Origin of the sequence: Halosaccharopolyspora lacisalsi, from assembly GCF_014137975.1 — a bacterium.
In the GTDB taxonomy this organism is placed as follows: domain Bacteria; phylum Actinomycetota; class Actinomycetes; order Mycobacteriales; family Pseudonocardiaceae; genus Halosaccharopolyspora; species Halosaccharopolyspora lacisalsi.
On the sequence record NZ_JACGWZ010000006.1, the window covers coordinates 230,687 to 345,665 of the forward strand.

The 114,979-nt window shown below is 69.0% G+C and carries 103 protein-coding genes, 3 tRNA genes and 4 pseudogenes (1 of these 110 only partly in view); 62 read left to right on the forward strand and 48 right to left on the reverse strand.

All coding sequences use genetic code 11. The features are described from left to right. Positions 1–515: 515 nt before the first annotated feature. The 4 genes from FHX42_RS19940 to FHX42_RS19955 form a co-directional block, all read right to left on the reverse strand. Positions 516–2,525: a cytochrome c oxidase assembly protein gene (locus FHX42_RS19940; RefSeq protein ID WP_182545949.1), complete on the reverse strand. Its 2,010-nt coding sequence runs from the start codon at positions 2,523–2,525 to the stop codon at positions 516–518. 83 nt (positions 2,526–2,608) lie between these two features. Continuing rightward, positions 2,609–3,208 carry a DUF5134 domain-containing protein gene (locus tag FHX42_RS19945; RefSeq protein ID WP_182545950.1) on the reverse strand — a complete coding sequence of 200 codons (600 nt, stop codon included), beginning with the start codon at positions 3,206–3,208 and terminating at the stop codon, positions 2,609–2,611. 136 nt (positions 3,209–3,344) lie between these two features. Beyond that, on the reverse strand, positions 3,345–4,358 hold the full coding sequence (locus FHX42_RS19950; RefSeq protein WP_182545951.1) for a cytochrome c oxidase assembly protein: 1,014 nt from the start codon (positions 4,356–4,358) through the stop codon (positions 3,345–3,347). A 35-nt stretch (positions 4,359–4,393) separates the two neighbouring features. Continuing rightward, on the reverse strand, positions 4,394–5,572 hold the full coding sequence (locus tag FHX42_RS19955) for a citrate synthase 2 (RefSeq protein ID WP_182545952.1): 1,179 nt from the start codon (positions 5,570–5,572) through the stop codon (positions 4,394–4,396). A 452-nt stretch (positions 5,573–6,024) separates the two neighbouring features. Here FHX42_RS19955 and pdxH point away from each other — a divergent pair, with 452 nt between their 5' ends. The 3 genes from pdxH (at position 6,025) to FHX42_RS19970 (ending at position 9,184) form a co-directional block, all read left to right on the forward strand. Next, on the forward strand, positions 6,025–6,678 hold the full coding sequence (gene pdxH, locus FHX42_RS19960) for a pyridoxamine 5'-phosphate oxidase (RefSeq protein WP_182545953.1): 654 nt from the start codon (positions 6,025–6,027) through the stop codon (positions 6,676–6,678). A gap of 125 nt (positions 6,679–6,803) precedes the next feature. Next, positions 6,804–8,195, forward strand: a complete 1,392-nt coding sequence (locus tag FHX42_RS19965; protein ID WP_182545954.1) for an APC family permease — start codon at positions 6,804–6,806, stop codon at positions 8,193–8,195. 59 nt (positions 8,196–8,254) lie between these two features. Then, entirely contained in the window at positions 8,255–9,184 is a 930-nt protein-coding gene (locus FHX42_RS19970; protein WP_182545955.1) for an aldose 1-epimerase family protein, read from the forward strand. A 57-nt stretch (positions 9,185–9,241) separates the two neighbouring features. Here FHX42_RS19970 and FHX42_RS19975 read toward each other — a convergent pair whose 3' ends face one another. Continuing rightward, positions 9,242–10,378 (reverse strand): acyl-CoA dehydrogenase family protein, encoded by a 1,137-nt coding sequence (locus tag FHX42_RS19975; protein WP_182545956.1) that lies wholly within the window; start codon positions 10,376–10,378, stop codon positions 9,242–9,244. Positions 10,379–10,554: 176 nt separating this feature from the next. Between FHX42_RS19975 and FHX42_RS19980 the strand changes: the two genes are divergently transcribed. From FHX42_RS19980 to FHX42_RS19990, 3 genes are all read left to right on the forward strand, one after another. Next, entirely contained in the window at positions 10,555–11,214 is a 660-nt protein-coding gene (locus FHX42_RS19980) for a TetR/AcrR family transcriptional regulator (RefSeq protein WP_182545957.1), read from the forward strand. After that, a complete protein-coding gene (locus tag FHX42_RS19985; RefSeq protein WP_182545958.1) occupies positions 11,211–12,149 on the forward strand; it encodes a carbohydrate kinase family protein in 939 nt (312 codons plus the stop codon). Before FHX42_RS19980 ends, FHX42_RS19985 begins: the two co-directional genes overlap by 4 nt. A 461-nt stretch (positions 12,150–12,610) precedes the next feature. Beyond that, on the forward strand, positions 12,611–13,915 hold the full coding sequence (locus FHX42_RS19990) for a citrate synthase (RefSeq protein ID WP_182545959.1): 1,305 nt from the start codon (positions 12,611–12,613) through the stop codon (positions 13,913–13,915). Between the two features lie 193 nt (positions 13,916–14,108). On the opposite strand, the gene FHX42_RS19995 is transcribed toward FHX42_RS19990, so the two are convergent. The 6 genes from FHX42_RS19995 to FHX42_RS20020 all read right to left on the reverse strand — a co-directional run bounded on the left by FHX42_RS19995 (position 14,109) and on the right by FHX42_RS20020 (position 19,489). After that, positions 14,109–15,329: an ABC transporter permease gene (locus FHX42_RS19995; protein ID WP_235987582.1), complete on the reverse strand. Its 1,221-nt coding sequence runs from the start codon at positions 15,327–15,329 to the stop codon at positions 14,109–14,111. Beyond that, positions 15,326–16,237: an ABC transporter ATP-binding protein gene (locus FHX42_RS20000; protein ID WP_328796465.1), complete on the reverse strand. Its 912-nt coding sequence runs from the start codon at positions 16,235–16,237 to the stop codon at positions 15,326–15,328. Before FHX42_RS20000 ends, FHX42_RS19995 begins: the two co-directional genes overlap by 4 nt. Continuing rightward, positions 16,230–16,799: a hypothetical protein gene (locus FHX42_RS20005; protein ID WP_182545960.1), complete on the reverse strand. Its 570-nt coding sequence runs from the start codon at positions 16,797–16,799 to the stop codon at positions 16,230–16,232. The genes FHX42_RS20000 and FHX42_RS20005 overlap by 8 nt, the downstream gene beginning before the upstream one ends. Beyond that, positions 16,796–17,068 (reverse strand): helix-turn-helix transcriptional regulator, encoded by a 273-nt coding sequence (locus tag FHX42_RS20010; protein WP_182545961.1) that lies wholly within the window; start codon positions 17,066–17,068, stop codon positions 16,796–16,798. Before FHX42_RS20010 ends, FHX42_RS20005 begins: the two co-directional genes overlap by 4 nt. A 166-nt stretch (positions 17,069–17,234) precedes the next feature. Further along, positions 17,235–18,845 (reverse strand): glycerol-3-phosphate dehydrogenase/oxidase, encoded by a 1,611-nt coding sequence (locus FHX42_RS20015; protein ID WP_182545962.1) that lies wholly within the window; start codon positions 18,843–18,845, stop codon positions 17,235–17,237. After that, positions 18,842–19,489, reverse strand: coding sequence for a TetR/AcrR family transcriptional regulator (locus tag FHX42_RS20020; RefSeq protein WP_182545963.1), 648 nt, complete (start codon positions 19,487–19,489; stop codon positions 18,842–18,844). Before FHX42_RS20020 ends, FHX42_RS20015 begins: the two co-directional genes overlap by 4 nt. 16 nt (positions 19,490–19,505) lie before the next feature. On the opposite strand from FHX42_RS20020, the gene FHX42_RS20025 reads away from it, so the two are divergent. The 3 genes from FHX42_RS20025 (at position 19,506) to FHX42_RS20035 (ending at position 22,855) form a co-directional block, all read left to right on the forward strand. Then, positions 19,506–21,158: an FAD-binding oxidoreductase gene (locus FHX42_RS20025; RefSeq protein WP_182545964.1), complete on the forward strand. Its 1,653-nt coding sequence runs from the start codon at positions 19,506–19,508 to the stop codon at positions 21,156–21,158. After that, entirely contained in the window at positions 21,155–21,319 is a 165-nt protein-coding gene (locus FHX42_RS20030; RefSeq protein ID WP_182545965.1) for a hypothetical protein, read from the forward strand. Before FHX42_RS20025 ends, FHX42_RS20030 begins: the two co-directional genes overlap by 4 nt. A 213-nt stretch (positions 21,320–21,532) precedes the next feature. Next, positions 21,533–22,855: a PepSY-associated TM helix domain-containing protein gene (locus FHX42_RS20035; protein ID WP_182545966.1), complete on the forward strand. Its 1,323-nt coding sequence runs from the start codon at positions 21,533–21,535 to the stop codon at positions 22,853–22,855. Between the two features lie 69 nt (positions 22,856–22,924). On the opposite strand, the gene FHX42_RS20040 is transcribed toward FHX42_RS20035, so the two are convergent. The 8 genes from FHX42_RS20040 to FHX42_RS20075 all read right to left on the reverse strand — a co-directional run bounded on the left by FHX42_RS20040 (position 22,925) and on the right by FHX42_RS20075 (position 30,299). Continuing rightward, complete coding sequence (locus FHX42_RS20040) at positions 22,925–23,944, reverse strand: NADP-dependent oxidoreductase (protein WP_182545967.1); 1,020 nt, start codon at positions 23,942–23,944, stop codon at positions 22,925–22,927. Between the two features lie 117 nt (positions 23,945–24,061). Beyond that, the gene (locus FHX42_RS20045) at positions 24,062–24,475 is read right to left on the reverse strand and encodes a hypothetical protein (RefSeq protein WP_182545968.1); all 414 of its coding nucleotides are present in this window, start codon (positions 24,473–24,475) and stop codon (positions 24,062–24,064) included. Next, positions 24,468–27,320, reverse strand: a complete 2,853-nt coding sequence (locus tag FHX42_RS20050) for an FtsK/SpoIIIE domain-containing protein (RefSeq protein ID WP_182545969.1) — start codon at positions 27,318–27,320, stop codon at positions 24,468–24,470. Before FHX42_RS20050 ends, FHX42_RS20045 begins: the two co-directional genes overlap by 8 nt. A 133-nt stretch (positions 27,321–27,453) precedes the next feature. Beyond that, the gene (locus FHX42_RS20055) at positions 27,454–27,705 is read right to left on the reverse strand and encodes a hypothetical protein (protein ID WP_182545970.1); all 252 of its coding nucleotides are present in this window, start codon (positions 27,703–27,705) and stop codon (positions 27,454–27,456) included. Positions 27,706–27,708: 3 nt separating this feature from the next. After that, positions 27,709–27,969, reverse strand: coding sequence for a hypothetical protein (locus FHX42_RS20060; protein ID WP_182545971.1), 261 nt, complete (start codon positions 27,967–27,969; stop codon positions 27,709–27,711). Positions 27,970–28,145: 176 nt separating this feature from the next. Next, on the reverse strand, positions 28,146–28,589 hold the full coding sequence (locus FHX42_RS20065; RefSeq protein WP_182545972.1) for a hypothetical protein: 444 nt from the start codon (positions 28,587–28,589) through the stop codon (positions 28,146–28,148). Positions 28,590–28,643: 54 nt separating this feature from the next. Then, positions 28,644–29,447, reverse strand: a complete 804-nt coding sequence (locus FHX42_RS20070; protein WP_182545973.1) for an alpha/beta hydrolase — start codon at positions 29,445–29,447, stop codon at positions 28,644–28,646. Between the two features lie 132 nt (positions 29,448–29,579). After that, positions 29,580–30,299, reverse strand: a complete 720-nt coding sequence (locus tag FHX42_RS20075) for a DUF4232 domain-containing protein (RefSeq protein ID WP_182545974.1) — start codon at positions 30,297–30,299, stop codon at positions 29,580–29,582. A 250-nt stretch (positions 30,300–30,549) separates the two neighbouring features. Here FHX42_RS20075 and FHX42_RS20080 point away from each other — a divergent pair, with 250 nt between their 5' ends. The 5 genes from FHX42_RS20080 (at position 30,550) to FHX42_RS20100 (ending at position 36,137) form a co-directional block, all read left to right on the forward strand. Next, positions 30,550–31,341 (forward strand): GH25 family lysozyme, encoded by a 792-nt coding sequence (locus FHX42_RS20080; protein ID WP_182545975.1) that lies wholly within the window; start codon positions 30,550–30,552, stop codon positions 31,339–31,341. Between the two features lie 571 nt (positions 31,342–31,912). Further along, entirely contained in the window at positions 31,913–32,839 is a 927-nt protein-coding gene (locus FHX42_RS20085) for a hypothetical protein (RefSeq protein ID WP_182545976.1), read from the forward strand. A gap of 81 nt (positions 32,840–32,920) precedes the next feature. Beyond that, positions 32,921–34,087 carry a glycosyltransferase gene (locus FHX42_RS20090; protein ID WP_328796472.1) on the forward strand — a complete coding sequence of 389 codons (1,167 nt, stop codon included), beginning with the start codon at positions 32,921–32,923 and terminating at the stop codon, positions 34,085–34,087. 18 nt (positions 34,088–34,105) lie between these two features. Beyond that, entirely contained in the window at positions 34,106–35,005 is a 900-nt protein-coding gene (locus FHX42_RS20095; protein ID WP_182545978.1) for an alpha/beta fold hydrolase, read from the forward strand. Between the two features lie 40 nt (positions 35,006–35,045). After that, positions 35,046–36,137: a glycosyltransferase family 4 protein gene (locus FHX42_RS20100; RefSeq protein WP_182545979.1), complete on the forward strand. Its 1,092-nt coding sequence runs from the start codon at positions 35,046–35,048 to the stop codon at positions 36,135–36,137. Positions 36,138–36,172: 35 nt separating this feature from the next. On the opposite strand, the gene FHX42_RS20105 is transcribed toward FHX42_RS20100, so the two are convergent. Further along, the gene (locus tag FHX42_RS20105; RefSeq protein WP_328796474.1) at positions 36,173–36,541 is read right to left on the reverse strand and encodes a peptidase inhibitor family I36 protein; all 369 of its coding nucleotides are present in this window, start codon (positions 36,539–36,541) and stop codon (positions 36,173–36,175) included. Between the two features lie 328 nt (positions 36,542–36,869). Here FHX42_RS20105 and FHX42_RS20110 point away from each other — a divergent pair, with 328 nt between their 5' ends. The 5 genes from FHX42_RS20110 to FHX42_RS20130 all read left to right on the forward strand — a co-directional run bounded on the left by FHX42_RS20110 (position 36,870) and on the right by FHX42_RS20130 (position 41,962). Continuing rightward, positions 36,870–38,525, forward strand: coding sequence for an FAD-binding dehydrogenase (locus FHX42_RS20110; RefSeq protein WP_182545981.1), 1,656 nt, complete (start codon positions 36,870–36,872; stop codon positions 38,523–38,525). A 28-nt stretch (positions 38,526–38,553) separates the two neighbouring features. Then, the gene (locus FHX42_RS20115; RefSeq protein WP_182546137.1) at positions 38,554–39,528 is read left to right on the forward strand and encodes an aldo/keto reductase; all 975 of its coding nucleotides are present in this window, start codon (positions 38,554–38,556) and stop codon (positions 39,526–39,528) included. 68 nt (positions 39,529–39,596) lie between these two features. Then, positions 39,597–39,893: a YrhK family protein gene (locus FHX42_RS20120; protein WP_182545982.1), complete on the forward strand. Its 297-nt coding sequence runs from the start codon at positions 39,597–39,599 to the stop codon at positions 39,891–39,893. 109 nt (positions 39,894–40,002) lie between these two features. Then, entirely contained in the window at positions 40,003–41,610 is a 1,608-nt protein-coding gene (locus tag FHX42_RS20125; protein ID WP_182545983.1) for a long-chain fatty acid--CoA ligase, read from the forward strand. Positions 41,611–41,716: 106 nt separating this feature from the next. Continuing rightward, positions 41,717–41,962 carry a hypothetical protein gene (locus FHX42_RS20130; RefSeq protein WP_182545984.1) on the forward strand — a complete coding sequence of 82 codons (246 nt, stop codon included), beginning with the start codon at positions 41,717–41,719 and terminating at the stop codon, positions 41,960–41,962. Here the strand turns inward: FHX42_RS20130 and FHX42_RS20135 are convergent. Then, entirely contained in the window at positions 41,950–43,563 is a 1,614-nt protein-coding gene (locus FHX42_RS20135) for a thiamine pyrophosphate-dependent enzyme (RefSeq protein ID WP_328796478.1), read from the reverse strand. The two genes, FHX42_RS20130 and FHX42_RS20135, sit on opposite strands and share 13 nt — an antisense overlap. Positions 43,564–43,655: 92 nt before the next feature. Continuing rightward, entirely contained in the window at positions 43,656–44,120 is a 465-nt protein-coding gene (locus FHX42_RS20140) for a MarR family winged helix-turn-helix transcriptional regulator (RefSeq protein ID WP_328796480.1), read from the reverse strand. A 94-nt stretch (positions 44,121–44,214) separates the two neighbouring features. Between FHX42_RS20140 and FHX42_RS27505 the strand changes: the two genes are divergently transcribed. Then, entirely contained in the window at positions 44,215–46,719 is a 2,505-nt protein-coding gene (locus FHX42_RS27505; protein WP_182545985.1) for an FUSC family protein, read from the forward strand. 27 nt (positions 46,720–46,746) lie between these two features. Here the strand turns inward: FHX42_RS27505 and FHX42_RS20150 are convergent, their stop codons facing one another. Beyond that, complete coding sequence (locus tag FHX42_RS20150) at positions 46,747–47,814, reverse strand: ArsO family NAD(P)H-dependent flavin-containing monooxygenase (RefSeq protein WP_182545986.1); 1,068 nt, start codon at positions 47,812–47,814, stop codon at positions 46,747–46,749. A 60-nt stretch (positions 47,815–47,874) separates the two neighbouring features. On the opposite strand from FHX42_RS20150, the gene FHX42_RS20155 reads away from it, so the two are divergent. Next, complete coding sequence (locus FHX42_RS20155) at positions 47,875–48,327, forward strand: NUDIX domain-containing protein (protein WP_182546140.1); 453 nt, start codon at positions 47,875–47,877, stop codon at positions 48,325–48,327. Between the two features lie 11 nt (positions 48,328–48,338). Here FHX42_RS20155 and FHX42_RS20160 read toward each other — a convergent pair whose 3' ends face one another. Beyond that, the gene (locus FHX42_RS20160; protein ID WP_182545987.1) at positions 48,339–48,965 is read right to left on the reverse strand and encodes a TetR/AcrR family transcriptional regulator; all 627 of its coding nucleotides are present in this window, start codon (positions 48,963–48,965) and stop codon (positions 48,339–48,341) included. A 138-nt stretch (positions 48,966–49,103) separates the two neighbouring features. Here FHX42_RS20160 and FHX42_RS20165 point away from each other — a divergent pair, with 138 nt between their 5' ends. Continuing rightward, entirely contained in the window at positions 49,104–50,600 is a 1,497-nt protein-coding gene (locus tag FHX42_RS20165) for an AMP-binding protein (RefSeq protein ID WP_182545988.1), read from the forward strand. A 43-nt stretch (positions 50,601–50,643) separates the two neighbouring features. Here FHX42_RS20165 and FHX42_RS20170 read toward each other — a convergent pair whose 3' ends face one another. The 3 genes from FHX42_RS20170 to FHX42_RS20180 all read right to left on the reverse strand — a co-directional run bounded on the left by FHX42_RS20170 (position 50,644) and on the right by FHX42_RS20180 (position 52,703). Beyond that, a complete protein-coding gene (locus FHX42_RS20170; RefSeq protein WP_182545989.1) occupies positions 50,644–51,513 on the reverse strand; it encodes a manganese catalase in 870 nt (289 codons plus the stop codon). Between the two features lie 141 nt (positions 51,514–51,654). After that, positions 51,655–52,176 carry a GNAT family N-acetyltransferase gene (locus FHX42_RS20175; RefSeq protein ID WP_182545990.1) on the reverse strand — a complete coding sequence of 174 codons (522 nt, stop codon included), beginning with the start codon at positions 52,174–52,176 and terminating at the stop codon, positions 51,655–51,657. A 17-nt stretch (positions 52,177–52,193) separates the two neighbouring features. Further along, entirely contained in the window at positions 52,194–52,703 is a 510-nt protein-coding gene (locus FHX42_RS20180; protein ID WP_182545991.1) for a TrmH family RNA methyltransferase, read from the reverse strand. Between the two features lie 170 nt (positions 52,704–52,873). Between FHX42_RS20180 and FHX42_RS20185 the strand changes: the two genes are divergently transcribed. The 3 genes and pseudogenes from FHX42_RS20185 to FHX42_RS26010 all read left to right on the forward strand — a co-directional run bounded on the left by FHX42_RS20185 (position 52,874) and on the right by FHX42_RS26010 (position 55,867). Further along, the gene (locus tag FHX42_RS20185; protein WP_182545992.1) at positions 52,874–54,961 is read left to right on the forward strand and encodes a sensor domain-containing protein; all 2,088 of its coding nucleotides are present in this window, start codon (positions 52,874–52,876) and stop codon (positions 54,959–54,961) included. Between the two features lie 268 nt (positions 54,962–55,229). Continuing rightward, positions 55,230–55,532: pseudogene (locus FHX42_RS27900) on the forward strand (alcohol dehydrogenase catalytic domain-containing protein); the annotation flags it as partial. A 122-nt stretch (positions 55,533–55,654) separates the two neighbouring features. Continuing rightward, positions 55,655–55,867, forward strand: a complete 213-nt coding sequence (locus tag FHX42_RS26010; protein WP_235987584.1) for a hypothetical protein — start codon at positions 55,655–55,657, stop codon at positions 55,865–55,867. A 51-nt stretch (positions 55,868–55,918) separates the two neighbouring features. Here the strand turns inward: FHX42_RS26010 and FHX42_RS20195 are convergent, their stop codons facing one another. Then, positions 55,919–56,857, reverse strand: coding sequence for an ABC transporter substrate-binding protein (locus tag FHX42_RS20195; RefSeq protein WP_182545993.1), 939 nt, complete (start codon positions 56,855–56,857; stop codon positions 55,919–55,921). 399 nt (positions 56,858–57,256) lie between these two features. Here FHX42_RS20195 and FHX42_RS20200 point away from each other — a divergent pair, with 399 nt between their 5' ends. From FHX42_RS20200 to FHX42_RS20240, 9 genes are all read left to right on the forward strand, one after another. Beyond that, positions 57,257–58,840, forward strand: coding sequence for a pyridoxal phosphate-dependent decarboxylase family protein (locus tag FHX42_RS20200; protein WP_328796484.1), 1,584 nt, complete (start codon positions 57,257–57,259; stop codon positions 58,838–58,840). Beyond that, positions 58,837–60,534: an IucA/IucC family protein gene (locus FHX42_RS20205; RefSeq protein ID WP_182545995.1), complete on the forward strand. Its 1,698-nt coding sequence runs from the start codon at positions 58,837–58,839 to the stop codon at positions 60,532–60,534. The genes FHX42_RS20200 and FHX42_RS20205 overlap by 4 nt, the downstream gene beginning before the upstream one ends. Further along, positions 60,531–61,829 carry a lysine N(6)-hydroxylase/L-ornithine N(5)-oxygenase family protein gene (locus FHX42_RS20210; RefSeq protein WP_182545996.1) on the forward strand — a complete coding sequence of 433 codons (1,299 nt, stop codon included), beginning with the start codon at positions 60,531–60,533 and terminating at the stop codon, positions 61,827–61,829. The genes FHX42_RS20205 and FHX42_RS20210 overlap by 4 nt, the downstream gene beginning before the upstream one ends. A gap of 26 nt (positions 61,830–61,855) precedes the next feature. Continuing rightward, a complete protein-coding gene (locus FHX42_RS20215) occupies positions 61,856–63,649 on the forward strand; it encodes an IucA/IucC family protein (protein WP_182545997.1) in 1,794 nt (597 codons plus the stop codon). A gap of 60 nt (positions 63,650–63,709) precedes the next feature. Further along, positions 63,710–63,949 (forward strand): hypothetical protein, encoded by a 240-nt coding sequence (locus FHX42_RS20220; protein WP_182545998.1) that lies wholly within the window; start codon positions 63,710–63,712, stop codon positions 63,947–63,949. 129 nt (positions 63,950–64,078) lie between these two features. Beyond that, entirely contained in the window at positions 64,079–65,425 is a 1,347-nt protein-coding gene (locus tag FHX42_RS20225; RefSeq protein ID WP_182545999.1) for an alkaline phosphatase PhoX, read from the forward strand. A 166-nt stretch (positions 65,426–65,591) separates the two neighbouring features. Further along, positions 65,592–66,830 (forward strand): sensor domain-containing diguanylate cyclase, encoded by a 1,239-nt coding sequence (locus FHX42_RS20230; RefSeq protein WP_220480599.1) that lies wholly within the window; start codon positions 65,592–65,594, stop codon positions 66,828–66,830. Positions 66,831–67,030: 200 nt separating this feature from the next. After that, on the forward strand, positions 67,031–68,080 hold the full coding sequence (locus tag FHX42_RS20235) for a DUF2278 family protein (RefSeq protein WP_182546000.1): 1,050 nt from the start codon (positions 67,031–67,033) through the stop codon (positions 68,078–68,080). Between the two features lie 735 nt (positions 68,081–68,815). Further along, positions 68,816–69,232, forward strand: a complete 417-nt coding sequence (locus FHX42_RS20240) for an RICIN domain-containing protein (RefSeq protein WP_182546001.1) — start codon at positions 68,816–68,818, stop codon at positions 69,230–69,232. 725 nt (positions 69,233–69,957) lie between these two features. Here FHX42_RS20240 and FHX42_RS20245 read toward each other — a convergent pair. Both FHX42_RS20245 and FHX42_RS20250 read right to left on the reverse strand, forming a co-directional pair. Then, a tRNA-OTHER gene (locus FHX42_RS20245) sits at positions 69,958–70,020 on the reverse strand. A 165-nt stretch (positions 70,021–70,185) separates the two neighbouring features. Beyond that, positions 70,186–71,148 carry a LysR family transcriptional regulator gene (locus tag FHX42_RS20250; protein WP_182546002.1) on the reverse strand — a complete coding sequence of 321 codons (963 nt, stop codon included), beginning with the start codon at positions 71,146–71,148 and terminating at the stop codon, positions 70,186–70,188. A 141-nt stretch (positions 71,149–71,289) separates the two neighbouring features. Between FHX42_RS20250 and FHX42_RS20255 the strand changes: the two genes are divergently transcribed. Both FHX42_RS20255 and FHX42_RS20260 read left to right on the forward strand, forming a co-directional pair. Then, positions 71,290–72,405, forward strand: a complete 1,116-nt coding sequence (locus tag FHX42_RS20255) for a PrpF domain-containing protein (RefSeq protein WP_182546003.1) — start codon at positions 71,290–71,292, stop codon at positions 72,403–72,405. Between the two features lie 34 nt (positions 72,406–72,439). Beyond that, positions 72,440–73,723, forward strand: coding sequence for an SLC13 family permease (locus FHX42_RS20260; RefSeq protein ID WP_182546004.1), 1,284 nt, complete (start codon positions 72,440–72,442; stop codon positions 73,721–73,723). Between the two features lie 528 nt (positions 73,724–74,251). On the opposite strand, the gene FHX42_RS20265 is transcribed toward FHX42_RS20260, so the two are convergent. The 3 genes from FHX42_RS20265 to bluB all read right to left on the reverse strand — a co-directional run bounded on the left by FHX42_RS20265 (position 74,252) and on the right by bluB (position 76,908). Next, positions 74,252–74,324, reverse strand: a tRNA-Arg gene (locus FHX42_RS20265). Positions 74,325–74,642: 318 nt separating this feature from the next. Then, complete coding sequence (locus FHX42_RS20275) at positions 74,643–76,133, reverse strand: GGDEF domain-containing protein (RefSeq protein WP_182546006.1); 1,491 nt, start codon at positions 76,131–76,133, stop codon at positions 74,643–74,645. Between the two features lie 94 nt (positions 76,134–76,227). Continuing rightward, positions 76,228–76,908 (reverse strand): 5,6-dimethylbenzimidazole synthase, encoded by a 681-nt coding sequence (bluB, locus tag FHX42_RS20280; protein ID WP_182546007.1) that lies wholly within the window; start codon positions 76,906–76,908, stop codon positions 76,228–76,230. Positions 76,909–77,085: 177 nt separating this feature from the next. Between bluB and FHX42_RS20285 the strand changes: the two genes are divergently transcribed. The 7 genes from FHX42_RS20285 (at position 77,086) to FHX42_RS20315 (ending at position 83,939) form a co-directional block, all read left to right on the forward strand. Further along, complete coding sequence (locus FHX42_RS20285; RefSeq protein WP_182546008.1) at positions 77,086–77,778, forward strand: response regulator transcription factor; 693 nt, start codon at positions 77,086–77,088, stop codon at positions 77,776–77,778. After that, on the forward strand, positions 77,775–79,226 hold the full coding sequence (locus FHX42_RS20290) for a sensor histidine kinase (RefSeq protein WP_182546009.1): 1,452 nt from the start codon (positions 77,775–77,777) through the stop codon (positions 79,224–79,226). The genes FHX42_RS20285 and FHX42_RS20290 overlap by 4 nt, the downstream gene beginning before the upstream one ends. A gap of 115 nt (positions 79,227–79,341) precedes the next feature. Further along, entirely contained in the window at positions 79,342–80,157 is an 816-nt protein-coding gene (locus FHX42_RS20295; RefSeq protein ID WP_182546142.1) for a DeoR/GlpR family DNA-binding transcription regulator, read from the forward strand. Next, positions 80,154–81,236 carry a galactose-1-phosphate uridylyltransferase gene (gene galT, locus FHX42_RS20300; RefSeq protein ID WP_182546010.1) on the forward strand — a complete coding sequence of 361 codons (1,083 nt, stop codon included), beginning with the start codon at positions 80,154–80,156 and terminating at the stop codon, positions 81,234–81,236. Before FHX42_RS20295 ends, galT begins: the two co-directional genes overlap by 4 nt. A 154-nt stretch (positions 81,237–81,390) precedes the next feature. Further along, complete coding sequence (locus FHX42_RS20305; protein WP_235987589.1) at positions 81,391–82,986, forward strand: S1C family serine protease; 1,596 nt, start codon at positions 81,391–81,393, stop codon at positions 82,984–82,986. 196 nt (positions 82,987–83,182) lie between these two features. Continuing rightward, the gene (locus FHX42_RS20310) at positions 83,183–83,683 is read left to right on the forward strand and encodes a MogA/MoaB family molybdenum cofactor biosynthesis protein (RefSeq protein ID WP_182546144.1); all 501 of its coding nucleotides are present in this window, start codon (positions 83,183–83,185) and stop codon (positions 83,681–83,683) included. 85 nt (positions 83,684–83,768) lie between these two features. After that, the gene (locus FHX42_RS20315) at positions 83,769–83,939 is read left to right on the forward strand and encodes a hypothetical protein (protein ID WP_235987704.1); all 171 of its coding nucleotides are present in this window, start codon (positions 83,769–83,771) and stop codon (positions 83,937–83,939) included. A 9-nt stretch (positions 83,940–83,948) separates the two neighbouring features. On the opposite strand, the gene FHX42_RS20320 is transcribed toward FHX42_RS20315, so the two are convergent. Beyond that, on the reverse strand, positions 83,949–84,641 hold the full coding sequence (locus FHX42_RS20320; protein WP_328796486.1) for an SAF domain-containing protein: 693 nt from the start codon (positions 84,639–84,641) through the stop codon (positions 83,949–83,951). A 27-nt stretch (positions 84,642–84,668) separates the two neighbouring features. On the opposite strand from FHX42_RS20320, the gene FHX42_RS27510 reads away from it, so the two are divergent. Further along, positions 84,669–84,938, forward strand: a complete 270-nt coding sequence (locus FHX42_RS27510) for a hypothetical protein (RefSeq protein WP_328796544.1) — start codon at positions 84,669–84,671, stop codon at positions 84,936–84,938. 14 nt (positions 84,939–84,952) lie between these two features. On the opposite strand, the pseudogene FHX42_RS27515 reads toward FHX42_RS27510, so the two are convergent. Together FHX42_RS27515 and FHX42_RS20330 are read right to left on the reverse strand one after the other, a co-directional pair. Continuing rightward, positions 84,953–85,150: pseudogene (locus FHX42_RS27515) on the reverse strand (FmdB family zinc ribbon protein); the annotation flags it as partial. Positions 85,151–85,221: 71 nt separating this feature from the next. Beyond that, positions 85,222–85,818, reverse strand: coding sequence for a 5-formyltetrahydrofolate cyclo-ligase (locus tag FHX42_RS20330; protein ID WP_182546013.1), 597 nt, complete (start codon positions 85,816–85,818; stop codon positions 85,222–85,224). Positions 85,819–85,856: 38 nt separating this feature from the next. Here FHX42_RS20330 and FHX42_RS20335 point away from each other — a divergent pair, with 38 nt between their 5' ends. The 5 genes from FHX42_RS20335 (at position 85,857) to FHX42_RS20355 (ending at position 89,927) form a co-directional block, all read left to right on the forward strand. Beyond that, entirely contained in the window at positions 85,857–86,762 is a 906-nt protein-coding gene (locus tag FHX42_RS20335) for a UTP--glucose-1-phosphate uridylyltransferase (protein ID WP_182546014.1), read from the forward strand. A 48-nt stretch (positions 86,763–86,810) separates the two neighbouring features. Continuing rightward, a complete protein-coding gene (gene glp, locus FHX42_RS20340; protein WP_182546015.1) occupies positions 86,811–88,028 on the forward strand; it encodes a molybdotransferase-like divisome protein Glp in 1,218 nt (405 codons plus the stop codon). 11 nt (positions 88,029–88,039) lie between these two features. Beyond that, positions 88,040–88,708 carry a GNAT family N-acetyltransferase gene (locus FHX42_RS20345; RefSeq protein ID WP_182546016.1) on the forward strand — a complete coding sequence of 223 codons (669 nt, stop codon included), beginning with the start codon at positions 88,040–88,042 and terminating at the stop codon, positions 88,706–88,708. A gap of 269 nt (positions 88,709–88,977) precedes the next feature. After that, entirely contained in the window at positions 88,978–89,754 is a 777-nt protein-coding gene (sepX, locus tag FHX42_RS20350) for a divisome protein SepX/GlpR (RefSeq protein ID WP_328796488.1), read from the forward strand. A gap of 100 nt (positions 89,755–89,854) precedes the next feature. Beyond that, positions 89,855–89,927: transfer RNA gene (locus tag FHX42_RS20355), tRNA-Ala, on the forward strand. 137 nt (positions 89,928–90,064) lie between these two features. Here FHX42_RS20355 and FHX42_RS20360 read toward each other — a convergent pair. Beyond that, the gene (locus FHX42_RS20360; RefSeq protein WP_182546017.1) at positions 90,065–90,856 is read right to left on the reverse strand and encodes a helix-turn-helix transcriptional regulator; all 792 of its coding nucleotides are present in this window, start codon (positions 90,854–90,856) and stop codon (positions 90,065–90,067) included. 73 nt (positions 90,857–90,929) lie between these two features. On the opposite strand from FHX42_RS20360, the gene FHX42_RS20365 reads away from it, so the two are divergent. Both FHX42_RS20365 and FHX42_RS20370 read left to right on the forward strand, forming a co-directional pair. After that, complete coding sequence (locus FHX42_RS20365) at positions 90,930–91,643, forward strand: SDR family NAD(P)-dependent oxidoreductase (RefSeq protein ID WP_182546018.1); 714 nt, start codon at positions 90,930–90,932, stop codon at positions 91,641–91,643. Positions 91,644–91,742: 99 nt separating this feature from the next. Beyond that, positions 91,743–92,720, forward strand: a complete 978-nt coding sequence (locus FHX42_RS20370; protein WP_182546019.1) for a zinc-binding dehydrogenase — start codon at positions 91,743–91,745, stop codon at positions 92,718–92,720. Between the two features lie 80 nt (positions 92,721–92,800). Here FHX42_RS20370 and FHX42_RS20375 read toward each other — a convergent pair whose 3' ends face one another. Next, positions 92,801–94,312: an acetyl-CoA hydrolase/transferase family protein gene (locus FHX42_RS20375; RefSeq protein WP_182546020.1), complete on the reverse strand. Its 1,512-nt coding sequence runs from the start codon at positions 94,310–94,312 to the stop codon at positions 92,801–92,803. Between the two features lie 748 nt (positions 94,313–95,060). Between FHX42_RS20375 and FHX42_RS20380 the strand changes: the two are divergent. After that, a pseudogene (locus FHX42_RS20380) lies at positions 95,061–95,930 on the forward strand (glycine/sarcosine N-methyltransferase); the annotation flags it as partial. A 120-nt stretch (positions 95,931–96,050) separates the two neighbouring features. Here the strand turns inward: FHX42_RS20380 and FHX42_RS20385 are convergent. Continuing rightward, entirely contained in the window at positions 96,051–96,836 is a 786-nt protein-coding gene (locus FHX42_RS20385; protein WP_182546022.1) for an IclR family transcriptional regulator domain-containing protein, read from the reverse strand. A gap of 48 nt (positions 96,837–96,884) precedes the next feature. Between FHX42_RS20385 and FHX42_RS20390 the strand changes: the two genes are divergently transcribed. Continuing rightward, positions 96,885–97,088 (forward strand): DUF397 domain-containing protein, encoded by a 204-nt coding sequence (locus tag FHX42_RS20390; protein WP_182546023.1) that lies wholly within the window; start codon positions 96,885–96,887, stop codon positions 97,086–97,088. Between the two features lie 37 nt (positions 97,089–97,125). On the opposite strand, the gene FHX42_RS20395 is transcribed toward FHX42_RS20390, so the two are convergent. From FHX42_RS20395 to FHX42_RS26025, 3 genes and pseudogenes are all read right to left on the reverse strand, one after another. Beyond that, positions 97,126–97,464 carry a hypothetical protein gene (locus FHX42_RS20395; RefSeq protein ID WP_182546024.1) on the reverse strand — a complete coding sequence of 113 codons (339 nt, stop codon included), beginning with the start codon at positions 97,462–97,464 and terminating at the stop codon, positions 97,126–97,128. Between the two features lie 101 nt (positions 97,465–97,565). Next, on the reverse strand, positions 97,566–98,084 hold the full coding sequence (locus FHX42_RS26015) for a neutral/alkaline non-lysosomal ceramidase C-terminal domain-containing protein (RefSeq protein ID WP_220480603.1): 519 nt from the start codon (positions 98,082–98,084) through the stop codon (positions 97,566–97,568). Positions 98,085–98,137: 53 nt separating this feature from the next. Further along, positions 98,138–99,126, reverse strand: a pseudogene (locus FHX42_RS26025) (neutral/alkaline non-lysosomal ceramidase N-terminal domain-containing protein); the annotation flags it as partial. 39 nt (positions 99,127–99,165) lie between these two features. On the opposite strand from FHX42_RS26025, the gene FHX42_RS20405 reads away from it, so the two are divergent. After that, complete coding sequence (locus FHX42_RS20405; RefSeq protein ID WP_182546025.1) at positions 99,166–100,554, forward strand: hypothetical protein; 1,389 nt, start codon at positions 99,166–99,168, stop codon at positions 100,552–100,554. Positions 100,555–100,668: 114 nt separating this feature from the next. On the opposite strand, the gene FHX42_RS20410 is transcribed toward FHX42_RS20405, so the two are convergent. Next, entirely contained in the window at positions 100,669–102,072 is a 1,404-nt protein-coding gene (locus FHX42_RS20410; protein WP_220480605.1) for a peroxidase family protein, read from the reverse strand. A gap of 535 nt (positions 102,073–102,607) precedes the next feature. Here FHX42_RS20410 and lat point away from each other — a divergent pair. Next, positions 102,608–103,951: an L-lysine 6-transaminase gene (gene lat, locus FHX42_RS20415; protein WP_182546027.1), complete on the forward strand. Its 1,344-nt coding sequence runs from the start codon at positions 102,608–102,610 to the stop codon at positions 103,949–103,951. 79 nt (positions 103,952–104,030) lie between these two features. Here lat and FHX42_RS20420 read toward each other — a convergent pair whose 3' ends face one another. Continuing rightward, the gene (locus FHX42_RS20420) at positions 104,031–105,539 is read right to left on the reverse strand and encodes an MFS transporter (protein ID WP_182546028.1); all 1,509 of its coding nucleotides are present in this window, start codon (positions 105,537–105,539) and stop codon (positions 104,031–104,033) included. A 79-nt stretch (positions 105,540–105,618) separates the two neighbouring features. Between FHX42_RS20420 and FHX42_RS20425 the strand changes: the two genes are divergently transcribed. Beyond that, entirely contained in the window at positions 105,619–106,170 is a 552-nt protein-coding gene (locus FHX42_RS20425) for a TetR/AcrR family transcriptional regulator (RefSeq protein ID WP_182546029.1), read from the forward strand. A gap of 7 nt (positions 106,171–106,177) precedes the next feature. Here FHX42_RS20425 and FHX42_RS20430 read toward each other — a convergent pair whose 3' ends face one another. Next, positions 106,178–107,755 carry a dolichyl-phosphate-mannose--protein mannosyltransferase gene (locus FHX42_RS20430; RefSeq protein WP_182546030.1) on the reverse strand — a complete coding sequence of 526 codons (1,578 nt, stop codon included), beginning with the start codon at positions 107,753–107,755 and terminating at the stop codon, positions 106,178–106,180. A gap of 14 nt (positions 107,756–107,769) precedes the next feature. Here FHX42_RS20430 and rsmI point away from each other — a divergent pair, with 14 nt between their 5' ends. The 6 genes from rsmI to FHX42_RS20455 all read left to right on the forward strand — a co-directional run bounded on the left by rsmI (position 107,770) and on the right by FHX42_RS20455 (position 113,371). Then, the gene (gene rsmI, locus FHX42_RS20435; RefSeq protein WP_407926278.1) at positions 107,770–108,627 is read left to right on the forward strand and encodes a 16S rRNA (cytidine(1402)-2'-O)-methyltransferase; all 858 of its coding nucleotides are present in this window, start codon (positions 107,770–107,772) and stop codon (positions 108,625–108,627) included. 79 nt (positions 108,628–108,706) lie between these two features. Beyond that, positions 108,707–109,330, forward strand: a complete 624-nt coding sequence (gene upp / locus FHX42_RS20440) for a uracil phosphoribosyltransferase (protein WP_182546032.1) — start codon at positions 108,707–108,709, stop codon at positions 109,328–109,330. Positions 109,331–109,376: 46 nt separating this feature from the next. After that, positions 109,377–110,231, forward strand: a complete 855-nt coding sequence (locus tag FHX42_RS20445) for a tryptophan 2,3-dioxygenase (protein WP_328796494.1) — start codon at positions 109,377–109,379, stop codon at positions 110,229–110,231. 146 nt (positions 110,232–110,377) lie between these two features. Beyond that, on the forward strand, positions 110,378–111,481 hold the full coding sequence (locus FHX42_RS20450; RefSeq protein ID WP_328796496.1) for a glycoside hydrolase family 18 protein: 1,104 nt from the start codon (positions 110,378–110,380) through the stop codon (positions 111,479–111,481). A 23-nt stretch (positions 111,482–111,504) separates the two neighbouring features. Then, on the forward strand, positions 111,505–111,906 hold the full coding sequence (locus FHX42_RS27520; protein ID WP_328796498.1) for a glycosyl hydrolase family 18 protein: 402 nt from the start codon (positions 111,505–111,507) through the stop codon (positions 111,904–111,906). A gap of 424 nt (positions 111,907–112,330) precedes the next feature. Then, positions 112,331–113,371 carry a glycosyltransferase gene (locus FHX42_RS20455; protein WP_328796500.1) on the forward strand — a complete coding sequence of 347 codons (1,041 nt, stop codon included), beginning with the start codon at positions 112,331–112,333 and terminating at the stop codon, positions 113,369–113,371. Between the two features lie 107 nt (positions 113,372–113,478). Here the strand turns inward: FHX42_RS20455 and FHX42_RS20460 are convergent, their stop codons facing one another. The 3 genes from FHX42_RS20460 to FHX42_RS20470 form a co-directional block, all read right to left on the reverse strand. After that, positions 113,479–113,817, reverse strand: coding sequence for a hypothetical protein (locus FHX42_RS20460; RefSeq protein WP_182546034.1), 339 nt, complete (start codon positions 113,815–113,817; stop codon positions 113,479–113,481). Positions 113,818–113,981: 164 nt separating this feature from the next. After that, positions 113,982–114,437: a flavodoxin family protein gene (locus FHX42_RS20465; RefSeq protein WP_182546035.1), complete on the reverse strand. Its 456-nt coding sequence runs from the start codon at positions 114,435–114,437 to the stop codon at positions 113,982–113,984. A 29-nt stretch (positions 114,438–114,466) separates the two neighbouring features. Further along, positions 114,467–114,979, reverse strand: the 3' portion of a protein-coding gene (locus FHX42_RS20470) for a phospho-sugar mutase (protein ID WP_182546036.1). Its footprint extends 1,173 nt past the window's final position; only the last 513 of its 1,686 coding nucleotides appear in the window; its start codon lies beyond the right edge, outside the window — the gene reads right to left on this strand; the stop codon is at positions 114,467–114,469.

Genomic DNA, 114,979 nt, shown 5'->3' on the forward strand with positions numbered 1-114,979 from the left:
CCGGCGGCCGTGCGCGCTTCATTCTTGCGATGTCTCCGGATCTTGGCGATGGTCCCGTGGGTCTCTTTCCGGTAACGGGAGTGGGTTTCCCGAGGGGCAAGAAGCGTCCGGAAATGCGGTCGAACGTGTGCCGAAATTGGTTCTTTCGGGCTATTCAGTGGAGTTGTCGGTCTCGGCGCCCGGAGAGTCGTGCGCCGAAAAGACACGAAACGAGGGGGTGTGGCTGTCCGTGCTCCGCCGCGACGGCAGGGCACTGTCGCAGGAACGGTCGTGGGGAGGGAGCGACTGGCGGGACGAGTGGACGATCTTGGTGAAAGCGGGGTGGCGCACGACCCGAAGGTGCCGGATCGGTGCGAGCAGGCGGGGGTAACGCGGGTGCTGACCCTGCTTCCGGCCGCGGCCCGCGGCCTCGTCGAGGGATCCCTCGACGCCTACGAGCGCGCGATAGCTCAGTGGGGGCGAATAGCAGCGTCACTCCCTGCGGGGCGACCTCGGCGTCGCGGGGTGGGGCGGACTCAGCCGCGCCGGGACTCGGCGAGCCTGGCGACCATCTCGTCGTGGTCGGCGTCCTCCTCGGAGCTCCTGGCGGAGCCGGCGTGGTCCGAGCGCTGCCACTGCCACAGCAGGACGACCAGGATCAGCAGCAGCGGAACCTCGCCACCGAGCCACCCGATGATGCCGCCGAGCTGCTGGGTGGCCAGCAGGTCCGGCAGCCACGGCAGGTTCAGCGTGCGGTAGTAGTTCTCCGCGATCGCCGTGGAGCCGCTCATCACGATCACGCCGAAGAAGGCCATGAACGGCATGAGGCCGAGGGTGATGCCCAGCCGGGCCAGGTGCGGCAGCCGCCGTGGTGCGTGGTCGGTGCCCAGGGCCATCCAGCAGTACAGGTAGCCCGTCCCGAGGAAGTACAGCTGCATGAGCTGGTGTGCCCAGTGCTCCTCCATGACCCGCTCGAACAGGCCGGTCAGGTAGAGCCCGTAGAGCGATCCGATGACCAGCAGCGCGGCGACGGCGGGGTGGGTGAGAAAGCGCAGCAGCGGCGAGCGCACGATCCCGAGCAGCCACTCGCGCGGGCCGTGGGGACGTCCCCGTTCGGCCGTGGGCAGCGCACGCAGCGCCAGCGTCACCGGCGCGCCCAGGATCAGCAGCACCGGGGCGAGCATGTTCAGCAGCACGTGGGTGGTCATGTGCACGCTGAACAGCGCCGGCGAGTACGTGCCCAGACCGGAGGAGGTGGCGACGAGGACCGTCGCGCAGCCGCCCAGCCAACTCGCCGTGCGCCCGACCGGCCAGTGCTCGCCTCGCGCGCGCAGTCGGCGAAGACCCAGCAGGTACACGACGGCGAGGACGATCGCGGCCGTGCCCAGCACCAGGTCGAGGCGCCACATCGTGACGAACCGCAGCAGCGTCGGGGCGTCGGGCAGGTTGTAGCCCAACAGCAGTTCGGTGGCGGTGGAGTCCCGGTCGAGCAGGTTCGGCGGCGGGGTGTGGGTCATGCCCATCGACACGCCGAGGGTGGCCGTCATGATCGCGAGCTCGACACCGGCGAGGCGCAGCAGGCCGCGGTGCGCGTCACCGGAGCGAACCGTTCGCGTGGCCCGCCTGCGCGCGAGGAGGCCCGCGGCGCCGAGCACCAGCAGGAAGCCGACCTTGAGCAGCACCAGGGTTCCGTAGTCGACGGCGAACAGCTGTCGCGGCGGTACCAGGATCAGCGCGTCGATGACGCCGGAGACGGCCAGCACGGTCCAACAGCCGAGGGACAACCGCCGGTACCTGTCCGCCACGGCCTCGGGGTGGGCACCACCGCGCCAGGCGTGGGCGACCACGGCGATCAGCACGCCCAGCCACACGGAGGCGGTGACGACGTGGAACACCAGGCTGTTGGTGGCGAAGTCGTGCCCCGCGTTGGAGGCGGAGTGGCTGACGAACACCGGTGGTAGCAGGGCCAGCGCGGCGACCCCGGCGAGCGCCATGCTCGTCCGCCAGCGCAGCACCACGTGGCAGGACAGCGCCACGACCAACGCCAGCGCCGCCGACAGCAGCCACGCCTTGGGAGCGTCGAGCGCGTTGAGCAGGCCGAGCACGGCGGTGGGCGAGAGGACCGTGGAGATCGGCTGCCCCGCCGTGTCCGCGGTGTCGAAGACCGTCATGAGCAGCGCTGCGCCGAACCACACCCAGGCCGCGCCCCCGCCGAAGCGCAGGGCCGCGTAGCCGTCCGCCGAGACAGTGCCGGAACGTCGGGGAGCGGTGAAGAACGCCGAGAACACCAACGAGCCGACGCAGGTGGCGCCCGCGAGGTCGACCACCAGCCGGAGCAGGTTGACGCCCAGCTTGGTCACCGTGCCGGGATCGGCGTAGCCCAGCACCGAGTAGGCGGCGCTTCCCGCGGCGAGCACCAGCACGACGGTCAGCGTGACCGCGCCCGCCAGCCCGGCGGCCGACCAGGCCAGCACGGCCGAACGACCCGGTGGTGCCGTCCGCCCGGTAGTCGCACGCTCGGAACTCCCGACCGCGGAATCGGGCATGGGTGACCTCCGTGGGGCGGGCCGTGGCCGGAACACTTCAGTGAGCAGGGTAAACCGTCGTCGCCGCGCGGTACGCGCGCCGGTCACATGGCTACCAGCATGTAGGCCATGCTCGCGGTCATCGCGGCCAGGCTGAGGCGCACGGTGGGTGTGGAGTGCGCCCGCAGGCCGACCACCGCGGTCGGCGCGGCGTTCGACGGGGGCACGTCCAGCACGGCCGGTTCGGCACCCCCGGAGCGGTGGAACGCCGGTGTCCTGTCCCACAGGCCCAGCGCCCACATCCCCACCTGGACCGTCAGGTAGGTGACGAACACGCCGGTCAGCCAAGCGGGGCGGACCGCGGCGGGGAGCAGCATGTAGGTCATGGCCAGCATGTCCACCGCCGAGGCCACCCACAGCGGGTTGAGCACCCCCTCGCGGTACCGGAACACGATCGCGGCCCCCGCCGACGACGCCGTGAGGACGGCGAACAGCGCCGCTCCCGGGACCTGACGGGTCAGGTGCGGCAGCAGGTACATCACCACCATGCCCGCCGCCATGACCGTGTGACCCGCGTGCCACCAACGTCGCTGTCCGGGCATGGCCCAGGCGTGAACCAGGTGCAGCACCAGCACTCCGCACAGCACCGCCGTCCACGCGAGCCGAAGCCAGCTCGGCAGCAGCGGCATGCTCATCGCTCCCATGTCACCGAGCACCTCTTCCCGGCGGCGTGCCCGGCACCGAACAGCACGTGAAAAGAAGACACATTCACTCAGTCGTCCGGTGGGGCCACCCGGTTCCGGGCGATTCGGAAACGAGCCTCGTCCTGTGACCGGGAACTCACGTGCGGCCGGATCCGCCGCGCTCCTGCTCCGCGAGTCGGGCGAGCATGGCGTTGTAGGCCTGCCGGGCGCGCTCGTCGTCGTCGACGTCGTCGCTCTGGCTCAACCCGGCGTCCTGACCGTCTCCGGAGGTCTCGGCGAGGGCACTGCGCCGTGCCGACTCCAGCCAGTTGCCGAATCCCGACTCCGGCCCCTTGGCGCGGATCCACTGCCGCACCAGCACCAGCGCGAAGATCGCCATGATCGCGTCGCCGAAGAACCACATGATCGCGCCGCCGATGCGCTGGTCGGCCACCAGGTCCCAGCCGGGCCAGTTCTGCATCCGGGCGTAGGCGGGCCACATCGGGTCGGGCGCCATCATCAGGATCACGCCGATACCGGTGTCGGGGCCCATCGCCATCAGGGACGCGAACACCCGCAGCGAGTACGGGAACCGCTGCCAGCGGATGGGCTCGTTGCCCACCAGCGGCAGGAACGTCAGGTACCCGGTCACCAGGTACAGCACGGCCTCCGCGTGGTGCAGCCACGGGTTGAGCAGCATGACCTGCATGAACGAGGTCAGGTGCGTGGCCACCAGCACGACGGCGTACAGCACCATCGTCAGCACCGGGTGCGTGAAGTAACCGACCACGCGACCGCGCAGCACGCTCTCCACCCGGCCGCTCGCGTCGAGCTCCACCCACAGCCGCAGCGGTTTGCCGTAGACCAGCAGCGCGGGAACCACCATGATCAGCATCAGGTGCTGCACCATGTGCATCGTGAACATCGGGTGGCTGTAGACGGCGACGGAGCTGTTCATCGTCAGGAACCAGCTCACCAGCCCGGCGGTGAAGAACGCCGTGCGGTGCTTGGGCCAGGCCTGGTGCGGTGCGCGGCGGCGCAACCGCACCAGGCCGGTGAAGTAGGCGGCGGCCAGCAGCAGGATGACCAGGTCCCACCAGTAGGCGAACGTCCAGCTCGTCAGGCCGGTGGACCAGGTGAGTGGCTCGAGGTGGTGGTGCACACCCGTCATTGTCGTCACCGACCCGGATGTGGTTCCCACCGGATTCAGGTGACCACGGCGTCCAGGGGACTCACCGAGTTCCAACCCTCGACCTGGCCGACCGAGCGCGGGCCCGGACCCACGTAGTGGGCGGAGGGCCGGATCAGTCGTCCCGTGCGCTTCTGCTCCAGCACGTGGGCGCACCAACCCGCGGTCCGCGCGCAGGTGAACATCGCGGGCATCATCGGGGTCGGCACCTCGGCGAAGTCGAGGATCATCGCCGCCCAGAACTCCACGTTGGTCGCGATCGGGCGATCCGGACGGCGCTCGGCCAGCACCGACAGCGCGGCCTGCTCCAGCTCGGCGGCCACCTCGAAGCGAGGCGCGGCGAGTTGCCTGCACGTCTCGCGCAGCACCCGCGCACGTGGGTCCTCGGCTCGGTAGACGCGGTGCCCGAAGCCCATCAGCCGCTCGCCGCGATCGAGGATGGACTCCACGACGCGCCGGGCGTCACCGGCGGACTCGACCTCGGCGACCATCGGCAGCACCCGTGCCGGAGCACCCCCGTGCAGCGGACCGGACATCGCCCCGACCGCACCGGAGAGCGTGGCCGCCACGTCGGCACCGGTCGAGGCGATCACCCGTGCGGTGAACGTCGAGGCGTTGAGACCGTGTTCGGCGGCCGAGACCCAGTAGGCGTCGAGCGCTTTCACGTGGGCGGGATCGGGTTCGCCGCGCCAGCGGGTCAGGAACCGCTCCGTCACGGTCGAACACCGGTCGAGCTCGGACTGCGGCACGGCGGGCCGGTCACCGCGCGCCGACTGCGCCACGTGGGACAGCGCGAGCTCGGAAGTGCGCGCGAGCTGGTCACGGGCTTGCTCGTCGTCGGTGTCCAGCAGCGGACGGAAGTCGTGCGCGGGGGCGAGCGCGGCCAGGGCGGACTGGACGTCGACCCGGACGTCACCGGTGCGCAGTGGCAGCGGCGCGTCCGTGGCGGGCCGCAAACCGTTGCCGAACCTGCCGTCGACCAGCAGGGACCACACGTCGCCGAAGGACACCCGTCCGGCGAGCTCCTCGATGTCGACACCCCGGTAGCGCAGCGCACCGCCGTCGCGGTCGGGTTCGGCGATCTCGGTCTCGAACGCCACCACGCCTTCCAGGCCGGGGCGCACGAGCGCGTCCCCGTTGCCGCTCTGGTTCTGCTGCGGCGTCGCCGCGGAATCGGTCTTGACTGGGTTGGACATCGTCGCCTCGTCTCCTCGTCGGCACTGTTGTGGCCGCGAGCCGGTAGCTCGCGAAGGGACGTGGCGGGGTGTCGACCGCGAGCGGCCGTCGTGGGGTAACCCTGCACCCGCGAGGCCGTGCGGGGCAATCGCTGTGGCTCGGCGTGAGCAAGGACACTCCGGGGTGCGCGAGTGACGACGTGGGTCGGTGGCGCGGAGCGCCTCCGGTGGGGGTCGGGTAACGGGTGGACCGCCGCCTCCGCGAGGGTAAGCCGTGTCACTGAATCGATGACGGAATCGATCGGGCCATCCGCGTGATTCGGCAGAAGTTCCGCTGCCGTTTACCGTCGAGTGTCGTGGTCCGCTTGGCGGACCACGTCCGTACTCTCCCGGTGCCGCCAGGCGGCACGAGTCGTCGAGAATCGACGTCGAAGCACCGTCCGTTGCTTGGACGAGCCAGGAAGGAACGAACGATGTCCCAGGCGAACGCCACGTTGTCGTCCATGCGAGTTTCCTACGACGCCGAGTCGCTTGATGCCGCGACACTCGCCGCCACCTGGCACGAGCAGCTCCGGGAGTGGTTCGAGGACGCCTTGCGAGCCGAGGTGCACGAGCCCAACGCGATGGTGCTGGCCACCGCCGACCTCGACGGCCTGCCGTCCTCGCGCACCGTGCTGTGCAAGGGGTTCGACGAGCGTGGCCTGGTGTTCTTCACCAACTACACCTCGGCGAAGAGCCACGACCTGGCCGCCACCCGCAAGGCCGCGGCGACCTTCCCGTGGGTGTCGCTGCAGCGGCAGGTCAACGTGCGCGGTGAGGTGGAGAAGGTCTCGGCCGAGGAGACCGCCGAGTACTGGGCCGCGCGTCCACGGGGATCCCAGCTGGGCGCCTGGGCGTCGCCGCAGTCGAGGGTGGTCACCAGTCGCGACGCGCTGGAGTCCTCGTTGAGCGGTATCGAGCGCCGTTTCGCCGACGCCGAGCGGGTACCGGTGCCGCCGCACTGGGGTGGTTGGCGAATCCGTCCGGACCACGTCGAGTTCTGGCAGGGCCAGCAGGACAGGTTGCACGACCGCCTGCGCTACCGCCGCACCGACGACACCTGGACGGTCGAGCGCCTCGCCCCCTGAGCGTCGACGCGGACCGTCACCAGCCGGGACGCTGGGCGGGGTGCCCCGATATTCCACGGGCAGCAGTGCGGTTCGACCAGGGGTGGGCGGTCGGCGCGATCAGTCGACCTGCACACTTTCGGGCTATGACCAAAGAAACGACCACGGCCGATGATCAGCCGTCAGGTGCGGAAACCCCGGGCCTGAAGAAGGTCATCGGTCCCAAGCTGCTGCTGTTCTTCGTGATCGGCGACATCCTGGGAACCTCGATCTACTCGTTGACCGGCAAGGTGGCGGGTGAGGTCGGAGGCGCGCTGTGGGCACCGTTCCTGGTCGCCTTCGTGGTGGCGTTTCTGACCGCGTTCAGTTACCTGGAACTGGTCGGCAAGTACCCCCGCGCGGCGGGCGCGGCCCTCTACGTGCACCGCGCCTTCGGGGTGCACTTCCTGACGTTCATGGTGGCCTTCACGGTGATGTGCTCCGGGCTCACCTCGGCCTCCTCGGCGGCGCAGGCGTTCAGCGGCGACTACCTGACCGCGATCTTCTCCGGTGCGCCCTCGTGGCTGGTGGCGATCGGGTTCCTGGTGCTGCTGGCGGCGGTGAACCTGCGCGGCGTCGGCGAGTCGGTCAAGATGAACGTGGTCCTGACCTGCATCGAGGTGTCCGGGCTGGCCGTGGTGATCCTGGCTGGTGCCTACGCGGTCTTCTTCGGCAGCAGCAATCCCGACACCGTCGCCGACCCGGGCCGACTGCTCGAGTTCAACTCCTCGACCAGCCCGTTCTTCGCGGTGACCAGTGCCACCGCCCTCGCGTTCTTCTCCATGGTCGGTTTCGAGGACTCGGTGAACATGGCCGAGGAGACCAGGAACCCGACCAAGACGTTCCCGCGCGCCCTGCTCACGGCGCTGAGCGTCACCGCGGGGATCTACCTGGTCATCGCGCTGATCACCTCGACGCTGGTGCCCACCGGCGAACTCGCGGCCACCGACGGCCCGCTGCTGCTGGTGGTTCAGGCCGCCGCGCCCTGGTTCCCGCCCGTGCTGTTCTCGTTGATCGCGCTGTTCGCGGTCTCCAACACGGCGCTGATCAACATGCTGATGGCCAGCCGGCTGCTCTACGGCATGGCCAACGAGCGCATCATCCCCCGCCAGTTCGGCAAGGTGCACCCCGTCCGGCGCACGCCGTGGGTGTCGGTGCTGTTCACCGCGATCGTTGCGATCATCCTGACCAGCGCGCTGGACATCAGTGCGCTGGGCGGAACGACCTCGCTGCTGCTGCTGATCGTGTTCGCCGTCGTCAACGTCGCGGTGCTGGCGCTGCGCCGGGAGAAGGTCGAGCACCAGCACTTCAGTGCACCGACCTGGATCCCCGTGGCCGGCGCACTGACCTGCGCTTTCTTCGCCAGCCCGCTGACGGGGCGCCCGCTGGAGGAGTACGCGGTCGCCGGGGTCCTGATGGCCGTCGGCGTGGTCTTCTGGCTGATCAACTACTTCGCCACCGGCAGGACCGGGTTCAACGCCGAGAGCCTGAGCAAGTAGGGATCGGCGCGGACTGGTCCGCACTTCCCCGTCCGGTGATCTCTCGTAGGCTGCGGGACGTGAACGAACCCATAGCCGCCACCGGTCGTCAGTTCGAGATCACCCACGGTGCCGCCCGTGCCGTCGTCACCGAGGTCGGCGCGGCGCTGCGGGTGTTCGAGATCGACGGTGTGCCCTACTCGGAAACCTACGATCCCGACGAGCGCCCGCCCGCCGGGGCGGGCGCCGTGCTGGTGCCCTGGCCCAATCGCGTCACCGACGGTCGCTGGAGCCTGGAGGGGCAGCCGCAGCAGCTCGCGCTGACCGAACCGGACAAGCACAACGCCATTCACGGCCTGCTGCGCCACACGCCCTGGACCGTGACCGAACACGCCGACACCACCGTGGTGATGCAGGCGATGGTGCCGGTGCAGCCGGGCTGGCCGGTTCCGCTGCTGACCTCGATCGGCTACACGCTGACCTCGGACGGGCTGACGGTGACCCACACCGTGGAGAACCTCGGTTCCCGCGCCGTTCCCTTCGGCGTGGGAGTGCACCCGTACCCGCGGGCCGGCAATGCCGAGACCGACGACTGCACGCTGCGACTGTCCGCGTCCAGCGTGCTGCCGGTCGATGCCGAGCGGTTGCTGCCCGCGCGACCTCCGCGCCCGCTGGAGGGTGACGAGCAGGACTTCCGCAGCGGGCGGTTGCTGGCCGGGGTGGAGCTGGACACCGCCTTCGGCGGGGCGGAGCCGGCACCGGACGATCCGCAGCGGCTCGTGCGTCACCGGCTCACCGATCCCTCCGGGCGCGGTGTGGAGGTCTGGGCCGACCCGGTGTTCGGCTGGGTCCAGGTCCACACCCCGGCCGAGTTCCCCGGACGCGGCAGGGCGGTGGCGATCGAACCGATGACCTGCCCGCCGGACGCGCTGAACTCGGGCACCGACCTGGTCGTGCTGTCCGCGGGGGAGTGCTGGACCGCGGAGTGGGGGCTGCGCCCACTCACCTGACCGTGGGCTGCTGCGATTTTCCCTAAAGTTGTGCCACAACTTTAGGGAAAATCGTGACTACCCTGTGGCGAGGTGCCGTCCGATGAGCATCCGCTGGATCTGGTTGGTGCCCTCGAAGATCTGGAGCACCTTGGCCTCCCGCATGTAGCGCTCGGCGGGGAAGTCCCTGGTGTAGCCGGCTCCGCCCAGCACCTGAACGGCGTCGGTGGTCACCTTCATCGCGGCGTCGGTGGCCACGAGTTTGGCCACCGACGCCTGCTGCCGGAACGACATCCCCGCATCGCGCCGCCGCGCCCCGTCGAGATAACTCGCGCGCGCCGACTGCACGGCGGCCGCCATGTCGGCGAGCAGGAACTCCATGCCCTGGAACTCGATGATCGGCTGTCCGAACTGGTGGCGCTGCTTGGCGTAGTCCACGGCCAGGTCGAGCGCGCCCTGGGCGAGTCCGACCGCGCACGCGGCGATTCCCAGCCGTCCGGAGTCCAGGGCGCTCAGCGCGATCTTCAGACCCTGCCCCTGCGACCCCACGAGGCGGTCCGTGCCCACTCGGGCGCCGTCGAAGGACAGCTCGGTGGTGGGTGAGGAGCTCAGCCCCATCTTGTGCTCGCGGGCACCGGCCGCCATGCCGGGAGTGGAGCCGTCGAGGAGCAGGCAGCTGACCTCGTCGTCGGGAGTGCGGGCCATCAGCGTGTAGAAGTCCGCGACGTCGCCGTGGGTGATCCAGGACTTGGTTCCGGTGATCCGGTAGCAGTCCCCGTCGGCCTCGGCCCGCGTGCGCAGGGCGGCGGCGTCGGATCCGGCCTGGGCCTCGGACAGCGCGTACGCGCCGAGGGTGTCGCCGCCGAGCATATCCGGCAGCAGGCGGGCGCGCTGTTGCTCGGTGCCGAAGTGCGCCAGTGGGAAGCACGACATGGTGTGCACCGACAGGCCGACGCCGACGCTCATCCAGGCGCTGCTGAGTTCCTCGAGGACCTGCAGGTACACCTCGTACGGCTGGTCCCCGCCGCCGTACTCGGCGGAGTAGGGCAGCCCGAGCAGTCCCGACTTGCCCAGCAGCCGGAACACTTCCCGGGGGAAGCGTCCCGCGGCTTCGTGCTCCGCGGCGTGCGGGGCGAGTTCGTCGCGGGTGATCTCCCGGGTCAGGGAGAGCAGATCGGTCGCTTCGGTGGTGGGAAGCAGGCGCTGGACGGGCATGGCGGTTCGCGCTCCTGTGCCGATGCTGAATACGATGAACTTCAGTACTATGATCAGTACTGTAGTTCTCTTTGTAGTACCGAATAGTACTGGCGACAGGTGTGGAACGGAACCGTCACCGAACGTTTCCGAGGCCGGATGCCGGGTTTCCCGCCGCGTTGTGCCACTCTCGAGGAATGAGCACGTCCGAGGCGGTGGGCGCCGGTGACTCGCACCGTCGGTCGGCCGTACACACGCGCCGCGCGGAGCTGTTGGACCGGCTGTGCGAGCTGTTCCTGGCGGAGGGCTTCGCGCACTTCACCCTCGACGACCTGGCGGGGCGGCTGCGCTGCTCGAAGTCGACGCTGTACACCTTGGCGAGCAGCAAGGAGCAGCTGTCGGTGCGAGTGGTGGGGCACTACTTCAAGCGCGCGACCGCGAACATCGAGCGGCGTGTCGAGACCGCGACCGACGTGCGTCTGCGGATGCGCGCGTACCTGGACGCCGCGGCCGAGGAGTTGCGTCCGGCCTCGCGCCGGTTCATCGACGACATGGCCGCCAATCCCGCGACCAGGGCCACCTACGAGGCCAACGCCGCGGCCGCGGCCGACCGGGTCCGCTCCCTCATCAAGGAGGGACTCGACCGGGGAGTCTTTCGCGAGGTGGACGCAGCACTGGTCGGCGAGATGGTCGGCCTGACGATCACCGCGATCCAGCGTGGTGAGATCGGGGAACGCACCGGGCTGAGCGACGCCGAGGCGTTCGCGGCCCTGTCCCAGTTCCTGGTCGGCGGCCTGTCCGCTCCGCAGGGGCCGGGCGGTGAGACACGACACGCACACACTACGGAGGAAACGTGATCGTCATCTGCGGTGAGGCACTGGTCGACCTCGTCCCGGACCCGTCCACGGACAGCGGCGAGCTGGGGCCGCTGCACCCGAGACTCGGTGGTGGTCCGTACAACGTGGCGATCGCGCTGAGCAGGCTCGACGTCGCCACGAGCTTGCTCACCAGGTTGTCCGCCGATCAGTTCGGGGACAAGCTGCTCGAACGACTGCACGCCTCCGGGGTGGACAGCAGCCTGGTGGAGCGGGGTGCGGAACCGACCACGCTGGCCGTGGTGGGGCTCGGCGCGGACGGTTCGGCACGCTACAGCTTCCACACCGAGGGCACGGCGGGAAGATTCGTCGCGGACCCGGGACCGTTACCGGACGAGGTGACCGCGCTGTCGTTCGGCACGTTGTCGTTGCTGCTCGAACCCTGCGCGAGCGTGTACGAGAAGATACTGCTGCGGGAGGGGAGCCGGGGACGTTTCGTCGCGCTCGACCCGAACATCCGGGCCGACCTGATCGACGACGCCGAGTCCTACCGGCGGCGCTTCGCCGGCTGGCTGCCCGGTGTCAGCCTGCTCAAGCTCTCGGTCGAGGACGCCGAGTGGCTTGCCGGCGGGAGCGGGACGGACCTGACGGAAACCCTGCGGAGCTGGCAGCGGGCGGGGCCGGCCGCGGTGGTGCTGACCCGGGGCGGTGACGGACTGGCCGTGCTGACCGGTTCCGGTGAGCTGGTCGAGGTGCCGGGGGTCGACGCCGTCGTCGCGGACACCATCGGAGCAGGTGACACGGTGCAGGCCGCGCTGCTGGCCTGGTTGCACCACAATGACGCGCTCTCCGCGGAGGCGGTCCGCGAGCTCGGTCCTCAGCAGTGGGAGCAGGCACTGCGCTTCGCCGCGTCGGCGGCGGCGATCACGGTTTCGCGCCCCGGAGCCGAGCCGCCCCACCTCGCCGAGCTCGGTTGAGCCGAGTGGGTGTGATCACTCCGATGAGAACGGGATTGTGATCGGTGAAGAGTGGGTGATTCACTCGAAAGTGGCTGTCCGTTACCCGACCGGAAGCCCGTTCGAAACAACCCGTTGTGCTGTGTCCCAAGCAAGGGGGTTGTTCGTTGGGGCGGTCGCCGGAACGGGCGGACGAGTGGCGCCGGTGGTAGCCGGGATCACATCGCGGCCGCGTGGTCGCGGGTGAAAAGGATGTGATCGTGGTCCCACCTGGCCAAAACGGCTAACACGGCTGCTGCGCGAAAGGCCCGAAGCGGTCTAGCGTGACACCTGACAGGACCCCGATGGGGTGGTGCTGCGGCGGTTCGGCGACTTCCGGCCGGCGCGCGCTCGACCAAGGCGGCCCGGACCGCTTCGGCGGGCGAGCCACGTCGGTCGTTGGCAACGGCTCCACCCCTGACCGAGCGCGAGAGGTTCGAAGAATGCCCGACGACGCGACCGCCAAACGTACCGTCGCGCTGCGCTACGACGCTGGCGAGCACGAGATGTCCGTGACACCGTCCACCGCGGGTTCCCCCGGGGTGAATCTCGACAAGATGCTGGCCAAGACCGGTATGGTGACGCTCGACCCGGGCTTCGTCAACACGGCGGCCTGCTCGTCGGATATCACCTACATCGACGGTGAGGCAGGCATTCTGCGCTACCGGGGTTACCCGATCGAGCAGCTCGCGGGCAAGTCGGACTTCATCGAGGTCAGCTACCTGCTGATCTACGGTGAGTTGCCCACCCAGCAGCAGTACGATCAGTTCTCCCAGCGCATCCAGCGGCACACCCTGCTGCACGAGGACCTGCGGAAGTTCTTCGACGGCTTCCCGCGCGACGCGCACCCGATGCCGGTGCTGTCCTCGGCGGTTTCGGCGCTGTCCACCTTCTACCAGGACAGCCTGAACCCCTTCGACGACAACCAGGTCGAACTGTCCACGCACCGACTGCTGGCCAAGCTGCCGACCATCGCGGCCTACGCCTACAAGAAGTCGGTGGGCCAGCCTTTCCTGTACCCGGACAACTCGTTGGGCCTGGTGCAGAACTTCCTGCGGATGACCTTCGGTTTCCCCGCGGAGCCCTACGAGGTGGATCCGGCGCTGGCCCGCGCGCTGGACATGCTGTTCATCCTGCACGCCGACCACGAGCAGAACTGCTCGACCTCGACCGTGCGGATGGTGGGTTCCTCCGAGGCCAACCTGTTCGCCAGCACCTCGGCCGGCATCAACGCCCTGTTCGGTCCCCTGCACGGCGGTGCCAACAGCGCCGTGCTGGAGATGCTGGAGGGCATCCGCGCCGAGGGCGGGGACGTCGACTCCTTCGTCGAGCGGGTCAAGAACAAGGAGCCGGGCGTGAAGCTGATGGGCTTCGGCCACCGGGTCTACAAGAACTACGATCCGCGCGCGAAGATCATCAAGCAGACCGCCGACGAGGTGCTCGACAAGCTCGGCGGTGACGACCCGCTGCTGGAGATCGCGCTGAAGCTCGAGGACAGGGCGCTGTCCGACGACTACTTCATCGAGCGCAAGTTGTACCCGAACGTGGACTTCTACACGGGCCTGATCTACAAGGCGATGGGCTTCCCGACGAAGTTCTTCACGGTGCTGTTCGCGCTCGGCCGGCTGCCGGGCTGGATCGCGCACTGGCGGGAGATGCTCGTCGACCCCGAGCGTCGGATCAGCCGTCCGCGTCAGGTCTACACCGGCCCGACCGAGCGCTCCTACGTCCCCATCGACCAGCGCTGAATCCTTTTCGGAAACGGTGCGAGGGTGGGCGGTGTTCGAAACCGCCCACCCTCGCTCGTTCGAGGAACGACTCCGCCGCCGCACGGCCGCTCCCGGGGTGGCGCTCCTGGGGTGTCGCTTCGACGCGGCGCCCGAAGAGTAACCGCGTACCCGACGTGAGTGGTTACCCAGTTTCGCGCGAAACCGGGAAAGCCTACGTCGCGCGCAGGGCCTCGGTGATCTTGACGCGGGCGCCGGTGCGCAGCACGGCGTTGCGGTAGATGCGCCCACCGAGCCACAGCAGTCCGAGGGTGGCCACCACGATCAGCACCAGCGAGGTCGCGATCTGCCAGACCGGGGCGACCCCGAGGGCGATGCGCATCGGCATCAGCATCGGTGAGAACCCGGGGATCAGCGACAGGATCGCACCCACCGTGCTGTCCGGGTTGTTCGGCAGGATCGTGACCCCGACGAGGAACGGCGCGATCAGGGCCATGACGACCGGGGTGACCACCCCCTGAAGGTCCTCCTGCCGCGAGACCAGGGACGCGGCGGCCGCCATGATCGTGGCGTAGAAGAAGAAACCGAGCAGGAACCACACCAGCGCCCACCCGAGGGTTCCGGCCAGCGCCGTGGACGGCAGCGTCATCACCCCGGCGGCGCTGACGGCCACCAACCCGGCTCCGGCGGTGAGGACGAACTGCAACAGCCCCGTCAGGCCGATACCGAGCACCTTGCCCGCGAGCAACTGACTCGGGCGCAGCGTCGACAGCAGCAGTTCGACCACGCGGCTGGACTTCTCCTCGACCACGCCCTGGGCCACCATCTGCCCGGAGCTGATCAGCATGAAGTAGAGCAGGAAGCCCGCCGCCATGGCCAGCCCCAGTCGTTGCGCCTGCTGCGGATCGACGGGTTGCAGACTGGTCACCCGCACGTGGACGTCGGAGGTCGAGGCCCGGACCTGGCCGGGGTCGAGCCCGGCCCGGGCGAGTTCGGCGTCGAGCGCCCGCTGTCGGGCCACGGTTTCCAGCGCGGCCCGCAGCTCCTCGTTCGCGTCGCGCTCGACGACCAGTTCCGGCGCGTCCGGGGCACCGGTGACCAGCGCGTCCAGTTCGCCGGACCGCACCATTCGCTTACCCGCTCGCGGGTCGTCGACCAGGCGATCCTCGATCGACACGTCCAGTGACTCCGACACCGCGGTCACCGGTCGCACCATCGTCGTGGCCTGGCCGGTGAATCCGACCGTGCTGGTGGTCGACCCCTGCCCGACGAAGAACATCACCAGCGGATAGGCCGCGATGATCGCGATCATGACCAGGGTGCCGATCACGAAGGACCGGGTCCGCACCCTGGTGTCGAGTTCACGGCGAGCGACCAACCACACCGAGCGCAGCGCTCTCGGGTCCGTGGAGCTCGGGTGCTGAGCCTCGGTCATGCTGCGCTCTCCTCGGTGACGGCGTTGCGGAACAGCTCGGTCAGCGCGGGCCTGTACCTGGCGAACTCCCGGACGGGACCGGTGGCCATCGCCGCGGCCAGCACGGCCTGGTCGTCGGCGTCGTCGGACAGCTCCAGCCGCGTGCGCCCGGACTCGACACCGAGCTTCCGGACGCCGGCCGTCCCCTCGGCCCAGTCGGCCGGAGCGTTCGGGACGTCCACGAGCAGGGTGGTCGGTCCGCTGTCGCGGAGCTCCTCGACGGTGCCGTTGGCGACCATCTCCCCCTTGCGCACGATGCCGACGCGGTCGCACAGCCGCTGCACGAGGTCGAGCTGGTGGCTGGAGAACACCACGGGCACTCCCGAGTCGCAGGCATCGCGCAACACCTGGCTCATCACGTCGACCGCGACGGGGTCGAGCCCGGAGAACGGCTCGTCGAGCACGAGGATGTCGGGCTCGTGGACCAGGGCCGCCGCCAGCTGCACTCGCTGCTGGTTGCCGAGGCTGAGCTTCTGCACCTCCTCGTCGCGGCGTTCGGTCAGGCCGAGCCGGTCGATCCACCGGTCGGCGGCCTCGCGCGCCCCGTGTCGGGACATGCCGTGCAGCTCACCGAGGTAGGCCAGCTGCTGGGCGGCCCTCATCTTGGGGTAGAGCCCGCGCTCCTCGGGCATGTAACCGATGCGGCGCCGCATCCGCAGGTCCAGCGGCGCGCCGTCGAACCGCACCTCGCCGGAGTCGGCGGCCAGCACGCCGAGCGCGATGCGCATCGTCGTCGTCTTGCCGGCTCCGTTGCTGCCGACGAATCCGAACATCTCTCCCGCGCGTACCGAGAACGTCATGTCCCGCAGGGCGGTGACGTTTCCGTAGCGCTTGGAGATTCTGTCGATCTCCAACACGCTCTCAGGCACTGATGCCTCCTTCGTCGTTTCCGGCCCTGTCCGCGGGCCGATCGGGGTTCTCGAGGTCCTCCGGATCGTCGTCCGGCATCCGCCAGGCCAGCAGCGCCGTCGGTACGGAGGCGGCCAGCAGGATGCAGGCTATGAGCAGGTACGCGGTGCGTATCGCGATGAGCGGATCGTCGTGATTGAAGATCAGGTAGAAGACGATCAGTAAGTTCGCGGTGCTCAGGACGGAGAGGGAGACGAAGCTGAGCCTGTTGCGGACTTCCACTTCACGCTCGTCGAGCAGGGCGACGATGGCCTCGGCGCTAGCCGTGGTGAGTACGCGCAGGACGAGCCAGAACGGGTACCAGACGGCGAGTACGGCCAGGTAGACCAAGCTCGTGACCGGGTTGTCCCAGTCCAGCGTCAGGGTCAGCACGATCAGCGCGAGCGGGACGGGCAGCCAGAGCGCCACCAGTGCCCGACGCCGCGGTCGAGTTCGCCAACTCGGCAACCGCTGCGCCATCCTGTGACGCCGTTGCTCGCCGCGTTGCAGGGCTTCGGCCCAGGCCTGGTGCATCCTGCTCATGACTGCTCCCCCTGGTGGTAGATCTGGTTCGACAGCGGTGCGAACGGTTCGCGGTTGAACACCGCCTCCACCGGCAGCCCGAAGACCTCGCAGAGCCGGAACGCCAGGTCCAGGCTCGGGTAGTGGTCGCCGCGCTCCAGGGCACCGATGGTCTGGGGATTCACCTCGACCGCTTGCGCGAGCTGCCCCCGGGACATGCCGTGCTCGGCGCGCAGGACCCGCAACCGGTTGTGGATCGGTTGGTCCTCACCACGTCGTATCGGACTCACCTAACGGAGTGTTGCAAAAACACAATACAAAAGCAAGAATCCCTTTCGTCTTCGTGCTGGTCGGCACTTCCGTGGTGAACGGACCGTTCGGGCGGTGTGAGTGCCCGAACGGTCCGTTCACCCTTTGGGATTCGGAGGTGCGAGGCGCGCGCCGAACGCGGGATCGTCAGGTCGTGACCCCGTGCAGGGCACGTTCGACGATGTCGGCCACGGTGGGGAGAGCCGCCGCCCGCTCCGCCGGTGTCAGGCCGATGCGGGTACGGCGATCGAGGACGTCGTCGGTGTCCAGTGCCGCCTCGTGGCGCACGGCCCACAGCACCTCGGCCGCCGTCAGCGGCTGCGAGGGCACGACTCGTTCCTCCAGGCTCGGGTCGAGTTCGGCCAGCGCGTGCACCCGGCCCGCCTCCGTGCCGTAGCGGGTGATCAGTCGTCGGTCCGCCTCGACCTGCTCCAGTCGGGTGCGGTCGGCCGCGCCCACCAGCGGTACGGAGGTGGTGCGGGAGGGTCCCGCGGACAGTCCGGCGGTCCGGATCGCGGTGTCCACGCCCTCGGCGGCCATCCTGCGGTAGGTAGTGAGCTTGCCGCCGACGACGGTGATCACGCCGTCGTCCGAGGTCAGCACCGCGTGCTTGCGGGAGAGGTCGGCGGTGCCGGAGCGGGACAGCGCCGCGGCGAGCCTGCCTCCCGAACGGGGCGGCGTCTCCAGCAGTGGCCGCATACCGGCGAAGGAGCCCAGCACGTGTTCCCGTCCCAGCCGTCGTCCCAGCACCCCGCTAGCCGCCTCCAGGAGGAAGTCCACATCGGATTCGGGGACCTCGGGGACAGAGGGAACGGGACCGTCCACGGGTTCGTCGGTCAGTCCGATGTAGACGCGCCCGTCGGGTTGCGGCAGGCACAGCAGGAACCGGCCGGAGCGCTCCGGCAGCGGTGCGACGAGGGCCGTCGAGGACAGCCCCGTGGCTTCGGCGTCGAGGACCAGGTGGGAGCCGCGCGACGGACGCAGCCGGACCTGGGGCACCAGTTCACCGGCCCACACCCCGGTCGCGTTGACCACCGACCGCGCGTGGACGCGCAGTGACTCGCCGGTGCGGCGGTCGGTCACCTCGGCTCCGGAGCGATCCAGCGTGTTCGCCCGTACCCGGGTGAGGATCCGGGCTCCGAAGCCGGCCGCGGTGCGCGCCAGGGCGACCACCAGGCGCGCGTCGTCGACGAGCTGACCGTCGAAGCTCAGCAGTCCACCACGCAGCCCTTCCTCGCGCAGGCCGGGAACCAGGGCCGTCGCCTCCGCGGCGGGGACGTGACGTGGTGGGGGTAGCAGCTTCGACGAGGTGCGCGCACCGCGCCGCAGCGCGTCGCCCGCGTGCAGCCCACCGGCCATCACCATCTCCGAGCGCCGGGACGTCTCGCCGTGCAGGGGGATCAGCTGCGGCAGCGTCCGCACCAGGTGGGGAGCGGTGTGGCTCATCAGCGCCCCGCGCTCGACCGCGCTCTCCCGGGCCAGCCCGAGCTCGCCGTGCGCGAGGTAGCGCAGCCCTCCGTGGACCAGTTTGCTCGACCAGCGCGACGTTCCCCAGGCGAGGTCCTCGGACTCGATCAGCGCCACCGACAACCCGCGCGCCGCGGCGTCGAGGGCCGCTCCCGCACCGGTGACGCCCCCGCCCACGACGAGCACGTCCAGCCACCGGCCGTCACCGAGCTCGGTCAGCTCGTCGTCCCGCCGCGCGGCGTTGAGCGAGGTCGCGCGCAGTGAGCCCGCGGGAAGCGGAGTGGCGTTCATCGGTCCTCCTCGGCGTCGGGGAACCCGGCGGGCCGCAACGCGGCGTCGAGGTGCCGGGCGAGTTCGTCGACCAGGTCTTCCGGACTCACATCGGTACTCGCGGGACGGGAGGAGAGGACGAACGACTGCGCCGTCAGCACGAGCACCCTGGTCTGGGTGTCCGGGTCACCGTGCCGGATCGAGCCGTCGGCGTGACCCTCGTGCAGGTACTCGCGGACGAAGCGCTCGGCGGCCAACTGGGTGCTTCCGAGCCGCTGGACCAGGTAGGGCAGCAGCATCTCGGCGTCGGTGTCCAGCACCCGCAGCAGCAACGGGTCCGAGCGCAGCGACCGGACGGCCTCCAGGGTGACGGCGACCAGGCGTTGCCGCGCCGTGCCGCGGCCCTCCGCCGCACGGGCCTTCCGCAGGATGCCGGCGAACTCCTCGCCCATCAGCGTCGTGACCACGCTGCGCATGTCGGGGAAGCGCCGGTACAGCGTCATCCGGCTGACGTCGGCCCTGCGTGCTATGTCGGTCAACGTGCTCCGGCGTACGCCGTTGGCCAGCACGCTCTCCCGGGCCGCGTGCAGCAGCACGGCATCGGAGACTCTGCCGGCCGAGCGACGGACCGACCGCTCGCAGGTGCTGTGACGCTGGGACGTCATGTGTAACACTGTACTGGTGAGCGACTCGATCGACCACACCTTGCGAGGAAGCTGGACACAGTCCGGAGCCGGATCGGCACGGCTGTCGGCGCACGCGGTGCGCTGGCTTCGTCAGCGCACCGGCATCGGAGCGGAGACCACCCCGGCCGTGCCGTCGTCGCTGGTCGACGTGCCGGAGAGCGCACTGCCCTCCGCCGCCCGTGCCGACCTCGTGGAGCTGCTCGGGCAGGAGCACGTGCTGACCGAGCCCGCCCAACGTCTCGGGCGCGCGGGCGGCATGTCCTACAGCGACCTGATTCGCCGCCGAGGTGGTCACGACGTGGCCGTGCCCGACGGCGTCGCGGTTCCGGCCGATCCCGAGCAGGTCCAGTTGGTGCTGGAGCTGTGCGTCCGCCACGACCTCGCGGTGGTCGCCTTCGGCGGGGGCACCTCGGTCGTCGGTGGGGTCGGTGCCCTGCGCGGTGACAAGGTGGCGGTGCTCGTGCTCGATCTCGCCCGGCTGAGCCGGCTGATCTCGGTGGATCCCGTCGCGCACGTGGCCGTTCTCCAGGCGGGGACGCGGGCACCGGAAGCGGAGGAGTTGCTGGCCGCGCACGGTTTCACCCTCGGTCACTTCCCGCAGTCCTTCGAACGCGCCACCATCGGCGGCTTCGCCGCGACTCGTTCGGCCGGTCAGGCCTCCTCGGGCTACGGGCGCTTCGAGAGCATGGTCGAAGGGGTGCGGCTGGCGACTCCGGCGGGGGAGTGGCGGCTCGGTACCGCGCCGGCCTCGGCGGCGGGACCGGACCTGAGGCAGCTCGCCATCGGCAGCGAGGGAACGCTGGGCGTGATCACCGAAGTCGCCGTGCGGGTGCGTCCCGTACCGGTGGAGACCCGCTACGAGGCGGTGGTGCTCGACGGTTGGCAGGCAGGAGCCGAAGCCGTGCGGGCGCTGGCGCAGTCGCGCGCGCTCGCCGACGTGACGCGCCTGTCCGACGAGGACGAGAGCGAGGTCCAGTTCGAGCTCTCCGGAGCGGCGAAGTCCCGTGCGCTGCGAACACTTCTTCGGACCAGGAGGATCGCCGAGCCCTGCCTGCTCGTCCTGGGCTGGCACGCCGCCACCCGGCAGGAGCTCGACGAGCGCCGCGAGCGGACATTCCGCGCGCTGCGGAGGTTCCGCTCGGTCGGGCTCGGGCGCAGGGTGGGCGAGTCCTGGCGGGACAACAGGTTCTCGGGGCCGCGTCAACGGGACACGCTGCTGGACCTCGGGGCGTGCGTGGAGACGTTGGAGACCGCCACGTACTGGTCCGGTATCAGCGAGTTGCGCTCCTCGGTGCGGGCGGCCCTGCTGCGCAACCTGGAGGTCGACGGCAGGCGCCCTGTCGTGATGTGCCACATCTCGCACGCCTACGAGACCGGGGCGTCGCTGTACTTCACGGTCATGGGGCTCCGGGACGGCCAGGACCCGCTCGGGCAGTGGGACCGCGCGAAGCGGGCGGCCACCGAGGCGATCGCCGACTCGGAGCACGCGACGGGACGCGGCACGATCACCCACCACCACGCCGTGGGCACCGACCACCGGCCCTGGCTGCGGGAGGAGATCGGTGGCCTCGGCGTCGAGGTCCTCGCGGCGGTCAAGAGGACCGTCGACCCCACCGGCGTCCTCAATCCCGGCAAGCTGATCCCGTGATCGGGGAAACGGCCACGACTCGCCGACGGAAGTCGCTCCGGCGGCTCGACGAGGTTCTCGGTGGTGATCCGGTCATCGATGTCGATCCCGCGGAGGTCATCAGGGCCGACCGCGACGAACGTGACGCGCGGGACGAGGACCGGGCGAACGGTCACGGGTGAGCACCGCCGTCGTCGAGCTACCTCGACGCGCCGCTGACCACCCGGGACAGGGGGCTGCTCGCTCAAGCCGATACTGTGCGCTGTCCCGTCCCGACGGCGGATTCGAAGTCGTGACCCCTCCGGGGCGCCTGCTCGGCCCGAAAGACTCACCGGGAACCGGCTCCGGCTCGTCGACGACTACCTGATCGTGTCGAGTTCGGGGAGTGGTGACCGGTGAGCGTCGAAGAATCCACCACCACGGAGGGCGAAGGGTCCGTTGACCGCCGGGGGCCGCTGCGCCCGCTGCTCTGGCGGCTGCACTTCTTCGCCGGCCTACTGGTGGCGCCGATCGTGCTCTCGCTGGCGGTCACCGGGATCCTGTTCGCCTGGAATCCGCAGATCGAGTCCGCCCTGTACGCCCACGCGCTCACCGCGGTGGCCGAGGGACCGGCGCGACCGCTCTCCGAGCAGGTGGAAGCCGCTCACCAGCGGCATCCCGCGTGGACCGTGCGGGCCGTCGCACCGCCCGCTCACGACGGAGCCACCACGGGAGTGACGCTGACACCGCCGGATGCGGTCTCCACCGCCTCCGCTCCGGCACCGGGGACGGTGACCGTCTACGTCGATCCCGCCTCGGCGCGGGTCACCGGGCGCATCGTGGAGACGCGGCGGCCGTCGGAGTGGCTGCGCAACCTGCACTCCAATTGGCTGCTCGGTCCGACGGCCGAACCGATCACCGAGTTGGCGGCGATCTGGGTGGTCGTGTCGCTGTTGACGGGTCTGTACCTGTGGTGGCCGCGCGGGCGCGCCCGGCGCCGGGCGTTGCGGATGCCGTGGCGCTCGCGGGGGCGCGGGCGGTGGCGCCAGGTGCACACCCTGGTCGGAGCGGGAACTTCCGCGCTGCTGCTCGTCATGGTCGGTACCGGACTGACCTGGACGAACTACGCCGGTGCTTGGGTGGACGCCCTGAAGACGAGCCTGTCGGCCGAGACGCCGTCGGTGTCGCGGGAGCTGGACGGGCCGTCCGGCGCGGCGAACGCCGGTGTCGACGAGGTGCTGAGCTCCGCCCGAGCCGCCGGACTGCGAGCTCCGCTGGAGATCGAGCCCCTGGGCGAACCGGGCCGGGCCTGGACCGCGTCCACCATCGACAACACCTGGCCGATCGAGACCACGACCGTGGCCGTCGACCCCGGCACGGGTCGGGTCGTCGACCGGATCGGCTGGGACGATCACCCGTTGCTGGCCAAGGCCACCGCGCTGGGCATCGATTTCCACCAGGCCCAGCTGTTCGGCACGGTCAACCAGGTCCTGCTCACCGCGCTGGCACTGGCGCTGATCGTGCTGATCGTGGCCGGGTATCGCATGTGGTGGCGGCGCCGCCCGGTGGGCAAGCTCGGTGCGCCGCCCAGGGCGGGACCGTTGCTGCGGACCGTGCCCGTGCCGCTGCTGATCGGATTCGGGCTGCTGATGGTGCTGCTGCCGCTGCTCGGAGCGTCGTTCCTGGTCTACCTGGTCGTCGAACGACTCACCCGCGCGCGGTGGGGAGCGAACCCGTGAGCCTTCTGGGACGCCGTAGCGGCTACTCGGGTAGCGGCTGCCCGACGCCCAAAAGACTCACGGCGGTGTTCACAGGTTGACGAGCATCTTGCCCTTGTTCTCGCCCTGCAGCATGCCGAGGAAGGCGTCCGGGGCGTTGCGCAGCCCGTCCACGGTGGTCTCGTCGTAGCGCAGTTTGTTCTCGCGCACCAGTGGACCGACCTCCTCGAAGAACTGGTGCCTGCGCTCGCCGTGGTCGATCACGATGAACCCGCGCATGGTCAGTCGCTTGGTGACGAACTGGAACATGTTGCGCGGTCCCGGCTGCGGCTCGCTCGCGTTGTACGTCGACACCGCACCGCACGCGGCGATGCGTCCGAAGTCGTTGAGCGAACCGATCGCCGCCTCGAGGTGGTCCCCGCCGACGTTGTCGAAGTAGACGTCGATCCCGTCCGGGGCGACCGACTTCAGCTGCTGGTGCACCGGGGCGTCCTTGTAGTTGAACGCGGCGTCGAAGCCCAGTTCCTCGGTGACGTAGCGGACCTTCTCGGCCGACCCGGCGCTGCCGACCACCCGCGCGGCACCGTGCAGCTTGGCCAGCTGGCCCACCACGGAGCCGACGGCCCCCGCGGCGCCGGATACGAACACCGTGTCGCCCTCCCGGAAGTTCGCGATGTCGAACAGCCCGACGTAGGCCGTCAGACCCGGCATGCCCAGGACGCCGAGGTAGGCGCCGAGCGGAGCGGTTTCGGGGGACACGGCGACGGCGTGCGACTCGCCGACCGTGGCGTACTCGCGCCAGCCGAGCTGGTGCAGCACGGTCTGACCGACGGAGAACTGCTGCGAGTTCGAGGCAACGACCTCACCGACGGCCCCGCCGGACAACGGCTTGCCGATCTCGAAGGGAGGGACGTAGGACTTCGCGTCGTTCATCCTGCCGCGCATGGCCGGATCGACACTCATGATCTTGTTGCGCACCAGGACCTGGCCCTCGCCCGGCTCGCTGACCGGGGCTTCGACGACGTCGAAGTTCTCCCGGGTGGGCCATCCCCGCGGGCGGGAGGCCAGCCGTACTTCCAGGGCCTGATCGGGAACTGCCTGGTCCGTCACCGTGAACCTCCAAATACGAAACTAGGTAGTACCGCAATTCTACCCGCGATGCGTCGATGGTGCGACCGCATCATACCGACCAGTCGGTCCTGGAGTCGGGTCGTGCCGCCCGCCGGTTCAGCCGCCGCGTCGGCGGGACTTGGGCAGCAGGGAACTCGCCGACCAGCGGGGCCTGTCGAGGGCGTTGCGGAGCGCCAGGTAGGCGACCTGAACGGCGCGGAGGGACTCCTCCGCCGGGGCGGGCGCGGCGTCGGGATCGGGTTTGGGCATCCTGGTGACCCGCAACCAGCGTTCGTTCCAGAGCGCTTCCAGGGCACCGTCCCACCGCAGTCGGACTCCCTCGGCGACCTCGTTCTCCCGCTGCTGCGCCGTCTCGATCCGATCCTGACCGGCGGCGACCTCGTCCTCCAGCCCCGCGGCCTTCTTCCGCTCGTGCTCGTGCGTTCGGTCCACGGCTTCGGTGGCGACCGAGGTGATCTCCTTGTAGTGCGCGGCGGCCCGTTCCGGCCCGCCCGCCGAAGGCTCACTCACCGGCTTCCTCCCACACGGGTTGGTCGTCGGAACCGCGCGGGCGCGGCACCCCGTCGGCGGGGTCAGTGGCGTCGGTGAGGTCGAACGGCAGGACCACCTCCGGACGGGAGTGGATCGAACGGTCGAAGAACAGTCCCCGGCGTGCCCGCGGGGACCAGTTCACGACCTGACCGGCCGCGAGGGCGGACAGCTCCTGGCCGTGCACGTCGAAGGCGACCCAGGCGCCGATGTCGTCGACCGGCCCCACTCCGAGGGTGTTCTTCAGCCGCTGGGTGCTGCGCCACCAACCGACCGCGTGGATCCTGAGCTCCGGACCCTGCTTGAGGATCTTGCGGAGCTTGTCCTGGCCGCTCACGCGCGTCTCCGGGTCCTTGCGCTCCAACAACGTGTGCGCCGCGTCGGCGGCGTAGAGCACCAGGCAGTGCATGACCGGGGCCTCCGGGGCCGTCGAACCCTCGGTGCGCTCGTCGACGAGCCCGGCCAGGCCGGTCACGGCGGACTCGACGCCGTCCAGATCGACGAGGTCCACGTGGTGCCCTCCTCGCCGCAACGTGTCGACCACCGCGTGCACCTCCCCCTGGGCTTCATCGACCAGACCGGCCACGGTGAACCTGATCCGACCGGGAGGGTGCTGACGGGCCAGGGACAGGGCCGAAGCCCCCAGCACGCTGGCGGCGTCCCGCAGCACCGAGCCGAGCACCGCGATGTTGCGCCCGGGCGAGCGGGGGAGTTCGACCGCGGCTGCGGTGCCCTCCACGTCGATCACCTGCCCCAACAACGCCCTCGGGGTGGGCGTGCCGCCGAGGTTGCGGAAGTCCTCCAGCGAGGACAGGGCGGGCAGGTGCGAGCCGTCGAACAGCCGGGGCGGGTGGTGACGCTGCTCGCGGCGCTGCCACAGGCGTTGTTGCAGCGCGTCGAAAGTGTCCTTGGTGGTCGCGTTCGGAATCCGCGCGAGCTCGTTGCCGTGCTTGACTCCGGAGTCGTGGTTGACGACCGCGTGCCAGCGGGGGAGTTCCAGCGCGGCCTGGTTGGCGTCGACCAGGACACGCCGTGCCTTGGGCAGCGCTACCCGCAGGATGAACTGCTCGAAGATGGCGGGTTTGCCCCAGAAGGCCTCGATCCCGGAGACGTCCTGGCTGGCCAGCACCAGGTGGATGCCCTGGGAACGGCCGCGTCGCGCGACGTCCTCCAGCAGCGTGACGGCTTGGGCCGAGACCGCGTCGCGTTCGGCGAACAGGTACTGGAACTCGTCGATCACGGCCACGATCCGGGGCCACCGGCCATTGGGGTCCTCGGAGCGCAGTTCCTCCAGCTTGGTGACCTCGTGGGCCTTGGCCGCGTCCGCGCGGCGACGCATCTCCGTGGACAGGAACCGCAGCAGTGCCAGGCCGAACTCGCGGTCCGTGTTGACGTTGACCCCGACGAGCTGAGCGTGCGGCAGCCAGCTCGGGTCTCGCCGTCCCGGGGTGAACTGGGCGAACGAGACACCTTCCTTGAAGTCCAGCAGGTGGAACTCCAGTTCGTCGGGGCCGTAGCGGGCCGCCAGACTGCCCAGCAGGGCGTAGAGGAAGTTCGTCTTGCCCGAGCCGCTGGGTCCGCCGATGAGCATGTGCGGACTGGAGTCGCCGAGCGTGACCCAGACTCCCTCGCCCTCGTGGAAGCCGACCGGCGCCTGCAGCCCCGAGGTCGAGTGGTGGGACCACAGCTGCTCGGGGAGCAGGTCGTCGAAGGTGCGTACCCGCGCGCGCTGTGCGAGGAACTCGTCGGAGAGGGCCGAACAGGCCCGGGTCACCCGGTCGCGGGCCATCGTCTCGTCCGGGCGTATCACCGCGTGTGGTCCGGTCATGCTGCCGCTCGCCTGCTCGGGAGCGGTCAGCGTCACCGACTCGACCGGGCTGTTGACCGTCATCGGCAGGTCGACGACGATCAGCTGGATACCGCAGGCCAGCCCGTTGCGGGCGACCCGCTGCAATCGTTGCTGCTGTTCGTCCTTGAGCGCCTTCCCGTCGCCGAAGAGCACCGCGATGCGCCACGGTTCACCGCGATGGCCGGTCTCGGCGGCCAGCGAGTGCAGCGACGTGTGCCCGCCGAGCAGGGCCGAGGTGTGGATGCGGCGGATGTGCTCGGACAGCTCCTCCAGCAGCTCGTCCAACCGCGTGGGGTCGTGCGCGGTGAGCAGGCCGGCCTTGGTGAGCGGATACAGGCCCGGCAGCGTTCCGGTCAGCCGAGCGATGTCCCAGACGTGGACGCGGACCAGGCCGGGCTGGTAGTAACCGAGCACCCGCATCAGCAGGTTCTGCACCAGCGCTTCGGCGGCTTCCTTCGTGTCGCGGCCCTTGCGGTCCACCGTGGAGGTGATGCGCAGATGGGACTCGTCCAGCAGGGGAACGGCGGCCGGGAAGGGACGCGGATCCGGGGACTCCGGCACGTGGGCCTCGCCGATCCGCCAGAGCCGCGGTGGCGCCTCGTTCGCCGCGGCAGTTCCGACCCGGCCGAGCCAGTCCTGCCACGGTTCCGAGGCCGTACCCGGTGCCGCCTCCGCGACGAGCTCGGTCAGCCGCGGGGGACCTTGCCCGGTCCACTCCGCGTGGATGTCCTGACGTTCGCGCAGTGCTTCTTCGAGCGCTTCGCCGAAAGCGGCCTGCTCGGAACCGTCCACTAGGGAGTGATCGTGTGCCACGGCCGAGACACCCTGCTCGGCGATGCGCATCGCGAAATCCCGGTGCGCGTGTTCGGCCCGTACGCGTGCGACCTCGTTGCTCGCCGCGCCGAGAGCCGTGGCGGCGCTGGCGCTCAGGCGTTCGAAAGCTGATTCGATGGCGCTGCGCCGCTCGTTGTTACGCACACCTCACCTCGGCAGTCGCGTCACTGACGGTGATCAAATTACCACTCGACACGTGTTCTCGCGGAGAATGTGACGTGTTCGTCGATCGTGGTGCCGGTCGTATTCTTGCTTAAACGATCGAGGCCACGATGCCCTACAAACGGGTGGCGTAATCACGCATCGTGTCGGCCACACGGTCGAGCGTGCTGATCGACTGCTCGATCTGGTCCCCCGCGCGACGGAACCCCGGCGGTACGACGGTCTCGGGGTGATCGGGGTCGATCCGGACCAGCGCGGCCTCGGCCTCGTTCAACGATCGACGACTCCGCGTCAGCTGCCGTTGCGCCTGGCCGACGTGGTCCTCGACCGTCCGCAGGGTTTGCAGAAGTTCCTCCAGCGCGGACATCGGCTACAGCCGCCCCACGTAGCTCTCGGTGGAGGAGATGCAGGCGTTGATCGTGCCCTGCGCTCCGCCGATGGTCTGGGTCACCTCGGCGAGCATTCCGTAAGCCTGCTGCATTTCCTCCTGGGCACTGCCCTGGATGGCCGTGGCCAGGGCCTGCTGAGCTTCCTCCAGTACGTGAACGGCCTGCTGCAGGGCGGCGATTCCCTCCGATGCCTTCTCGTTGCACAGGGCGATGCCCTCGCGAACTTCTTCCACGCCAGCCATTTGTCCCGAACTCCGCTTCCGTCGCCGTGCTGTACCGAACAAGTTAGCGCCCCGTCGTGGTGTGCTCACAAGGAGGTCAATGCTCGGTGTCGTGCCCCGTGTTCGCTGCGTCATATTTGATCATGTCGCTCGCCCGGCCGCCGGATCGGCTTGCCGGACTCGTGCCTCGCGGCCGCTCACGGGCGCGGGATCCTCGGGTCGTCGGCCGAGGTCGACGCAGCGGGCGTCGCGGTGAGCGCGGAGCCGCCCCACCACGCCTCGACCAGGATTCGCTCGCCCCCGGAAACCAGTGAGTCGAGCAGTCCGGGCTCCTCCAGCACGGTCCACGCCGTCGGTGGCGCGCAGGAGATCCGGGGCAACGCGTGCTCGGGGGCGAGTTCGCGCATGAAGGTGCGCACGGAGCGCGCGAGGGCGGCGGCGACGTGGGAGCCACCCGTTCCGCCGCCCCGGCTGATGGTGACCGACCAGCAGCCGGGTTCCTCGTCGGAGCAGTCACCGGACTCCACGACCCGGCCGCCCACGGACCGCGTCAGTTCCAGGCAGGCGGCACGGGCCCCGCGGTCGTCCTCGGCGGCGACCAGGACTGTGATCAACAGCTCGATCTCGGTTTTTTCAGCCATCGCGGGAGCCATTCTTGCGCACCCGTCCCGACACGTCGCCCGGCGCCGGTCGCGTCAGGTGTTCAGTTCACGCCCGACGAAGGTGACGACGTCGTTGAGCACTCCCTCGGCGTTGGTTTCGAGGAACAGCTCGTGACGCGCGCCCGGGTAGATGTGTTCGTGGAACTCGGTGCCGCGTATCTGGTTGATGCCGGTTCGCGTGTCGGCTTCGGGGACGAGCTCGTCGTCCTCACCGTGCAGCCACAGGGTGGGGACGCGGAGCGCGGGGCCGGAGTTGATGGCCCGCAGGCAGCTGTCGACGGCGAGCAGGGTCGTGCGCTTGAAGGGGCCGTGCCAGACCAGCGGGTCCTCGGCGTACTCGTGGCCGACCCGCGGGTCCCGGGACAGGCTCGACGGGTCGATGGGGGTGTGCGGGATGTCGTCGCAGCCGAGCAGATCCAGTACGTGCCACGTCCCCAGCACCGGTGCGGACAGGACCAGTGCCGCCATGTACGGCTGGTAGTGCTGGGCGTAGCGCACCGCCAGCATGCCTCCCAGCGAGTGCCCGATCACCACGACCGGGAGGTCGGGGTACTCCTTGGTGATGTGCTCGCGCACCGATTCGAGGTCGGCCACGAAATCCTCGGCGTCCTCGATCAGCACTCGTTCGCCGGGTGAGTGCCCGTGCCCGACGTGGTCCGGCGCGCAGACCACGGCCCGGGCGGCCACGAGTTGTTCGGCGACCCACTGGTAGCGGCCCGAATGTTCGCCGTGGCCGTGCGCGATCAGTGCTATCCATCCGGGGGCCCGCCCCGACCACGTCTGGACGGCCAGCTCCCCGTGGCGACCGGGGACCGTCGTTGCGGTTGGTTCGATCATGCGCACACGACAGCACAATCATTCGTGCGGGGCCACACCGGTCGGGGATCCCTGTCGGAAAAGCGGTGGTCGGGCGATGTCCGAGATTTCGTCGCCCGGCTCACCGCGCGATCCGGCCCGTGTACCCACTCTTCAGCGGAAGGCGGTGATGTCGATGGCTCCTCCGCCGCAGATGCGGCCCCCGTTCCAGTCGACGGTCAGCGAACTGGTCTCGTCCGGCGGGGTCACCATCAGCTGACTGGGCTGGTAGCCGCACGGCCCGGTGGACGGCGTGTCACCGGTGGGTACGACGCTCCAGTGCAGGGTTGCCGTGGCCGCCTCGCCCGGCGCCAGGCGTACGACCTCCGGCCCCTGCCCGGGGGTGCGGTTCACCTCGGTCGGCAGGGGCTCGCCCTGCTGGCCGATCAGTCGCAGCCCGCTGTAGCCGTAGATCGTGCAGTCCTGACCACTGGTGTTGCGCAGGGACAACCGCGCGTGTCGCTGCCCGGCTCCCGGGCTGCCCTGTTGGAGGCCGCCTTCGAGCATGGAGGTGTGGCAGCGTCCGACGGTGCTCGGCTGCCGCGAGTCCTGCTGCGAGGGCTGTGTCGTCGCCGTGTTCGAACTCGTCGGTGTGCTCGTCTCCCGTGGCGTCGTCGAGGAGGTCGCGGGTGCTTCCGCCCAGGTCGGCGCGGTGCCGGTCGAGGACGGGGCCGAGCTCGTGGAGTCCGTCGCCGTGGCGTGCCGGGCCGGTGCCGTGTCGTCACCGGCGTTGGTCGCCTGCTGAGCGCAACCGGCCAGCAGTACTCCCGCCAGCAGTGCGCCCGACACGCGCAGCGTGCGTAACCCCGCGGTTTCCATCCGGTGTGGGATCATGTTGGCCACCTCCCGTGTCCACCTCGTGAGGTGGGATGGTTGCTGTCTTGCGCTCTCATTTCCAGGGACGTGTGGCGGCCCACGTGGTTGCCCGCTGCGGAGGGGGGAGCAAACATGCCCGGCAAGTTCGCCCGTGTGGCGGTGTTTGCGCCTATCGGGTGGTACAGCTGCCCCTGAACGGCGGGCTGCGGCCTTTGCCGAATTCGCTATCTTGAACGGGACACGTGATCAGTCCAGTCGAGGGGCAGCGATGGCCATCGCGGTTCGGGGCGTCGACGTGGCGCGGTACCAGGGGGATCCGGACTGGTCCGCGGTGCGTGCCGCCGGTTTCACGTTCGCCTGCATCAAGGCCACGGAAGGAGTCGGCTACGTCAGTCCCGCGCTGGACGGTCAGCTCGCCGGGGCACGCCGCGCCGGGATGGCCACCGGTCTGTACCACTACGCCCGGCCCGACACGAACACACCGCAGCAGGAGGCGGCCCACTTCGCCGCCCAGCTGGCACGCCTCGGCGCGGGGGCCGTCGGCAACCTGCCGCCGTGCCTGGACATCGAGGTCGACGCGGTCGACCTCACCGGATGGGTGAAAGGCTTTCTCGCAGCCCTGCGTGGGCACACGGGGCGCAGCGAGGTCATGGTCTACGCCTCGACGTCCTGGTTCCTCGACAAGCTCGGCACGGACAGCTGGGTCGACCCGGAGGTGTTCCTGTGGGTCGCCCATCACGGAAGGGAACCGGGGCTGCCCGGTTACCACACGGACCGGGTGGTGCTGCACCAGCACACCTCGGACGGGCGAGTGCCGGGAATCGAGGGTGCGGTCGATCTCAACGTGGCGCTGGTCGAGCTCACGGTGCTGACCGGTGGTGACGAGGTGTCGCCGAAACCACCCGCCCCACCCGGGGAGACCTATGTGGTTCAACCAGGCGACACGCTTTCGGGGCTCGGAGTTCGGTTGGGGGTGGCCTGGCGGGCGATAGCGCGTGCCAACGGCATCACCGATCCCGATTTGATCTATGTGGGACAGGTGCTGCGGATTCCGCGCTGACCGGCGAACGAAGTGTGTGATTTCTCCGGCGTAACCCGTTCTGGTTCCTGCCGGTGACGTGGGGCACCCCTCCGTGCGACTTCGTGCGACCTGTTTTTGACAGTCGTTTCAACACGTCTGTTCTACGGTCGTGAACGTGTGTGCTCGTATCTTGTCGGGACCGTGGCCGGGATGGCCGGTGATGTGAGCACGAGGAGAGCGCGTTTTCACGAGACAGCCCCTCGGAGTGGCCGTGCTCGTGTGAGCATGTGCAACCGTAGTGGCACGGGCTGCCGAACGTGCCTTCCCCGTGTGGCAGTGTCGGGACCGTCCGGCTCGCCCGGCAGGAGTGGGTGTGGAAGGCCTCAGGGAAAATGGGGGTGTTATCCCGGATGTGGGCCGGGCGCGACAGCGGCGAGATTGACGGTGTGGATTTCGGGGTGGAGAAGGTGACCGCAGGGACGAGGCCCGGGGGTACGGCGTCTTCGTCCGCGTGTCCTTCGGCGGATCCGGGCCCGGCGGACAGGGGCGTCCCCGGACGGGCACACACCGTTGTGTGGGGCGCCGCGGTTGGTTTTGACGGTGGTTGGCGATGACCCTGTTCGCGGTGGCTCTCGTGGTCTTCGCCGCATGTGGATATGCGGTCGGGGCGCGACTGCAGCACAATGCGGTGCACGCGGCCATCGGTGAGCGCGGTCTCGGATTTCGAGATCAACTTCGACTCGTTCGCAACGCCCGCTGGTTGCTCGGGCTGGCTTCGCTGGGGGGCGGGGCACTGTTGCACGCCTACGCACTCGGGTTCGCGCCGCTGAGCGTGGTCCAACCCATCGGGGTGCTCGCACTGCCGATCACCGTCCTGCTCAACATGCGACAGCGGGGCATCGGTGCGGCCGGACTGAACCGTACGGCGGTGCTCGGTGTCGTGGCCAGCACCGGCGGAGTGATGGCGTTCGTCCTGCTCGCGGCGGGTACCGCGACTGCGACCACGGTCAGCGACCAGGCGGCGGCCACGTCCATTCGACTGGTGACGGTGTTCGTGCTGGCGCTCGGACTCGTCGGCCTGTTCACCAAGGGAAAGATCCGCTGCATCGCTTTCGCCACCGGTTGCGCTGTCGCCTACGGGCTGGTCTCGGTGTTGGTGCGCGCGGTTTCCCAGCAGGTCACCAGCTGGGATTTCGCCGCGATCGACCTGCGCCCGTTCATCGGCATCGGCGTGGCCGTGCTCGTCGGCGGGTGGCTGTTGCAGCAGGCCTACGCCCACGGCCCCCCGGACCTGGTCGTGGCGTGTTTGACCGTGATCGACCCGATGGTGGCGGTGGGACTGGGCATCGGCCTGCTGGGGGAGGCCGACGAGGTCGGTGTCTGGACGGCCGCTGGTGAGTCCCTGTGCGCCGTCGTCGCCTGCGCCGGTGTGTTCGCCCTCGCTCGTTACCACCCGGAGACGCAGGATCGACGTGCGCGCTCCACTGCGACCGGCAGCGCCGAGCTGGCCGGATCGAGTCCGACGGATCGTCCTTGACGGGAGTATCAGTTGACTTCGCAACCGCTGCTCAGGCGGCCGCTCCGGATCGTGGTGGGTGCTGTTACCTACCCACCCGACGTGAACGGTGCCGCGAACTTCGGCCACCGACTGGCCACGGGTTTGGCGGCGCGGGGCCACGAGGTGCACGTGATCTGCCACTCGACCGACACGCGTTCGAGCACTGTGGTGGAGGACGGCGTCACGGTGCATCGCGTGGGCTCCTTCGCCACGCCTTTTCACCCGACGATCCGGATCAGTGAACCGTGGCGCGCGTCCGCCGCCGCGAAGCGACTGCTGACCGAGGTCCAACCGGACGTGGTGCACGTGCAGTCGCACTTTTTCATCACTCGTGGCCTGATCAACGTGGCCAGGAGGCAGGGCATTCCCCTGGTGGCGACCAATCACTTCATGCCCGAGAACATCTTCGGGTACCTGCGGATTCCCGGGTTCCTCCAGACCGTGGCCTCGCGCGCGCTGTGGCGCCACCTGGTCCGGTACTACGGCAAGGCACACATGGTCACGGCGCCGACGCCCCGCGCCGTGCAGCTGCTGCGGGACAACGGTTTCGCCAACAACGCCGAGCCGATCTCCTGCGGGATCGACGTCGACCGGTACCGGCGTCGGGCCGTCGCCTTCCGCAGGTACAACCCCGCTCCGAACACGCGCACCGTGCTGTTCGTGGGCCGCGTCGACGAGGAAAAGCACATCGACGACCTGCTGCAGGCGATGTCGCTGCTGCGTACCCGGACGCGGACGCGGCTGGAAGTCGTCGGTGACGGCAGCCAGCGGGAACACTTCGAGCACATGGCGGCCGAACTCGGCATCGCCGACCGGGTCCACTTCACCGGTCTCGTCGACGACGAGGAGCTGCTCGACTGCTACGCCAGGGCGGACCTGTTCTGCATGCCCAGCGTCGCCGAGCTGCAGAGCCTGGCCACGATGGAGGCGATGTCGGCCCGGACCCCGGTGGTACTGGCCAACGCCATGGCGCTGCCGCACCTGGTCAAGCCCGGTCACAACGGCTGGCTCTACCCACCTCGGGACGTGCATGCCCTGGCCAGGGCCATCGACGAGGTCGTCGAGGACCGTTCCACGATCGACCGGATGGGTGCGGCCGGTGAGCAGCTGGTCTCCCAGCACGACATCGACGCGGTGCTGGGGCGTTTCGAGTCGCTCTACACCGAGGTGATCGACAGCGCGGACAGCGGCCGGCCGGTCGAGTTCCACAGCGGCATCGCGAGCTGAGTCGGGGACGTGACCGGGATGACGGCGACGGGGGAACCGACCGAGTACGTCGAGCGTGTCGGCGGCGGTGACCTGCATTACTGGGTCTACGGCACGAACCCCGATGCCGGGGAGCGGCCCTCCGAGCGGGATCGGCTCGTGGTGATGATCCACGGGTTGCGCGGCACGCACCACGGGCTGGAACTCGTCGTCGAACACTGCGGCGCCGACCGGGTGGTGGTCCCGGACCTGCCGGGGTTCGGAGCTTCCGGTCCCGTGCCCGGCGCGGTCCACGACGTCGCCGGTTACGCGCGAATCATGATCGAGTTGTTGGAACTGCTCGGTGCTCGGCGACGCCCCGTGGTACTGCTGGGGCATTCCTTCGGTTCCCTCGTCGCGGCTCATCTCGTCTCCCTGGCTCCGGACCTGGTGCGTCGATTGGTACTGGTCAACCCCATCGCGACACCCGCGCTGCGGGGGCCACGAGCGGTACTGTCCCGCTTGACCTCGGCGTACTACCGGCTCGGCAGGAAGCTGCCCACGCGGCTGGGGCACGCCCTGCTGTCCAACAGGGCGATCGTGCTGGCGGTGAGTCGGGCCATGGTCCGCAGCAAGGACAGCCGGACGCGTCGGTTCGTCCACGACAGTCACCTCCGCCACTTCAGTCGTTTTCACAGTCCACAGCTGCTCTACGAGACCTACGAGGCCTCGGTGAGCCACACGGTTTCCGACTACGCCGCAGCACTCACCGTGCCCACGTTGTTGATCGCCGGAGCGGCTGACGACATCGCGCCCGTCGACGGCCAACACCGGCTCGTGGAGCAGCTCTCCGATGCCGAACTCGTGGTCATTCCCGAGGTCGGGCACTTGGTGCACTACGAGACTCCGGTGACCGCCGGCCGTGCGATCCACCGGTTCCTCGGCGAGTCACGGGTGTGAATCGACCCGGACCGTGAGCACGTACCCGCCGGAAGGAACCATGCGAGTATTCGTCGACGCCCGCTGGACGCGTACCGACGTTCACGACGGAATCAGTCGCTACGGTGCGAACCTGATCGAGGCACTGCATCACCTCCATCCGGTGACGATGTTGATTCACGACGAAAAGCAGCTCCGGTTGCTGCCCACCGGGGTGCCGTACGTGCTGGTGAACAGCCCTCTCTCCCCGCGCGAGCTGTTCCTCGCCCGCGCCCTGCATCGTCTCGGTGCCGATGTCGTGTTCAGTCCGATGCAGGTCATCGGTGGTTTCGGACGTCGCTATCGACTCGTGCTGACGCTGCACGACCTGATCTACTACCGGCATCGGCAACCGCCCGGTTTCCTGCCGCTGCCGGTGCGACTCGTGTGGCGGCTGTACCACCGGGCCTACTGGCCGCAGCGGCTGCTGCTCAACAGGGCCGACGCCGTGGTGACGGTCAGCGAGACGACGAAGCGCCTCATCGGCGAATACAGGCTGACCCGACGTGGCGTCACGGTGGTGTACAACGCTCCCTCGGCACAGGCCGCCACGGCCGACGATGCCGGAGACGCGGAAGACGGTGGTGCACGTGGCGAGCGGCGTGACTTGGTGTACATGGGTTCCTTCATGCCCTACAAGAACGTCGAGACGCTGATCGCGGCGATGGCCGAACTTCCCGACTACAGACTGCATCTGCTGAGTCGAATCGATCCGTCACGAGAAGCTGAACTACTCGAATCCCTTCCGACCGGTGCCGATGTCGTTTTCTGGCGCGGAATCAGTGACGAGGATTACCGGGATTTGCTCGCAGGCGCGGCGGCACTCGTCACCGCATCTCGCGACGAGGGATTCGGTCTCCCGATCATCGAGGCGATGAACGCTTCGACACCCGTGGTGTGCAGCGACCTGGACATATTCCGGGAGGTCACCGGTGGTCACGCATTGCTCGTCGATCCGGACTCCGCCGGTGGTTTCGTCGATGCCGTCCGCCGGTTGGAGGATCCGGACACCCGCGCGTCGTTGGTGACTTCTGCTCGAGCGCAGGCGTCCGGATTCACCTGGCATCATTCAGCGCAGCGCCTGCTGGAATTGATGCGCTCGCTGGTGCGCTGACTGCCGCGTTTCGCACGACGCGGCGCTCGTCCTCCTCAGTGCGTCCAGATCTGGATGGCCCGGACGACGTAGGGAGCTCGTGGTACGTGGCTTCCTCCCGGGTACGTGCTGAAGTCCGCGACTGTGGCGCAGTGCGCGTCCTGATACACCGTGACCGGGCGGTCGATTCTGTTGACGAACGAGCGCGCCTCGAATCCGGAGTTCAGCGGTACGCATTCCTCCATGCTGGTTCCGCGCAGGTCGAACCGGTGTGGTTGGCCCTTGTAATCGGTCTGCTCCCACGCGCAGAAAACGCCCACGTCGCACCGTGGTGGGGGCGACGCGCGCTCGGCGGCCTGCACGGTTCCGGAGCTGACCAGGATCGTGGGGAGCGCGAGCACGATGGCGGTGACCAGTCGCCGCACTCGTTCCGGACCTCCGTTCCACCACGATCGGGTCCGGCGCTTTTCGCGTGTCGATTCGGTAACGAAGGCACAGGTGGACATGGGAAATCCTCTCGATGCGGAATCGGTGTGTGGGCGGAGAACTCCCGCCGCCGTCAAGATTGGCGACGCATCGAGCCGAGTGCCAGGACATTCCCCGGATTCACCCCGAACGAGTGTTTTTGGGAACCGCGCGGCATCGGTTCCCGTCCCGGTGTCCGAACCGATGCCCGTACTCGGGGCTGTCGGGGTTCCTCCCGGTGCGGTATACAGGAAATCGGATACCGACTGGTAGGTACGGGAGGCGGAAATGTCCCTGGACGCCGATGTCGTCGTGGTGGGGGCCGGATTGGCCGGGCTGGTGGCCACGGCGGAGCTGGCCGACGCCGGCCGCCGGGTGATCCTGCTCGACCAGGAGCCCGAATCCTCGTTGGGAGGCCAGGCGCACTGGTCGTTCGGCGGACTGTTCTTCGTCGACTCCGCCGAACAGCGCCGGCTGGGCATCCGCGACTCGCGGGAACTGGCCCTGCAGGACTGGCTCGGTTCCGCGGGGTTCGATCGCCCGGAGGACCACTGGCCCCGGCGGTGGGCGGAGGCCTACGTGGGCTTCGCGGCGGGGGAGAAGCGCGCTTGGCTGCACGAACGGGGGATGCGGTTCTTCCCGCTGGTGCAGTGGGCCGAGCGGGGCGGTCACCACGCCACCGGACACGGCAATTCGGTTCCCCGCTTCCACGTCACCTGGGGTACCGGTCCCGGTGTGCTGGAGCCCTTCCTCCGGCGGGTCCGCGAGGCGCAGCGACGTGGCCTGGTGACGCTGCGATCCCGGCACCGCGTCACCGGACTCACCACCACCGGTGCGGAGGTCGACGGCGTGCGCGGCGAGGTCCTGGTGCCCAGCGCGGCCGGACGGGGGCAGCCGAGCTCGCGCGAGGTCGTCGGGGACTTCGAGCTGCACGCCCAGGCCGTGGTCGTCACCTCGGGCGGTATCGGTGCCAACCACGAGCTCGTGCGGAGGAACTGGCCGCGCGAGCTGGGCACACCTCCGGAGCGGATGCTCTCCGGAGTGCCCGACCACGTCGACGGGCGGATGCTCGACGTGATGTCCGCGTCGGGGGCCCGGGTCATCAACGCGGACCGGATGTGGCACTACACCGAGGGCATCGCCAACTACGATCCCGTCTGGAACCGGCACGGCATCCGAATCCTGCCGGGGCCGTCGTCGCTGTGGGTGGACGCCCGCGGCAACCGCCTGCCCGCTCCGCTGTATCCCGGGTCGGACACGCTGGGCACGCTGCGCCACATCCTGAGCACCGGCTACGACCACACGTGGTTCGTGCTCAACCGACGCGTCATCAGTCGCGAGTTCGCCCTCTCCGGATCCGAGCAGAACCCCGATCTGACCGGGCGCAGCGTCCTCGGGCTGCTGCGCAGAGGCGGTGGTTCCACTCCGGGACCGGTCGCCGAGTTCGTCCGTCGCGGTGGTGACTTCGTCGTGCGCCGCAGCCTGCCGGAGCTGGTGCGGGGGATGAACGAGCTCACCGGGCGGGACCTGGTCGACGGTGCCGAGCTGGAACGCGAGGTCCTCGCCCGTGATCGCCAGGTGGAGACCGGCCTCGGCAAGGACAACCAGCTAGCGGCGATCCGGCAGGCTCGCCGCTACGCCGTGGATCGGCGGGTGCGGGTCGCCGAACCGCACCCGCTGACCGATCCCGACAGCGGGCCGTTGATCGCCGTGCGGCTGTCGGTGCTGACCCGCAAGAGCCTGGGCGGAGCCGAGACCGACCTCGACGGCAGGGTGCTGGCGGCTTCCGGTGCCGCGGTGCCCGGCCTGTACGCGGCGGGCGAGGTCAGCGGTTTCGGCGGGGGAGGTGTGCACGGCTATCGCGCGTTGGAGGGCACCTTCCTCGGAGGGTGCCTGTTCTCCGGGCGCAGCGCGGGCCGCGCCGCGGCCCGGTCGGTGGCGTGATCGCGTCGTCTGCGATCTCATGGGAAGTATGCAGACGACGGTGTTGGGCAAGACGGGCATGGAAGTCTCCAGGATCGCCTTCGGGACCTGGCAGCTCGGTGGTGAGTGGGGGGCCTTCGACGAGCAGCAGGCCGTCAGCGCGATCCGGCACGCCCGCGACCTGGGGGTGAACTTCTTCGACACCGCGCAGGCCTACGGCTTCGGCAAGTCCGAGGAGGTGCTGGGCAACGCACTTCGCGACGAGCTCAACCGTGACCGGGACAGCCTGGTCATCGCCACCAAGGGCGGTATCAACCCCGGTGGCGAGCGGCCCCGCGACGCGAGCCGGGCCTGGCTGCGTCGGGGCGTCGAGGAGAGCCTGCGCGCGCTGAAGATCGACTACATCGACCTGTACCAGGTGCACTGGCCCGACGAGTCGACTCCGGCCGAGGAGACGGCGAGCGCGCTGCAGGAGATGGTCGACGAGGGCAAGATCCGCCACGTCGGCGTGTCCAACTACGACGCCGATCAGATGGCCGCCTTCGACCGCACTCGCCCGGTGGAGACGCTGCAGCCGCCGTACCACCTGTTCCGGCGCGGTATCGAGCGGGAGGTCCTGCCCTACACGCGGGAGCACGACGTCGGCGTGCTCGTCTACAGTCCGCTGGCCAGTGGGTTGTTGACGGGCCGGATGAGCCGGGAGACGACGTTCGAGTCCGACGACTGGCGCGCGCAGTCCTCGGCCTTCCAGGGCGAGACGTTCCGCCGGAACCTGGAGGTGGTGGACCGGCTTTCGGAGTTCGCCTCGGCCCGGGGCAACGCTGTCAGCCAGCTCGCCATCGCGTGGACGCTCGCGCAGCGGGGCGTGCATGTGGCCATCGTGGGCGCGCGCAGCCCCCGCAACATCGAGAGCAGCCTCGCCGCGGCGGACATCGAGCTCAGCGACGACGAACTCGCCGAGATCGAACGGCTGACCTCCGACGCCGTGTCCGTCGAAGGAGCCGCCCCCGAAGGGGTGGCCTGAAGTCACCGATCGTGGTCGCGGGGTGCACCCGTCTCACCTCGGAGTGAGCCCCGCGACGCACTGGACGCATGAGCGATCGAGTTCACGAACCCCTGGTGCTGCGGATCGGCGACGAGGAGTTGCTGATCCGCAAGCGCTACGAGGTGCTCAGCATCCTCAACGACATCCTCGTAGCCCTGTGGTTCGTCGTGGGCAGCGTCCTGTTCTTCTGGGAGTCGACGAACACCGAGGGGACGTGGTTGTTCCTGTTCGGCAGCATCGAACTGGCCGTGCGCCCGGTCATCCGGTTGGCCCGCCACGTGCACCTGCGCCGCTACCAGTCCTCAGCGGCCCATACCGCCTACGGTTCGACGCACGACTTCTGAGCGTCACCCTCCCGAATGGTGGACACGACTAGTGCTCCGAACGGGTGTGTCCTGGTACACATAACGTGTTACCCCTCACATCCCCGGCGATCACGGAGGGCCCACCGAGATGCACGGTTTGATGCAGGACCGCCCGCTGACCCTGCCGCACGTCTTCCACCGTGCGGAACGGCACTTCGCGGACAAGACCATCGTCACGGCCACCGCTGCCGGTGAGACCACCGCGACCTACGCCCAGTGGGCACAACGGGTTCGCCGGTTGGCGACCGTGCTGGACGCCCTCGGCGTCGAGACGGGAGCGAGAGTGGCCAGCTTCGGGTGGAACACCCAGCGCCACCTGGAGCTGTACTTCGCCGTTCCCTGCACGGCACGGGTCCTGCACACGCTCAACATCCGGTTGTCCGCCGAACAGATCAGCTACATCGCCGGTCACGCCGAGGACGACGTGGTCTTCGTCGACCGTTCGCTGCTGCCCCTGCTGTGGCCGCTGGCCGAGAAGCTGACGACGGTGCGCCACTTCGTCGTCATGGACGACGGCTCGGACGCGGAGGTGCCGGACGATCCCCGCGTGCACGACTACGAGACGCTGCTGGAGCGGGCGGCACCGTACGAGGGCGAGTTCCACGTCTCCGACGAGAACACCGCGGCGGCCATGTGCTACACCTCGGGAACGACCGGCAATCCCAAGGGAGTGGTCTACTCGCACCGCTCCAGCGTGCTGCACTCGATGGTCGCGCTGACCGCCGACTCGCTGGCGTTGAGCGAGCGGGACACGCTGATGCCCGTGGTTCCGATGTTCCACGTCAACGCCTGGGGGCTGCCCTACGCGGGTGTGTTCGCCGGATCGAGCTTCGTCTTCCCCGGCCCCGCGATGAAGCCGGAGGCGCTGGTCACCGCCATCGAGCGACACCGCGTCACCGTCACGGCGGGAGTGCCGACCATCTGGATGGGGGCGCTGCCGCTGCTGCGCGAGCACGACGTCTCCAGTCTGCGGGTCGTGGTCGGTGGTGGTTCCGCGATTCCCACCGCCCTGTCGGAGGGATGGCGCGAGGCGATCGGTGTCCCGATCACCCAGGCGTGGGGGATGACCGAGACGAGCCCGCTGGCCTCGGCGGCGACCCTGCGCAGCCACCACGACGAGCTGGACGCCGAAGGGCTGGTGGAGCTGCGTGCGACCCAGGGGCAGTCGGTTCCCCTGGTCGATCTGCGCATCATCGATCCGGACACCGGCGTCGAGCAGCCGTGGGACGCCACCTCTCCCGGTGAGCTGCAGGCCCGCGGCCCGTGGATCGCCTCGGCCTACTACGGCGACGCCGACACCGACGCCTTCACCTCCGACGGCTGGCTGCGCACCGGCGACGTGGCCACGATGGACGCGCACGGTTACGTGCGGCTGGTGGACCGCACCAAGGACCTGGTCAAGTCCGGTGGCGAGTGGATCTCCTCGGTCGAGCTGGAGAACCACATCATGGCCCATCCCCAGGTCGAGGAGGCCGCCGTGATCGCCATGCCGGATCCGCGGTGGACGGAACGGCCGCTGGCGTGCGTCGTACCGGCAGAGGGAGCGCGGCTGACCGCCGAGGACATCGTCGAGCACCTGCGCGAGCGGGTGGCCAAGTGGTGGTTGCCCGACGAGGTCCGCTTCATCACGGAGCTGCCCAAGACCAGCACCGGCAAGTTCTCCAAGAAGAACCTGCGCGAACAGCTGCTTTCCTGACGGAGAGGTCCGGTGGGCGGAGCGGCTCCGGGCTATTCCCGTTCCCGCTGCTTCGCCCGTCGGGCGCGGATCACGCGCACCGCGTTGAACGACGCCCAGGACGGTCATGATGCCCGCACCGGTCAGCGCGATGGTCCCCACCAGGGTGTCACCGCTGCGGATCATGCCGCCACCGGCGAACAGCATGATCAGTCCGGCTCCCAGGGCGTTCACCTCGCGCCAACGTGGTTCCGTCCCGGCGATCGCGATCAACTCCTCTGCTGGGCGACACGCAGGCCATCCGGGGTTGTCGAACATCGACAAGCGGTACCGGGCTGACCGCTCCGAACGCGGCGGTGCTCAGGGCTCGTAGGCGGCCTCGGCGGCCACGGTCACGTCGAGCAGGAAGGGCTCGGTTCGGTCCGGCAGGGAGGGCACGACCTCGTCGAGCGCGGCGGTCAGCTCGTCGGGGGAGTCGACCCGCGCGGCCGGGCAGTTCAGCGACCGGGCGAGCCCGTGGACGCTGACCTGGTCGAAACCGGGCCAGGGGGCCTTGCCGCCCTGGTTCTCCGACAGCCGGTCCATGATGGCGTAGCGGCCGTTGGACAGCACCACGAACAGCACTCCGCACCCGTACTGCGCCGCGCTCCACAGCGACTGGATCCCGTACAGCGACGAGCCGTCGCCGACCACCGCCACGACCGGCCGTCGTGGCCGTGCCATGCGCAGACCGGTGGCCGCGGGCATGGCGAATCCCAGCCCGCCGGTGGCCGCCGACAGGAACCCGAGCGGTTGCCGCGCGGGGAGGGCGCGGTGCAGTTCCGGTCGGCTCGACGGCGTCTCCTCGACGACGGTGGCCTCGGCGGGCAGCCGGTCGGCCAGGGCCGTCAGCACGTGGCCGGGACGCAGCGGTCGGCCGTTCTCCGGCACGGGCAACCGCTCCTGCCGCCGCTTCGGCGTTTCGACGACTTCCGCGCGCTCCCGGACCCGGGTGGTCAGTAGCTCGCAGACGCTTCCCGGGGGAGCCAGCAGCGCGAGGTCCACGGGAGCGCGGTGCGCCTCGTCGGCGTCGTCGGTCACGATCGCCAGCCGGGTGCCCGCTTCGACGAGCGGTCCCCGCTCGTAGGGGTACTGACGCAGGAACGGGGCACCGACGGCCACCACCGCGTCGTGGGGAGCCAGCGCCTCCCGCAGCCGGGACCGGTTCGCGGGAAGGTGCCCGGCGAACAGCCGGTGATCCTGGGGAAAACCGGCACGGGAGCCGAAGGGTTCCTGCCACACCGGGCACCGCAACCGCTCGGCGAGCACCGCCAGTGCTTCCCACGTCCGTTCGTCGTCGGAGCCCGCTCCCACGACGAGGGCGGGCGAGTCGCTCGCATCCACCAGTTCGACGAGCTCGGCCACGGCCTCGGGGTCGGCGGTCGTGGCGCGGGTCAGCTTTCGCGGGGAGTTCACCGTCCCGGTTTCGTCGGCGGGGGCCGACCAGTCGTCCATCGGCACGATGACCACGGCCGGTCCGCGATGCGTCCTGGCCGAGTGCCAGGCGCGCGCCACCGCCGAAGGCACGTCCCCGGGACGCGCCGGATGTTGCACCGAGACCGGATAACCTCCGGCGAGGTCGTCCAGCTCACCGGAGAGGAACGGCCGCTGTGCCTGGTGGCGGCGGTCCTGCTCGCCCACCAGCACGACCAGCGGTGCCCGGTTCTCGCGCGCCGTGGTCAACGCGCCCACCGCGTTGCCGAAGCCCGACACGGTGTGCAGCACCACCAGCGCAGGGGTGTCGTTGCCCAACGCCCACCCGACGGCCGTGCTCACCACGGATCCCTCGTGCAGGGCCAGCACGAAGTTCAGGTCGTCCGGCAGGTCCGTGAGCAGCGCGACCTCGGTCGAGCCGGGATTGCCGAACATCGTGGTCAGCTCGTGGGAGCGCAGCACGTCGAAGGTGGCGTCGCGGATCGTGGTCAAGAGGGTCACCGAACCGGGTGGTGGGGGCCATGCTGTTCGCGTACGAACCACAATACGGCGAAATCACGGGGGATCAACCCGTGTCGAGTGATCCGGTGCGGTCAGTTCCGGCGTTCGTCGCCGAAGCGTTCCCTGATCGCGCGGTTGTACCTGCTGACCATCGTGCCCAGGGTGCGCAGCTCGTCCTCGCTCCACTCCGCGAACAGCTCGTCGAGGTTGCGGTGCCGGTGCAGGCGAACGGACCGCGCCTCGTCGCGCCCCTGCTCGGTGGGGGTGATGATGCTGCGGCGCCGGTCGTCGGTGGCCGGTTCGCACTCGATCAGCCCCGCCTTCCGCATGGTCGCCACCTGACGCCCGGCCGTGGACGGATCCAGTCCCAGCACGGCGGCGAGCGTGTTGATGTCGGCGGGTCCGGTTTCGTCGAGAGTGCGCAGCAGCAGGTACTCGGACCGGTCGAGCTCCTCGTAGCTGTCGGTGCGTCGGCGCATCAGCTCGAAGTTGCGCACGAGTCGTGCCGATTCCAGCTCGATCTCGTCCAGGAGGTGCTCGGAGGGGGTGTGTTCCACGATCTCGACTCTTTAGCGGTATGATACGGATGTTTGTCGATATCGTACATATTCGTGGCGGCGTGGGGCACGCCGTCACCGACGGGAGGCTGCTGTGGCGAGCGGATCGCCGGCCTGGTTGCGACAGTTCCTGGACCGGGTGGTGGCCTCGGACCCCGGCTGGAACCGGTTCCGGATGGCGCTGTCCGGTGTCCTGTCGGTCGGGGTGGCGCTCGTCGTGGAGTACGGGCTCGCCCGGCTGCTCGGCCTGGGCTCGCGCGGCGTGCTGATCAGCATGTTGCTCGGCGCGGTCGTGAGCATGATGGGCTCGATGGCGCTGACCGGCTCGGGCGTGTGGTCGAAGGTGCGCACCGCGGCCTTCTTCCCGGTCGCGATCGGGCTGGGGATGGCCGTGGGAACGTTGACGGCCCACAATCGCGCGCTGCAACTCACCGTGTTCGTCGTGGTGATGTTCCTGGCCGTGTTCGTGCGCCGCTTCGGCATGGCTTTCTTCTTCTACGGCTTCATGGGGTGGATGGGCTACTTCTTCGCCGCCTTCCTCAAGGCCTCACCGGCCCAGTTGCCCATCCTGCTGCTGGCCGTCGTCGTGGGCACGGTGTGCCTGCTGCTGCTGTCGATGACGGTGTTGCGCGTCCACACGGGGCGGACGCTGCGCCGCACGCTGCGCGCCTTCCGCAGCCGTGGGCGCGCGGTGGCTGCCACCGGGGCCGACATCCTCGCGGCGGACGACCCCGATGAAGGACCGTGGCGTCGGTTGCGGGGCAGGCAGGTACGGCTGGCCGAGGCGGCGCTCATGGTCGAGGGGTGGCTCGGTGAGCAGGGGGCGACACCGCCGGGGTGGTCGGCAGCGGCGCTGCGGCGCCAGTTGATCGATGCCCAGCTCGCCGTCGAGGGAATCGCCGCGGCCGTCCCCCAGCTCACCCGCGCGCCCTCGGGGGTGCGGGAAGCGGCCACGCGCGTGATGCGGGCACTGGCAGCTGGTGACCAAGGCGCTGCGGTCCACGCGGCCAGGGAACTCCGTGCGCGGGCCGACGCCGAGTCCGGGAGCGCTGCCCGTCAGCTCGCCGCTTCCGCCCAGGACTTCGTGGCGATCGTGCGGCACTGGGCGAGCGCGGAATCCGGCACCGCGAGCGGGGGCGAGACCGAGGGGTTCGAACCGGCCGTCACGCTGGCGATGGGCAATCTGCCCGGCTCGGCGGCCGTGGCCAAGGACGTCTCCGCGCGGGGCGCGCACTGGAATCCGCTCAGTCGGCTGGACCTGAACACGCGCCAGGCCATCCAGGTCACGGTGGCCGGGGCGCTGGCCATCCTCGTCGGTCAGGCGGTGTCGCCGACGCGGTACTACTGGGCCGCGATCGCGGCCTTCGTCGCGTTCACCGGGGCCTCCACCCGCTTCGAGACGTTCATCAAGTCGTTCAACAGGGTGCTGGGCACGTTGGCGGGTCTCTTCGTGGCCATCGCGCTGGCCCGCCTCACCGCCGGGCACACCTACTTGATCATCGCGGTGATCCTCGCCTGCCTGTTCTGCGGCTTCTACCTGATGCGCGTCTCCTACGCCCTCATGATCTTCTTCATCACGATCATGCTGGCCCAGCTCTACACGGTGCTCAACCAGCTCTCCGACCAGGTGATGTTGCTGCGGTTGGAGGAGACCGCGATCGGAGCCGGAATCGGCATCGCCGTCTCGCTCGTGGTGATTCCGCTCAGCACCAAGGACACCGTGCGCAGCGCCCGCGCGAACTTCTTCGCCGATCTCGCGGTGCTGCTGCGCGCCGCTGCGCACCGTCTCGGGGTTCCCGGCGAGTCCGAGAACGAGGAGGAGGGCGATCCGGACGGGCTGGCTCGCGTGCTCGACCACCGGTTGCAGCAGACGAACATGGTCGCCGCTCCACTGATGCGCCAACGCCTCGCCGGCAGCGACTCCCGGCGCCTGCGGCACCGGGTCGTGCTCTACACGGTGTGTGCCAGCTACGCCCGCGAGCTCGCCGCCGTGCTGCGTCGCGTGGAGGCCGATCCCAGGCCGGACGGCACCGGACGCGCGTGCCGCTACCTCGCCGCCGTGGCCTCCGAGCTCGTCGAGCACCGGCCGGGGCAGGACACTTCGGAGATCGACAGGAACCTGTACCTGGCGGCGCGTGCCCTGCAACAGCGCACCACCCCGACCACCGAGCCGGTCCGGCACGCGCTCTCGCGGTTGCACCAGGTGCTGTACCAGCTCGCCACCGCCAGCGAGGTCGCGGCCAGCCCGTACCTGATCCCGGACGAGGAGTCCGACGAAGCCGAGGCGCCGGTGCGCGCGGAGCGTCCGGCCGCGAGCGAGCCGAGGGACACCGCCCTGCACGGATCCGTGCAGGGCGGGAACGGCGAGCCGCTTCCGCGGGCCGTGATCACCCTGATCGGCACGCACGGTCAGCAGGTCAGGCGGACCGAGGTGGACGAGGAGGGTTCCTACGCCTTCCCGGAGCTCCCGCCGGAAGCCGTGACGATGGTCGCCACCGCCGCCGGGTTCGCCTCCGAGGCGACGTTCGCGCCGACCACCGGTGCGGGGGAGCAGCGCCACGACTTCACCTTGTCGCCGACTCCCGTCCGGCGTGCGTGACGGCTTCGGTGGGGCGTCGACCGGTGGTCACGCTGCCGGCCGGCGCTGCCGGTCGACGATGTCGGCGACGGCGGTCCTGGCGGTGCGTCCGGCACCGATGAGGGTGGCCGATGCGGCACCGGTCCAGTCGCCGTAGCCCAGCAGGTGCAGCCGGGGTTCCTGCACCGAGCGGGTGCCCTCGGTCGGGACGACGCCGTCGCGGCGGCGCAGTCGCAGGGGGCGCAGGTGCTGGAGACCGGCGCGGAAACCGGTGCACCAGACGACGGCGTCGGCCCGGCGCTCGGTGCCGTCGCCCCAGCCGATGCCGTGCCGGGTGAGGTGGGTGAACGGGGGTTCGGCGCGCAGTGCTCCGCGCTCCCGCGCGTCGAGCACGGCGGGAACCATCACGATGTCGCCCAGCGCCGCCACTTCGCCCGTGTCCGCGGTCCCGGCCCGCCTGGCGGCTTCGCGCCTGGTGGCCACGTCGAAGAGGACGCGGCCGTCGACGTCGTCGGGCATGAAGCGCGGCTCCCGCCGGGTGACCCAGGTCGTGTCGGCCACCGTGGAGACTTCGGCGAGGATCTGCGCGGCCGAGTTCCCACCGCCGACGACCACGACGTGCTGCCCGCGAAACTCCTCGGGGCGGCGGTAGGAGGCGGTGTGCAGTTGCCGTCCGGTGAAATCGCGTTGCCCCGGATAGGAGGGGACGTGCGGGGAGCCCCACGTTCCCGTCGCGCTGATCACCTCGGATGCCCGCCACACGCCCCGGTCGGTGTGGACGGCGAGGCACTCCCCCTCGTCGTGCACACCTGTCACGTGGACGGGCCGGTGCACAGGTAACTCGTAGCGCTGCTCGTAGCGGGTGAGGTAGTCCACGACGTGATCGACCGTCGGGTACTCAGCTCCCCTCTGGCGTGGCATCGGCCATCCCGGCAGCGGGTTGTGCTCGGCGGGGGAGAACAGCCGCAACGAGGGCCACATGGCCCGCCAGGCCCCGCCCGGTTCGGAACGGGCGTCGAGGATCGCGAAGTCCGCACCGGCCCGCCGCAGGAAGTACCCGGCGGCGAGACCCGCCTGCCCACCGCCGATCACCACGACGTCGCGGACCTCGGCCACGGTCGTCTCCTCCCGGTCGTGTTCGTCGCAGTCCGCGACGGACGCGGCAACATGGGCGTCGTGACGGGAAAACACAGCGCGGGAATCCTGGTATTCCGCGGGGACGAGGTGCTCCTCGGCCACATGGGCGGTCCCTTCTGGAGCAGGCGGGACGTGGGCGGGTGGTCCGTGCCCAAGGGCGAGTACGACCCGGACGAGGAGCCGGAGGCCGCGGCCCGGCGGGAGTTCGCGGAGGAGCTCGGAGTGGCGGCTCCCACGGGTGAGCTCGTCGCGCTCGGGAGCGCGCGGCAGTCCGGGGGCAAGGTCGTGACGGTCTGGGCCGTCGAGGGCGACCTCGATCCGGAGCGCGTCGTTCCCGGGACGTTCACGATGGAGTGGCCCAGGGGGTCCGGACGGTTTCGGGAGTTCCCGGAGCTCGACCGGGTCGCGTGGTTCGACCTCGACCGGGCCCGCGAGAAGATCCTGGCCGGACAGCGGGTCTTCCTCGACCGGTTGGCCGAGCGACTGGCCTGAGCGGTTCGGGCTCAGGCGCCCCGGTCGGTCGCGATGGCCGGCCAGAGGAGGTCGACGACCCGGTCGGGGAAGTCGTTCGTGTTCTCGCCGGTGCACACCCGTTCGGCGATGTTGCTTCCGAACAGCAGGGTGACGACGTGGTCGAGGCTGACGTCCTCGCGGACCGCTCCGCGCTGTTGCAGGGTGCGCAGCAGCTCCGTCAGTTTCCGCGTCCGCGGCTTGATGGAGTACTCGCGGTAGAGCTCGAACAGCTCGGGAGTGCGCCTGCTCTCGGTGAACACGTTGCCGAGCAGGTGGTGCTCGTCGGGATCGGACTGACCGGGATGCAGCCAGCGCACCATCGCCTTGAGCGCGTCGATCGCGGGCAGCGTGTCGAAGTCGATCTCCGGGTGCCGGGACATCCGTTCACGCAGCAAGTACTCGAGCACCGCGGCGACGAGCTCGCGTTTGCCCGGCCAGCGCCGGTAGAGCGTCGGGCGGGTGGTGCCGGCGTCGGCGGCGATGTCGCCGAGGCTCATCCGGGTGTAGCCGTCCTCGGCGAGCCTGCGGACCGTCGCGTGCATCACCGCGTCCCCGATGTCGGGATCGCGCGGGCGCCCCCGCGGGCGAGCCTTGTCCGGAGCGGCATCGGTGCTCATGGCCCTCCCTGCTCCGTCGGAGCGTGATCACGAACACTATTCTATTTCTTGACTGTCATGCAATGCGATAGCAAAATGGTTGCGCCGGACAACTTTACTGGGTTCCCGGAGGGAACATGTCCGGTACGGCCGCGTCCCGTGCGAACGTCGAGACCCTGCTGGACTCGTTGGCGCGGCGTCGGTACGAGACAGCTCTGGTGCACGGTCGCCGACGGGTCAGCTGCGGCGAGGTGGTCGACCAGACGTACCGGACCGCCCGGGTACTGGATCGCCACGGCGCTCGTCCGGGGGGACGTCGTCACGCTGCTCGGCGGCAACGCCCCCGAGATGATCACCGGCCGCTACGCCGCGAACCTCCTCGGCTGCGGCGTCACCGAGCCCTACGGCGGCCTGTCCGCCGAGGCGAAGGCGAAGATCGTCGCCGACGTCGACACCGGGATCCTGCTGGTCGACCCGTCGTTCCGGGACAACGCCGCGCAGGTGCTCGAACGGTGCTCACCCGGCGCGGTGCTGAGTTTCGGGGACGGGATCGGCCCCGACCTGCTCGCCCTGGCCGCCGCGGAGTCCGCCGAGCCGGTCGTGTGCGGCGCGCGGCCGGACGACGTCCAGCAGATCCGGCACACCGGTGGCACCACCGGTCATCCCGAGGGAATCTGCTACACCTTCGACCACCACCGGCGCGTGCTGAACCTCGGCATCGCGGGCGAGGAGCCCGATTACCAGCGGCGGCAACTCGTGTGCACCACGATCGCGCACGCCGCGGGCGGCTTCGCCGACAGGTCGTTGGCCCGGGGTGGTCTGGTCGTCCTCCAGGACGAGTTCGATCCCGCCGAGGTGCTGGCGGCCGTCGAACGGGAGCGCATCACGGACATGTGGCTGCTGCCCCCGCTGATCTACCGGCTGCTCGACCACCCGGACTCCGAGGACACGGACCTGTCCAGCCTGCGCAACGTCGTTTACGGCGGTTGCCGGGCCAACCCGACCCGCATGAGTGAGGCCGTCGAGCGCTTCGGCCCGGTGTTCACGCAGGTCTACGGGCAGACCGAGGCCGGGCTCATCAGCGTCCTGACCCCGCGGGAGCACCACGACCCCGAACTGCTCGGCACCGCCGGCCGGGTCGCGCCCACCACCGAACTGGCCATCTGCGACGAGCACGGCGACCGGATCGCCGAGGGCGAGCGCGGTGAGCTGTGGGCGCGCACCGGGATGGAGATGGACGGCTACTGGAAGCAGCCGGAGCTGACCGCGCGCACCGTCCAGGACGGCTGGGTGGACACCGGAGACGTCGGCTACCTCGACGTCGAGGGATACCTGCACGTCGTGGACCGCGTGAAGGACGTGATCGTGGTCGTCGGCGGGCACGTCTGCACCTCGGAGGTCGAGAACGTGCTGATGGAGCACCCCGGGGTGCGCGGCGCCGCCGTCTTCGGCACTCCCGACCCGAACGGCGCGGAGAGGGTGCACGCGGCCGTGGTCACGGCGGAGGACGTCGCGGACGAGGACCTCACGAGCCTGGTCGAGGAGCGCAAGGGCGCGATGTACGTGCCGTCGGACGTGACGTTCGTGCGGCAGCTGCCGCTGACCGACGTGGGCAAGCCGGACAAGAAGGCGCTCCGCGCCCAGCTGGTCGGCTAACCGGAGCACGCGAACCGGGCCGTCTCGGGCCCGGGGAGGTCGCTCAGGTCACCGTGTTCTTGACCTGCTTGGCGGCCTTCTTGAGCATGCCCTCCTCGGAGTAGGTGGCGTAGAGGTGGTCCTCGGGCTTGGGGGCGCTGGCCATACCACCGAGCGGTTCGGGATTGGCGTTGTACTGGAACTCGTGGTTGCCGTCCGGGGCGGTACCGCCGGCCCATCCGCCCTGGTCGGAGCTCTCGCCGTCGGACAGGTGCCAGAGACTGGAGGCGTGTTCGCGGTGCTCCTCGTCGAGCAGGTCGTCGGGCACGACGGTGTCTTCGACGCCGTCCTTCTTGAGCTCCTCGATCGCGGCGAGCCACTGGTTCTGGTGCATGGTGTCGCGGGCGAGGTTGAACTTGAGCATGTCCTTGACCCCGGGGTCGTCGGTCATGTGGTACAGCCGCGCGGTTTGCAGCCGTCCCTGCGCCTCGGCGGTGAGGTTGGCGCGGAAGTCCGCGAGCAGGTTGCCGCTGGCGATGATGTACCGCCCGTTCCACGGATAACCGTTCGAGTCCGACGGCAACGCTCCGCCGCCACCGACGATGGCCTGCTGGAAGTCCATCCCTCCCACCACCGCGGCCAGGGCCGGGTCCTGGACGGCCTTGGCCGTCTGATCGGAGGGGGCGCCTTCGAGCAGCCGCGCGACCATCGTGGACAACATCTCGACGTGCCCGATCTCCTCGGTCGCGATATCCATGATCATGTCCTTGTACTTGCCCTCGATGCGGCAGTTCCACCCCTGGAACAGGTACTGCATGGTCACGGTCATCTCGCCCCAGGCTCCCCCGATGAGCTCCTGGAGCTTGTGCGCGTAGACCGCGTCGGGCTGCTCCGGCTTGGCCTCGTACTGCAACCGCTTGGTGTGGTAGAACACGATGTTTCCTTCCGGTCGAAAAGGGATTTCGTGTACTCCGAATTCCCACATCGCCTCGTCGTTACACAGCGGTTTTAGTGGCGCGCCCTCCGTGCACGCCTCCGCTGCCGGCCGGGTGCTCGGTACCGCCGCCTCGCGCGCTCACCGCGCGGTGTCGCCCACCGGCCGTCCGACGAGGACGACGTCCTGGATCACACCGTCCAGGTCGGCCACGCCCGGCAGACGCCCCCACTCCCGGAATCCGTGAGCGAGGAAGAGCCCGATGCTGGTCTCGTTGCCGGCGAGGATGGTGGTGGCCAGGGTCCGCACCCCCAGCTTCGGGGCGTGCGCGATCGCCTCGCCCAGCAGGTGGGCGCCCTGGCCCCGGCCCCGGTGGTCGGGGTGGAGGTACACGGCGAGGTCGGCGGTCACGTCGTACCCGCGCCGGCCGTTGAGGAAGGGTTCGAAGGACAGGTACCCGGTCACCGTTCGAGGGGAGCCCGTCTCGTGGCCGACCCAGATGGGGCGGTGATCGGGACGCGAGGTGTCGAACCACTCCTGCCGGGAGGCGACGCTGACCGGTTCCAGGTCGCAGGTGCTGGTCCTGTTCGGGATCGCGGAGTTGTAGATGTCGACGATCGCGGGCAGGTCCTCGGCGGTGGCGAGGCGATGACCGTAGGGCAAGGGGCGCTCCTGTGTTCTCAGGCCGTGCGGAGGGTGTAGAGCGCGATGCCGGCCGCCACGCTCACGTTCAGCGAGTGCTTGTCGCCGTAGACGGGGATCTGCAGTAGCAGGTCGCAGCTCTCCCGGAGGGTGGGGTCGATCCCGACGACCTCGTCGCCGAGCAGCAGCGCCACCTTCCGCGTCGGCGGGTAGTCGGAGAGGGCGACCGCGTGCGGATCGATCTCCAGGCCGGCCACCACGTACCCCTGCTCGCGCAGCGAGTCCAGCAGCGCTTCCACGTCCGGGTGGCGCTCGAAGGGCATCGTGCGCTCCGCCCCCGCGGCGGCCTTGGCCAACGCCCGGGTCTGTCGAGCCTGCAACTTCTCGCTGCGCTCGTCACCGGGGTGGGCGGGGTAGGGCGTGAATCCGGTGACGTACACCGTGTCCACGGCGAAGACCTCGCCGGTGCGCAGCAGCGAGCCGACGTTGTGCACCGACCGCAGGTTGTGCGCGATCACCACGATGCTGCGTTGCTGGTTGGTGTTCACAGCGGTGGAAGCTTACCCGCCGTGGCTCCGTCCTCCTGACTGCCTGCTGCTGAATCCCGAACGTGTTCGAACAGTCACACAGAGAGAGGAGAATTCGGCCGAACGGGGCGGTAACGTTGTAGTTGGCATTACTCTCACGGTGCCCTGAAGGAACGGCGGAGGCAGTCGACATGGAGCATGGGCCGAGGGCCTTCGAGAACCACGGGGTCGAGGTTGCGCAGGCCGGCGCGGCGAAGGCCCTCGCCGCCGAGGACATGCGCGAGTACGCGATCTTCGCGCTCGACGCGGACGGCAACGTGTCCAGCTGGAACGCCGGGGCCGAACGGGTGAAGGGCTACCGGAGCGACGAGATCATCGGTAAGCACTTCTCCTGCTTCTACCCCGCAGGCGCGGTTGCTGTCGGGTATCCGGACTGGGAACTGGAGCAAGCCGCCGCGAACGGGTTCTTCATCGACCGGGGTTGGCGTGTGCGCAGGGACGGGGAGCGCTTCTGGGCCCACGTGGTGATCACGGCCCAGCGGACTCCCGCCGGGGAGCTGGACGGCTTCATCAAGGTGACCCGGGACGAGAGCGAGGCGAACGTACGTCAGCAGCGGTCGCGGCGCCAGTTCGCCGACTTGTTCGAGCTCGCCTCCTCGGGGATCGCGCTGCTGGACGACGGGGGCAATTTCCTCGACGCCAACGGCGCGCTGGGCGACCTGCTCGGGTACCGGCTGTCCGAGCTGTGGGCCAAGACCGATCGCGACCTCCTGCACCCCCGCGACGGGGGCGACGGACTCCTTCCCAGCACGTCCGGCCCCGCGTCCGGAGGTGTCGACGAGCCGATTCCGCACCGCATGTTGGTGCGCTCCGACGGTGAGCTGGTGCTGTGCCAGGTCTCCAGCAGGGCTTCCGTGCGCGATGACGGGAGCCGTTCCTGGCTGGCGGTCTTCCACGACGTCACCGAGCAGGTTCGCCAGGCCGAGGTGCTGCGCCACGAGGCCACCCACGACGACATGACGGGGCTGCTCAACCGCAGGGGTTTCGAGGAGCTGCTGTCCTCGCTGCTCGGCGCGGACAGCGCCGACCTCGCCGTGCTGTTCTGCGACCTGGACAACTTCAAGCGCGTCAACGACTCGCTCGGCCACGAGGCGGGGGACGAGCTGCTCGTGGCCGTGGCCGAGCGGCTCACCACCGAGCTCCCGCCGAAGTGCACACCCGCCCGCTTCTACGGGGACGAATTCGTGATCGTCTGCTCCCACCCGGGCTCCCCCGACGAACTCGAAACCCTCACGCGGGCAGTCGACGATCTCTTCCGCATCGCTGTGCCCCTGCGCGGGCGGATGGTGCACCTTTCGGCCTCCGTCGGTGCGACGACGGCAGTGGACTCCGGCGCGAGCGTCGGAGATCTGTTGCAGTCCTCCGAGGCGGCGATGCTGGGGAAACGGCGAATCGAGCAGGGGCAACGCGTCGATTCCATCCGTTCGGACGGTGACCAGCTGGCGCTCGAGGAGGACCTGCGAGCGGCGATCGAACGTGATCGCCTGGATCTGCACTACCAGCCCATCGTCGCCAACGACGGTTCGGTCATCATCGCGGAGGCGCTGCTGCGGTGGACCCACCCCGAACTCGGGTTGCTGACGCCGGACGTCGTGCTCGACGTGGCCGCGCAAGGCGGGCTGCTGGCGGACCTGGACCGGTGTGTTCTCCGGAGGGCGCTGCGCGAGTCGGCCGATTGGCAGGTTCCCGGGGAAAACCCGCTGTGCATCGCGGTCAACCTGGGCGGTCTTCGACCCGACCAGCCCGGTTTCGTCGCGGAAGTCCGCTCGATGATCGACGACGAGGGAGTCGATCCCAATCGGGTGGTCCTGGAAATGCTCGAAACGGTGTTCTCCGAGTTGGGATCCCAACCGCGTCGAGCGATGACCGAGCTGGTCGACCTCGGAGTGCGGTTCGCCATCGACGACTTCGGTACCGGCTACTCCTCGCTCGCCCGGCTCAAGGAGCTTCCCGCTCAGATCGTCAAGCTCGACAGGAAGTTCGTCGCGGGAGTGGGCACGGAGGTCACGGATCTGGGTATCAACCGAGCAGTGACGGAGCTGGTCCGCACGATGGGGAGCTTCTGCGTCGCGGAAGGGGTCGAGGAAGCCACCCAGCACCACCTGCTCCGCGCGATCGGCGTCGACGCCTACCAGGGCTACCTGTTCTCCGCTCCGCTGCCTCCGTCCGATTTCCGCGACTTCATCGCCGCCGCACCAGTACGGAGGCCACGGTCGTAGGCGGGTGGAGCGGGCGCCTCAAGTGACGGTGTTCAGCGACCGGATGCGGGACCGGTCCGGCACCCCACGCTGCTGACCCACAGCCATCGCGGTGCCGGACTCGGCAGCTGCCCACCGCAAGGCCGTCGACGGGGGAGCGCCCGACGAGCGTTCGAAATTCGAACACCGCACCGTGCGTGTCACCGCTGCACTGACCGAATCCCGAGGGGTCCCTTCACCCCCGCCTCCTCGAACTGGATGTGCCGCGTCGGGTGAGGTCCTCGTGCGAATGGTCGGATCCGGCGTGTGCCACACCGACCTGATCGTCCGCGACCAGTGGTACCCGGTGCCGCTGCCGGCCGTGCTCGGTCACGAGGGTTCGGGGGTCGCGGAATCCGTCGGTGACGGCGTCACCTGTGTCGCTCCCGGCGATCAAGTCGTGCTCACCTTCAACTCGTGCGGCGGCTGCCGCACGTGCGTCCGGGGCCGCCCCACGTACTGCGACCATTTCTTCGAGTCCAACTTCGCGGGTTCGCGCGCCGATGGCAGTACGCCGCTGCACCGTGACGCGGGCGATGTGCACGGTGCCTTCTTCGGACAGTCGTCCTTCGCCACGCACGCGCTGGCCACCGAGCGCAACGCGGTGAAAGTGGATCCGAACGCGCCCCTGGAGCTGCTGGGGCCGCGGCGCTGGGTACCGAAGTCTCGATCGACATGTCCTCGCTGCTGTTCGGCCGCGGTGTGCGCGGCATCGTGGAGGGCGACAGCGTGCCTCGCGTGTTCATCCCCGAGCTCGTCGAGCTGTACCAGCAGGGCCGGTTCCCCATCGACAAGCTGATCAAGACCTACGCCTTCGAGGACATCAACCGGGCGGTGGAGGACTCCGAGCAGGGCGGCGCGCTCAAGCCCGTCCTGACTTTCTCCTGAGGACCGGAACCGTCGCGCCGGAGCACTGCGGTGCCCACGGAACTCCGGCCCTCATTTCGGGGCGACGCGCTCGGCGAGATCGTCGAGGACGAGGTTGGCCGCGATCGGTCCGAGCCCGAGGTACCAGAGGCCGTCGGAGACCTTCGACGCCTTGCCGTCGCGGACGGCGCTGAGCGACTTCCACTGCACCGAGCGGGTCACCTCCTCCTGGTGGGCCTTGCCCCCGCTGCCGTAGGCGGCGTGGAAAAGCAGGTCGCCGTCGGCCTGGGAGACCAGCTCGCGACTGATCTTGGTGTACGTCTTGTCCACGCGCTGGTTGGGCGGACGCGAGAACCCGACGTCGGAGAGGATGGTGCCGATGAAGGAGCCCTTGCCGTAGAGCCGGATGGTGCCGCCGGAGAGGAATCGCACCATGCTGACCTCGGTCTTGCCGGGGTCACCGATTCGGGCGCCGATCGAGTCGGCCTTGGCCTGGTAGCGGTCGAGTATTCGCTGGGCCTGCTGCTTCTTGCCGAGTGCCTCGCCGGCGAGGCGGAGGTTCTGCTTCCAGGTCTTGCCGACCGTTTCGGAGAGCACGGTCGGTGCGATCCTGCTCAGCGTCTCGTACCGCTCGGCGTTTCGGACCTTGCTGGACAGGATCAGGTCCGGCTTCAGCTTGGTGATCTTTTCCAGGTCGGGGGATTTGATCGTGCCGACCATCGGCACGTCGCGGACCTTGTCTGCGAGATAGGGCTGGAGCGGGGAGCTGGAGGAGGGCCGCACCAGGCCGACCGGCTTGACTCCCAGTGAGAGTACGGCGTCGAGCTCGCCGGTGCCGAGCACCACGACACGTTGGGGAGTACCGGTGATCGTGGTCTTACCCATGGCATGGGTGATGACGCGGCTTCCCGACTGCGAGTCCTGCTCCGGTGGGGAGGCCCCGCACGCGGAGACGAGGAGCAGGGTCAGCAGCGCGGCCACTGCGGTGAGGGCATGGCGGGCGCGGGTCATGGTGTTTCCTCTCGTGCCGAAAAAGCATGGGAAGGCTAACCTAATGAAGCTGGCTTGGCCAGGATCGCGAGATAGGTCACCCGGAAGGCGAAGCTTCGGGCGCACGCGCGCCGGGGGGACTTGATCGGCATCGACCGCGCAAGAACGGCCACTGTGGATAGTCCTTGACCGGTGTGCTCAGTGCGGAAGATGCCCGGTTCGTTCCCGTGTCGCGCTTTCGGCTCGTTTCGGCGAGGAAGTCCGGCTTCGATCGAAGGGCGTGCGTCCTTGGCGCGTTGGCGCGTCGACGGCGCCGGGCGTGCCACGGCGCCCCTTGTGGCGATCAGCGACTGTCGTTATGGTGCTGTTATCAAGGTGAGGCAAACCTAATTTATTCCCGTGATGATCCGCCCTCGAGCGGTGACCCTCCTCCGCGTTTCCGTCGAGCAGCCCCTGGACGAGTGTGTCTCCTCGCCCGCGGCCGAGGCCGAGCAGCGGGAACGTGGCAACCGGTACGAGAACGAGGTGAGATGCGTGACGGTCAGTGACCGGCTTGCGGGCGGCGTTGGAGGCCCGGAGCACCTGCGCCCGCTGCTCGCGACCGCGCTCGACGCGCTCGGAAAGGGCGCGGTGCAACGTGACGGTCCGCTGCCCGCCGGAGGCCCGGATGCGGTCACCCGCGCGGTGGCCGACGTCGGTGAGGCGTTGCCCTCCGGAGGAGTCGGAGAGCAGCAGGCGCTGTCCGAACTGGCCGAAGTCTTCACCGCGTCCGCCGTGGACCCCGCCGACCCGGCCTGCGCCGCCCACCTGCACGCTCCGCCGCTCGCGGTCGCGGTCGCGGCGGACCTGGTGGCGAGCACGCTCAACTCCTCATTGGACTCCTGGGACCAGGGCCCTTCGGGCACGGTCGTGGAGTCCTCCGTCCTGCGGGCACTGGCCGAGCTGGTCGGTTACCACCCGGACGCGGCGACCGGATCGATCACCTCGGGAGGAACCGAGTCGAACCTCACCGGCCTGCTCCTCGCCCGGGAACACGCGCTGGGTGACGCGGCGGGCGTGGCTCCCGCCGCGTCGGGGATGCGGGAGCGCGGGCCGATGCGGGTTTTCTGCTCCGCCGAGGCGCACTTCTCGGTGGCCCGGGCCGCCGGTGTCCTCGGGATCGGGGAGGACTCCGTGATCGGAGTGCCGGTGGACGACCGACACCGCATGGACCCGGCTGCGCTGGAGTCCAGCATCGTCGAGGCGCGGGAGGCGGGCGAGGTGCCGATCGCCGTCGTGGCCACGGCGGGCACGACCGACCTGGGCGTGATCGATCCGCTCGTCGGGATCGCCGACGTCGCGGAGCGCACCGGGGTGTGGTTGCACGTCGACGCCGCCTACGGCGGCGGGGCGCTGTTCTCCGAGCGGTTGACGCCGCTGCTGCGTGGCGTGCGGAGGGCCGACTCGGTGGCGCTCGACCTGCACAAGCTCGGGTGGCAACCGGTCGCCGCCGGGGTGCTGCTCACCCGGGACCGTGCCCTGTTCGAACCGCTGGAGCGCCGCGTCGCCTACCTCAACACCGAGGACGACGAGGTGGCCGGTTACCGCGGCTTGCTGGGGCGCTCGTTGCGCACCACCCGTCGCCCGGACGCGTTCAAGATCGCTGTCACGTTGCGGGCACTGGGGCGCGACGGACTCGGCGAACTGGTCGACCGCTGCCACGACCTCGCCCGGCACGCGGCGTCCCACGTGAGCGCGCATCCGCGGCTGGAGCTGTACCGGGATCCGGTACTCACCACCGTCGTGTTCCGCTACCTGCCCGAGCACGGCGATCCCGACGGCCGCAACGCGAAGCTGCGTCGACGACTGCTCGACAGCGGCCGAGCCGTCGTCGGCCGCACGGAGTTCGGCGACGCGGTCTGGCTCAAACTCACCGTGCTCAACCCGCGGGCCACCGAGGCGGACATCGAGGCGCTGCTCGCCGACGTCGACGCGGCCGGACAGAAGGAGAAGGCCACGCCATGACCGAAACCGCCGAACGCACGCCCGTGGACGTCACCAACGCGGACCGTGTGGCCGATATCGCCGCGGTCGACGGGCTGCTGCGGTGCTGGATGCGGGAAAACGACCTGTCCCCGCCCGATGACGGCGTGTTGGAGCTGGAACTTCCGGCGGCAGGTGTACGACTGCGCGCCGTCGTCATCCACCACTCGGCCGTCGGCCAGCACCGCTTCGGGACAGTGAGCCTGGACACCGGAGTCGCGATCTCCGCGGTCACCGTCGCCGCGCTGCTCGCGGTCGAGGCGGCCGCCGGGCGCGGTACGGATCCCGGCGCCGTCACCGATCTCGTCGGACGCGTCGCGGACTCCACCACCCGCATCGCCCACTACGTGCGGTCCCGCTCGGAGACGCCGGAGGACCCGGTCGGCGCGACACCGTTCCTGACCGCGGAGCAGGGGCTGATCCTGGGGCATCCCACGCATCCCGCCCCGAAGAGCCGACTCGGCCTGAGCGAGGCGGACTCGGAGCGGTTCTCCCCGGAACTGCGCGGGAGCTTTCCCCTGCACTGGTTCGCCGCCGACCGCTCGGTCGTCTCCGGCGACGGGCCCGATCTGGTGGCCGACTTCGCACCGGACGTGCCGGAGGGGATGGTGCCCGTCCCCGCGCACCCGTGGCAGGCCCGCGAGGTGCGGTCGCGGCCCGGCGTGCGCGGCCTGCTCGAGTCCGGACTGCTGCGCGACCTGGGCGAGTCGGGGGCGCACTGGTATCCGACCGCCTCGATCCGCACGGTGTACCACCCCGACGCACCGGTCATGCTGAAGTTCTCGCTGGGACTGCCGATCACCAACTCCAAGCGGGAGAACCTCCGCGCGGAGCTGCGCCGCGGGCTGGAGATCGACCGGATCCTCGAAGCCGGGCTGGCGGCGGCGCTGGCCGAGGCCCATCCCGGTTTCGGCATCGTGCGCGACCCGGCCTGGCTGGCCGTCGACGTCGAGGACGCGACCGAGAGCGGGCTGGAGCTCGTCGTGCGGGACAACCCGTTCGGTCCGCACGACCGGGCCGCCTGCGTGGCGGGTCTGCTGGCCGAGCGCCCGGACCGCGACAGTTCGGAGATCGCCGCGATCGTCACGAACCTGGCCGCGGCGACGGGAGAGGACTCCGGAGCGGTCGCCGAGCGATGGTGCGCACGCTACTTCGACTCCGTGATCGCACCCGTGCTCTGGCTGTACCGCACTTACGGGCTGGGCCTGGAAGCGCACCAGCAGAACACCGTGGTGCTGCTCGACGAGCAGGGGTGGCCCCGCGGCGGTTGGTACCGGGACAACCAGGGCTACTACATCTCGCAGCGCCGGGTCGGTGAGCTGGAGCGATTCCTGCCCGACATCGGCGTGGCCGGCGTCAACCGCTGGGACGACGCGATCATCGACGAGCGTCTCGGCTACTACATCGGCATCAACAACCTGCTCGGCCTCGTCGGAGCGCTCGGCTCGCACGGACTCGCCGACGAGCGACGACTGCTGGCCGTGCTGCACCGGCGGCTGCGCGACTTCCCGGACCTGTCGCTGGCGCGGACGCTGGCGCACGCTCCCACCCTGAGGTGCAAGGCGAATCTCCTGACCAGGATGGACGGCTTGGACGAGCTCGTCGGCCCGCTGGAATCCCAGTCCGTGTACTGCGACATCACCAACCCGATCGCGGAGGTGGGCACTCCCCCATGACCCACGTGCACGACCTCGTCGGTGTCGGCATCGGTCCGTTCAACCTGTCCGTGGCGGCGCTGGCCGAACAGGTGCCGGACCTGTCCGTGGCGTTCCTCGACGAGAACCCGCGGTTCTGCTGGCACCCGGGACTGCTCATCGAGGGCACCACCCTGCAGGTGCCCTTCCTCGCCGACCTGGTCACCCTGGTCGACCCGACGAACCCGTGGTCGTTCCTGTCCTACCTCAAGGAGCACGAGCGGCTCTTCCCGTTCTACTTCGCGGAGAACTTCCACATCTCGCGCCGCGAGTACAGCCACTACTGCGCGTGGGTGGCCGAGTCGTTGTCGTCCTGCTCGTTCGGCCGGCGCGTCGTGTCGGTGGACTGGGACCCGGCCGAGGAGGTGTTCCGCGTCGAGTCGGAGGACGTGCACACGGCCACCAGGCAGACGCTCGCCGCGCGCAACGTCGTCCTCGGCGTCGGCACCACGCCGGTCCTGCCCGAACCGCTGCGGGGGCTGCCCGGCAAGGAGGTCTTCCACAGCGCGTCCTACCTGGACCACGCCGACTCGTTGCGGGAGGCCGAGGACATCACGGTCATCGGCTCCGGCCAGTCCGGCGCCGAGGTGCTGCTGGATCTGCTGCGCTCGCAGGAGCGGGAGGGACGGCGACTGCGCTGGCTCACGCGGTCACGAGCGTTCGCGCCGATGGAGTACTCCAAGCTCGGGCTCGAACACTTCACGCCCGACTACACCGAGTACTTCCGCACCCTGCCGCAGGAGACCCGCGACCGCGTCCTGGCCGAGCAGTGGCAGCTGTACAAGGCCAGCAGCGCGGGAACGCTCGCCGAGATCCACGATCACCTGTACCAGCGCAGCCTCGGAGGACGGGATCCCGGAGCGATGCTGATGCCCAACGTCGCCGTCACCGAGGCACGCCGCACCACGGCGGGGATCGAGCTGTCGTGCCACCACGTCGAGCAGGACCGGACCTTCGACGTGACCACCGACCGGGTCGTGGCCGCCACCGGCTACAGCGCGGAGCGCCCCTCCTGCCTCGACCCGCTGGTCGACCTGGTCGAGTGGGACGCACGGGGCCGCTACCAGGTCGGCGAGGACTACCGGATCGCCCTCGGCGACGGAGTGCCCGGCGGCCTGTACGCGCAGAACGCCGAGATGCACTCCCACGGCGTGGGCGCCCCCGACCTCGGACTCGGAGCGCACCGCGCCGCCCGAATCCTCAACTCGGTGACCGGCCGGGACTCCTTTCCGCTGCCCGAGCGCAGCGCCTTCACGACGTTCGGCGTCGCTTCCTGAACGCCCCTTCCCGCTGGAGGACTCCGATGACCCTGTCCGCACCCACCGAACTCACCGACGAGAACTGGCGCAGCGCGTGCCGGGAACTGCTCGCCAAGTCACTCGGCGAGCTGTCCTACGAACAGCTGCTGGTACCGGTCGAGACCGGACCGCAGCGCTACCGCGTCGACTTCCCCGGGCCGGTGTCGTACACGTTCTCCGCGCGCCGAGGGCGGTGCGGGGACTTCCGCGTGAACCCCAGGACGATCACACGCACCGCGGACGGCGCCGACCATCCCGCCGAGGACCCGTTGCGGTTCTTCCTCGACGCCTCCGCGTCACTGGGGATGACCGGCGACACCACCGGTCACCTCACCCGGGAGCTGACCGCCACCCTGGCCGCGGACGCCAAGCTCCTCGGTGCGGGGCTGACCGCCGACGAGCTGGCGGACCTGCCCTACGCCGAACTCGAGGGGCACCAGACCGGCCACCCCTGGCTGATCCCGAACAAGGGTCGGATGGGATTCTCCGCCGAGGACACCGCCCATCACGCGCCGGAGTCGCGGCACACGCACCGGCTGCCGTGGATGGCGGTGCACCGGTCCCTCGCCGACTACCGCGCGGTGGAGGGACTCGCCCACGACAAGCTCCTGGCTTCCGAACTCGACGACGCCGAGCGCGGTGGCTTCGAGCGGATCCTCATCGACCAGGGACTCGATCCGCACGACTACCTCTGGATGCCGGTGCACCCGTGGCAGTGGGACGAGACCGTGCTGCCGCTGTTCGCCGCCGACGTCGCGGCCCGCCGCATCGTGCCGCTCGGCGACGGCCCCGACAGGTACCTCGCCCAGCAGTCCATCCGCACGTTCGCCAACATCGACGCCCCGCGGCGGAACCACGTGAAACTGCCGCTGTCGATCCTGAACACGCTGGTGTGGCGCGGGTTGCCCACCGAGCGCACGGTCGCCGCCCCCGCAGTGACCGAGTGGATCCTCGGCATCGCCGAGTCGGACCCGTTCCTGCGCGACGAGGCCCGCGCGGTCCTGCTCGGCGAGATCGCGTCGGTGACGGTGCGCCATCCGGTGCTCGAGGAGATCGAGAACGTGCCCTACCAGTACAAGGAGCTGCTGGGGGCGATCTGGCGCGAGCCGCTCGGCGGCAAGCTGGACCCGGACGAGCGGGCCAGGACGCTGGCCTCGCTGCTGCACGTCGATCGCGACGGCCGGGCGTTCGTCGACGAGCTCGTCCAGCGTTCGGGCCTCGGGGCGCAGGAGTGGTTGCGCCGGCTGTTCGGCGCGCTGCTGCCCGGGCTGCTGCACTTCCTGTACCAGTACGGCATCGTGTTCTCCCCGCACGGGGAGAACACCATCGTCGTCTTCGACCTCGACGACGCGCCCAGCCGGTTGGCGGTCAAGGACTTCGTGGACGACGTCAACATCAGCGCGACACCGCTGCCCGAACTCGACGACATGCCCCCGGACGTCGACGCCGCGCTGCTGCGCGAGCCGCCGGACTTCCTGCCCCAGTTCATCCAGACCGGGCTGTTCGTCGGCCACTTCCGCTACCTCGCGTCGCTGGCCGAGGAGCACCTGGGCGTGCCTGAGGACACCTTCTGGGGGATGGTCCGCGACGAGGTGCTGGCCCACCACGAGCGCTTCCCCGAACTCGCCGACCGCTTCGAGCTGTTCGACCTGTTCACGCCGGAGATCGACCGGTTGTGCCTGAACCGCAACCGCATCCTCCTCGACACCTACCGCGACCGCTCGGAACGTCCGCACGCCGCCGTGCACGGCAGCATCCCCAACCCGCTGCGTGCCCCCGGCAGCGATGCCGGGTCGTGAGCGGTGCCGGGGCCGGGTGCTTCGCGGGCCGAGCCCCCGCGAAGCACCTACCGTGTCTCCATGGAGCTGAAGGTGGGAGAGGGCGCGAGGAGTACGGCGCTGAGCCGCGTTCCTCGCGCGGGGCGGCTCGTGTCCAGGTCGGACCAGGACGTGAACTCCCCGGGGCTGCTGCACGCGGTCGAGGGGGAAACGGCGTTGTGCGGTGCCGAGCTGTCTGAGGTTCGCGACGAGCCGTGGGATCCGAACACGCCCCGCGCGTGCCCGAGCTGCATCGCGCGCACTCCCGCGGGACCCGAGTGATGCCGCGTGGTCGCTCGGCGGAGCGGATTATCGGTTGATCGTCAGTTCCCGGAGAGTCCTCGCTCACACGGATGTCACCTTCGTGCGATTCGGTCGGATACGTCCAGAATCAGACCGCAGGAGACACCGATGACGAACGACTCCTCCAAAGCCGGTTTCAACCGCAGACGGTTCCTCGCCGGCACCGGCGCGGTTGGCGCGGCGGGAGCCCTGCAGGCGCTCATGGGCAACACCGCCGCCGCGGCCGGTCCCGGCCGTGGCAACAACCGCGGCATCCAGGCCGCCGACAACGGTGGCTACGGTCCGCTGCAGCCGGCGTCACCGAACGGCGAGCTGCTGCTGCCGGCGGGGTTCTCCTACGTCGCCTTCGGCCAGACCGGTACCCCGATGTCCGACGGCAATCCCACACCGGCTCGGCACGACGGGATGGCCGCCTTCGCCGGGGAGGACGGCACGATCCGGCTCGTCCGCAATCACGAGCAGAGCCAGGGGACGGCGTTCGCCTCGCCGAGTTACGACCCCGCAGCCGCCGGAGGTACCACCACTCTCGTGTTCGACCCGGAGGAGATGCGCCTGCTCGAGACGTCCCCGTCCCTGTCCGGCACGATCCGCAACTGCGCCGGTGGGCCGACTCCGCACGGCTCCTGGCTGTCCTGCGAGGAAACCTTCACCGGGCTCGACGTCGAGACCCCGCACGGCTACGTCTTCGAAGTACCCGTCGACGCCGACGGGCCGGTAGAGCCGGTGCCCTACAAGGCGATGGGACGCTTCACCCACGAAGCAGTCGCCGTGGACCCGGCGACCGGCATCGTCTACGAGACCGAGGACCGCGGCAGCGCGGGCTTCTACCGGTTCGTTCCCGACGACCCGGCCGACCTGGGTGCGGGCGGGCGGCTGCAGATGCTGGCCATCGTCGACCAGCCCCGCTACGACACCCGTCTCGGGCAGCGGCCCGGCCGGCCGTTGCCGGTCGAGTGGGTCGACATCGCCGACCCGGACCCGGACAGCGGTGACTCGCTGGCCGTGTTCTACCAGGGACGCGAGCAGGGCGGCGCGGTGTTCGCCCGGCTGGAGGGAGCCTGGTACGGCGACGGATCGATCTTCGTCAACTCCACCAGCGGCGGCGACGCGGGCCTGGGGCAGGTGTGGCAGTACCGGCCCAACGGCGACTCCGGGGGCCAGCTCGTCCTGGTCTACGAGTCCACCGACCCGGAGCTGCTGCAGAGCCCCGACAACATCTGCGTGTCGCCCAACAGCGGCGGGCTGGTGCTGTGCGAGGACGGCGACGGATCCGACATGCTGCGCGGCGTCACCACCAAGGGCGAGATCTTCGACCTCGCCGCCCTGAACGGTTCCAACACCAGCGAGCTCGCCGGTGCCACGTTCAGCCCGGACGGGCGCGTGCTGTTCTTCAACGTGCAGACCCCCGGTGTGACCTACGCCGTCACCGGTCCCTGGAACAACGGCGCCCTCTGACGAGCGGCCGTGCCGTCGGCCGGCGCTGCCCGGGACAGCGCCGGCCGACGGTGACCTCGGGTCGTGGTCCGGGCTCACCCCGAAGGGGGTACTTCTTTCGGCCTCGATGCGCCCCGGCGGTACTTACCACTGGGACTATCGGTGCTGTTCGGATACCGTAAGTGCGATGGCAGCGCAGGATGTCCGGATGCCCGGTGGTGTGCCGTGGCAGACGGTCCTGGAACAGGCCGCGGGTCCGGTGGCGGTGCTGGACCTGCAGGCCCGCATCATCTACGCCAATCCGGCGCTGTGCGAGCTGCTGGGCTACAGCCGGGAGTACCTGCTGCGGCAACCTCCCCGGGACATCACCCACCCCGATGATCCGGCCATCGATTCCGACACCATCGCGGCCATGATCGCCGGGCGGGAGGCGCGCTTCGAGATGGAGAAGCGCTACCTGCGCTCCGACGGCAGCATGGTCTGGGCCATGGTCAGCAGCACGCTGGTCCGCGACGCCGACGGGGAGCCGTGCTTCTTCCTGTCGCAGATCCAGGACATCAGCGCTCGGCGGGAGGCCGAACTGCTGTGGCGCCGGAGCCTGGAGCACGCCCCGATCGGGATCGGGCTGCTGGATCTGCGCGGATACTGGACCGAGGTCAACGACGCGCTGTGCCGACTGGTCGGCTACCGGCGTGCCGAGCTGCTGGGCAAGCACTTCACCGAGCTGACCTACCCCGAGGACCAGCAGACGGGCATGGAGGCCCTGGCCGACCTGGTAGCCGGTCGTCGCGAGACGGTCAGCCTGGAAAAACGCTACCGGCACCGCCGAGGGCACCCGTTCTGGATGCTGATCCGTTCCAGCGTCGTACCCGGTCCCGACGAGCGACCTGCCTACCTCGTCAACCAGTTCGAAACCGTCGGCGACGGGCGAGTGCAGAACAGCCACCTGGCGCACATGGCCCTGCACGACACGCTGACCGGGCTGGCCAACCGCACCCTGCTGCTGGATCGCCTCGAGCAGGAACGCGCCCAGCTCGCCGCGGACGGAGGGATCCTGGCCGTGGTGCTGGCCGACATCGACAACCTCAAACCCGTCAACGACCACCACGGGCACTTCGTCGGCGACCGGCTGCTGATCACCGCCGCCGACGAACTGCTGCAAGCCGTCAACCCCGGCGACACCGTCGCCCGCCTAGGCGGCGACGAATTCGTCGTCCTGTCCCTCGTGCCCGACCTCCCGGCTGCCGAGGCCTTCCGCGACCGCATCACCGGTCGCCTGGACGCCGACATCACGGTCTCCGGCCACCCGCTCCGAATGAGTGCCAGCGTGGGCTTGGCCACCACCGCCGACTCGGCCACCTCCCCCGAGGAACTTTTGCACGACGCCGACCGGGACATGTACCGGTACAAGTCCAGCGCTCGATAGCTCGTCGGAGCTCCCTCCGCTCGGAGGTCTGAAGCCTTCGTGAACGCCGTCGCGCGAACGGATGACCGTCAGTGGGCGGGGGTGACAAATGATCACCGATCCCCTTGTTCTCAGTGCTCGGCGAGTTCACCGTGTTCAGGGAGACTGATCGACGCGATACCCGGTCCGGCGGGTACGCGACGGGGGAGAGGTGAAGTGACATGCCGCTGAGTTCGTACGGGGTCGTGACGGCGCGAGTCGTGGACGCTCGCCGCGAGGGCAGTTCCGATGACACGCCGCACTACCAGATTCACCTCACCGACGACGGGGGAACGAACTACCGCGCCGCGGTCAACGTCAAGTCCGCGCAGAAACCGTGGGAGTTGCTGTACTTCGCCGCGGAGGACTTTCAGCACCCGCTGACCGCGCAGCTGCCCGAAGCGGGGTCGGGGTGGAACGACCTGCCGCCGGAGCCGGGTGGGGCGAGCTTGGACTACATCCGCGCCAACCTGGTGCAGCGGTCGCAGATGCGGCCCGTGCCGGCCAACGCCGATGGCCCCGACAACGACCTGGCCGACTTCCTGGACCACTACGTGCGCCGCGCGCAGGAGGACTCCTCGGCGTACGCCTACGTGTTCGGTGAGCCGTGGGGGCCGGAGGAACAGCCGGACAAGGTCTTCGGCTTCCAGCCGGGCAACGGTGTGCACAGCGTGCACATGAACCAGGGCAACAGCGAGGAGTACAGCGAGGACGACGGCGTGTGGCAGGACGGCGGACTGCTGTTGCACTTCGCCGCCGAAAACCGCTGGGTGGCCATCTTCCTCGCGTTCCAGAGCCAGTCTTGGCACACCGACGACCGCACCGGGCACGCGACCGGAGGCAAAGCGCCGGAACCGGAACCGGGTCCCGCGCCGGAGCCGGAGCCGGGGCCCGCGCCGGAGCCGGATGCGGCTGGGGTGCAGGTGGTCGCCGCGATGGTCAATCCGACCGGCGGTGGCCAGGAGAACGAGACCGTCACGCTGATCAACGCCTCCGGTGCCACCATCGCTCTCGACGGTTGGAAGCTCGCCGATGCCCGGAAGAACACGATGAGCTTTCCCGCTCCGGAAATCGACGCCGGGCAGACCCTTCAGGTACCCGTCACCGACGGTTTCCGGCTGGGCAATCAGGGCGGAGCGATCACCGTGCTCGACGCCGAAGGACTCAAGGTCCACGGCGTGAGCTACACCGCCGCGCAGGCCGGTGACGAGGGGCGGACGATCGTCTTCTGATTTCCCGTTTCTCCATCCGGGCCGAGCCCGCAGTCTCGGCGGCTCAAGCTCTGGCGGTCATGGAACCGGACGAGTGAGCAACTGTGGGAATAAAGTGGGGACCGATCTTTCCCGAGATCGGTCCCCACTGCTGTGCGCTGAGAACGTGCGCCCTCGGTAGGCCTCGAACCTGCGACACCGATTATGCGAACGGTCGCCAGGCCGCACGCGCGAGCGCCAAGCCGAAGCCGCCCGGTCCGGTGACCTGTTACGGACGGCGTCCCGCCACGCGCCGCGGCACGGCGTCGCATTCTGACCCGTACAGCTCAATTCGGCAGTGGAGCATAGCCACAGGCGAGTTCAGGCGGGCGGTCCAGCGAGCTGATCCCAACGAATTAGTTCAGCTCGCTATATCCCGGATCATACGAATGATCGTATATTAATCACGCTCCGTGCGAAGCGTGCGCCGGTGCCTCACTCGAATGCACCCTTTCCATGAAAACGGTGCTCCGTGCAAGAGTGATCATCGAGTTTCACTGCATGGGGTGATCTTTCGGGGGTGAGACTTCCCGTGCCGCCCTCTGAAGTGATCTACTTTGTTTCGGCACAGCCAATGAGTGAGGAGTTTCTGCCATGTTTCGCAATGCCACCAGGGTTACCTCTGTGGTGGGGGTAGCAGTTCTGTCACTGCTGAGTCTCGGTGGGGCCGCCACCGCTCAGCAGTCCTCGCAAGGACAGGGAAAAGCGAGGGGGGCTGTGATCGAGAACGTCAGCTCGGGGCACCGGCTGGTTCCGCACGATTACGGTAACAACAACAGCAACGAGATCCAGGTCTGGGCGGTTCCACAACAAACGAGCGGGCGGCACTGGAACATCCTTCCTCAAGGTGGAAATCGCTACATGATTCAGAACCAGGACACCAAGAAGTGCATGGCTGTCAGCGATGTCGGGGCGCATTTCAACCGCGTTGTGCAGCGCACTTGCAATCATCGAGCCGATGACCAGGTGTGGTGGATCGAATCTGAGGACGGGAGTCGTGGCAGTATGATCATCAATACGTCCACCCGCGAGGCGATCGTTCCTTTCAATTCCCAGCCCGGCACCCTTTCTTGGGCGGTACTGGAGGATCCGACAGGGGTCGACACGCAGCTGTGGCGCTTCTCCGGGCTGTGAGGAAAGCCCTGAACGCGCAGTGATCAGAAGTGATATCCGGGTGCCTCGCCGTCGGTTACGGCGAGGCACCCGTATGTCCGGGGTCTGCTCACGGCTACGTTGGGGCGATGTCGGATCCCGTTTCGGATCTCGGATGCGAGAACGAAGGAAACCCCGTTTGGGTGCTTTCGGAGTCCGGCGTTGTCGCGATATTCACCATGACGCGTCTTTCGGTGAGATAAGACCAATAAGGTGTTCCATTTTCCCGTGTTTTCGAGGTGCGGATTTCCCGCGTTCCGGCGCTCCGTGGTTGCTGATGTCTCCGCAGTGGCCGTCGCAGGCGCTGTTCGGTAGCGGAACGCAGTCGGAGTACGTCGATCCGGATCCGGTTGCCTGGGTGGCAGAGAAAGTCCGGGGCCAGTACTGGAACGGCCCTGCCGAGGCGGTCGTCGCCCTCGGCGCTCTCGTGGCTGAACCTTCACTTCGTCCGGTTCAAAGCGAGCTTGCCCTCCCACTGTAACGACCGCAGGGTCTACCCGGCCGTCCCGGCACCAGCAGGAGATGGTTGTTCGGCTCGCCCAGAGCGCGCGCCACGCGATCGAGCTGAACAGCTGAAACCTGCTTGCCCGGGCAGTCGGTTGGTAGCGCTGCGTTCTGCGCCCGAGACGCCCAGGGAAGGGGTGTCCGACATCCGTGGGGGTCGATCTTCCCGAGATCGGCCCACGATGCTGTGCGCTGGGAATATGTGCCCTCGGCAGGATTCGAACCTGCGACACCCGATTTAGGAGTCTTGACACCGTAGTAAGTGCTGTTACTCGCATCTTTGGTTGTTTTATGTGTTGCTGTCGTTCCAGCAGCCACGCTTGCTGCACCAAGGTCATGTCACGCGGCATGTCATGGATCGGCGACATCCCGAAGTTACGTTGGTTCCTCGTTTGGGACGGGAGGTTCCATCGACCGGGGAGCTGGGCTGCTCATGAGGATTCGGTTCGACGGATGAGGCCGAAGTTGGGGGTGTCGAGGCGGGTGGCGCGGAACCTTTCAGCGACGGCGTGCAGGATCCCGGCCATGGCTGCGGCTGCAGGGGTGGGAGGGCGACTGGCGGGGTGTGCGAGCAGGATGCGGCGGGTCGGGGCGGGCACGTCGGTGGCGAATTCGAGGAGGCGGACGTCGTGGCGTCGGTTGGTCATGGCCAGGCGCGGGGCTACTGCGATTCCGAGACCGGCGGCGACCATGGCTTGGGCCTCTTGGTAGTCGTGGGACTCGTAGGAGATGGTGGGCTCGAATCCTGCGAGGTGGCAGCTGCGGCGTAGCACCTCGGCGACGGGATGGTTGTCGGCTCGGATGATCCATTGCTGGGCGGCAAGGTCGGTGAGGCCCACGGTGCCTTGCTCGAGCAGCTCGGAGTTGGCCGGTACGACCAGAACCGTTGGGTCGTCGAGGAGGTGCTCGGTGTGCACTGCGGGGTCGTCGATGCGGTTCCAGTCGTAGTCCCAGAGTGTGGCGAGCTCGATCTCGCCGCCGTGCAGTAGGTCGAGAAGCTGGTTGAGCAGGGCCGAACGCACCGTGGTCTCGGTACCGGGGTGTTTGCGCGCGAATCGGGTCAGGGCCAGGGGGAGTAGTGATGCGCTGACGGTGGGGAACGAGCCAAGTCGTAGCGTGCCGCGGTCAAGCCGCGCCAGGGAGTCGAGGTCGGCTTCTGCTCCGCCGAGCTCGCGACGGATGGCTCGCCCCCGGTCGACCAGTGCGCGACCGGCGTCGGTCAATGTCACGCCACGGCGGTGTCGGTGCAGGAGTGGCTGGCCGGCCTCGGTCTCGAGGCGGGTCATCTGCTGCGACGCCGCGGAGGAGGTGATCATCGTGGTCTCTGCGGCGGCGCTGATGGATCCTCGGTCGGCGACCTCGACCAGCAGCAGGATGCGTCGAACATCGAGCACGCTTCCCTCCGAATCTCATCGTGACGTAAGTGCAGCTTACATGGGGCTTAGAAGTCGGACGTTGTGCTGAAAGCTGTGCCTCGTCATCGTGACTGGGACATGACAGGAAGTCCAACTCTCGATGATCGAGGAAGGAAGAATGTGTTCGTTCCGGCAACGTTAGTGCGCGGCGGAACCAGTAAGTGCTGGCTGTTCGATTCCCGCGATGTTCCGGCAACCCGAGAGAAGTTGGCCGACATGCTGGTCGCTGTCTACGACGCCGAGGATCCGTCGCAGGTCGATGGTGTTGGCGGTGCCACGCCGACGACGTCGAAGGCCGCGGTGGCTGGGCCCAGTGATGTCGCGGGCGTTGACGTGGATTATCTGTTCGCTCAGGTCGGCATTGGTGTACGTCGTGTCGAGTGGGCGAGTAACTGCGGGAACTGCGCGACTGCGATCGCACTGTGGGCGGTGGCTCGGGGCGTGGTGCGTCCAGACGGGGACCGCACACCGGTGGTACTGCGCAACATCAATACAGGCACCGTACTCGAGGCCGATGTGGATACTACCGGCGACGAGATCCATTGGTTCGGCGACCACACCGTGCCGGGAACCCGTTCCGGAGGTGTTGGTGTCGGACTGACCTTCATCGACCCCATCGGCGCCACAACCGGAAAGGTCACGCCGACCGGCCATAACATCGACATGCTCGACCTCGAGGGCACGGCGGTACCGGCCACCTTGGTCGATGCTGGCGCTCCGGTCGCCCTTGCCGACGGACGCGCCCTGGGTGCTACCGGGACCGAGACGCTGGCTGACGTCGAAGCGCTGGTGGAACCACTACGTCGGATACGCCGTCAGGCGGCCTCGCACATGGGACTCGGGGACTCAGGTGTGCCACCAGCAGACTCGGTTCCGAAGGTCGGGATCGTCGGCCCACCCACCGACTACACCACCGAACTCGCAGAGCCCGTCGCAGCAAGCGACTACGACGTCGCGGTGCGGATGCTGTCGATGACGGCTCCTCACCCGGCTATCGGGCTGACCTCGGCGGTGGCCGTTGCGGTGGCTCATCTACTCGAGGGCAGCCTGATCCACACCGCATCGACCACCGCGGGTACGCCAGTCCTGCGCATCGGAACGCCGTCAGGGGTAGTAACCGTGCGCTGCGAAGACGTCAATCCGGCAGGACCGCGACGGGTCACCGTCGCGCGAGCGGCTCGTGTCCTCGCCGATGCACAAATTCTGGTACCGAATCTGCTGGCCAAGCCAGCATAGTTACCTCCGGAGAGGACTCCGGCGGAGGAAAACAATGTCACCCGAAATCATCTCCATTATCGCCCTGGGCGTCATGTTCGTCGTCGCCACCGTGTTGCCGATCAACATCGGTATTCTGGCCTTCATCGGGGCATTCGTCGTCGGTACCGTCGTTCTTGGCCTCGACGGGGAATCCCTCTTCGAGGGTTTCCCCGCCTCGCTGTTTGTGACGATCGTCGGGGTCACCTACCTATTCTCGGTGGCGAAACTCAACGGCACCATCGACTTGCTCGTGCAAAGCGGGGTTCGACTGGTACGCGGGCGCACCTCGCTCGTGCCATGGGTGCTGTTCGTGGTGGCCGCCGTGCTGACCGCGTTCGGCACGTTCACTCCGGCCGCAGTAGCACTGCTCGTTCCGGTCGGCATGAACTTTGCGGCCCGCCATGGGATGAGTCCACTGATGATCGGCATGATGGTCATCAGCGGTGCGCACGCCGGGGCTTTCTCGCCCATCGCGGTGTCCGGCGTGCTGGTCATGGGCATGGTCGCCCAGACCTCGCTGACAGTCTCGTCGTCGGTGCTGTTCTTCGCAAGCTTCGCGTTCAATCTCGTGCTCTCACTGGTGACTTACGGCCTGCTGCACTGGCGTCGCCCCAAGCTCGTAGCCCACGCAGCGGGACCTAAAACGGTCGTGGATGAGTCGAGTACCACCGAATCATCCAGCGACAAACGTGCACCGACCACCTGGCAGCAGCGAGCAACGCTACTGGCACTGCTCGGACTCGTACTCGGCGCTCTCGTGCTGCATCTACCGATCGGGTTCCTCGCGCTCGCCGCTGGAGCGCTGCTTGGCCTGTTCAACATGCGCGATCAGTCGAAGGCGATCGATGGCATCAGTTGGTCGACGATCCTGCTCGTAGCGGGAATGGTTACCTACGTCGGCATCCTCGAGCAGGCAGGCACCATCGAGATGGTCTCCCAGGGGGCCGTCAGCCTCGGCGCGCCTTTGCTGGTGACCCTTATGTTGTGCTTCACCGTCGGCATCACCTCAGCTTTTGCTTCCTCCACCGCCATCATTACCGCCGTCATTCCCATGGCGGTACCGCTGTTGCTGTCCAGCTCGCTTCCTGCAGCCGGCGTCATCGCTGCAATGTCGATCTCCACCACAATCGTCGATGTCTCCCCGTTCTCCACCAACGGCGCGCTCGTGCTCGCCAACGTTCACGGGGTCGACCGCACACGCTTCTACCGTCAACTTATCGCCTACACCGGCGGCATCATCGCAGTCGGACCACTCGCCGCATGGGCCGCGCTTGTCCTGCTCGGCATTGGAGTCTGACTGATGTTTTCTGATCATGCGGTGGGGTTATGGCAGGGAAACCGACGGCGGTGCATACCCGTGAGCAGGAGCAGCAGCGGTTGGCTGCGGCGGATCTGTTCGAACAAGGTGAATGGTAGCTGTTCGAAATCGCCCGGGCGTTGCGCTTGCGCCAGAGGTACCAGAAGAAGACTCCATCGAGTGCCAAGAGGGCGACGAAGGAGGGAAATGCGATGTGGTCCGGGGCTCCCATGATGCTCGCTATGGCAGCAGCCACCTGGATCAGCGCGAACGAGCCGAACAGCTGGAACCTGTCCCGGGCAGTCGTTGGTAGCGCTGTCGTAGCTCGTCACGAGGCTGCGATCAGCATTACAGCCGGTGCGAGTGAGCACAATGCTGTGCTCCGCGTCTGGGATGCCCGCAAGGGCATGCTCGATCTCTGCGGGCACCTGTTCCCGGACCGGCTCAACGACATCGCGGATCGGATGGACTCGGCGGTGCGTGCCCCAAGAGTGATCTTGGGTAGTGGCTGTAAGCCTGTGCGCTGCGTGCCCTCGGCAGGATTCGAACCTGCGACACCCGCTTTAGGAGAGCGGTGCTCTATCCCCTGAGCTACGAGGGCGTGACCGGACCGTGCCGACCTTCTCCCGAAGCGTACCGGCCCGGCTGCGTCAAGCGACACCCGGGCCTGGGCAGCGTGGTGGATCACAAGAGCGCCCTTCTCGCGGATGCTCAGGAGATCGTCACCGAACGAGGCGGGAAGGTCGGCTGGGGTACGTGTCATCCGGTCCGCGACGGTGTCGGACTCGGAACCGGCCGCGATGGTGAAGTGCATTTCGAGCCGGAAGTCATCGACTAGTACCTCCACGACACCGAGCAGCCGGGACGTGCGGCTGAGGCTCGGGCATGGTCTCCGATCCTATCGGCGGTGCCCGAGGGGTCAGGATTCCCTCGGCGCGGGAGGGACGGTGAGGTCGCCTTCGTTGGTCTCGACGCGGTTGCGTCCGGCTTCCTTGGCCCGGTACAGCGCGATGTCGGCCGCGGCGAAGAGGTGCTCGAACTCGGCCGGACCGGCTGCGACACCGATGCTGGCGGTCGGCAGTTTGTCCGTGATCCCCAGCGCGAGCCGCCAGTCGTGGTCGCGGATCGCGTTGCGGATCCGCTCCGCGACCATCGGACCCGCTTCCTTGGCCTCCTCGGAGGCGTCGACCAGCAGCACGACGAACTCGTCACCGGCCCAGCGGCAGACCAGGTCGTCGGCGCGGGACTCGCGGCGCAGCAGCTGGGCGATCTCCTGGAGGACGACGTCGCCCACGACGTGCCCGCTGCTGTCGTTGACGTCCTTGAACTGGTCCACGTCGATCAGGACCAGCCAGGGTATCCGCCCTCGCGCGGCGGTCCGGTCGAGGAGTCCGGGCGCGCGGCGCTCCAGGCCACGACGATTGGTCAGGCCGGTGAGCGGGTCCCGGACCGCGGCCTCCTGGGCGGCGGTGGCCAGCCGTTGGGCCTGGACCGCGACCCGACGCTGCTCCAGTGCCTGCCCGAGGCCCTCGTGCAGAGTCCGCACCGCGGCCTGGCTGGCCCGCACGGTGCGCCGCAGTGCGGCGGCCTCGCCGACCGGGTCCTCGAGTTCCTCGCAGATCGAGGCCAGGTCCCGGGAGAACCGCATCAGCAGCATCGTGTCCCGGACCCGTTCGGCGCCCTCCAGCGCGCGGCTGGCCCAGGTGCGGGCCTCGTCCAGCTTGCCCTCGTCCCAGCGGATTCCGGCCAGCACCCAGATGGCGATCGACGCGTTCAGCCAGTCCTCGTCCTCCCGGCTGAGCTGGAGTGCTTCGGTGGCGCGCTGCTCGGCTTCCTCGGCGTCACCGGTGCCGGCCAGCGCTCTGGCGCTGCTCGCCAGCACGCTGCGACGGATCAGGGAGGAGTCGGCGAGGGGGAGCGCCTCCTCGTACAGCGCACGCGCTTCCCGGAATCGCTTCACCCGCTCGTCGCACTCTTCCAGCCCCACGGCGCGGAACAGCAGCGCATTGGCCTCGCGGGACAGGCACTGAGCCAGGGTGGCGGGGTCTTCGGACGCTCGGGCGATGTGGACCGAGCGCGTTATGAGATCCATGGCCGAGGGCTGGTGCCCGACGGTTTCCAGCAGGGAACCCAGCATCCCGATCGTCTGCGCCGTCGTGGCGTTGGTCGGCCGGTCGACGTCGATCTCGGTCCAGCCCTCGGCGGCCAGTTCCAGCGCGGTCGAGACCCGGCCGAGTCGCCAGGCGTTCAAGGCGCGGTTGACCAGCACCGTGGCCCGGTCCCAGCCCTCCTCGACCGTGTTCGTCGCGGTGGCGGTCACCTCCTCGAACACCTCGTTCGCCTCTTCGAAGCGCGCGGACTCGAGCAGGATCCGCACCCTGCGGTCCTGCTCGGGGATCTGTCCCGCCATCACTGGACTGTCCTGTCGCACGCCCACCCCGAAGTTGATCACCTCCGCGTCACCGGCCCGTGACGCGGAGGTTACGTCGCCGTCGGGGTTCAGACTACCGGGAGGAGTCGTGACGGTACTTCTCGTCGTGAACGACGTCGTCGAGCTGTAAACGCTTGCGCCAGCCGTGGCGCTCCAGGTCGGGGGTCTCGGCCAGGGAGCGCACCGGGCCCAGGCACAGCCAGGCGACGGGGCGCACCTGGGAGGGGATGTCGAGCAGCCGCCGGAGGAAGTCCTCGCGGTAGAAACTGACCCAGCCCACGCCGAGCCCTTCCGCCGTGGCGGCCAGCCACAGGTTCTGGATGGCCAGGCAGACCGAGTACAGGCCGGCATCGGCGATGGCGTGGCGCCCGAGCACGTCGGGTGCCCCGCGTTGCGAGTCGTAGGTCACGGCCACCCCGACGGATGACTCCACGATCCCCTCGACCTTGATCTTGGAGAAGGTCCGCGCGCGCTCCCCGCTGAGCTCGGCGGCGAACACGCTGCGCTCGGCGAGCACGTGCTCGCGGAAAGCGCGGCGGGTGGATTCGTTGCGCACGACGACGAAATCCCAGGGTTGGGACAATCCGACGCTCGGGGCGCTGTGTGCGGCTTCGAGCACGCGCCGCAGCACTTCCGGGGCGATCTCCTCGCCGGTGAACTCCGAGCGCACGTCCCGGCGACGGTTCATGGCCTCGTAGAGATCGATGGAAGGCGCCGCGTGGTCGGCCTTGGGGGTTCGTCGGGCAGATGTCATCGAAAGCCATCCTGCCGTTTACCCACCGGGCCGTCCTAGTGGCCCGACGGCTAAGCGGTACGGATCACCCTCGCAACGAGTGGGACATTTCACGTCGCGGGAGCGTGTCGGAGCTCGCGCGGGCCCGGCGCGCCCGTCTCTCAGGTGACTCTCAGGGCGTCGCGTAACACTGGACGTATGCGCATCCTTGTCGTCGACGACGATCGCGCCGTGCGCGAGTCCCTGCGGAGATCGTTGGAGTTCAACGGTTACCAGGTCGAGTTGGCGGCGGACGGTCAACAGGCACTGGACTCGATGGCCGAACAGCGGCCGGACGCACTGGTGCTCGACGTCATGATGCCCCGGCTCGACGGTCTGGAGGTGGCCCGCAGGTTGCGCGGCACCGGTGACGACCTGCCGATCCTGGTGCTCACCGCCCGCGAGGCGGTCTCCGACCGAGTCGCCGGCCTCGACGCCGGGGCCGATGACTACCTCCCCAAGCCCTTCGCCCTGGAGGAGCTGCTGGCCCGGCTGCGCGCCTTGCTGCGCAGGACGGGCCCGCCGGAGGAGGGCGACGAGCGGCCGGAAGCGCTGCGCTTCGCCGATCTGGAACTGGATCCCGGAACCAGGGAGGTCACCAGGGACGGGCGCTCCATGAGCCTGACCCGGACCGAGTTCGCGCTGCTGGAACTGCTGATGGGACACCCCAAGCAGGTGCTGACCCGGAGTCGCCTGTTGGAGGATGTCTGGGGGTACGACTTCCCCACGTCCGGTAACGCACTGGAGGTCTATATCGGTTACCTGCGGCGCAAGACCGAAGCCGAGGGCGAGAAGCGCCTGATCCACACGGTGCGCGGCGTCGGTTACGTACTCCGGGAGACACCACCATGACCGCGCCGGCTCCTCCGCCGCCCGACCTGATCGAGCATCCCGGTAACGACAACGGCCGGTGGCAGCGGGTGTCACTGCGCAGTCGGGTCACCCTGCTGGCGGCGATCTGCGTGGCCGGAGCGGTGGCGCTGGTCTCGGTCGGTGCCTTCGTGACGGTGCGGGACAGCCTCTACGATCAGGTCGACGACAACCTCGTGCAGCGGGCGCACCAGGCCGTCTCCGGGCCGCAGGTGCTCGTGCGCGGTGACCTGCGCTCCGTACCCGCCGCCTTCTACTCGGCGACGAACCTGCGCATCAGCCTGCTCATGGCCGACGGCAGCGAGTTCACCGGTCGGGGCAAGGGGCCGCCGTCGGGCAGTGCCGAGCTGGCCGTGGCCCGCCGGGAGATCCCCAGGTCGCTGCGCACCGACGAGCGGACCGGCAGCAGGGTGGTGGCCATTCCGGCCGGTCCGAACGCGGCGCTGGTGATGTCGCAGTCGCTGGAGCCGACCAAGAGCACCCTCGCCCAGCTCAGCATCGTTCTGGTGGTGATCGGTGGTGCGGGCATCCTGCTGGCCGCCGCGGCCGGTACCGCGGTGGCGCGTACCGCGTTGCGCCCCATCCAGCGGTTGACCGCGGCCACCGAACGTGTGGCGCGCACCGGTGAGCTCCGGCCGATACCGGTCGGTGGTGACGACGAATTGGTACGGCTGACCACGAGGTTCAACACCATGCTCGGGGCGCTGGCCGAGTCCCAGGAGCAGCAGCGCAGGCTGGTCGCCGATGCCGGTCACGAGCTGCGGACTCCGCTGACCTCGTTGCGCACCAACCTGGAACTGCTGATGGCCTCCGACCGCCCGGAGTATCCGACGCTGTCGGAGGAGGACCGTCGGGAGATGCTCGGCGACGTGCAGGCGCAGATCACCGAGCTGTCCGCGCTGGTGGGTGATCTCGTCGAGCTGGCCAGGGAGGACGTGCCCCACGCCGTGCACGAGCCGGTGGAGCTGGTCGACGTGGTCGAGCGGGCGTTGAGCCGTGCGCGCCGCCGGACGAGCGGAGTCGAGTTCGACGTGCGGCTGCAACCGTGGTCGATGCTCGGTGACGCGACCGCGCTGGAGCGTGCCGTGCTGAACCTGCTGGACAACGGCGCGAAGTGGAGTCCGGCGGGGGGCACGGTCCGGGTGCGGCTGGAATCGCAGGATCCCGGTTTCGCGGTCCTGGAGGTGGCCGACAGCGGCCCCGGTATCGCCCCGGAGGACCGTCCGCACGTGTTCGAGCGCTTCTACCGCTCCTCGGACGCGCGAACGTTGCGCGGGTCCGGCCTCGGGCTGGCCATCGTCAAGCAGGTGGCCGAGCGCCACGGGGGGAGCGTCCGGGTGGGTGAGGCGACCGAGGGCGGTGCTTTGCTGTCGATGTACCTGCCCGGTGGAGCGGAGGAGATCGACTCTCGTTCAAGTGAACATCAGTGAACACCGGATGTGGGTGCTGTCTCGATACGGGCGCCTTACACGGGAAAGCACCGGATAGTAGTGTTGTTTCGTGTTGATTTGAGAGGATCAGGATGTCGGCAACGGGATGGGTGGAGTGCTCGCACGCCAGCGCCAGGAAGTGATCCTGGACGAAGTGCGCCGGACGGGAGCCGTCCAGGTCAGCGACCTGGTGGTGCGACTCGGCGTCTCCGACATGACCATCAGGCGGGACCTGGACACGCTGGCCCATCGCGGCCTGGTGGAGAAGGTCTACGGCGGAGCCACCTCGCTGGTGGGGCGCAGCACCGACGAGCCCGGTTTCGAGGCCAAGTCGGTGCGCCAGCTCGCCGAGAAGGAGGCGGTCGCGCGGGCCGCCGCGGCGATGGTGCGTCCCGGCACCGCCATCGGACTCTCCGCCGGAACCACCACCTGGACCCTGGCGCGCCATCTCGACGACATACCGGACCTGACCGTGGTGACCAACTCGGTGCGGGTCGCCGACGTGCTCCAGCAGCGTGGGCGTACCGACCGCACCGTGGTGCTGACCGGTGGAGTGCGCACGCCCTCCGACGCGCTGGTGGGCCCGGTGGCGGTGCAGTCCCTGCGCACGTTGCATCTCGATCTGGTGTTCCTCGGTGTTCACGGGATGGCCGAGCGGGCGGGGTTCACCACCCCCAACCTCAACGAGAGCGAGACGAACCGGGCGTTGGCCCAGGCGGCGAGCAGACTGGTGGTGCTGGCCGACCACGCCAAGTGGGCCACGGTGGGGATCTCCACCATCGCCGAACTGGGCGAGATCGACGTGCTGATCAGCGACGAGGGACTCTCCGCCGAGGCGCGTCGGGTGCTGACCGAGCACGTCGCCCAGCTCGACATCGCGCCGGTTCCCGAGACCGAACCGACAGGTTCGGGGCAGGAGGGCACGCAGTGAGACGGACCGCGCGAACCCTGGCCGACGGCCGGGAGATCATCTACTTCGACACGGATCCGGCCGCCCTCCCGAGAGAGGCCGAGGACACCAGGGGCCTGCCCGAGCAGGCACCCGCCTCGGAGATGCGCCGGGATCCGCTCACCGGGGAATGGGTCGCACTGGCCGCGCATCGCCAGTCGCGTACCTACAAACCACCGGCAGATCTGTGCCCGCTGTGCCCGAGCGGTCCGCAGCGGCCCAGCGAGATTCCGGAGTCCGACTACGACGTGGTCGTGTTCGAGAACCGCTTCCCCTCCTTCGCCCAGGGCGTCGAGGTCGACTCGGGCACGGTCCCGGGGATGCCGATGGTGCCCTCGGCGCCCGCGCGGGGACGCTGTGAGGTCGTGTGCTTCACACCGGAGCACAACACCTCCTTCGGCGAGCTCAGCCGTGCGCGGGTGCGCACGGTGGTCGACGCCTGGGCCGACCGCACGGAGGCGTTGGGGCGCACTCCGGGCGTGGAACAGGTCTTCTGCTTCGAGAACCGCGGCGAGGAGATCGGGGTCACGCTGCACCACCCGCACGGGCAGATCTACGGATACCCGTTCGTGACTCCCCGGACCGAACGGATGTTGGAGGTCGCCGAGGCCTACCGCGCCGAGCACGGCAGGCACGTCTTCGGTGACGTGATCGCCGCCGAGCGTTCCTCCGGGGAGCGGGTACTCGTGGACTCCGAGCACTGGACGGCGTTCGTGCCCGCGGCCGCGCGCTGGCCGGTGGAGGTGCAGCTGGCCCCGCGTCGCCAGGTTCCCGGCATCCCGGCCCTGACAGAGGCCGAACGCGACGACTTCGCGGCCACCTACCTGGAAGTGCTGCGTCGCCTCGACGGGCTCTACGGACGTCCGCTGCCCTACATCGCGGCGTGGCACCAGGCTCCGGTACGAACCGACCACGACCTGTCCTGGCTGCATCTGCAGGTGTTCTCCCCGATGCGCTCGGCCGACAAGCTCAAGTACCTGGCCGGTTCGGAGTCGGGCATGGCCGTGTGGATCAACGACGTGACTCCCGAGCGGATCGCCGCCACGCTCCGGGAGAGCTGAAAAGCACTCGATGGTGTGACAGTGTTCCTGGTGGGGAGTAATCCGATGGGAGGATGGTGTCGCGGATGGTGACATCGTCCACACCACGGACGGAACTGTCTCTCCACAGGTTGATCTCAGGCGGCTCTCAGCTCGATGACGCAGAGTGGAGACCATGACGGACAACACCCCGGGCTCCTCCGACGGGACACCGCAGGACCCGAGTCAGCAGGCAGCCGACGCCTCGCGCCAGGGCTCGTCCGGCGACGTGCCACCCGCCGGGGTGCCCGATCAATCCGAGCAGCAGTCAGCGCATCCCGGCGAGCAACGGGACGAGCAGGGGACTTCGGGAGGCGGAGAGGAGCAGCAGGCTTCGCAGCACTCCGAGTCCCAGCCGGAACAGCCCCAGCCCCAGCCGGGTCAGCAGTACCCGCAGTCCCCCCAGTACCCGCAGGCTCAGCAGTACCCCCAGTACCAGCAGGGGCAACCGGGCCAGCAGTACCCCCAGTACCCCCAGTACCAGCAGGGGCAGCAGTACCAGCAGGGACAGCCGGGTCAGTACCAGTACGCGACTCAGCAGTATCCCCACGGGCACTACCCCCAGGATCAGCAGGGAGCGTGGCAGCAGCACGGTGGGGCGTACCCGCCCATGAACACGGTGCAGACCTCCCACGGCGGTGGCCGTCGCGGTGGCGGCAAGATGACCGCGGGGGTGCTGACGCTGGCCCTGGTGCTCGGCCTGGTCGGTGGTGGTGTCGGCAGCTACGTCGTCTACGAGCTCAGCAACGACAGCAGCTCGGCCGTGACCGCGCTGGACCAGCCCAAGCCCGCTCGGAACACCAGCGCCGCTCCGCAGGGCTCGGTGCAGTCCGTGGCGGACAAGGTCCTACCGAGCGTGGTCCAGATCCAGGTGCGGACCGCTCAGGGCGTCGGTTCCGGCTCGGGGATCGTGCTCAGCGAAGACGGTTATATCCTCACCAACAACCACGTCGTCGAGAACGGCGAGTCCGGTCAGATCGTCGGGCGGCTCAGCGACGGTCGCGTCGTCCCCCTGCGGGTCGTCGGGACCGCCCCGTGGTCGGACGTCGCGGTGGTCAAGGCCGACGTCACCGGTCTCGACCCGGCCGAACTGGGGCGCTCCGACGATCTGGACGTCGGTGCTCCGGTGGTGGCCATCGGTTCGCCGTTCGGACTGTCGGGGACCGTGACCAGCGGCATCATCAGTGCCAAGGACCGGCCGGTGCGTGCCGGTGGCAAGAGCGGTGACCAGTCCACGGTGCTCAACGCGCTCCAGACCGACGCCGCCATCAACCCGGGCAACTCCGGTGGCCCCCTGGTCGACATGGACGGCAGGGTGGTCGGGATCAACTCCGCGATCTACAGCCCCAGCAGTGGACCACAGAGCCAGGGCGGTTCGGTCGGACTGGGCTTCGCGATCCCGATCGACAATGCCCGGCGCATCGCCAAGGAGCTGATGGCCGACGGCTCGGCGGCCAAGCCCACTCTCGGGGTGCGGATCACCGGAGCACAGTCGAGCTCGGGCGCTCGTGTCGTCAACGTGGTTCCCGGTGGCCCCGCGCAGCAGGCCGGTGTCCGCTCGGGAGAGGTCATCACCAAGGTCGGTGATCGGCCGATCGCCGACGCCGACGAACTGATCGCCGCTGTGCGTGCCCACAAGCCGGGGCAGCAGGTGACGTTGACCCTGACCGGTCCGAACGGCGGGAACAAGCGCACCGTCGAGGTCACCCTCATCGGCAAGGTCCCGCAGTAACGCGATCGCGCGGAGCGGAGACTTCCATGATGTCGGGAACCACGCAGTCGGTACGCCGGTGCAACATCCTGAAAGGATTCCTAAGAGCATGATCGCAGGACAGGGCAGCGTCATACCGCACCGTGTCGGGGGGACGGAGGAAATCGACGAGTCACTGGATCTGAACGCGGACACGTTGGCGGCTACGGTAACCGGCATGGAACGCAGCGCGCAGAGGTTGGGGCGGGCTCTCGTGGTCGTGGTGGACGACAGAGTCGCGCAGAGCGAGCAGGAAGACAGCATCGGGCCGCTCGTGACGGAGTTGTTGGAGGAGGCCGGGTTCATCGTCGACGGCACCGTCGCGGTGGCCGGGGAGACGGTCGAGATCCGTAACGCGCTGAACACCGCCGTGATCGGTGGTGTGGACGTGGTCATCACGGTGGGCGGGACCGGCGTCTCCCCCCGCGACGTCACGCCCGACGCGACATCCGGCGTGCTGGACCGTCCGGTGCCCGGTATCGCCGAGGCGTTGCGGGCCTCCGGGTTGGCCGCGGGAGCTGTCGACGCGGGGGTCTCGCGGGGACTCGTGGGAGTGTCCGGAAGCACCCTGGTGGTCAACCTCGCGGGTTCGCGGGCGGCCGTGCGGGACGGCATGGCCACGCTGACCCCGCTGGTCGCGCACGTCATCGAGCAGCTTTCGGGGCTCGACGCGGTCTGAGGCTCTCGCTTCGCCGGCGGGCGGTGGTGACCGTTACAGGCACCGCCGCCCGCCTTTTCGCGTCCGGGAGAGGAGCATGGAGGGCGTGACGGATTCTCGAAACGGCGGTGACCGCTCCGAGCGGGCGCGTGCCCGCAGACTCGCCGACGTGTTCGGCGCCGTGCTGCCGGAAACGACCTCGGACGAGCGCGTCACCGACTCGGCGGCGGACAGCGAGCGTTGGTACCGGGAGAACCGGCCTCCCCACCACGAGTGAGGGATCCTTTCAACGCAGAGTCACGGTCACCGAGCTCGTCAGCGCGGCGGACGCGACGATGGGCGCTCGTTGTCGCGGCAGGCCCACCACCACGAGTCTGCCGTCGTCCCCTCGCTCCTCGGGCGGGCGTACCGCGATGACCGGTGCACGTTCGGCGAGCACTTCCGCCTCGTCGGACCGGGAGGCGGCGATGACGTCGACTCGTCTGCCCGGATACAGCAGCTCGGCCACGGCCGGGTCGGAGAGGCGGATCGGCACCGCGGCGCGGGCCTCGTTCCCGACGGTGATCGCGGCCAGCGCCGCGTCCACCAGCCGCACGTCGGTGATCGTCGCGCCGCGCCGGGCCGGACCCGCCAGCACTCGGCCCCGCACGTCGGACGGTTCCCGCAGGGCGTCGTCGGGCACCACGGCGGAAGGGACCCGGCGGACGGAGACGTCCTCGGGGCTCAGCGAGCTTCCGGCGGTGAGGTCGTGCTCGGCCACCAGCACCGGTTCCCGGTCCGCGGCCGGACCGTACGAGCGCAGCGCGAGGGCGCAGGCCAACAGCAGCAGCACCGTCGCCGCGATCCGGCGCAGGAGCAGCGTCGTGTTCCCGCTGCCGCGGTGGAGCAGCGCACGCACCCGATCACCGGGTGTGGCGCCGAGCCGCCTCGAATGCCGCGTGCCGACCATGACAGTCCCCACTTCGTTCGGATTCGTCACCTGATCCGAATGTAGAGCGGGTCAACCATGATCGAGCAGCTTGTGTTCCGAACCTGTGGACAGCCTCGGGGGCTGTGGACGACTCTCGCTCAGGAAGCCGTCGAGGCGGTCGTCGCCTGGGAACCGGAGTTCGACGAGGAGCCGGAGTCCGACGAGCTCGAGCCGTTCGACGAGGAGTCCGAGGAGGACCCCGACGAGTCGGAGCCGCCCGACTCGGACGAGCCGTTCGACGAGCTCGTCTGGCCGGAGGAACCGGACTCGCTGGAGGAGGAGCTGGACCGGCTGTCGTTGCGGTAGAAGCCGCTGCCCTTGAACACGATGCCCACGGCGGAGAACAGCTTGCGAAGCAGGCCGGCGCACTGCGGGCATTCGGTCAGCGAGTCCTCGCTGAAGGACTGCACTGCTTCGAAGTTGTGCCCGCATTCCTTGCAGGCGTACTGATAGGTGGGCACGGCCGTCAACCTCCGGGTAGACCATCGGCGTTCGTGGTGACGCCGATCGCGAAGCATTGGCACTCGTACTACATGAGTGCCAACACGATAATGCGTCAAACAAGATGCCCGGTGCAAACAGTGCTAGGTCACAGGGGCAGCGTGACGACCCCCCGGCCCGGGGTGAGTACGGCGTTCATTCGCACGTCATGAGCTTCGCCGGGTAGGTCCGTAACGAACTCGTTATCGTCGACTACGCCGACGAGCCGTGCCCGGGGGTGAGCCAGTGGCAGTGACCGATCGTAGTGGCCGGCGCCGCGTCCCAGTCGAACCCCCCTGCCGTCCACCGCGAGAGCGGGGACGAACACCACATCGGCGTCGCCGACGGCATGCTCCCCGAGTCGTGTCCCGACCGGTTCGCGCAGGCCGTAACCGGCCGGACGCAGCGAGTCGGCACCGGTGTACTCGGCCCACTGCAGCGGCTGCGCACCGACCACGATCGGCAGCAGCACGCGGCGGCCGTGCTCGCGAAGTCCGTCGAACAGGGCCAGCGTGCCGGGTTCGGAGCCGATCGGGACGTAGCCGCACACGGTTTCCGCGCCGAGGTCGGCGATGTACTTCGACGCCGCCGCGGCCAGCCGGCTCGCCTGCCACGAGTGCGTGGCCTCGGTGAGCGAGGAGCGATCGGCCAACAGGCGGGTGCGCCACTGCTTCTTGAGGGCGCCGTCTTCTGCGGAGAGCGTCACAAAGACGAGAGTAGTCGTTATCGCTAGGCTCGCGAACCATGAGTAGCCCAACGAACAAGGCAAGGACCACTCTGAAAACCGCTATTGTGCCTGCCGCAGGCTTGGGAACCCGTTTTCTGCCGACCACCAAGTCCGTTCCCAAGGAGTTGCTGCCCGTGGTCGACACCCCGGGCATCGAACTGGTGGCCTCCGAGGCCTCCGAGGCGGGAGCGAGCCGGTTGGTCATCGTCACGTCACCGGACAAGCAGGCCGTCACCCGTTACTTCGAGACCCAGCCGGAGCTGGAGAAGACGCTGGAGGAGCGCGGCAAGGACGAACTGCTGCGCAAGGTCCGCCACGGGCCCTCGCTGATCGACGCGGAGACGGCGATCCAGGAGAACGCGCTGGGACTGGGCCACGCGGTCGGTTGCGCGAAGGCGAACCTCGACGCCGATGACGACGCGGTCGCGGTGTTGCTGCCGGACGACCTGGTACTGCCGCGGGGGGTGCTCTCCCGCATGGAGGAAGTGCGTGCTCGTTACGGCGGCAGCGTGCTGTGCGCCTTCGACGTTCCGGAGGACCAGACGCGTTCCTACGGCGTGTTCGAGGTCTCCGACACCGACGCCGACGACATCAAGCGCGTCCACGGGATGGTCGAGAAGCCCGCACCGGAGGACGCCCCCTCCAACCTGGCCGCCGCCGGGCGCTACGTGCTGGACCGGGAGGTGTTCGACGCGCTGGAGCGAATCGAACCGGGTGCCGGGGGTGAACTGCAACTCACCGATGCCGTAGCGTTGTTGATCTCGGAGGGTCACCCCGTGCACGTCGTGGTGCACCGGGGGTTGCGACACGATCTGGGTAATCCGGGTGGGTTCCTGAAAGCCGCTGTGGACTTCGCGTTGGAGGATCCCGAGTATGGTTCCTCTCTACGGGACTGGCTCGATCAGCGTTTGCGCGGGAGCTGACGCCGGTCCCCAGAGGTGTGCCGTGCGTCGCGGAAGAGGTCGACAGCCATGAGGTCAGTGGACGAGCAGCTCGCACGCGTTCTCGCCACGGGGGTACGGCCGTCTCCGGTGCGCGTGGCGATCTCCGAGGCGCAGGGACTGCTGTGCGCGGAAGAGGTCGTCGCCGAACAAGCGCTTCCCGGGTTCGACCAAGCCGCCGTGGACGGTTACGCGGTGCGCAGCGTCGATGTCCAGCACGCGGACGAGGAGGCGGCCACGCTTCCCGTAGTCGGTGAGATTCCCGCGGGTTCGCGGCAGCCGCGCCGCCTGCAACCGGGTCAGGCGGTCCACGTGGTCACCGATGCGCCGTTGCCCACGTTGGCCGACGCGGTGGTGCCGCTGGAGTACACCGATCAGCATCCGGCCAAGGTCACGGTGCGTCGCTCGGTCCCCTCCGCGGCGTTCGTGCGGCGTACCGGTGAGGACGTGCGGACGGGGGACGTGGTGGTGCGACGGGGCACGTTCATCGCGGCCGCCCAGGTCGGCCTGCTGGCCGCCGTCGGCCGCACCAAGGTGCTGGTGCATCCCCGACCGCGGATCTCGCTGATCTCGGTCGGTGACGAGCTCGTCGACACGGACCGCTCCCCGGGGCAGGGGCAGGTCTACGACGTCAACTCCTACGCGCTCAGTGCCGCGGCCAGGGAGGCCGGGGCGGAGGTGACCCGCGTCGGCGTCGTCGGTTCCGATTCCAGGCGGTTACGGGAGGTGATCGAAGGGCGGCTGCTGCTGTCCGAGATCGTGGTGATCACCGGGGCGGCCGGTGGGTCGGCCGGTGCCGAGCTGCGCTCCTCCCTGTCCGACCTGGGCGATCTCGACGTGACGCGGGTGGCGATGCATCCCGGGTCGGTGCAGGGCTTCGGCAAGCTCGGTCCGGACAAGGTGCCCACCTTCCTGTTGCCTGGCAACCCGGTCAGCGCCTTGATCGTCTTCGAGGTGCTGGTGCGGCCGCTCATCCGTTCGGCGCTGGGCAAGACCAGTCCGCACCGGCGCAGCATCCCGGCCGAACTCGTTTCGCCGGTCGAGTCGGCGTCCGGGCGACGCGGGTTCCTGCGTGGCCGACTGCTGCGTGATTCGGACAGCGGTTCCTACTTGGTCGATCCCGTGACCTCGGCGGGGGCGCTGGCCTCGCTGTCCGAGGCCAACTGCCTGGTGGTCGTCGACGAGAACGTCACCGAGGCCGCCGCCGGTACGGCCGTGCGGGTGAGCTTCCTGTCGCAGCGGGTCTGACGGGGTGCGCGATGGACGGCTTCGAGTCCCGGACCGCTCGTCATCCCGGTCGCCATCCGGGGTGGCCGGCCCGTCCGGGGCCGTTGGTGACCACCGCCGGTGAGGTCGCGCTCCGTCCGCCACGGCTGCGTGACGGTTCGGCGTGGAGCGAGATCCGGTTGCGGGACCGCGCCTACCTGCAGAGGTGGGAACCGACCTCGTCCGGTGACTGGGAGGAGCGCAACTCCGCGCTGGCCTGGCCGGGGCAGTGGAGCGCGCTGCGTGGGATGGGCCGTAGCGGTCAGGCGCTGCCGTTCGCGATCACCGTCGACGGCCGGTTCGCCGGTCAGCTCACGGTCGGCAACATCATCCGTGGCGCCCTTTGCTCGGCGTGGCTCGGATACTGGGTGACGGAGCAGCTGGCCGGCCGGGGAGCGGCCACCGCGGCCGTGGCTCTCGCCGTCGACCACTGCTTCGGCCCGGTGGGGCTGCATCGCCTGGAGGCCACCGTCCGCCCGGAGAACACCCCCAGCCTGCGGGTGCTGGAGAAGTCGGGTTTCCGGTGCGAGGGGCTGTTCGAGCGGTACCTCGATGTGGCGGGGGCGTGGCGGGATCACTACGTCTACGGCCTGACGGTGGAGGACGTCCCGGAGGGTGCGGTCGCGCTCCTGCTCCGTACCGGGCGCATCAGCCGCCCGTGATCGGACCTCTCGGGTTTACCTGATCGAGATATCCGTCACTCTTTCGTGGTCGGTGATCGAAGCGGTCGTTCGGTGGTACCGGTGTTCCGCGGACTCTCACCGAAGGTCACGCGGGTCTCGAGGAGTAGCGGATACCCCCGAACGGGGACTTTTCCGATGGAGCGGGAACGGTAACGCTTCGGCGTGGCTCCGAGACAGAAATGGCAGTGATGATTAGCGTGACGTTCGCAGGCGCGTGCTGCCGTGGCTTCAGGGGGAGGTGACGAGGCGTGAGCTCGTTGATCTTCGTGGCGCTGGCGGCAGCTTGGTTGTTCGTGCTGGTACCGATGTTCGCCCGCCGCCGCCAGCGAATCGCCCGGACCACCGATTCCGCGCTGGCGGCACGGGTGGTTCGGCGTGGGGGGACTCGAAGGCCGGCAACCGGTACGCGTGGAAACGACAGGGTGGAGGAGGCTTTCGCGATGCCCGACGCCGACCGGCACGAGACGGACGTGGACTCGACGGACCTCGAGGACGAACAGCGTCAGCAGGTCCACAGCGACGACGCCCGTGCGGGACGCCGGTACCGGCCGGGGCGTGGGGGGTTCGACCCCGAGGCGGCTGCGCTCGCGGCCCGGACGAAGTACGCGCGCAGGCAGCGCATCGTGCTCATCGTCCTGCTGGCCGCGGTGGTTACCGCCGTGATCGCCGCGCTGGCCTGGCCGGTCCTGTGGTGGCTGCACGTCCTCGTCGATCTCGGTCTGGTGGGCTACCTCGTCTACCTGCGCAGGCAGGTGCGGATCGAGGAGGACATCCGTTCGCGAAGGCTGGCACGGCTCTCCGGTGACTCCGAGGAGGACGACGACGCCTCGGAGGAGGGGTACGAGCCGGAGTCGGCCGAGTACGCCGACCACGAGTCGGAGGAGTACTCGGCGGGAGGCCGGGAGCCCGGGGAGGACGATCCCGCCACGCAGGCCGTCATGGTCGACATCGACGAGGACGACCCGATGTTCGACGAGCTGGACGAGCGGACCTGGCGGCCCTACCGGCGCGCCTCGGGTGAGTGACCGCGACGGCGCGGGGAGGGGGTGTCGTCGAGGGGCTGTTCCGGCTTGCTATGCTGTTCGAGCACTCGTTGAGGGGCGCCCTCGGCGGGACAATCGAAAAGGGGCTGTAGCGCAGTTGGTAGCGCGTCTCGTTCGCATCGAGAAGGTCCGGGGTTCGATTCCCCGCAGCTCCACCGAACTCGCACCGTGCGAGTAGTTCTTCCGAGGCCGTTTCCGCCGACAAGGCGGGGGCGGCCTCCTTGTTGTCACGGTGCGGGATGCTCGTACGTCGTCGCGGCGGCGTGTGGAACCTGAGCGCCGGCCGCTTCCGTCAGCCGGAGAGCAGTCTCATGGCCCTGGCGGAGGCGGTGCCCGGGTCCGCGGTGATGAAGACGACCTGCTGGTCGTCGGGGATGGTGAGCACGTCGCAGTTGAGGTGCAGTCGGCCGGTCTCCGGATGGCTCACCGTCTTGGTCCGGTGGCCCGGGGGGCGCACTCGGGCGGTGTCCCAGGCCGCGGCGAACTCCTCGCTGCCGTTGCGCAGCTCCGCCAGCAGGCGTGCGAGCGGCTCGTCGTCCGGGTAGCGGTCGGCGGCGCCGCGCAGCCGTGCCGCCGCGATGTGCCCGAACTCCTCGCTGCCGGAGACCTCCCACGGGTTGAGGTGCAGGAACCGACGGCGGGCCAGGTTGGGCTCCTCGTCGAGGTTTCCCAGCAGGGCTTCCGCGAGCGGGTTCCGGGCGATCACGTCGTAGGTGGCATCGGTGACGACGACTCCCGTCGCGGGTAGCCGGTGCAGCAGCTCGACCACGTGCGGGCGGACCCGGCGTGCCGGGGCGGTGGGTGGCGGCGGAGCCACACCCGTCAGGCGGAACAGATGCGCCCGCTCGGCCGGGGTGAGCCGGAGCGCATCGGCGACGGAATCCAGGATCCGCGGTGAGGGGCGCGGTCCTCGGGCCTGCTCGAGCCGAACGTAGTAGTCGACGGACATGGTGGCCAGGTCGGCGACCTCCTCGCGGCGCAAGCCGGGCGCGCGGCGGCGCGGACCCGTGGGCAGGCCGACGTCTCCAGGACGTAGGTTCTCCCGCCTGTCACGCAGGAAAAGAGCCAGCTCCCGTCGCGTCACTCGCCACCTCCCCGGGGATCCAGGTATCGGTTATACCTGGTTCGCCACTTCGCCGGACGCCATCGTCGAGGGCATGAACAGCTCCATCGCGCTCGTCACGGGCGCCAACAAGGGTATCGGCAGGGAGATCGTACGACAGCTCGTGGCGGCCGGATTCACCGTCCACGTCGGCTCGCGCGACGCCGAGCGGGGACGGCGGACCGTTGACGAGATCGGCGGCAGCGCTCGGCTGCTGACGCTCGACGTCACCGACGGTGAGAGCGTCGCCGCTGCCGCGCAGCAGGTCGAGGACCTGGATGTCCTGGTCAACAACGCCGGTCTCGGGACCGACGACAGGCCGGCTCCCGAGGCGGACGTCGACGGCTTCCGGCGGACGTACGAAACGAACCTGTTCGGGCCCGTAGCGGTGACCAACGCGTTTCTCCCGGCGTTGCGCCGGTCCGCGAGGCCGCGAGTGGTCAACGTTTCCAGCGGGACCGGGTCGCTGACCTGGAGCACGGGTCCGGAGGCCCGGTTCCCCGAGGCCGGGTGGGCCGCCGCGTACCGGTCGTCGAAGACGGCGCTGAACGCGCTGACGGTGTTCTACGCCCAGGCGCTCGCCGGTGAGGGCTTCAAGGTCAACGCGCTCGCACCCGGACTGCGGGCGACCGACCTCAACCCGCGCGCCGCGGCCAGCGACGGGGATCCGGCCGAGGCTGCTCGGGGAGCCGTTCGGCTGGCGCTGCTGCCGGACGACGGCCCCACCGGCGAGTTCCACTCGTGGGGCGGAACCGCTGTGCCGTGGTGAGCTCCCGGGCGGCGAATCGCGCCACTTGACTTCGATTATGGTCGAAGTTCGATCCTGTTCGCGGTTGGTCGAAAAATCGGGATTCAGCGAGGTAGCGAGATGCGAGCAGTGCGAGCCACGGGATTCGGCGGTCCTGACGCGCTGGTCATGGATGCGGATCCGGAACCGGTGGCCGGGGCGGGCCAGGTGGTGATCGAGGTGTCGGTGGCACCGATCGACTTCATACAGACGCAGCTGCGTCGCGGGTCCACTCCCGGACCGCCGCTGTCGGAACCGCCGTACGTTCCCGGAACCGGTGTCGCCGGAACGGTCGTTTCGGTCGGCGACGGCGTGGACGCCGGGTGGATCCGGCGCCGTGTCGTCGCTCGTACCGCGTCCGGTCTGGGCGGGAACGCCGAACGAGCGGTCGCGGGCGCGGATTCGCTCATTCCCGTCCCCGACGCGCTCGAACTGTCCGATGCCGCCGCACTGCTCGACGACGGTGGCACCGCCATCGGGCTGGTGGACAACGCACGAGTGCGGCCCGGTGAATGGGTGCTGGTCGAGGCGGCGGGAGGTGGACTCGGCAGCCTCCTGGTGCAGCTGGCTCGTGCCGCGGGTGCGCACGTGATCGGTGCGGCGCGCGGGGCGGAAAAGCTCGATCTCGCCGGCGAGCTGGGCGCCGCCGCCGTGCTCGACCACTCGCAGCCGGGCTGGACCGAGCGCCTGCGCGAGATCACCGGTGGAGCCGGACCGGATCTGGTGTTCGACGGAGTGGGCGGGGAGATCGGCCGGTCGGCGTTCGAGGCGACCGCTCGCGGTGGCCGCTTCTCCGTGCACGGGGCCTCCAGCGGTGCCCCCACGGTGATCGAGGAGAGCGACGCGGCCCGTCGCGGAGTGACCGTGATCGGGCCGGACCAACTGAACGACGCGTTCCGGGCGGGTACGAACAAGAGCGCCGAGACCGCGATGGCCGAGGCGGTGGCGGGCAGGATCGCACCGGCGATCGGTCGCACCTTCCCGCTGGAGCAGACCGACCGGGCGCACGCGGCGATGGAGGCTCGTACCGTACCCGGCAAGACCCTGCTGCTCGTGTGAGCAGCAGTCGGGGCACGTCCCCGTCTCCGGGCGCCGCGACCGGAGACGGGGACGTGCCCCGGTCGGCACGGCCCGCGACCTCAAGCCCGCATCGTTCCCTCCCGCAGGTACTTCACGTGCCAGGACAGGGACTCGTCGAGCAGGTGCGGGGTGTGTCCGCCGTGGGAGCCGGCCAGCGAGCGCTCGTAGTAGTCCCGCAGCGCGGGCCGGAAGTCCGGGTGCGCGCAGTGCTCGATGATCTTCCGGGCGCGCTGCCTCGGTGCCAGACCGCGCAGGTCCGCTGCGCCCTGCTCGGTGACGAGCACGTCGACGTCGTGCTCGGTGTGGTCGACGTGCGAGACCATGGGCACGATGGTCGAGATCGCACCGCTCTTGGCCGTCGAGGGGGTGACGAAGATCGACGTATAGGCGTTGCGGGCGAAGTCCCCCGAACCGCCGATGCCGTTCTGGACGCGGCTGCCCATCATGTGGGTCGAGTTGATGTTGCCGTAGATGTCGGCCTCGACGATGCCGTTCATCGCCAGGCAGCCCAGTCGGCGCACCACCTCGGGGTGGTTGCTGATCTCCTGGGGGCGCAGCAGGATGCGTTCGCGGTAGTCGGCGGCGTTGTTGTTGAACCTCTCCACCGCCGCGGGGCTGAGGGAGAACGCGGTCGCCGAGACCGTGCGCAACGTCCCCGAGTCGATGAGGTCCAGCATCCCGTCCTGGATGACCTCGGTGTAGGCGGTGAGCTCGTGGAAGGGACCGTCCCCGAGGCCGGCGAGCACGGCGTTGGCGACGTTTCCCACGCCGGACTGCAGCGGTAGCAGGTCCTGGGGGAGGCGTCCGTGGCGTACTTCCGAGCCGAGGAAGTCCAGCACGTGCCCGGCGATCATGCGGGACACCTCGTCGGGCTCCTTGAACACCGTGTTGCGGTCGGGAGACTCGGTCTCGACCACGGCGACCACCTTCTCGGGCGGGCACTCCAGGTGGGGGACACCGATGCGATCGCCGGGCTCCGTCAGCGGGATCGGGTTCCGGTGCGGGGGCAGCGCGGTGCCGTAGTAGATGTCGTGCATGCCCTCGAGCTGTTCGCTCTGCCAGGAGTTGACCTCGAGGATCACCCGATCGGCCTGGTCGATCCAGGTCTTGTTGTTTCCCACCGAGGAAGACGGGATCAGCCTGCCGTCCTCGGTGATCCCGCTGATCTCCACCACGGCGACGTCCAGGGGACCGAGGAATCCCTGCCAGACCCGCTGCGCGACGTGCGAGAGGTGGATGTCGGTGTAGTCCATCGCCCCGGAGTTGATCTTCTCGCGGCTGACCGGGTCGGACTGGTAGGGCAGCCGCAGTTCGATGCCGTCGGCCTCGGCGAGGGCACCGTCGAGCTCGGGAGCGGTGGAGGCTCCGGTCCACAGGCTGACTCGCATCGGATCTCCCGAGGCGTTGGCCTCGGCGAGCCGTTTGGCCAGTGCCCCGGGGACCTCCTTCGGGTATCCGGCACCGGTGAACCCGCTCATCCCGACGTTGGCCCCCGCCGGGATCAGCCGGGCCGCCTCGTCGGCCTCGACGACCTTGCTCGCCATCCGGTGGTTTCGGATCCTTCCGGACATCAGTGGCTCCATTTCTCCGGGTGCGCGGCCGCTGTCCGACCGATTCGCCGAATCGGTCGCCGCGCTGTCGGCTCGATGACGTTGTCGTCGGCTTTTCGAACGATTCCCCGTGTTCGGGCGTTCGACTGTGACGCGGATCGTATGGTGCACGTCTCAGCGCGCAAATCGTGACTTGTGCAACAAATCCGGCGTCGAGGGCTGTGGCGTCGGTCTCCGGAGCGCTCCCGCCCGGTGGGTGTCGATGTCGCAGTACTGTTCCTGCGCTGGTGAAATACGAGATCGCCTCGGCGGTCCGAGAGGTCGGCGACCGAGCCTCGCGTGCCGGTGGTGACCGTTCGCGGCGATGTTCGTGCGGCGACACGAGCAATCGCTGAGCGAACACGCGGGGATGGATTTCCGGCTTCCGGCAGGGTGTTCGCGGCCACTGGAAGGACCGGAGAACCTCCTGGTCAGGCGGCTTTTTCGCGTCGATGTGGGAATACCGCGCCATTTGCTGTGCAGAGGGTCACAGGGATTTCCCGCTTGTCTCGCGGACTCCGTGCCCTAGCGTCATGAGCGGCACACGGAAATGTGTCCCCAATAAGCCGGGCAATGACGCCGCCGGCATCGAACGCCTTATGGATGATGGCGTCACTGCGCCGGAGTTCGTGAGTCTCCGACAGCTCTTCGTGGTGGGACATGCCGCGCTGTCGGGACCATGCCGCACATCATGTCGGTGTGTGGTCGAAACGAGTTCGGGAAACGGAGTATGACCAAGAGCGCGAACACGAGTCCGCACGAGGACCGCAATGCCGATTCGAGCGTCAGTTCCATCGAGCTGGAACAGCAGGTGTTCGGTGACGATCCGACCCAGGTTCGTGACACCGATCACTACACCCGGGAGTACGTCGGTGGATTCGTCGACAAGTGGGACGACCTGATCGACTGGAAGAAGCGTTCCGAGGGCGAGGGGCGGTTCTTCATCGACCAGCTCAAGTCGCGGGGCGTGCACAGCGTGCTCGACGCGGCCACCGGAACCGGTTTCCACTCGGCTCGCCTGGTGGAGGAAGGCTTCGACACGGTCAGCGCGGACGGCAGCCCGCAGATGCTGGCCCAGGCCTTCAGCAACGGCCTGGCCTACGGTGGTCACATCCTGCGGGTGGTCAACGCCGACTGGCGCTGGCTCAACCGGGACGTGCACGGCGAGTTCGACGCGATCATCTGCCTGGGAAACTCGTTCACCCACCTGTTCTCCGAGCACGACCGGCGCAAGGCGCTGGCCGAGTTCTACGCCATGCTCAAGCACGACGGCGTGCTGATCATCGATCAGCGCAACTACGACGCCGTGCTGGACGAGGGTTCCGGCAGCAACCGCACCTACTACTACTGCGGTGACCAGGTTTCGGCGGAACCGGATCACGTCGACGAGGGACTCGCCCGGTACAAGTACACCTTCCCGGACGGCAGCGAGTTCTTCCTGAACATGTATCCGTTGCGGAAAAAGTACCTGCGCGGTCTCATGCGGGACGTAGGATTCCAGAAGATCGACACCTTCGGTGATTTCCAGCAGACCTACACCGAATCCGAACCCGATTACTTCATCCACGTGGCGGAGAAATCGTATCGGGAGTCGAGTGAACTGAACGACGCCTGATCGTCCTTCTCGGGCACCCCGCCGAGGTCCTCGGGAACCACGAGTGACCGCGCCGTCGCCGAGTCCCGGTGCCGCCGGGCTCGGCGACGGCTGCGTTCGCCCCGGCTACATCGGCGTGGCGGGCTTCAGTCTCAGGTCGGCCTCGATGCGGGAAGCGGTCGTGCGGAGCCGGGGGACGACCTCGTTGTGGACCACGTCCTCGGGTGCGCTGCTGGAGTGCAGGGACACGTTGACGGCGGCGAACACCCGCCCCTCGTGATCGCGGACGGGCACGGCGACGCCCCGCAGGCCGGTCTCGAGCTCGTCGTCGGTGATCACGTAACCCTGCCTGCGCACCGCCGCCAGTTCCGTGCGCAGGGTCTCCCTCCTGGTGACGGTGCTGTTCGTGATCGGTCTGAGCTCCATCGCCCCGAGCCTGGCCTCCAGGCGTTCGGGCGGCAGCCCCGCGAGCAGCACCTTGCCCATCGAGGCGGCGTACGCGGGGACCCGGGTGCCGACCGGGATGGTCGCGGACAGCAGCTTGGGGCTGGGGGCCTGAGCGATGTAGCAGATGTCGTCCTGCTCGAGCACCGCCATCGAGCTCGTCTCCCGCAGCTCCGCGGTCAACCGCCTCAGGTGGGGTTCGGCGATCTGCGGCAGCGGGCGGCTCGACAGGTAGGCGTAGCCGAACTCCAGGACCTGGGGAGTGAGCGTGAACAGCCGCCCGTCGTGGTCGAGGTAGCCCAGGTCCACCAGCGTGAGCAGCAGGCGGCGGGCACCGGCACGGTCCAGCCCGGTCGCGTGGGCGACCTCGGTCAGCGTCAGTTCGGGCCGGTCGGCGGAGAAGGCGCGCAGTACCGCCATCGCCCGCTCGACGGCCCTGACGAAGTGCTCACCGCGTTCCTCACCCATCCCACCAGGCTAAGGCGCGCCGGTGGTCGTGGTGGCGCGCCGTGGTCGATGTTCGTCCGCGAAGCCTGCGAGGGTCTGACCAGTGCCAATGGTGTCGTCACCGCTACGCGGCCCGGCACCGACACCCTGGTGAGGTCGCTGCGCACCGGCGTCGAGTTCCGCCTCGACGAGGGCGAGTGGGCGGCCTTCGTCGCCGGAGCCGTCGACGGCGAGTTCGACTTCACCGCCGCCGCGCTCGCCACCACGTGCTGATCACCGGTCGACCTACGCAGAAGGCGGATAACGCGTTTCACCGGCGGGCGAGCTGGCCCACTCGCTGATGTGACAGTCCGAGCGCACGGCCGGCATCCCGCAGGCTCACCCCGGCTCGCCGGAGGATGCGTACCGCTTCGGCCTGCTCTTCGGCGGCTGCCTGCTGGGTCTGCTGCGCCTGGTCCCGTAGTTCGTCGGCCTGCTGGAGATGAGTGCGTACCTCGTCCGGAAGTCGAATGTCGAGGTGCAGTTCGATGGCGCTCGGTTCCACTTCGATCCCGTCGGTTTCCTCCAGCATGGCACTGATGAGGTCGCGGGCCACTTCGTCTGCTTCGGCGAGCGTGCGTCCCTGGGTGACCCGGTCCACTTCGGGCACGTGAACAGCCCACCACTCGCCGTCGCGGGTATGTCCAGCACCTGGCAGACACGAGTGTCCAATAGTTGGTTTACCACACATGAAGGTGTCCAACCCCCGGTTCACGAGGCCGAGATGCCGAAGGTCCCGGACGCGCCGGTGAACGGGGTGATCCGTCCGGTGACGTCCTTGGCGTCGCCGTGGTGCACGACCCGATACACGCCCGGGGTCGTGTCGGCCGGAACGTCCCAGGTCACGGTCGCCGTGGAGGCGGCGACGCCCCGGCGTGCCCAGTGGTGCTTCGTCGACCAGTCGCCGTCGTCGGCCACGGCGGTCCAGCCGGAGTCGTCGCGGCGCTGCACTTCGAGGTAGGTCCCGTCCCGGTGCAGCTCGTTGCCCGGATGAGCGGAGGCGAACACGACCCGGACTTGCTCGCCCGGGCGGTAGGACGCCTCCGGCCCTTCGAGGACGTCACCGAACTCCTTGCCGAGCGGCGGTGCGTCGAGCACGACCCCGGGTTGCAGCTCGACCTTGCCGCCCTCGGGATCGGCGGAGGGGGAGGGCCCCTCGTCGCTGGGGCGCCCCGCGGCCATGTCGGTGGCCAGTCTCGCGAACTCCTGCTGGTAGGCGGGCAGCGCCACCGTCCGAACGTGGTGTGTCCGCCCTCGTAGGACTGCTGGTCGTACTCCTCGGGCGTGGTCAGGTAACCGGCGTAGTCGTTGGCGTAACCGGCCACCAGGACGTCGGCGGTGTCGACACCGAGCCGTCGGGCGACCGTGCGGCGCAGTCGCAGCCCGGCCACGATGCTGACCTCCTGCGCCAACGCGATCAGATGCAGCGTCCCGATGCGGATCAGCTGGACGGGCAGCACCTCGGGCGTCCAGCCCAGCGCCCCGACGGCCAGCAGGACGTCCTTGGGCGCCTGGCAGTCCTGGAGCTCGGGGGAAGCCCGGTACAGGGCCTTGCTGATGGTGCCGAAGAAGGGGTTGTTCCCGCGCCTTCTTCGAAGATCGAGGGTCCGGGTCCGTCCTCGGCCCCCGCTGCGAACGCGGCACCCAGGACGGCTTCGCACGTGGAGTGCGTCCGACCGTCACCGGTGAACTCCGGGAGCACCGTCACCGCGCTCATGTCCACGTGGGACGTGCGGAAGTCCACGCCGCCGCGCATCCGACGCCCCGGCTGCCGGGCCAGCTCCGCCGCTGCCTCGTACTGGCGCCGACCGATGATGCGGGTGTTGGCGAACTCGTCGTCGGTCGGTCCTGTACCGGGTTTCAGCGCCAGGTTCGGGGACATGTCCGCGCTGTTGGACTGGGCGAACGCCGCCACGAAGCCGGGCTCGCCAGAGCGGTGGTCCACGCCGGAGCCCTCCTGCTCCCAGCGGTAGGCGGCGTACCCCTTGTTGTCCCCGCTGATCAGGGTGTTGTCCGGGCTCAGGCTCGTGGCGTGGGTGGCGAACCAGTTGATCACGCCGACCGGCCCGTCCCCGCGCCCCACCAGGTACGGCGCGGATGGCTCGGCGTCGGCCTGTGCGCTCCCGGTGGTCCCGGTGGTGGCGAGTGCGGCGACCGCGCCCTTGAGCAGTGGTCGCCGTCCCAGCGACGGACCCTCGTGCATCTCGACCTCCGAGGTGATCGTGATGCGGGTCACGGTCGTCGACGAGCAGCTGAAGTGAAAGTTTTTCATTTTGGTGCCGGATCGATCAGCTGCGGCAGCATGGCGCTCATGCGCCTGGTTTTTTCGGCCGACGAGGCTGAGCAGTACTCCGCCGCTCGGGACGAGCTCCTGGAGTCCGTCGCCGAGTGGGCGCGACGGAGCGGACGAGAGGGGGACTCGTTCGCCCTGATGGCCGCCCTGGACGGCAAGTACGACCGCGACGGGAGGCTCGATCGGTGGCGGTCGGCCGATCTGCGCGCGCTGTTGCTGGAGTGGTTTCCCCGCAAGGCCGCTCTGTCGCTGCCGGAGTGCGGCGGTGTGGTGCCGACGCTGCACGCGCTGGTCGACTTCCTGGGGCAACGTCGGTGGCTGGGCTCCGGCAGCGCTCCGGTGGCCGAGCTGCACGCGACGATCGACGAGAACCAGCGGGCGTTTCTGGACGCGATGGCCGACGAGCGCAACTACGACATCGGCAAGTTCTGGACCACTCGGATGATCGAGCACGGTGTCGACCCGGAGGACCAGGACGCCGTGCGGCGGTTCATCGACGCGGTGCACTCCGGTGAGGTCACCGTGGACCAGAGCGTGCTGGACGAGATCATGCGGCGGCGGGAGTCGGAGGCCGATCCGGTGCCGTCCGGTCCGGAACTGCCCGAACCGGCACCGGTGCGACTGCCCCCGGAACCGGAGCTGATCGAGGCGGCGCGGGCCGCCGACATCGTCGCGCGGTTGCGTACGTTCGCCGGATGGCTGGGTACGGGACGTACTCTGACCAGGACCGGCCGCCTGACCGTCGCCCAGGGGCGGGAGCTGGCCGAATCGCTCGGCGTGGACCGGTCCGCGCCGGCCAAGACACGCAGCAGCGCGTCGCTGCCGCAGGTCTCGCTGACCGTGGCCTGGGCGAAGAAGGCTGGGATCGCGCGGACGGTCAAGGGCAAGCTCGTCCCGGTCAAGAAGGCGGCCCCGCTGCTGGACAAGCCGCTCGAACTGTGGGGAAGGGCGTTCGACGCGTTCGGCAAGCTCGGCGTCGATCTCTGTGACTCCGGAAGCGCTTCGCTGCTGGCGTGCTCGTTCGACGAGGTGCTCCCGGTGCTGTGGTGGGGGCTCTACTCCGGTGGCGAGTCGCCCCTTCCGGAGGAGCTGCTCCACCTCGCGGTGCGGGACACCCTCGTGGCGACTTTCGATCTCGGGGAAGCCGAGGCGGTGAGCGATGCCCGGCAGCACCTGTGGCGGCAGGACCTCGCCAGGATGCTCGACGCGTTGCGGGATCTGGGCGCCGTGACCCGGTGGGACAGTGCCGATCCCGCCGATCGGGCCAAGATCGCCGAGATCTCCGGGCGGGACGATCCGAGCATCACCCTGGTTCGTCCGGCACCGCTCGGACTCTGGAAGATCAACGGGATGCTGCGTGATCAGGGATTTTCCGCGCCGGTCGAGGGCGAGGCGACCACCGCGTAGGTAGATCCGCGTGGCCGCTGAGGTGTTCTTCCCGGCCACGCGGGGTTTGTGCAGTTTCGCGCGAAACTGCACAAACCCCGCGTGGCTACGGCGGTTACCGGGGTTCGGCGTCCGTCACTTCTCCGGTAGTTCCCCGGCGTAGCGCAGGAAGTCGACGATGCCGAACTCGCTGCCGACGCCACCCACCGTGGGCTCCCAGCGCGGGAACACCGACAGGTAGGAGGTGGGATCGGCCTGCAGCAACCCGACCAGCGTCTCGGCGACGATGCGCCCGCCCACGGGACCCAGCTGCCTGCCCGCGTGCAGTACCTCGGCTTCCTTGAGCAGGTAGTACCAGAGGTAGATCGGTCCCTCGCTTTCCAGCTCCTCGTCGCCGAGCGGGATCTCGCCGATCTTGCGGGCGACGTCCTGCCCCGATGGCAGCTGCTGGGTCTCGCTGCGCAGCAGATTGCGCACCACCAGCGAGCCGAGCTGGGACGGCAGCGCCCCGTCCACCGCACCCGGCACCGTACGCACCGGCAGATCCAGCAGCCGGGAGTTGAGCTTGGCCTCCAGCCGCTTGGCCTGCGCGGCGCGTACGTCCGGGTCGGCCTGGAAGAAGTACCGCCAGTCCACCTTGTGCTCCGGCGCGACGGGGGACCTGCCGCGGAGGTCGGTGCGCGGAGTGTCGGGGGCCTCCGGGTCCTCCGGGAACACCGGGGCGAAGAAATCGTCGTTGACTCGATAATGAGAGCGGATGGTGGCGTGGCCGAAGCGGAACCCGGCCACCGAGAACTCCACCGGGATGAACGGTCTGTCCCCGGGATCGAAGTAGCGCAGGCCGTTCTCGGTGATGTCGTCCATCAGGTCCCTGCCGACCACCAGCGGCAGGAACTGGTGCAGCACGATCCACTGGTAGTGCCACCGCACGATCTGCTGGGCCTTCGCCAGCAGCTCGTCGTAGTAGTTGCCCAGCTCCATCAGATCGGTCAGCGGTGTTCCCGCCACGTCGTCCGGCGGCGGGCTCGGTTGCTCGGGGAAACCGGTCCCGAACACGTCGGTGATCTCGCCGGCACGCAGGTCGTCCACGACGCGGTTGTGGAACTTGGCGAAGGCCAGGTGCAGTTGGGAGATCAGCAGGTTCTCGTCGTTGCGCGGGTCCCCGATCAGCGCGATGCCGTCGGGAGTGCGCGTGTGGTCGTGGCCCCGGGGATGCAGGGAGAGCTTGGTCTGGTGCGAAGCGGGGTCGTAGAGGACCTCGTTGACCGCGGGCCCGCCTCCGTAGACGTGGTCGAGGTCGAGCCGGGGCGAGCGGAAGTTGCGCAACGCCTGCGGGTCGGTCTGCTGTCCCAGCATGCTGGTCGGGTCGAAAGTGATGTTGTGGTCCACGAACTGACCCAGGTAGGTGAATCCCGAGTCGAGAACCGCGCTCTGCTGGTCGTCGGTGGTGCGGCCGCCGTCGACCTTGCCGCCGGGCAGTCCGAACTCCTCGGCCAGCGGCAGGCCGGTGGCCCTGCGGGGCGGTACGTTCGAGAACATCCGACCGAACCGGCCCGAGAAGGTGCTGCCCTCGGGTACGTGCTGACCACGGTTCTGACATCCGTGCACTGCCATGAAGACCCCCAAAATCGGTCACTGGTGCTTGAACGGACAGTGATGACGTCGTGCTTGCGCCTACGTGACGTGCTGGCGCGGCGGTGACCCGGTCGGTTCCCGCCTCGTGCCGACCGGCGTCGCGGGATGCGAGTAGGCGGTCATTCGCGGTCTCGCTGCCCCCTCGCGAGAACTCGCTACTCCTCCAGGTGTGCCGATTTCCCTGATCGGCTGAGGGTGAAAGTAGGAGGTTGACTACTCAGTGGCAATGACCGGCGTTGTGAACCACTCGAATGGAGCAGGGGTTTCAAACGGGGTGAGCAGTCCGTCGCGGAGGAACGCTACGCCCCAGAAGAAGGAAAAGTTTCTGCGGTGAAGGTATTTTCCGGTAAATATTGCTTTCGATCATGCTGAGTAGTAGTAATTTTATGCAACGGGTCGATGTGCCGGGCAAGGTTGTCACCGTGATCGGAGGCCGAACATGACCGTGCAGCAGGAAACCGTCCTCGAGGCGACCAAGGACCCAGTCACCGAATTGCGTGAACGCGTGACGGGCGACCTGCTCGACGTCGTGGTGGATCTGGAGTCGGGACGCGGCTGTCGTCTGCGGGACGCGCGCGACGGCACCGAGTACCTCGACATGACGATGTTCTTCAGTTCCGCGCCGCTGGGGCACGGCCACCCGGGGCTGCGGGAGCCGGACTTCGAGGCGGCGCTGGTGCGGGCCGGCCGCGTCAAGCCGGCCAACCCCGACTTCGCCACCACCGAGCAGGCCCGTTTCGCCGAGACGTTCCAGCGCGTGCTGGGGGATCCGCGGCTGCCGCTGCTGTTCTTCATCGACGGCGGAACGCTGGCCGTGGAGAACGCGTTGAAGGTCGCCTTCGACTGGAAGACCAAGATCAATGCGAGGAAGGGGCTGGCCGTTCGGGGTTCGCGGGTGCTGCACCTCGAACACGCCTTCCACGGCCGCAGTGGCTACACGCTGTCACTGACCAATACCGATCCGGTCAAGATCCGGGACTATCCGATGTTCGACTGGCCGCGCATCCCGAGCCCTGCCGTCGTCCCCGGTGAGGACTGGGACGACCCCGAGCTCCTCCCGGAGGAGCGCGTGGCGGTGGAAGCCGCCGGAGCGGCGCTGCGGCGGTACGGCCACGAGATCGCGTGCTTCTGCTACGAACCCGTGCAGGGCGAAGGTGGAGACCGACACCTCCGGCCGGCCTTCCTGCACGCGATGCAGGAGCTCTGCGGCGAGCACGACGTGCTCACCGTGGCCGACGAGGTGCAGACCGGTGGCGGACTCACCGGCAGTGCCTGGGCGTACCAGACGCTCGGGCTCTCGCCCGACCTGGTCGCGTTCGGCAAACGAGTGCAGGTGTGCGGAGTGATGGGTGGTCGGCGGGTGCTCGACGTCCCCGACAACGCCTTCCGCGAGGGCAGCCGTATCAGCTCCACCTGGGGTGGTGCGCTGACGGACATGGTGCGTGCGACCCGGATTCTGGAGGTGGTCGAGGACGAGCACCTGCTGGACAGCAGTCGCCGCATGGGCGAGCTGCTGTTGTCCGAGCTGCGTGTGCTGTCCTCGGAGTTCCCCTCGCTGGTCGAAGCTCCGCGCGGGCGGGGTCTGATGTGCGCGATCGACTTCACCGACCCGGCGCTGCGTGACAGGGCGATCGCGGTCGCCCGCGAGCACCACAACGTACTGTTCCTGCCCTCGGGGCCGCGGTCGCTGCGCTGGCGTCCGTCGTTGTCGGTTCGGAAGGACGAGATCGCCGACGCGGTGCTGTCGCTGCGCAAGACCCTCGGCGAACTGGCACCGGGATGACGCTCCGCCTTCGGTGACCGAGCCTTCCGCGGTCGGTGGTTACCCGGTTTCGCGCGAAACCGGGTAATCCTTGAGGGGATCAGGTGCGGCGCAGCACCCACCACGCCTGCAGAGCGGCGTAGGACATGATCGCCGCACCGAGCAGGCTCGTCAGGTGGACACCGTGCGTGAAGGCGTGCACGGCCGCCTCGCGGAGCGCGCTCGCCTGCGCGGGAGGAAGGTCGGCTGCCACGGCCATCGCGCCGCCGAGGGTGTCGTGGGCGGTCTCCTGCGCGGACTCGGTGACGTCGGCGGGTGCCGAGCCGAACCCGCTGCGGTAGATCAGGTTCAGGAAGCTGCCCAGAATCGCCGTGCCCATCGCGGCGCCGAGCTCGTAACCGGTCTCGGAGATGGCCGAGGCGCCACCGGCCTTGCTCGCGGGCACCGCACTCATGATCACGTCGTTGGTGGCGGTCTCGGCGATCCCGGCTCCGGTCCCGGTCAGGACGAAGGCGATCACGACCAGGCCGATACCGCCGTCGACCGGTAGCAGCGTCATCACCAGGTAGCCCAGCGTGCTGCACAGCATGCTCGCGCCGACCAGTTCCGCGAGTCGAATCCGGCGCAGCAGTCGCACGGTCACCAGCGAGGCCGGGATGGACAGCACCAGCCCCGGAAGCAGCACCAGCCCGGCTTCCAGCGGGTTCAGGTTCAGCACGAGTTGCAGGTACTGGGTGATGAAGAACAGGCCGCCGACCATCACGAACACCGCGAGCAGGTTGCTGACCACGGCGACGCCGAACCGGGAGTTGGCGAACAGTTGCATGTCCAGCATCGGCGCGGGAATGCGGTGCTGGCGGCGGACGAAGAGCACGGTGGTGCACACCGCGACGATCATCGCGGCGGTGGCCGTGGCCGACCCCCCGTGCTCGGCGAGTTGTTTGATGCCGAAGACCAGGCTCAGCAGGGCGAGCAGGGACAGCGCCGCGCTCGGCACGTCGTAGCGTCCCGGCGCCGGATCGCGGGACTCCGGAATCAGCATCGGGCCGACGATCAGCAGCAGGACCGCGACCGGTGCGTTGATCAGGAAGACCGAGCCCCACCAGAAGTGGCCGAGCAACCACCCGCCGAGGACGGGGCCGAACGCGGCGCCACCGGCGAAGGTCGCCGTCCACGCCGCGATGGCGGTGGTTCGCGTGCGCGAGTCGGGGAAGATGTTGCGGATCAGCGACAGGGTCGAGGGCATCAGCGTCGCGCCCGCGACCCCCTGCAGGGCGCGTGCCGCGATGAGCATGCCCGCGCTGGAGGAGAACGCTGCCAGGATCGAGGCGGCGCCGAATCCGGCCGCTCCGATCAGCAGCAGGCGTCTTCGCCCGATGCGGTCACCGAGCGTGCCCACGGTGACCAGCAGTCCGGCGAGCATCAACGAGTAGATGTCGATGATCCAGAGCAGCTGACTGCCGGTGGGGCGCAGCTCCCGGCTGAGTTCCGGTACGGCGAACCCCAGCACCGTGTTGTCCACGGATACCAGCAGGACCGGCAGGAGCAGGGTCGCCAGGGCGAACCACTGCTTGTTCGTCGTCGAGGGCACCGGGGTGGTGCGTGTCATCGTCGTCATATCAACCGTCCGGACGGTTTAGTGAGCCGTCCGGACGGTATAGTAACCCTGCGGAAGATAGGGTTCAACCGTGGCAACCACACGCACGCGCGACCGCATCCTGGATGCGCTGCAACGCATCCTGCTCAGGCACGGGACGGCAGCTGTGACCCTGGAGTCGGTGGCCGCCGAGGCCGGGGTCTCCAAGGGCGGCCTGCTTTACCACTTCCGGTCCAAACAGGCGCTGCTGCAGGGGCTCACGGTGCGGTTGAGCGAGGACGCCGAGGCCGAGTTCGCCCAGGCGGAGCAGGAGGGCGTCGACGTCGCCCGCTACTTCCTGGAGACCTCGTTGCCCGGTTCCGACGAGGAGATGGCGCTGTACTGGTCGGTGATCGCCGCGCTGCGCACCGCCGAGGGGCTCACCGACGACGGTGCCCGGGTGCTGGCCCGCGTGTTCGGTCGTTGGTCGGAGTTGTTGACCGACTACATCGGTGATCCCGTGCTCGCGGAGACCGTCCGGCTCGTCGGCGACGGTCTCTACCTCAGCGCCCTGGCCGGGCTGCCCCAGCCGGAGCCACACGTGCTCCGCGAGATCTTCGACCGCCTGCTCACGAAGGTGTCCCAGGTGCGCGGGGACCCCTGAAGGAGCCTCAACGCCAGGAGGGCAACCAGAGCTCGGCCTGCCAGCGAGCCTCGGTGACGGGGAGACCGTCGAGGATCGGCCAGAGCCAGCTGAAGTTGGCCACGACGAGGCCGACGTAGAGCGCCACGACCAGCAACCCGGTCTTGCGCCGTTCCTTGCCGGCCTTGGCCGATCCGAGGATCTCGCCGAGCACGAGCACGATTCCCAGGACGAGGAAGGGTGCCAGGGGAGTGGCGTAGAAGTAGTACATCTGCCGCTCGAGGTTGACGAACCACGGCAGGAAACCCGCGCAGTAGCCGACCAGGACGGCGGCGTAGCGCCAGTCCATCCGGCTGGTCGCGCGCCACACGGCCCATCCCGCGACCGGCAGCGAGACCCACCACAGCGCGGGGGTGCCCAACAGCATGATGGCCTGGACGCAGCTGGCGCGGCCGCAGCCCGGCGTCCCCGACTCGTAGTAGTAGAGCATCGGCCGCATGCCCATCGGCCACGCCCACGGCTTGGACTCCCACGGGTGCGGGTCGTTGCCCGTGACCAGGTGCGTGTGGAACTCCAGGACGTTGAGGTGGTAGTACAGCCACGAACGGAGCATGTCCGGCAGGAACGCGAAACCGATGTCGTCGGCCGTGGCCACTGCGTGCCGGTCCGTGGCGGTGAGGCTGGCGAACCAGTTCGCCCAGGTCATCACGTAGATCAGCAGTGGCAGGGCCAGCAGCGATCCCAGCGCCGGAACGGTGTCGCGCAGCAGCGCTCCGCCCCACGGACGCCGCACTCCCGCATTGCGCCGCGCCAGCGCGTCCCAGACGACGCTGAGCAGACCGAACGCGGCGACGTAGTAGATACCGCTCCACTTGGTCCCGCAGGCCAGTCCGAGCGAGACGCCCGCGGCGAAGCGCCACCAGCGGAACCCGAGCCGAGGCCCCCAGACCGTCTCGCCGACACGGCCCTCGGTGACCACCCGTATCAACCGTTCGCGGACCTGGTCCCGGTCGACCAGCAGCAGGGAGAAGGCCGCGAGGACGAACATCGCGTGGAAGATGTCGAGCATCCCCACCCTGGACTGCACGTGGCTGAGACCGTCGCAGATCAGCAGCACTCCCGCCAGGGCCCCCAGCAGGGTGGAGCGGGTCAGTCGGCGTGCGGTGCGCACGATCAGCAGCACCATCGCGGTGCCCGCCAGCGCGGTGGCCACCCGCCAGCCCCACGGGTTGTAGCCGAACAGCCACTCCCCACTCGCGATCAGGTACTTGCCCACCGGTGGATGGGCGACCAGCTCGTAACCCGGGTTGTCCTCGAAGCCGCCGTTGCGCAACATCTGCCACGCCTGCGGCACGTAATGCTTCTCGTCGAAGATCGGGGTGCCCTCGTCGGTGGCCCACCCCAGTCTCCAGAAGCGCACCAGGCCCGCGATCGCGGTGATGACGAGCGTGATCACCCAGCTACGGAGAGTGTCCGCGGGCATCAGCGGGTTCAGCAGCCGTGCGCGGTCTCCCCCGCCCGGCGGCCGTGCCGGAGGAGTTTCGCCGACGTCGACCGGCGGGTTTTCGGCGTCGCGGCCACCGGAGTTCGGTACGAGGACACTCACACCCAAATCGTAGGGTGGAACACGTGAATGCCGAATCCGGATCGGGCACGCTCGTGCTGGCCGCCACCCCGCTCGGTCACGTGGGGGACGCTTCGCCCCGCTTGGTCGAGGCCCTGAAATCCGCCGCGGTCGTGGCCGCCGAGGACACGCGGCGGGTGCGCTCGCTGGCCAGTGCGCTCGGGATCACTCTCGGCGGTCGGGTGCTCAGTTACTACGACGCGGTGGAGCAGACGCGCACGCCCGTGCTCCTCGACGCGCTGCACGAGGGCCGCACGGTGTTGTTGGTCACCGACGCGGGAATGCCCAGCGTGTCCGACCCCGGCTACCGGCTCGTGTCGGCGTGCTCGGACGCGGGCGTGCCGGTGACGTGCCTCCCCGGGCCCTCTGCGGTGACCACCGCGCTCGCGATCTCCGGGCTGCCGTGCGACCGGTTCTGCTTCGAGGGCTTCCCGCCGCGGAAGCAGGGGGAGCGGCGGCGCTGGTTCGGCGGGCTCGTGGGCGAGCAGCGCACCTGCGTGTTCTTCGAGGCGCCGCACCGGCTCGCCGACACCCTCGCCGACGCGGCCGAGGTGCTCGGTGCCGAACGGCGGGCGGCCGTGTGCCGGGAGTTGACCAAGACCTACGAGCAGGTGCGGCGCGACCGGCTGGACGTGCTCGCGGAGTGGGCCGCCGAAGGCGTGCGCGGCGAGGTCACCGTGGTGTTGGCGGGGGCGGTCCCCGTGGCTTCGAGCGATCCCGCCGATCTGGTGGGCCGCGTGGAGGAGCGAGCCGCCGACGGTGTGCGGCTCAAGGACGCCGTCGCTGAGGTGGCCGAGATCGGCGGCGTTCGCAAGAAGGAGCTCTACGACGCCGTGTTGGAGGCACGTCGCTGATCCGCTGCTGCGTGTGCGCGGCCACGTCACGGCATTCCCGCACGTGGTGGGAACCGTGATACCGATACCGTGGGTAACCATGGATGTCCGGGTCATCGACCACCCCCTGGCGCAGGCAAGACTGTCCACGATGCGCGACGCGCGCACGGACAACGCGGCTTTCCGGGCCGCCTTGCAGGAACTGACGCTCATGCTCATCTACGAGGCCACTCGTGATTCGGAGGTGGACGAGGCGCCGATTCACACTCCGGTGGCGCGCACCACGGGTTATCGGCTGGCGAACCCGCCCCTGCTGGTGCCGGTGCTGCGGGCCGGTCTCGGGATGGCCGATCAGGCACACCGGCTGATCCCCGAGGCCAGGATGGGATTCGTCGGCATGGCCAGGGACGAGGAGACGCTGGAGCCGACTCCGTACATGGAGTCCCTGCCCGACGACCTGTCCGGTGTCCCGGTGTACGTGCTCGATCCGATGCTGGCCACCGGGGGATCGATGGTGCACACGATTCGGTTGCTGCACGAGCGCGGCGCGGCCGACGTCACCGTCATCTGCACCGTGGCCGCTCCGGAAGGCGTCGAACGACTCGACGGCTCCGGTCTGCCGGCGCGGGTGATCACGGCCGGACTCGACGACCGGCTCAACGAATCGGGTTACATCGTGCCCGGCCTCGGCGATGCGGGCGACCGCGAGTACGGACCCCGGTAGATTCCCGCGGCGTGTGCTGCGCGACCACCGGATGCCGGAGGCGGGCGTGAACCCGACCTCGAACCGGCGCCCCATCGAGCCCGACGTGCACCGCGATCTCGCCGGTGAGCTGACCTACGAGCGCTATCTGCGGCTGGACACGCTGCTGTCCTGCCAACGACCGGTGTCGAGCTCGGGGCATCACGACGAGATGCTGTTCATCATCCAGCACCAGACGACCGAACTCTGGTTCAAGCTGCTGATCCACGAGCTCCGCGCGGCGATCCGGCTGGTCGCCGCCGACGACCTGCCTCCGGCGATGAAGTCGCTGGCCAGGATCAAGCACATCCAGCGGCAGATGTTCGAGCAGTGGGCCGTGCTGGAGACGCTGACGCCGATCGAGTACGCGAAGTTCCGCGACGAGCTGGGGCACGCCTCCGGTTTCCAGTCCGGCCAGTACAGACTGGTGGAGTTCCTGCTGGGCAACAAGAACGCGGCGATGCTCGACGTGTTCGCCCACGACGCCGAGGCGGTTCGGGTGCTGCGCGAGGCGCTGGAGGCGCCGAGCCTGTACGACGAGTTCCTGGGGCACCTGGCCCGGAACGGCCACGACGTGCCCGCCGACCTGCTCGAACGGGACTGGACGCAGCCGTACCGCGAGCACTCCGGCCTGGTCCCGGTGCTCAAGCGCGTCTATGAGGACGCGGGAAACCACTGGTCCGAGTACGAGGCCTGCGAGGAACTGGCCGACGTCGAGGAGAGCTTCCAGCTGTGGCGGTTCCGCCACATGAAGACGGTGGAGCGCATCATCGGGCACAAGCGCGGCACGGGCGGTTCCAGCGGGGTCGACTTCCTGCGCGCGGCGCTGGAGCTGACGTTCTTTCCCGAGATCCTGACGGTGCGGACCGAGATCGGCCGGTGACGAGAGCCGAACGGGTGACGAACCGGCCCGAACCTTGACCCGAATTGGTTCAGACCACATGGTGTTGTACGGCTGTCCCGACGGCACGGGAGCGACACCATGTTCCAGATCCACCGTTTCCGCACCCCTGGCGATTACCGGACCTGATGGCCGGCGTCCTGGCGCTGGGGGTCTCGATGCCGGCCGCACCGGCGGGTGCGAGCGACTCGACCACGCAGTCGGAAGCCGCGTCCCAGGCCGGTGCCCGCAAGGTCGGTTACTTCACCCAGTGGTCGATCTACGACCGCGATTACTTCGTCAAGAACATCGACACCTCGGGGTCGGCCGCCGAGCTCACCCACATCAACTACGCCTTCGCCAACCTCGACGCCTCCGGGCAGTGCTTCCAGGGCAACGCTCCCGGCGAAGCTGACGCGTGGGCCGACTACCAGCGCCGGTTCACCGCCGCCCGCTCCGTCGACGGAGTCGCCGACTCCTACGACCAGCCGATGGCCGGCAATCTCAACCAGCTCGCCGAGCTCAAGGAGAAGTACCCGCACCTGAAGGTCTACATCTCCATCGGTGGCTGGTCGTGGTCGGACGACTTCCACGCCGCCGCGGCCACGGCACAGTCCCGCACGGCGCACGTGAAGTCCTGCATCGACATGTGGCTGCGCGGCGACCTGCCCCGGATCGGTGGTGCGCCGCAGGGTGGCGAGGGCGTGGCCGCCGGGATCTTCGACGGCGTCGACATCGACTGGGAGTGGCCCGGCTCCGAGGGAGGCCCCGGCAACGTCGTGGATCCCGCGGACAAGCAGAACTGCACCGCGTTGCTGCGGGAGTGGCGCACCCGGCTCGACGCGCTGGAGGCCGAGGCCGGCGAGCCCTACGACCTCACGGCGTTCCTGCCCGCCGACCCGGCCAAGATCGAGGCGGGATACGAGGTCGAGAAGGTCTTCGACCAGCTCACCTTCGCCACCATCCAGGGCTACGACCTCCACGGGGCCTACGAGCCGACCACCAACCACCAGTCGGCGCTCCGCAGTCCCGCCGGTGATCCGTCACCGAAGAGGTTCAGCATCGACAAGACCGTCAACGCCCATCTCGACGCGGGCGCTCCGGCGAACGAGATGGTGCTGGGCGTGCCCTTCTACGGACGTGGTTGGACCGGGGTGCCCGACGAGAACGACGGGCTGTTCCAGTCCTCGACCGGGCCCGCACCGGCGCCCTGCGAAGCCGGGTACCCGGGTACGCGGGCTACGAGACGCTGAAATCCGAGCGGAACACCTACACGGTGCACCGGGATCCCGAGGCCGGTTTCGCCTGGCTCTACGACGGCAACACCTTCTGGACCTACGACGACCCGGTCGAGATCGCCCGCAAGATGGACTACGTCGACCGCACGGGCCTCGGCGGGGCCATGGCGTGGTCCCTGGACGGCGACACTCCGGACGGCGAGCTGATGACCGCCATCGACCGGAACCTGGGTGAGAAATGTTTCCGGGAAGGCCTGCGTAACGAGTCGGGCGGGGAACCTCGGACGCCGCCCGCCCGCGGGCCCGGCCACCACCCCTCACGGAGGCGCCGCGCGCCACTGCGATGTTGGCTCCGGGATCTGACACATCGAGTAGGTACTACGCCCGCCCGTAACCCGGCCACCGCCCCCATGGAGCTGTCCTCGCGAGGCGACGCCTGAGAACCCCCGGCGGATCGACCTGCGTACATGGCTCAAAGCGGCGAAGCCGCTTTGAGGGAGGAAACACAACCACATGCCGAGCCTGGGCTGGTGGCAGCCCGGTAGTCGGCCCCGGGCCGCCCTACCCCGGCGCCCGGGTCGGCGCTCGTCACCGTGGGCGACCGGACGGGCACGGAGGCCTGCACGAGGCGGATCATTCGCCGTACGAAGGCCGTTACTCCGGTGTTCGCACCCGGTCGGATGCTCGTTTCGGCTCTCTCGTGGCAAGCTGGTTCCCGTGGTTTCACGACATAACGGTCTTCGCGGTGCCACGATCGGTGCCGCAGTCCTGGGTTCGGTGTATCGGAGCGTGCGCACTTTCCAGAAAGCGCGTGCCGTTCTTCGCCTCAGCGAGGCGTCCCCCTCCACTATCCTGCCACCGACCGTGACCGTGATCGTTCCCGCTCGGAACGAGGCGGCCGTGATCGACGACTGCTTACACGGCCTTCGCGCGCAGGATTACGGCTCTCGCACGGACGGTGGCGCGGGCGGTGACGAGCCGTCCCTGCGCATCGTCGTCGTCGACGACGGCTCGACTGACCGCACGGGTGAGATCGTGCGCGCCCACGCCGCGGCGGATTCGCGCGTGCAGGTGGTGCGCAGCGAGGGGCCGCCCGCGGGCTGGAGCGGCAAGGTGCACGCCATGCACGTGGGCGTCGAGGCCGCGGGTCCGCCGGAGGCGGGGGAGTGGCTGCTGTTCGTCGACGCCGACACCGTGCTCGGACCGGAGCTGCTCACCCGATTGCTCGCCACCGCGGAAGAGGTCGACGCCGACCTGCTGTCGGCACCGGGCGGTCCCCCCGCGAAACACTCGGCGACGTGGCCGGTGCTCATGCCCGCGGGGTTGCAGATGATCGGCGAGAACGCCGATCCCAACGGGCGCGGCAGCAAGGCGTTCGCCATCGGTCACTGCATCCTGCTGCGCCGTTCGCATTACGACAAGATCGGTGGCTGGAGCTCGCTGGCGGGCAAGCGCAACGAGGACATCGCCATCGCGACGTCGGTGCGCGACCACGGCGGGCTCACCCGCACCGTCAACGCCCAGGAGCAGGTGACCACCAGTGGCATGGACCCGTTCAGCCAGGGGTGGATCTCGTTCCGCAAGAGCTTCGTGGCCGGTACTGAGGGCTCGTTACCGGTGCTGCTCGGTGGGGGACTGGGACACATGGCCATCTCGGTCGCGGCTCCCGCAGCCGTGGCCCTGGGCCTGCGTGAACGCCGTCCTGTGCTTGTCGCCGCCGGGGCGGCGGGTTGGGTCGCGCAGGGCGCCGCTCACGTCCGTACGGCGCGGGTGATGCGGGCCAAGCCGAGCCTGGCGCCGCTGGCGCCGCTGACCAACGCCCTGTTCGGCGGCATCCTGCTCGACGGTGCCCGGCAGGTGCTGCGCCGCACGAATCAGTGGAAGGGCCGTCGCACCGGGTACTGAGGAGTCCGCCGGGTCGTGCGCGATCCCGAGTCGTAGTTGGCGGCCCGCCCGCGTGATCGCGGGCGGGCCGGAGGGTTTGCCGATACCGTGGGTTCTTTCGCCCCGGGTCAGCCGCCGGTGTGCTCGGTCGCCTTCTTGCGCAGTGCGACGGGCGCTCCGGCCAGGTCCTCCTCGTTGCACAACAACTTCAGGTTGTAATAGGGCGCACCCCGACGGTCGTCGTAGTCGAGGTGGACGGCGATGACGTCCACGGGTTCACCCAGCCATTCCTGGGTCTGGCTCAACCAGGTCGCGGAGCGTTGCAATGCGGCCGGGAGATCGTCGTCACGGAACTCGACCGGGCGGTAGGGAACGTCCTGGACTGCGTCCGTGGTGTTCGGAGGCTGGGGAAGATCCACGGAGACGCCGGAGTCGTTGAGTTCGAGTTCGATCGTTTCCTCACTCACCTGTGAAGGGTCTCCCACTGTGGCCGTACGTGCAAGCCTGCTCCCTGCCGCTACTCCGGAAAGTGACGAGACGGACCACTGCGCGTGTGACCAGTGTTACGCGTGGAAAGCGGTCGAGGGTTTCGCGCGACGCCTGCTCGGAGCAGGACGGAGCGGCTCCCCGATCACTGCGGCATGAGGGTGGCGGCGACGGTGGCGCCCAGTTCCCAGCAGGAGTCGAGCGCGGTCGAATCGGTCTGCCCGAGCACGGTCACGGGTTCGGCCACGGCCCGCCACCCCAGACCGGTGGTGATCGTGCCGACCGCCTTGACCGCGCCTTCGGTGCCCTCGTTGCCGTGCACGTACAGTCCGTAGGGCCGTCCCCGCGTGGAGTCCAGGCACGGGTAGTAGATCTGATCGAAGAAGTGCTTCAGCGCCCCGGAGATGTATCCCAGGTTCGCCGGTGTGCCCAGGACGTAGCCGTCGGCCTCCAGCACGTCGGTGGACGTGGCAGACAGCGCCGCCCGGCGCACGACCTCGACACCCTCGATCTCGTCGGTGGTGGCCCCCTCGACGACCTTCTCGAACATCGCCTGCGTTCCCGGCGACGGCGTGTGGTGGACGATCAGCAACCTCGGCATCGGCATCACTCTAGTCGGATCTCTCGGACCTACGACTCGACGAGCGCGGACACGGCACCGCGCAGGTCCTCCAGAAGTTCGCGGGCGCGTCGGCGGGAGGCCGCGAGCTCGGTCCGACTGCCCTGTTCCACGACGTTGTCGACGACCTGGAGGTAGCACTTGAGCTTCGGCTCCGTACCGGACGGACGGACGACCACGCGGACGTCGCCGTGCGGGGTGGGGCCTCGCAGCACCAGGACGTCCGAGTCCGGCAGGAGGTCCTCGGTGGAAACCCGCACCCCCGCCAGCTCTTCCGGGGGCTCGGCGCGCAACCGCCGCATCACCGCCGCGATCACCGACAGATCGATGACGCGCACCGATACCTGACCGGTCTCGTGCACCCCGTGGGCGAGTTCGAGCGAGTCCAGCATCCCGGCGAGATCGCGTCCGGTCTCCTTGCCCCGGCACACCATGTCGCAGGCCAGCACCGCGGCGGAAATACCGTCCTTGTCCCGCACGTGGTCGGGATCCACGCAGTGTCCGAGAGCCTCCTCGTAGGCGTA

Coding starts and splice junctions, on each gene's coding strand:
- FHX42_RS19940 (WP_182545949.1), bottom strand. CDS start 2,525: ATGCCCGATTCCGCGGTCGGGAGTTCCGAGCGTGCGACTACCGGGCGG.
- FHX42_RS19945 (WP_182545950.1), bottom strand. CDS start 3,208: ATGGGAGCGATGAGCATGCCGCTGCTGCCGAGCTGGCTTCGGCTCGCG.
- FHX42_RS19950 (WP_182545951.1), bottom strand. CDS start 4,358: ATGACGGGTGTGCACCACCACCTCGAGCCACTCACCTGGTCCACCGGC.
- FHX42_RS19955 (WP_182545952.1), bottom strand. CDS start 5,572: ATGTCCAACCCAGTCAAGACCGATTCCGCGGCGACGCCGCAGCAGAAC.
- pdxH (WP_182545953.1), top strand. CDS start 6,025: ATGTCCCAGGCGAACGCCACGTTGTCGTCCATGCGAGTTTCCTACGAC.
- FHX42_RS19965 (WP_182545954.1), top strand. CDS start 6,804: ATGACCAAAGAAACGACCACGGCCGATGATCAGCCGTCAGGTGCGGAA.
- FHX42_RS19975 (WP_182545956.1), bottom strand. CDS start 10,378: ATGCCCGTCCAGCGCCTGCTTCCCACCACCGAAGCGACCGATCTGCTC.
- FHX42_RS19980 (WP_182545957.1), top strand. CDS start 10,555: ATGAGCACGTCCGAGGCGGTGGGCGCCGGTGACTCGCACCGTCGGTCG.
- FHX42_RS19990 (WP_182545959.1), top strand. CDS start 12,611: ATGCCCGACGACGCGACCGCCAAACGTACCGTCGCGCTGCGCTACGAC.
- FHX42_RS19995 (WP_235987582.1), bottom strand. CDS start 15,329: ATGACCGAGGCTCAGCACCCGAGCTCCACGGACCCGAGAGCGCTGCGC.
- FHX42_RS20005 (WP_182545960.1), bottom strand. CDS start 16,799: ATGAGCAGGATGCACCAGGCCTGGGCCGAAGCCCTGCAACGCGGCGAG.
- FHX42_RS20015 (WP_182545962.1), bottom strand. CDS start 18,845: ATGAACGCCACTCCGCTTCCCGCGGGCTCACTGCGCGCGACCTCGCTC.
- FHX42_RS20020 (WP_182545963.1), bottom strand. CDS start 19,489: ATGACGTCCCAGCGTCACAGCACCTGCGAGCGGTCGGTCCGTCGCTCG.
- FHX42_RS20055 (WP_182545970.1), bottom strand. CDS start 27,705: ATGTCCGCGCTGGAGGAACTTCTGCAAACCCTGCGGACGGTCGAGGAC.
- FHX42_RS20060 (WP_182545971.1), bottom strand. CDS start 27,969: ATGGCTGGCGTGGAAGAAGTTCGCGAGGGCATCGCCCTGTGCAACGAG.
- FHX42_RS20065 (WP_182545972.1), bottom strand. CDS start 28,589: ATGGCTGAAAAAACCGAGATCGAGCTGTTGATCACAGTCCTGGTCGCC.
- FHX42_RS20070 (WP_182545973.1), bottom strand. CDS start 29,447: ATGATCGAACCAACCGCAACGACGGTCCCCGGTCGCCACGGGGAGCTG.
- FHX42_RS20075 (WP_182545974.1), bottom strand. CDS start 30,299: ATGATCCCACACCGGATGGAAACCGCGGGGTTACGCACGCTGCGCGTG.
- FHX42_RS20080 (WP_182545975.1), top strand. CDS start 30,550: ATGGCCATCGCGGTTCGGGGCGTCGACGTGGCGCGGTACCAGGGGGAT.
- FHX42_RS20085 (WP_182545976.1), top strand. CDS start 31,913: ATGACCCTGTTCGCGGTGGCTCTCGTGGTCTTCGCCGCATGTGGATAT.
- FHX42_RS20095 (WP_182545978.1), top strand. CDS start 34,106: ATGACGGCGACGGGGGAACCGACCGAGTACGTCGAGCGTGTCGGCGGC.
- FHX42_RS20100 (WP_182545979.1), top strand. CDS start 35,046: ATGCGAGTATTCGTCGACGCCCGCTGGACGCGTACCGACGTTCACGAC.
- FHX42_RS20110 (WP_182545981.1), top strand. CDS start 36,870: ATGTCCCTGGACGCCGATGTCGTCGTGGTGGGGGCCGGATTGGCCGGG.
- FHX42_RS20115 (WP_182546137.1), top strand. CDS start 38,554: ATGCAGACGACGGTGTTGGGCAAGACGGGCATGGAAGTCTCCAGGATC.
- FHX42_RS20120 (WP_182545982.1), top strand. CDS start 39,597: ATGAGCGATCGAGTTCACGAACCCCTGGTGCTGCGGATCGGCGACGAG.
- FHX42_RS20125 (WP_182545983.1), top strand. CDS start 40,003: ATGCACGGTTTGATGCAGGACCGCCCGCTGACCCTGCCGCACGTCTTC.
- FHX42_RS20130 (WP_182545984.1), top strand. CDS start 41,717: ATGATGCCCGCACCGGTCAGCGCGATGGTCCCCACCAGGGTGTCACCG.
- FHX42_RS20160 (WP_182545987.1), bottom strand. CDS start 48,965: ATGAGCACCGATGCCGCTCCGGACAAGGCTCGCCCGCGGGGGCGCCCG.
- FHX42_RS20185 (WP_182545992.1), top strand. CDS start 52,874: ATGGAGCATGGGCCGAGGGCCTTCGAGAACCACGGGGTCGAGGTTGCG.
- FHX42_RS26010 (WP_235987584.1), top strand. CDS start 55,655: ATGTCCTCGCTGCTGTTCGGCCGCGGTGTGCGCGGCATCGTGGAGGGC.
- FHX42_RS20195 (WP_182545993.1), bottom strand. CDS start 56,857: ATGACCCGCGCCCGCCATGCCCTCACCGCAGTGGCCGCGCTGCTGACC.
- FHX42_RS20205 (WP_182545995.1), top strand. CDS start 58,837: ATGACCGAAACCGCCGAACGCACGCCCGTGGACGTCACCAACGCGGAC.
- FHX42_RS20210 (WP_182545996.1), top strand. CDS start 60,531: ATGACCCACGTGCACGACCTCGTCGGTGTCGGCATCGGTCCGTTCAAC.
- FHX42_RS20215 (WP_182545997.1), top strand. CDS start 61,856: ATGACCCTGTCCGCACCCACCGAACTCACCGACGAGAACTGGCGCAGC.
- FHX42_RS20220 (WP_182545998.1), top strand. CDS start 63,710: ATGGAGCTGAAGGTGGGAGAGGGCGCGAGGAGTACGGCGCTGAGCCGC.
- FHX42_RS20225 (WP_182545999.1), top strand. CDS start 64,079: ATGACGAACGACTCCTCCAAAGCCGGTTTCAACCGCAGACGGTTCCTC.
- FHX42_RS20230 (WP_220480599.1), top strand. CDS start 65,592: ATGGCAGCGCAGGATGTCCGGATGCCCGGTGGTGTGCCGTGGCAGACG.
- FHX42_RS20235 (WP_182546000.1), top strand. CDS start 67,031: ATGCCGCTGAGTTCGTACGGGGTCGTGACGGCGCGAGTCGTGGACGCT.
- FHX42_RS20260 (WP_182546004.1), top strand. CDS start 72,440: ATGTCACCCGAAATCATCTCCATTATCGCCCTGGGCGTCATGTTCGTC.
- FHX42_RS20275 (WP_182546006.1), bottom strand. CDS start 76,133: ATGGCGGGACAGATCCCCGAGCAGGACCGCAGGGTGCGGATCCTGCTC.
- bluB (WP_182546007.1), bottom strand. CDS start 76,908: ATGACATCTGCCCGACGAACCCCCAAGGCCGACCACGCGGCGCCTTCC.
- FHX42_RS20285 (WP_182546008.1), top strand. CDS start 77,086: ATGCGCATCCTTGTCGTCGACGACGATCGCGCCGTGCGCGAGTCCCTG.
- FHX42_RS20290 (WP_182546009.1), top strand. CDS start 77,775: ATGACCGCGCCGGCTCCTCCGCCGCCCGACCTGATCGAGCATCCCGGT.
- FHX42_RS20305 (WP_235987589.1), top strand. CDS start 81,391: ATGACGGACAACACCCCGGGCTCCTCCGACGGGACACCGCAGGACCCG.
- FHX42_RS20310 (WP_182546144.1), top strand. CDS start 83,183: ATGGAACGCAGCGCGCAGAGGTTGGGGCGGGCTCTCGTGGTCGTGGTG.
- FHX42_RS27510 (WP_328796544.1), top strand. CDS start 84,669: ATGATCGAGCAGCTTGTGTTCCGAACCTGTGGACAGCCTCGGGGGCTG.
- FHX42_RS20335 (WP_182546014.1), top strand. CDS start 85,857: ATGAGTAGCCCAACGAACAAGGCAAGGACCACTCTGAAAACCGCTATT.
- glp (WP_182546015.1), top strand. CDS start 86,811: ATGAGGTCAGTGGACGAGCAGCTCGCACGCGTTCTCGCCACGGGGGTA.
- FHX42_RS20345 (WP_182546016.1), top strand. CDS start 88,040: ATGGACGGCTTCGAGTCCCGGACCGCTCGTCATCCCGGTCGCCATCCG.
- FHX42_RS20365 (WP_182546018.1), top strand. CDS start 90,930: ATGAACAGCTCCATCGCGCTCGTCACGGGCGCCAACAAGGGTATCGGC.
- FHX42_RS20370 (WP_182546019.1), top strand. CDS start 91,743: ATGCGAGCAGTGCGAGCCACGGGATTCGGCGGTCCTGACGCGCTGGTC.
- FHX42_RS20375 (WP_182546020.1), bottom strand. CDS start 94,312: ATGTCCGGAAGGATCCGAAACCACCGGATGGCGAGCAAGGTCGTCGAG.
- FHX42_RS20385 (WP_182546022.1), bottom strand. CDS start 96,836: ATGGGTGAGGAACGCGGTGAGCACTTCGTCAGGGCCGTCGAGCGGGCG.
- FHX42_RS20390 (WP_182546023.1), top strand. CDS start 96,885: ATGTTCGTCCGCGAAGCCTGCGAGGGTCTGACCAGTGCCAATGGTGTC.
- FHX42_RS20405 (WP_182546025.1), top strand. CDS start 99,166: ATGCGCCTGGTTTTTTCGGCCGACGAGGCTGAGCAGTACTCCGCCGCT.
- FHX42_RS20410 (WP_220480605.1), bottom strand. CDS start 102,072: ATGTTCTCGAACGTACCGCCCCGCAGGGCCACCGGCCTGCCGCTGGCC.
- lat (WP_182546027.1), top strand. CDS start 102,608: ATGACCGTGCAGCAGGAAACCGTCCTCGAGGCGACCAAGGACCCAGTC.
- FHX42_RS20420 (WP_182546028.1), bottom strand. CDS start 105,539: ATGACACGCACCACCCCGGTGCCCTCGACGACGAACAAGCAGTGGTTC.
- upp (WP_182546032.1), top strand. CDS start 108,707: ATGGATGTCCGGGTCATCGACCACCCCCTGGCGCAGGCAAGACTGTCC.
- FHX42_RS20450 (WP_328796496.1), top strand. CDS start 110,378: ATGGCCGGCGTCCTGGCGCTGGGGGTCTCGATGCCGGCCGCACCGGCG.
- FHX42_RS20465 (WP_182546035.1), bottom strand. CDS start 114,437: ATGCCGAGGTTGCTGATCGTCCACCACACGCCGTCGCCGGGAACGCAG.